The 94,232-nt window shown below is 68.2% G+C and carries 84 protein-coding genes and 3 pseudogenes; 27 read left to right on the top strand and 60 right to left on the bottom strand.

What is annotated here, in order from left to right; all coding sequences use genetic code 11:
- The first annotated feature begins 290 nt into the window (after positions 1–290).
- On the top strand, positions 291–761 hold the full coding sequence (locus X946_RS07675; RefSeq protein WP_038745489.1) for a DM13 domain-containing protein: 471 nt from the start codon (positions 291–293) through the stop codon (positions 759–761).
- Positions 762–1,282: 521 nt separating this feature from the next.
- Here X946_RS07675 and X946_RS07670 read toward each other — a convergent pair.
- The 5 genes from X946_RS07670 to X946_RS07650 form a co-directional block, all read right to left on the bottom strand.
- Positions 1,283–1,783 carry a cupin domain-containing protein gene (locus X946_RS07670; RefSeq protein ID WP_038745513.1) on the bottom strand — a complete coding sequence of 167 codons (501 nt, stop codon included), beginning with the start codon at positions 1,781–1,783 and terminating at the stop codon, positions 1,283–1,285.
- A 324-nt stretch (positions 1,784–2,107) separates the two neighbouring features.
- Positions 2,108–3,079, bottom strand: a complete 972-nt coding sequence (locus tag X946_RS29500) for a phytanoyl-CoA dioxygenase family protein (protein WP_081989418.1) — start codon at positions 3,077–3,079, stop codon at positions 2,108–2,110.
- A gap of 633 nt (positions 3,080–3,712) precedes the next feature.
- The gene (locus X946_RS07660; protein WP_038745486.1) at positions 3,713–4,846 is read right to left on the bottom strand and encodes an MFS transporter; all 1,134 of its coding nucleotides are present in this window, start codon (positions 4,844–4,846) and stop codon (positions 3,713–3,715) included.
- Positions 4,847–4,873: 27 nt separating this feature from the next.
- The gene (locus tag X946_RS07655; RefSeq protein WP_038745483.1) at positions 4,874–5,656 is read right to left on the bottom strand and encodes a DeoR/GlpR family DNA-binding transcription regulator; all 783 of its coding nucleotides are present in this window, start codon (positions 5,654–5,656) and stop codon (positions 4,874–4,876) included.
- A 191-nt stretch (positions 5,657–5,847) separates the two neighbouring features.
- Positions 5,848–7,083, bottom strand: coding sequence for an NADH:flavin oxidoreductase/NADH oxidase family protein (locus tag X946_RS07650; RefSeq protein WP_038745480.1), 1,236 nt, complete (start codon positions 7,081–7,083; stop codon positions 5,848–5,850).
- A 77-nt stretch (positions 7,084–7,160) separates the two neighbouring features.
- On the opposite strand from X946_RS07650, the gene X946_RS07645 reads away from it, so the two are divergent.
- Positions 7,161–7,619: a MerR family transcriptional regulator gene (locus X946_RS07645; protein WP_038745477.1), complete on the top strand. Its 459-nt coding sequence runs from the start codon at positions 7,161–7,163 to the stop codon at positions 7,617–7,619.
- Positions 7,620–7,704: 85 nt separating this feature from the next.
- On the opposite strand, the gene X946_RS36095 is transcribed toward X946_RS07645, so the two are convergent.
- The 4 genes from X946_RS36095 to X946_RS35020 all read right to left on the bottom strand — a co-directional run bounded on the left by X946_RS36095 (position 7,705) and on the right by X946_RS35020 (position 10,354).
- Entirely contained in the window at positions 7,705–8,025 is a 321-nt protein-coding gene (locus X946_RS36095; protein ID WP_231752799.1) for a hypothetical protein, read from the bottom strand.
- Between the two features lie 283 nt (positions 8,026–8,308).
- Complete coding sequence (locus tag X946_RS07635) at positions 8,309–9,052, bottom strand: pirin family protein (RefSeq protein WP_038745474.1); 744 nt, start codon at positions 9,050–9,052, stop codon at positions 8,309–8,311.
- A gap of 10 nt (positions 9,053–9,062) precedes the next feature.
- Entirely contained in the window at positions 9,063–10,136 is a 1,074-nt protein-coding gene (locus tag X946_RS07630; RefSeq protein ID WP_038745471.1) for an alkene reductase, read from the bottom strand.
- 47 nt (positions 10,137–10,183) lie between these two features.
- The gene (locus X946_RS35020; RefSeq protein ID WP_157131087.1) at positions 10,184–10,354 is read right to left on the bottom strand and encodes a hypothetical protein; all 171 of its coding nucleotides are present in this window, start codon (positions 10,352–10,354) and stop codon (positions 10,184–10,186) included.
- 102 nt (positions 10,355–10,456) lie between these two features.
- Here X946_RS35020 and X946_RS07625 point away from each other — a divergent pair, with 102 nt between their 5' ends.
- Entirely contained in the window at positions 10,457–11,329 is an 873-nt protein-coding gene (locus X946_RS07625) for a LysR family transcriptional regulator (RefSeq protein ID WP_200886425.1), read from the top strand.
- 93 nt (positions 11,330–11,422) lie between these two features.
- Here X946_RS07625 and X946_RS35415 read toward each other — a convergent pair whose 3' ends face one another.
- The 7 genes from X946_RS35415 to X946_RS35015 form a co-directional block, all read right to left on the bottom strand.
- Positions 11,423–11,683, bottom strand: a complete 261-nt coding sequence (locus X946_RS35415; RefSeq protein ID WP_038745469.1) for a hypothetical protein — start codon at positions 11,681–11,683, stop codon at positions 11,423–11,425.
- Positions 11,680–12,111 carry an acetyltransferase gene (locus tag X946_RS07615; protein ID WP_038745466.1) on the bottom strand — a complete coding sequence of 144 codons (432 nt, stop codon included), beginning with the start codon at positions 12,109–12,111 and terminating at the stop codon, positions 11,680–11,682. Before X946_RS07615 ends, X946_RS35415 begins: the two co-directional genes overlap by 4 nt.
- A gap of 493 nt (positions 12,112–12,604) precedes the next feature.
- On the bottom strand, positions 12,605–12,952 hold the full coding sequence (locus tag X946_RS07610) for a hypothetical protein (protein ID WP_038745463.1): 348 nt from the start codon (positions 12,950–12,952) through the stop codon (positions 12,605–12,607).
- A 13-nt stretch (positions 12,953–12,965) separates the two neighbouring features.
- Positions 12,966–14,942 carry a carboxypeptidase regulatory-like domain-containing protein gene (locus tag X946_RS07605; RefSeq protein ID WP_038745460.1) on the bottom strand — a complete coding sequence of 659 codons (1,977 nt, stop codon included), beginning with the start codon at positions 14,940–14,942 and terminating at the stop codon, positions 12,966–12,968.
- 85 nt (positions 14,943–15,027) lie between these two features.
- Entirely contained in the window at positions 15,028–15,930 is a 903-nt protein-coding gene (locus X946_RS07600) for a metal-dependent hydrolase (RefSeq protein ID WP_038745505.1), read from the bottom strand.
- Positions 15,931–16,225: 295 nt separating this feature from the next.
- Positions 16,226–17,113 (bottom strand): M24 family metallopeptidase, encoded by an 888-nt coding sequence (locus tag X946_RS07595; protein ID WP_038745457.1) that lies wholly within the window; start codon positions 17,111–17,113, stop codon positions 16,226–16,228.
- Between the two features lie 77 nt (positions 17,114–17,190).
- Positions 17,191–17,379, bottom strand: a complete 189-nt coding sequence (locus X946_RS35015) for a hypothetical protein (RefSeq protein ID WP_156440023.1) — start codon at positions 17,377–17,379, stop codon at positions 17,191–17,193.
- 556 nt (positions 17,380–17,935) lie between these two features.
- Between X946_RS35015 and X946_RS07590 the strand changes: the two genes are divergently transcribed.
- Positions 17,936–19,684 carry a cation:proton antiporter domain-containing protein gene (locus X946_RS07590; RefSeq protein ID WP_038745455.1) on the top strand — a complete coding sequence of 583 codons (1,749 nt, stop codon included), beginning with the start codon at positions 17,936–17,938 and terminating at the stop codon, positions 19,682–19,684.
- Positions 19,685–19,785: 101 nt separating this feature from the next.
- On the opposite strand, the pseudogene X946_RS36830 reads toward X946_RS07590, so the two are convergent.
- The 8 genes and pseudogenes from X946_RS36830 to X946_RS07560 all read right to left on the bottom strand — a co-directional run.
- Positions 19,786–20,082: pseudogene (locus X946_RS36830) on the bottom strand (5' nucleotidase, NT5C type); the annotation flags it as partial.
- A 187-nt stretch (positions 20,083–20,269) separates the two neighbouring features.
- On the bottom strand, positions 20,270–21,040 hold the full coding sequence (locus X946_RS07585; RefSeq protein ID WP_038745452.1) for an SDR family oxidoreductase: 771 nt from the start codon (positions 21,038–21,040) through the stop codon (positions 20,270–20,272).
- A gap of 49 nt (positions 21,041–21,089) precedes the next feature.
- A complete protein-coding gene (locus X946_RS07580) occupies positions 21,090–22,091 on the bottom strand; it encodes an arabinose ABC transporter substrate-binding protein (protein ID WP_038745501.1) in 1,002 nt (333 codons plus the stop codon).
- Between the two features lie 628 nt (positions 22,092–22,719).
- Complete coding sequence (locus X946_RS07575) at positions 22,720–24,564, bottom strand: peptidoglycan D,D-transpeptidase FtsI family protein (protein ID WP_052145029.1); 1,845 nt, start codon at positions 24,562–24,564, stop codon at positions 22,720–22,722.
- 92 nt (positions 24,565–24,656) lie between these two features.
- A complete protein-coding gene (locus X946_RS33410) occupies positions 24,657–24,899 on the bottom strand; it encodes a hypothetical protein (RefSeq protein WP_152611648.1) in 243 nt (80 codons plus the stop codon).
- 795 nt (positions 24,900–25,694) lie between these two features.
- Complete coding sequence (locus X946_RS07570) at positions 25,695–27,248, bottom strand: methyl-accepting chemotaxis protein (RefSeq protein WP_038745450.1); 1,554 nt, start codon at positions 27,246–27,248, stop codon at positions 25,695–25,697.
- 813 nt (positions 27,249–28,061) lie between these two features.
- Positions 28,062–28,211: a hypothetical protein gene (locus X946_RS35625; protein WP_162836169.1), complete on the bottom strand. Its 150-nt coding sequence runs from the start codon at positions 28,209–28,211 to the stop codon at positions 28,062–28,064.
- Between the two features lie 102 nt (positions 28,212–28,313).
- Positions 28,314–28,916 (bottom strand): nucleotidyltransferase family protein, encoded by a 603-nt coding sequence (locus X946_RS07560; protein WP_038745446.1) that lies wholly within the window; start codon positions 28,914–28,916, stop codon positions 28,314–28,316.
- Positions 28,917–29,265: 349 nt separating this feature from the next.
- On the opposite strand from X946_RS07560, the gene X946_RS07555 reads away from it, so the two are divergent.
- Positions 29,266–29,841, top strand: a complete 576-nt coding sequence (locus X946_RS07555; protein WP_038745443.1) for a cysteine hydrolase family protein — start codon at positions 29,266–29,268, stop codon at positions 29,839–29,841.
- 336 nt (positions 29,842–30,177) lie between these two features.
- Here the strand turns inward: X946_RS07555 and X946_RS07550 are convergent, their stop codons facing one another.
- The 4 genes from X946_RS07550 to X946_RS07535 all read right to left on the bottom strand — a co-directional run bounded on the left by X946_RS07550 (position 30,178) and on the right by X946_RS07535 (position 35,386).
- Complete coding sequence (locus X946_RS07550; protein ID WP_038745440.1) at positions 30,178–30,861, bottom strand: Fe2+-dependent dioxygenase; 684 nt, start codon at positions 30,859–30,861, stop codon at positions 30,178–30,180.
- Positions 30,858–31,598, bottom strand: a complete 741-nt coding sequence (locus tag X946_RS07545) for a tetratricopeptide repeat protein (RefSeq protein ID WP_038745437.1) — start codon at positions 31,596–31,598, stop codon at positions 30,858–30,860. The genes X946_RS07550 and X946_RS07545 overlap by 4 nt, the downstream gene beginning before the upstream one ends.
- Before the next feature lie 4 nt (positions 31,599–31,602).
- Positions 31,603–33,849: a TonB-dependent receptor gene (locus X946_RS07540; RefSeq protein WP_038745435.1), complete on the bottom strand. Its 2,247-nt coding sequence runs from the start codon at positions 33,847–33,849 to the stop codon at positions 31,603–31,605.
- Positions 33,850–34,090: 241 nt separating this feature from the next.
- Entirely contained in the window at positions 34,091–35,386 is a 1,296-nt protein-coding gene (locus X946_RS07535) for an aspartate carbamoyltransferase (protein WP_038745432.1), read from the bottom strand.
- A 283-nt stretch (positions 35,387–35,669) separates the two neighbouring features.
- Here X946_RS07535 and X946_RS07530 point away from each other — a divergent pair, with 283 nt between their 5' ends.
- Positions 35,670–35,804, top strand: a complete 135-nt coding sequence (locus tag X946_RS07530) for an entericidin A/B family lipoprotein (protein WP_010109044.1) — start codon at positions 35,670–35,672, stop codon at positions 35,802–35,804.
- Positions 35,805–36,169: 365 nt separating this feature from the next.
- On the opposite strand, the gene X946_RS07525 is transcribed toward X946_RS07530, so the two are convergent.
- Entirely contained in the window at positions 36,170–36,940 is a 771-nt protein-coding gene (locus X946_RS07525; protein ID WP_038745429.1) for an IclR family transcriptional regulator domain-containing protein, read from the bottom strand.
- A 55-nt stretch (positions 36,941–36,995) separates the two neighbouring features.
- On the bottom strand, positions 36,996–38,303 hold the full coding sequence (shiA, locus tag X946_RS07520) for a shikimate transporter (RefSeq protein ID WP_038745427.1): 1,308 nt from the start codon (positions 38,301–38,303) through the stop codon (positions 36,996–36,998).
- Between the two features lie 424 nt (positions 38,304–38,727).
- On the opposite strand from shiA, the gene X946_RS07515 reads away from it, so the two are divergent.
- Positions 38,728–39,858 carry a 4-hydroxyphenylpyruvate dioxygenase family protein gene (locus X946_RS07515; protein ID WP_052145028.1) on the top strand — a complete coding sequence of 377 codons (1,131 nt, stop codon included), beginning with the start codon at positions 38,728–38,730 and terminating at the stop codon, positions 39,856–39,858.
- Positions 39,859–39,975: 117 nt separating this feature from the next.
- On the opposite strand, the gene X946_RS07510 is transcribed toward X946_RS07515, so the two are convergent.
- Both X946_RS07510 and X946_RS07505 read right to left on the bottom strand, forming a co-directional pair.
- On the bottom strand, positions 39,976–41,211 hold the full coding sequence (locus X946_RS07510; RefSeq protein ID WP_038745423.1) for a 3-oxoacyl-[acyl-carrier-protein] synthase III C-terminal domain-containing protein: 1,236 nt from the start codon (positions 41,209–41,211) through the stop codon (positions 39,976–39,978).
- Between the two features lie 327 nt (positions 41,212–41,538).
- The gene (locus tag X946_RS07505; RefSeq protein WP_038745421.1) at positions 41,539–42,750 is read right to left on the bottom strand and encodes a Rieske 2Fe-2S domain-containing protein; all 1,212 of its coding nucleotides are present in this window, start codon (positions 42,748–42,750) and stop codon (positions 41,539–41,541) included.
- Between the two features lie 974 nt (positions 42,751–43,724).
- On the opposite strand from X946_RS07505, the gene X946_RS07500 reads away from it, so the two are divergent.
- A complete protein-coding gene (locus X946_RS07500) occupies positions 43,725–45,443 on the top strand; it encodes a CocE/NonD family hydrolase (RefSeq protein WP_038745419.1) in 1,719 nt (572 codons plus the stop codon).
- Positions 45,444–45,790: 347 nt separating this feature from the next.
- Here X946_RS07500 and X946_RS07495 read toward each other — a convergent pair whose 3' ends face one another.
- The 5 genes from X946_RS07495 to X946_RS35410 all read right to left on the bottom strand — a co-directional run bounded on the left by X946_RS07495 (position 45,791) and on the right by X946_RS35410 (position 50,562).
- Positions 45,791–46,519 (bottom strand): helix-turn-helix domain-containing protein, encoded by a 729-nt coding sequence (locus X946_RS07495; protein ID WP_226377337.1) that lies wholly within the window; start codon positions 46,517–46,519, stop codon positions 45,791–45,793.
- 66 nt (positions 46,520–46,585) lie between these two features.
- A complete protein-coding gene (locus X946_RS07490; protein ID WP_038745415.1) occupies positions 46,586–46,996 on the bottom strand; it encodes a response regulator in 411 nt (136 codons plus the stop codon).
- 484 nt (positions 46,997–47,480) lie between these two features.
- A complete protein-coding gene (locus X946_RS07485; RefSeq protein ID WP_038745413.1) occupies positions 47,481–48,128 on the bottom strand; it encodes a response regulator in 648 nt (215 codons plus the stop codon).
- Positions 48,125–50,173 carry a PAS domain S-box protein gene (locus X946_RS07480; protein ID WP_038745411.1) on the bottom strand — a complete coding sequence of 683 codons (2,049 nt, stop codon included), beginning with the start codon at positions 50,171–50,173 and terminating at the stop codon, positions 48,125–48,127. The genes X946_RS07485 and X946_RS07480 overlap by 4 nt, the downstream gene beginning before the upstream one ends.
- 20 nt (positions 50,174–50,193) lie before the next feature.
- A complete protein-coding gene (locus X946_RS35410; RefSeq protein WP_162483260.1) occupies positions 50,194–50,562 on the bottom strand; it encodes a hypothetical protein in 369 nt (122 codons plus the stop codon).
- A 297-nt stretch (positions 50,563–50,859) separates the two neighbouring features.
- On the opposite strand from X946_RS35410, the gene X946_RS07470 reads away from it, so the two are divergent.
- From X946_RS07470 to X946_RS07445, 6 genes are all read left to right on the top strand, one after another.
- Positions 50,860–54,663, top strand: coding sequence for a nitrate reductase subunit alpha (locus X946_RS07470; RefSeq protein ID WP_038745410.1), 3,804 nt, complete (start codon positions 50,860–50,862; stop codon positions 54,661–54,663).
- Positions 54,660–56,189: a nitrate reductase subunit beta gene (gene narH / locus X946_RS07465; protein WP_038745407.1), complete on the top strand. Its 1,530-nt coding sequence runs from the start codon at positions 54,660–54,662 to the stop codon at positions 56,187–56,189. The genes X946_RS07470 and narH overlap by 4 nt, the downstream gene beginning before the upstream one ends.
- Positions 56,186–56,878, top strand: a complete 693-nt coding sequence (gene narJ / locus X946_RS07460) for a nitrate reductase molybdenum cofactor assembly chaperone (protein WP_038745404.1) — start codon at positions 56,186–56,188, stop codon at positions 56,876–56,878. The genes narH and narJ overlap by 4 nt, the downstream gene beginning before the upstream one ends.
- 235 nt (positions 56,879–57,113) lie before the next feature.
- Complete coding sequence (narI, locus tag X946_RS07455; RefSeq protein ID WP_038745402.1) at positions 57,114–57,797, top strand: respiratory nitrate reductase subunit gamma; 684 nt, start codon at positions 57,114–57,116, stop codon at positions 57,795–57,797.
- Positions 57,798–57,807: 10 nt separating this feature from the next.
- Positions 57,808–58,605 (top strand): peptidylprolyl isomerase, encoded by a 798-nt coding sequence (locus X946_RS07450; RefSeq protein ID WP_038745399.1) that lies wholly within the window; start codon positions 57,808–57,810, stop codon positions 58,603–58,605.
- 24 nt (positions 58,606–58,629) lie between these two features.
- Positions 58,630–59,904, top strand: coding sequence for an MFS transporter (locus X946_RS07445; RefSeq protein WP_038745396.1), 1,275 nt, complete (start codon positions 58,630–58,632; stop codon positions 59,902–59,904).
- Between the two features lie 4 nt (positions 59,905–59,908).
- On the opposite strand, the gene X946_RS07440 is transcribed toward X946_RS07445, so the two are convergent.
- From X946_RS07440 to X946_RS07415, 6 genes are all read right to left on the bottom strand, one after another.
- Positions 59,909–60,238 carry a hypothetical protein gene (locus X946_RS07440; protein WP_038745394.1) on the bottom strand — a complete coding sequence of 110 codons (330 nt, stop codon included), beginning with the start codon at positions 60,236–60,238 and terminating at the stop codon, positions 59,909–59,911.
- Between the two features lie 59 nt (positions 60,239–60,297).
- Positions 60,298–60,516, bottom strand: coding sequence for a ribbon-helix-helix protein, CopG family (locus X946_RS07435; RefSeq protein WP_038745391.1), 219 nt, complete (start codon positions 60,514–60,516; stop codon positions 60,298–60,300).
- Between the two features lie 105 nt (positions 60,517–60,621).
- A complete protein-coding gene (locus tag X946_RS07430; RefSeq protein WP_052145027.1) occupies positions 60,622–61,431 on the bottom strand; it encodes a spermidine synthase in 810 nt (269 codons plus the stop codon).
- A gap of 40 nt (positions 61,432–61,471) precedes the next feature.
- Complete coding sequence (locus X946_RS07425; RefSeq protein ID WP_038745386.1) at positions 61,472–61,732, bottom strand: HPr family phosphocarrier protein; 261 nt, start codon at positions 61,730–61,732, stop codon at positions 61,472–61,474.
- A 69-nt stretch (positions 61,733–61,801) separates the two neighbouring features.
- Positions 61,802–62,248, bottom strand: a complete 447-nt coding sequence (locus X946_RS07420; protein WP_038745383.1) for a hypothetical protein — start codon at positions 62,246–62,248, stop codon at positions 61,802–61,804.
- Positions 62,249–62,789: 541 nt separating this feature from the next.
- On the bottom strand, positions 62,790–63,566 hold the full coding sequence (locus X946_RS07415) for a YoaK family protein (RefSeq protein ID WP_038745380.1): 777 nt from the start codon (positions 63,564–63,566) through the stop codon (positions 62,790–62,792).
- Positions 63,567–63,966: 400 nt separating this feature from the next.
- Between X946_RS07415 and hyfB the strand changes: the two genes are divergently transcribed.
- The 7 genes from hyfB to X946_RS07380 all read left to right on the top strand — a co-directional run bounded on the left by hyfB (position 63,967) and on the right by X946_RS07380 (position 72,189).
- A complete protein-coding gene (hyfB, locus tag X946_RS07410) occupies positions 63,967–65,973 on the top strand; it encodes a hydrogenase 4 subunit B (protein WP_038745377.1) in 2,007 nt (668 codons plus the stop codon).
- A complete protein-coding gene (locus X946_RS07405; RefSeq protein ID WP_038745375.1) occupies positions 65,967–66,917 on the top strand; it encodes a respiratory chain complex I subunit 1 family protein in 951 nt (316 codons plus the stop codon). The genes hyfB and X946_RS07405 overlap by 7 nt, the downstream gene beginning before the upstream one ends.
- On the top strand, positions 66,918–67,577 hold the full coding sequence (locus tag X946_RS07400) for a formate hydrogenlyase (protein ID WP_038745372.1): 660 nt from the start codon (positions 66,918–66,920) through the stop codon (positions 67,575–67,577).
- Complete coding sequence (locus X946_RS07395; RefSeq protein ID WP_038745369.1) at positions 67,570–69,030, top strand: hydrogenase 4 subunit F; 1,461 nt, start codon at positions 67,570–67,572, stop codon at positions 69,028–69,030. The genes X946_RS07400 and X946_RS07395 overlap by 8 nt, the downstream gene beginning before the upstream one ends.
- 3 nt (positions 69,031–69,033) lie before the next feature.
- The gene (locus X946_RS07390; protein ID WP_038745365.1) at positions 69,034–70,773 is read left to right on the top strand and encodes an NADH-quinone oxidoreductase subunit C; all 1,740 of its coding nucleotides are present in this window, start codon (positions 69,034–69,036) and stop codon (positions 70,771–70,773) included.
- Complete coding sequence (locus X946_RS07385; RefSeq protein WP_038745362.1) at positions 70,773–71,297, top strand: NADH-quinone oxidoreductase subunit B family protein; 525 nt, start codon at positions 70,773–70,775, stop codon at positions 71,295–71,297. Before X946_RS07390 ends, X946_RS07385 begins: the two co-directional genes overlap by 1 nt.
- Positions 71,298–71,772: 475 nt before the next feature.
- The gene (locus X946_RS07380) at positions 71,773–72,189 is read left to right on the top strand and encodes a hypothetical protein (protein WP_038745359.1); all 417 of its coding nucleotides are present in this window, start codon (positions 71,773–71,775) and stop codon (positions 72,187–72,189) included.
- A 463-nt stretch (positions 72,190–72,652) separates the two neighbouring features.
- On the opposite strand, the gene X946_RS07375 is transcribed toward X946_RS07380, so the two are convergent.
- On the bottom strand, positions 72,653–73,612 hold the full coding sequence (locus X946_RS07375) for a universal stress protein (RefSeq protein WP_038745357.1): 960 nt from the start codon (positions 73,610–73,612) through the stop codon (positions 72,653–72,655).
- A gap of 374 nt (positions 73,613–73,986) precedes the next feature.
- On the opposite strand from X946_RS07375, the gene X946_RS07370 reads away from it, so the two are divergent.
- Both X946_RS07370 and X946_RS07365 read left to right on the top strand, forming a co-directional pair.
- A complete protein-coding gene (locus X946_RS07370) occupies positions 73,987–74,244 on the top strand; it encodes a DUF2249 domain-containing protein (protein WP_038745355.1) in 258 nt (85 codons plus the stop codon).
- 139 nt (positions 74,245–74,383) lie between these two features.
- Positions 74,384–75,004, top strand: coding sequence for a hypothetical protein (locus X946_RS07365; protein WP_038745353.1), 621 nt, complete (start codon positions 74,384–74,386; stop codon positions 75,002–75,004).
- A 170-nt stretch (positions 75,005–75,174) separates the two neighbouring features.
- On the opposite strand, the gene X946_RS07360 is transcribed toward X946_RS07365, so the two are convergent.
- Together X946_RS07360 and X946_RS07355 are read right to left on the bottom strand one after the other, a co-directional pair.
- Positions 75,175–76,062, bottom strand: coding sequence for an AEC family transporter (locus X946_RS07360; RefSeq protein WP_038745351.1), 888 nt, complete (start codon positions 76,060–76,062; stop codon positions 75,175–75,177).
- A gap of 127 nt (positions 76,063–76,189) precedes the next feature.
- Positions 76,190–77,023 carry a TauD/TfdA family dioxygenase gene (locus X946_RS07355; RefSeq protein ID WP_038745350.1) on the bottom strand — a complete coding sequence of 278 codons (834 nt, stop codon included), beginning with the start codon at positions 77,021–77,023 and terminating at the stop codon, positions 76,190–76,192.
- 262 nt (positions 77,024–77,285) lie between these two features.
- Here X946_RS07355 and X946_RS35010 point away from each other — a divergent pair, with 262 nt between their 5' ends.
- Complete coding sequence (locus tag X946_RS35010; protein ID WP_161788644.1) at positions 77,286–77,438, top strand: hypothetical protein; 153 nt, start codon at positions 77,286–77,288, stop codon at positions 77,436–77,438.
- Positions 77,439–77,638: 200 nt separating this feature from the next.
- Here the strand turns inward: X946_RS35010 and X946_RS07350 are convergent, their stop codons facing one another.
- On the bottom strand, positions 77,639–78,421 hold the full coding sequence (locus X946_RS07350) for a hydroxyethylthiazole kinase (protein ID WP_038745495.1): 783 nt from the start codon (positions 78,419–78,421) through the stop codon (positions 77,639–77,641).
- Positions 78,422–78,681: 260 nt separating this feature from the next.
- Positions 78,682–79,239 carry a PadR family transcriptional regulator gene (locus X946_RS07345; RefSeq protein WP_038745348.1) on the bottom strand — a complete coding sequence of 186 codons (558 nt, stop codon included), beginning with the start codon at positions 79,237–79,239 and terminating at the stop codon, positions 78,682–78,684.
- Between the two features lie 147 nt (positions 79,240–79,386).
- On the opposite strand from X946_RS07345, the gene X946_RS07340 reads away from it, so the two are divergent.
- The 3 genes from X946_RS07340 to X946_RS07330 all read left to right on the top strand — a co-directional run bounded on the left by X946_RS07340 (position 79,387) and on the right by X946_RS07330 (position 83,156).
- On the top strand, positions 79,387–81,408 hold the full coding sequence (locus X946_RS07340; protein ID WP_038745346.1) for an oxidoreductase: 2,022 nt from the start codon (positions 79,387–79,389) through the stop codon (positions 81,406–81,408).
- Positions 81,409–81,529: 121 nt separating this feature from the next.
- Positions 81,530–81,970 carry a nuclear transport factor 2 family protein gene (locus tag X946_RS07335; protein ID WP_038745345.1) on the top strand — a complete coding sequence of 147 codons (441 nt, stop codon included), beginning with the start codon at positions 81,530–81,532 and terminating at the stop codon, positions 81,968–81,970.
- Between the two features lie 400 nt (positions 81,971–82,370).
- Positions 82,371–83,156, top strand: coding sequence for a helix-turn-helix transcriptional regulator (locus X946_RS07330; RefSeq protein ID WP_038745343.1), 786 nt, complete (start codon positions 82,371–82,373; stop codon positions 83,154–83,156).
- Here X946_RS07330 and X946_RS07325 read toward each other — a convergent pair.
- From X946_RS07325 to X946_RS07275, 12 genes and pseudogenes are all read right to left on the bottom strand, one after another.
- On the bottom strand, positions 83,153–84,562 hold the full coding sequence (locus tag X946_RS07325) for a DUF6687 family protein (protein ID WP_038745341.1): 1,410 nt from the start codon (positions 84,560–84,562) through the stop codon (positions 83,153–83,155). The two genes, X946_RS07330 and X946_RS07325, sit on opposite strands and share 4 nt — an antisense overlap.
- An 18-nt stretch (positions 84,563–84,580) precedes the next feature.
- Entirely contained in the window at positions 84,581–85,072 is a 492-nt protein-coding gene (locus tag X946_RS07320) for a DUF2165 family protein (RefSeq protein ID WP_038745339.1), read from the bottom strand.
- An 81-nt stretch (positions 85,073–85,153) separates the two neighbouring features.
- The gene (locus X946_RS07315; RefSeq protein WP_038745337.1) at positions 85,154–86,557 is read right to left on the bottom strand and encodes an MFS transporter; all 1,404 of its coding nucleotides are present in this window, start codon (positions 86,555–86,557) and stop codon (positions 85,154–85,156) included.
- Between the two features lie 34 nt (positions 86,558–86,591).
- On the bottom strand, positions 86,592–87,455 hold the full coding sequence (locus X946_RS07310; protein ID WP_038745335.1) for a VOC family protein: 864 nt from the start codon (positions 87,453–87,455) through the stop codon (positions 86,592–86,594).
- Between the two features lie 2 nt (positions 87,456–87,457).
- Positions 87,458–88,510, bottom strand: a complete 1,053-nt coding sequence (locus X946_RS07305) for a methyltransferase (RefSeq protein ID WP_038745333.1) — start codon at positions 88,508–88,510, stop codon at positions 87,458–87,460.
- A gap of 61 nt (positions 88,511–88,571) precedes the next feature.
- Positions 88,572–89,666: a bifunctional diaminohydroxyphosphoribosylaminopyrimidine deaminase/5-amino-6-(5-phosphoribosylamino)uracil reductase RibD gene (gene ribD, locus X946_RS07300; RefSeq protein ID WP_038745332.1), complete on the bottom strand. Its 1,095-nt coding sequence runs from the start codon at positions 89,664–89,666 to the stop codon at positions 88,572–88,574.
- Positions 89,667–89,772: 106 nt separating this feature from the next.
- On the bottom strand, positions 89,773–90,756 hold the full coding sequence (locus tag X946_RS07295) for a formylglycine-generating enzyme family protein (protein ID WP_038745330.1): 984 nt from the start codon (positions 90,754–90,756) through the stop codon (positions 89,773–89,775).
- A gap of 15 nt (positions 90,757–90,771) precedes the next feature.
- On the bottom strand, positions 90,772–91,464 hold the full coding sequence (locus X946_RS07290; protein ID WP_038745328.1) for a 1,6-didemethyltoxoflavin N1-methyltransferase: 693 nt from the start codon (positions 91,462–91,464) through the stop codon (positions 90,772–90,774).
- Positions 91,461–93,158: a WD40 repeat domain-containing protein gene (locus X946_RS07285; RefSeq protein WP_038745326.1), complete on the bottom strand. Its 1,698-nt coding sequence runs from the start codon at positions 93,156–93,158 to the stop codon at positions 91,461–91,463. The genes X946_RS07290 and X946_RS07285 overlap by 4 nt, the downstream gene beginning before the upstream one ends.
- Positions 93,155–93,799: a GTP cyclohydrolase II gene (locus X946_RS07280; RefSeq protein WP_052145026.1), complete on the bottom strand. Its 645-nt coding sequence runs from the start codon at positions 93,797–93,799 to the stop codon at positions 93,155–93,157. Before X946_RS07280 ends, X946_RS07285 begins: the two co-directional genes overlap by 4 nt.
- A gap of 18 nt (positions 93,800–93,817) precedes the next feature.
- Positions 93,818–94,020: pseudogene (locus X946_RS36090) on the bottom strand (hypothetical protein); the annotation flags it as partial.
- A gap of 31 nt (positions 94,021–94,051) precedes the next feature.
- A pseudogene (locus tag X946_RS07275) lies at positions 94,052–94,232 on the bottom strand (multidrug transporter); the annotation flags it as partial.

Here is a 94,232-nt window from a genome sequence, read left to right as displayed (position 1 = left end):
CGAGAATCCCGAGAATCCCGAGAATCCCGAGAATCCCGAGAATCCCGAGAATCCCGAGAATCCCGAGAATCCCGAGAATCCCGAGAATCCCGAGAATCCTCGCCGACTTCGCCAGGCTCTCCAAGTTCCCCGAGTCCGATCGGCCGGTCGCGACTTCCGTCCCGCGACCGCTTGCCGCACGTCGAACATGGCCGCCCGGCTGTCATATTTCGCCCGCCGCGCCGACTGTCGTCATGCCGGGCCCGTTCGCGGGCAACGGCGCATCGATTCGACTACGGAGGACGGAAGCTATGAAGAAAGAAGGGATCTGGATCGGCTCGCACGTGATCGCGTTCGTATTGGGCTTCGCGCTCGGCGTGTATTCGCTGCCGCTCCTGACGGCCGAAGCCGGCGCGAGCGAAACCGAGCTGCGCCCGATCACCGGACGCGCGCTTTACACGGGCCGCTTCGAGCGCGGCCTGACGGGCGGCGATCCGCTGCACTGGACGGACGGCAAGCTGTCCGTCACGCGCACGGCGCTCGCGTTCGAGGGGCGCGTCGCGCCGGGCCCGGACTACAAGATCTACCTTGCGCCCGAATTCGTCGCGTCGAAGCAGGCGTTTCTCGCGATGAAATCGCGCGCGCTGCGGGTCGGCGAGCTGAAGACGTTCGGTGACTTCGTCGCGCCGCTCGCGGAGGGCGTCGACGTCGACGCGTATACGACCGTCGTGATCTGGTGCGAGCGGTTCTCGCAGTTCATCGGGGCGGCGCGGTATCGGTGATGCGTGCCGGTCGGGCGCCGTCGGATCGGCGCGCGGCGAAATCGCGGCGGAATACGGATTGGGCGAGTCGATATCCTAAGAGCGCAAGAGCGCAAGAGCGCAAGAGCGCAAGTGCGGAAGAGAGGAAGAGAGGAAGAGAGGAAGAGAGGAAGAGAGGAAGAGTGCGAAAGTGCGGAAGCGCCGGTCCGCGCTGCCTTGCCCGTCGACGGCTTGCGCCGGATCGGCGGAGCCGGGCGCTCTGCGCGCATCGAGCCTCTTTTCTCGCCGTTCAGCGTGCGCACGCTTCAATGCGCCGCTCGGCGCGAGTTTCGGGGGCTCGGGGGCACGCACCTCGGCGGGCCGCGCCGTCGCCGGTCACGCTCGCCGTGCTGCCCGATTGCGATGCCGGATGCCGGCGGGCGCCATCCCCGTCGCTTGTCGTCGGCGGCGGCCGATCGTCGGTCGCTGCTCGCTGCTCGCGGCTCGTCGCGCCGCCGCCGCCGCCGCCGGGCAACCGGCGAAGCGCGGCGCCGAACGAACCGTCAGCCATCGCCGTCGCGCGGCGCGGGCTTGCCGTCGTGCGGCCCGAGCGGCCGCGCGGGCCAATCGATCCAGCGGTCCGCGCGCGTCGCCTCGTACGCCTTGTTGCGCGGATAGCGAATGCGATTCTCGGCTTTCGGCCTTTCGCCGACGACGAGCAGCCGAACCTCGGCGTCCGTGTCGTTGATGAACGTGTGGCAAAGTCCGGTGCCGGCCGGGAACCCGACGGCGTCGCCGGGCGCGAGACGGTGCAGGTGTCCGTCGAGCCAGACGTCCGGCGTGCCTTCCAGGACGAACACGAATTCCTCTTCCGCGCTTTCCGCGTGCGGATACGACGTGCGGCGGCCGGGCGGCAGCCGGCAATGATGAATGCCGATCCGCGTGATGCCGAGCTTCGCCGCGAGCGGCGCGCCGATCGCGAGCAGTTCGGTGTCGCCGCGATAGTGCGCGTCGTCTTCGTCCTCGAGTTCGGTCCAATGGCGGATGCAGTCCGGGCGGGTCAACATGGAGGGCTCCTTGTGAACGTGCGCCATCACACCATGCCGCGCCTGCCTTGTCCACGCTCGCGCGGCGGCGGTTCGGCGCGGCCACGCCGTTTGGATCGAAAGCGCTCGTCGGGCGGGCAAGAGCGTAACGCGGCTGCTCGAGTCCGTCGGCCGTATCGACCGAACTTGGCCGTGGCGAGCGGGGTGCTGCCGTCGTCGGCCGAATGTGCTCCCGATGAAGCCGATGCCCGCCGAGTGCCGGCTCGACGGGCGCCGATCGACGATTTGCTCCGGAATGTTTCCCCGCTCCGTAGCGAACCTAGTTCGACCGGCGACGCACGCTTAACGCGTCAGCGCGGACTTGATCGAACGCCAGAGCGAGCGGCGAGCGGGAGACGATGACCGAAGATCGTAGTACATGCTCGAATAGTGTAGCTGGCCACGCTGGACGACGGCGTCGTGGCAGGGGGCGTGATCGAAGTACCGTGGCCTTGCCGAGGCCGGGCAGAAATGTCCGACGAGGCTTTGGCGAGTCAGCGCCGGATCGACGACGGGCGAGCCGCCGTGCGCGAGATCGGCATGCCACACGAGGATGTCGCCCTTCTTCGCGAGGAAGCGTTCGACGCCTCGCTCGCTACTGGCGGCGGAGCTGCGTAGCCAGTCGGACCATTGCTCGTGAACATCCCAGCCGTCCAGGGCGGCGTCGAAGTGCTTGCGTCCCTCGCCGAACGGCCAATCGGGCAGGCGGTGGCTGCCGGGCGCGTACATCAGTTCGCCCGAGCCTTCCTTGATGTCCTCGAGCGCGATCCAGCATGCGGCGAGTTCCATCGGGCGGTCGACGACGACATAGGCGGTGTCGCGGTGCAGGCCCTGCTGCGAACCTTGGTCGAAGCTGAGGCTTTGGAAGAGGAGCGGCGCTTCGCCGAAGATGGCCTTCAGGAAAGTGATCAGCCGCGGCGACGAAAAGAGGTCCAGCGCCTCGCTCATTGCGCCGTAGCAGTCCACGACGCGCGTGCCGAGGCGGTTCACGGGTTCGTCGAGCTTGCGCGTGTCACGCGAGCCGTGCTTTTGGTAGAACAGCTCCGGATTTCCTTCCCGGAACGAAAGGTCGATTTGCGCCTGGAACGCATCCACTGCGCTCGGATCGGCGCCGCCTTCCAGCACGATGAAGCCGTCGCGGACAAAATCCGTAATGAGACGAGCAAGCTCCGGAACAGGCACTCTTGATTTCAATTGCTCCTGCCAGTCGGTGCGGTCGATCCACATACCGCCGAAGTTGGAATGGTTGTCGACATGGCCCGAAGTTGTGATCATCGTTGGTCTCCAAGGGACGATTTTGGTCTGAATTGGGCGCGGCAAATAATGCGATGTATCGCGACATTTTGCTTACGCACAAATATCAATAATATTACATTCGCTGAGAGTGCGAATTACGGGAACGAGCGGGGATGTTTAGTCCAATTGGCTGCGACGCGGGATTGATCGCGTGATCGTGGCCGCAGAAAAGACCGTCCCAAACGGACTTGGGGAATCGAAATGACGAGAGGCGCGAAGCCAGGCGCTGTGCCGTTGCTGCCGTGAAGCGTAAGGAGCGGCATCGGACCGCGTGAATGAGCGCCGTGACAAGAAGCGCCGGCAATCCGCCCGAGCTTCGTTCGCGAAAGGCGAAGACTTTGCCGTATCGCGGGTGTGCGACTTGCCAATGCGTCGGCTCAGTCGGCGGTCGAGCGGTGGACGCGACACGAAGCCGATCCGCCCGACCGAGTTCGCTGGCCGCTCCGGCGCTTCTCCACGGTTTTCGCGCGCGGTAGATCCGCGCACGCTCAGTGAGGAACATGGCACACGTCGCTCGCCACGGCGAGGAGCGATGCGGCGAGCCAAATTGTCCCGAGCGCGACTACCGTGCGAAACGTCGCGCGCAGGGCCGCGTTGCTTCGGGCGCGGTCGCTACCGCTTCCCCGTCACGAGCCGGGCGCAGCACGGAACGAGGCACAGCAGGACGGCCAGCATCCAGAACGCGCTTTCGAGGCCGACGCTCCGGGCGACGAAGCCCATGCCGGCCGGGCCGACCAGATGGCCTCCGTAACCGGTGATCGTGATGACCGTGACGGCCAGCGCGGAAGGCATCGCCCGCTGCGCGCCCGCACGGCGAAACAGCACGGGCACGATGTTCGACGCGCCCAGGCCGATGAACGCAAAGCCGGCCATCGCGACGCCCGCAATCGGCGCGGTCAGCAGAATCACGAACCCGGCGACTGCGAGAAGTCCGCCCCAGAACATCGTCGGCCGATCGCCAATGCGCGTCGCGATCGCATCTCCGCCGAACCGGCCGGCGGTCATCGCGATCGAGAACAGCACATAGCCCAATCCGCCCTGGGCCGCGACGACGAGCCCCTTGTCCGTGATGAGCAACGCGCTCCAGTCGAGCAGCGCGCCTTCGGCGAGAAACGTGATCGCGGCGAGGAGCGCGAGGAGCGGAACCACGCCGCGCGGCATCACGAACCGCGGCCGCTCGCCGGCCTGCGCGCCTTGCAGCAGTCTGGGGCTCGCGAAGAGGATCGCGGCGAGCATCGGCATTGCGCACAGCAAGGTGCTGGCGAACGTGCCGATGCGCATCGAGAGCAGGAACGTCATGATGCTGGAGCCGGCGGCGCCGCCGACGCTGAAGAGCGCGTGAAATCCGGACATCAGCGGCCGCGCGGCGGCGCGCTCGACTTCGACCGCATGGACGTTCATCGCCACGTCGAGCGAGCCGAGCGCCGCGCCGAACGCGAACAGCGCGACGCCGAGCGTGATCGGCCCGCTCGCGACGGTCAGCAGCGGCAGGATCGCGGCGAGCGCGACTCCGCCCGCGACGATGATCGGCTTGCTGCCGTATCGCGTGCTGAACGGGCCGGTGAGCAGCATCGAGGCCACCGAGCCGAGGCCGACGCAGAGCAGCAGCGCGCCGAGAGCGCCGTCGTTCACGCCGAGCCGCTGTTTCGCGAACGGCACGAGGGGCGCCCAGCACGCGAGCCCGAAGCCCGCCGCGAGAAAGGCGAGACGGGTGGCAAGCCGGGTAGCCGGCCGGTCGGCGGACATGTCGATCGACTCCACGAAGAACGGGCGTTACGGCCGCACGGGCGGCTGCGCCTGCAACACCGACGCACCGGCTTTCGACAGCAACGCGCATTCGGCGCGCGGCAGATCGTGCTCGACGACGATGCAGCCGATCTCGTCGATCGTCGCGACACGGTGCGGCGCGCGCGCGGCGAGCTTGTCGGCCGTCGCGAGGACGACGCGGCGCTCGCTCGCGGCGACGACGGCGCGCTTGAACGCCGCATCGGCGATGCCGAATGCGCTGAGGCCGCCTTTCGGCGACAGCGCGCAAGCGCCGAGAAAGGCGTGATCGACGTTCATCCGGCTGACGCTCTGAACGGCGGCCGCGTCGACGCATCCGCCGACCGCCGGATCGACCGCGCCGCCGATCATGATCAGGTTCAGATCGGAGCGCCGCAGCACGGCGGCGGCGATGTCGATCGAGTTGGTGGCGACCGTGAGCTCGGCGTCTTCGGGCAGGAACTCGACCAGCGCGAGATTGGTGCTGCCGCTGTCGAGAAACAGCAGTTCGCCGCGCCGGATCAGCGGCGCGGCCGCGCGGGCCAGCGCCTCCTTGCGTTCGCGCGCGGCGTCGATCCTGGCCGCCATCGGCGCGGACGCCGGCGTGACGGGCAGCGCGCCGCCATAGACCCGGCGGCAGCGGCCTTCGGCGGCCAGCGCGCGAAGGTCGCGGCGTATCGCGTCTTCGGAAACGTCGAATTCGGCGGCGAGCGCCGCGGCCTGGACCGGCTGCCCAAGAGCCAGCCGGCTTGCGATGGTGTCGCGTCGCGCGAGGGGAAGTGCGTCGGTCATGCACGCAGTATAACGTGCATAAACAAGAATTGAAACGTGCAAAAACGTGCATTTCGGAATGAGCGGGCGCCGCCGCCGTCGCGCGCCGGCGTTCGGCCGGACGCGCGGCGGCGCGAATTCCCGTGGCTGCACTTCGATCCGGCGCCCGCTGCAGGCGAGCGCGGAATGCCCGCCGCCGCAACGGCGCCTGGCTAACGCGCCGCCCGCGCGGCCGTCCAGCGCCGGTAACGCCGCGTCTGGCAGGACGTGGACAACTGCTGCAGGAGCAGCGCTCTCAGCGGCGAGACGCGCGGATTCGTCACACGCCCCTCACTGAGCCGCTTCAGCTGAAACTTGACGACCGCCATGTTGGCGAGCGAGCCCAGCACCTTGTTCTTCCAGACGATCGGGCGCAGCGCCGGCGCATTGTTTCCGCCCGCCAGCCAGTCGCGCGGCAGGTTCGGATCGACGGACAGCGCGGTGGCGATGCCGACCATCGCGACGCCGCTGTCGACGACCTGCTCGGCGACCGCGCGGCGGCGAATGCCGCCCGTGACCATCAACGGCATGCGCGCGGCCGCAGCGATGTCGCGAGCGAATTCGAGGAAATAGGCTTCGCGGGCGAGTGTGCGGCCGTCGCGCGCTTGTCCCTGCATCGCCGGGGCCTCGTAGCTTCCGCCAGACAGTTCGACCAGATCGACGCCGAGCGGATTGAGCATCTCGACCACGCGCTTCGCGTCGTCGGAGCTGAAGCCGCCGCGCTGGAAATCGGCGGAGTTCAGCTTGACGGACACCGCGAACCCGGGCGATACCGCGCCGCGCACGGCGCGGACGATGTCGAGCAGCAGGCGGGCGCGGTTCTCGATGCTGCCGCCCCACCGGTCCTGGCGGCGGTTCGTGATCGGCGACAGGAACTGGCTCAGCAGGTAGCCGTGCGCGGCATGAATCTGCACGCCGGTAAAGCCGCTTCGTTCCGCCAGCCGCGCGGCCTGCACGAAGCGGCGCTGCACGCCGGCGATGTCGTCGTCCGTCATTTCCCGCGGCACCGGAAACTGCTTGGACAGCGCGCCGAGCGCCAACGGCACCGCGGACGGCGCGAGCGTGGTCTGGCCGAGCGCGGCGGCCATCTGGCGGCCGGGGTGGTTGATCTGCATCCAGATGTGCGCGCCGTGGGCGCGCGCGACTTCCGCCCAGCGCCGGAAGCGGTCGAGGTGGGCGTCGTCCTCCAGCACCACGCCGTTCGGGCCCGTCATCGCGCGGTGATCCACCATGACGTTGCCGGTCAGGATCAGGCCGGCCTTGCCCTTCGCCCATGCGTCGTACAGGCGCAAGAGCGCGTCGGACGGCGCGTGGTCCGCATCCGCCATGTTTTCTTCCATGGCCGCTTTGGCGAGACGGTTCGGAATCACCGCGCCGTTGGGGAGAACGAGGGGAGTGAAGAGCTTCATGGGGAGCACCCGCGGTTGACGACATCGTGACCTTAAGCTTAAAGTCAACTTCAATGTCAAGTGCCGGGAGGGCGCGAATGAAGATCGGCGAGCTCGCGCAGTTGAGCGGCGTGACGGCGTCGCGTATCCGGTTCTACGAGGCGAGCGGCTTGCTGCAGCCTGCGCAGCGGCAGGCGAACGGCTATCGGGAGTATGCGCCGGACGCGTTGACGCGGCTGGAGATCATCGTCGGCGCGCAATGCGCGGGTTTCTCGCTCGACGAAATCCGGGCGATTCTGCCGCCGGATCTGGACAAGTGGCCTCGCGAGGAATTGCTGCAGGCGCTGCGGCGCAAGATCGACGAAATCGAGCTGCTGGAGCAGCGTCTCGCGAGCAGCAAGCGCCAGCTTGTCGCGCTCGCCGACGAGATCGATCACAAGGCGGACGGCGAGGATTGCGCGGGCAGGGCGAAGCGCGTGCTGGACAAGATGAATCGACGGGCCGCCGAGCAATCGCCGGTGGAGCTTCGCAGCCGTCCGAAGAGAAGGCGCGCTTGACCGGCGGGGTCGCCGCACCCGCTGCACCCGCCGTGCTCGCCGCACCCGCCGCACCCGCCGCGCCACGAACGACGATCCGAATCCCTCATGCGGAAGCCAGCGGCGCTTCCGTCACGACTTGCGCGATTTGGCTTCCTTCCGGCGTGGCCCAGTTGCCCGAGGGTTGCCTGACGATCCGGCTCGGGCCGGCGAGCGCGACGCCGTGACCTTGCGTGCGGCGCCGGACCATGCCGTCGCCGATCGTGCCGGGCGGGCCGTCCGCATCGGCGACGGCGGGCACGCCGCAGCCTTCGCGCACGACGCTCAGCGCCGGGAGCGCCGTGCACAGGTCGTTGGTGACGCCGGCGACGATGAACTTGGTGCGCCCGGTCGCCTTCACGGCCGCCGCGAAGCGTTCGTCGCCCATCGCGGCGACGATGCCGGCGAGCGCGGATTCGCGCCGCGTACCCGGTGGGCGGGATCGATCCGGGTTCGTTCAACGGCAGCGCCTGCGCATGTCCCTCCATGCCGGAGGTCGGCGCGGCCGGCATGCTCGGGATGCGCGCGGTCTTCGCCGGCATCGGCGAGGTGCGCTTCATGTCGCTGAACGGCATGGACTTGACTCGGCCCATGGCGCCGATCCGATGGTCGATCAGCGCAAGCGCGGCGTGCTCGCCATCGAATCGCTCGCAGCCCATGTTGAAACGCCGTTACGCTCGGGTTGACGCGGCGTGCAGCGGCGAGCCGGCGAAAAGCATGACCTTGGCGCCGCCGTGACGCGCCTGGAGCAGGATCGCGCGACGCGCGTCCGCGGCCGGAAAGACGGGAAGCCTGAGATCGCCGAGATCGAAGTCCCGGCCGTCGACCGTCGTCGCGCCGACAATCGGCATGACGAACGCGCAATGGCCCGCCGCGACGGGCACCGCGAGCTCCGCGCCTTCGTCCAGCGAAATGTCGAGCATCGTCACGTCGGTGGGGGCGGCGAGCGGCGAGCGCGCGCCGGCGAAGCTGCCCGCCGGCACGCGCACCTCGACGCCCGGCAGCGACACGACCGGCACGTCCTGCGGTTCGAGACTCAGCGCGAACGGCGCGATCCGCCGCCGCTCGCGGGCGAGGTCGACGAAAATCCGCAGCGAATGGACGGTCTTGCCGGCCTCCGCCGGGACTTCCTCGTGCACGATGCCGCTGCCGGCCGCTGTCCAGTGCAGGCCGCCCGGCCGGATCAGGTTGCGGGTGCCGAGGGAATCGCGGTTGTCGATGCCCGTTTCGGAATCCGGAAACAGGTAGGACACCGCCGAGAAACCGGCATGGGGATGAGGCGAGAAAGTCGGCGCGCTCATCCATGCGTGGTCGACGCAGAGGAACGGATCGATCTGCGCGGCGACGCCCCGCAGGCCGTAGGCCCGGAAGTGGCCGCCGTGGTTCGCGCGCTGCGGCGGAGCAAGGATGGGCATGACGAGGGCCTCATGCGCCGCCGGCTGCGTTCAGGCTCGGATAGTCGGTATAGCCCTGCGCGGCGCCGCCGAAGAACGAGTTGCGGTCCGCCGCGTTCATCTGCGCGTTGGCCTTCAGCCGCGCGACGAAATCCGGATTCGCGAGCACCATCTGGCCGTAGGCTTCCAGATCGGCCAATCCGGACGCGACGTCGGCGCCGATCAGCTCGCGCGGGCGGCCCGGCCGATTCAGGATCAGCGTGCGTTGCCAGCGCGCGCGGAGGTCGGCGAGCAGCGGTTCGTCGCCCTGATGCATCACATGCAGGTACGCGAGGCCCAGCTCGTCGAGCTCGGCGACCAGGTGGCGGTAGAGCGCCGGCCCTTCGTCGCCTTCGTCGATACCCCACAGCGTCGTGCCGGGCGACAGGCGGATCGCCGTGCGGTCCGCGCCGATTTCGTCGGCGATCGCGGCGGCCACCTCGATGGCGAAGCGCGCGCGGTTCTCGATCGAGCCGCCGTATTCGTCGGTGCGCGTGTTCGCGCTCGGCGCGAGGAACTGCTGGATCAGGTAGGCGTTCGCGCCGTGGATTTCGACGCCGTGCGCGCCGGCCTCGATCGCGCGGCGGGCCGCGTGGCGGAATTCGTCGACGGTCCGGCGCACTTCGTCCGTGCCCAGCGCGCGCGGCACGGGAATGTCCTGCATGCCGGCAGCCGTGAACATCGGCGCGCCCGGCGCGATGGCCGAAGGCGCGACGCCCGGGCGGTGATGCGGCGTGTTGTCGGGGTGCGACATGCGCCCGGCATGCATGAGCTGGATGAAGAGATGGCCGCCCTTCGCGCGCACGGCCGACGCGATTCGCCTCCAGCCGGCGACGTGCGCATCCGTATAGACGCCCGGCGTGGCGAGGTAGCCCTGGCCGTCGTCCGAAGGCTGGGTGCCTTCGGTGACGATCAGCCCGACGCTCGCGCGCTGTGCGTAATACTCGGCGGCCAGGTCGGACGGCGTGCCGTCGAACAGCGCGCGGCTGCGGGTCATCGGCGCCATGGCCAGGCGGTTTTGCAGCGTATATCGGCCGACGCGGACGGAATCGAACAGGGTGCTCATGATGAAATCCTTGATTGGGGGAAGGGAGAAAAGAAGGGCGTCCGCCGTTACGGCGCCGCATGACGCGCGCCCGTCCGGGCGAGCAGCGCGTTCGGCGCGGCGGCGAACCCGCGGATGCGCTCGCCGGTCAGCCCCGGCGACGGCAGAATGGCGTGCCGCTTGCCGTCGAACATCGCGCCGCCGTGGCCTTCGATGTCCGGCGCGGCTTGTCGCTTCATGACGGCTTCCTTCGAGTTCCGACGGCGGCATCATCGCCCGCTTCCCGTTCGGGATAAATATGGTAATTTGGATATCATTGATCCATTCATGGAGCAGTTGGCGTGGAGCTGCTGAACGACATGGCGTTGTTCGTCGAGGTCGTCAAGGCGAAGGGCTTTCGCAGCGCCGCGGACGCGATGGGGATGCCGAACTCGACGCTGTCGCGGCGGATCAGCGGGCTGGAGAAGGCGATCGGGCTGCGCCTGCTGCATCGCACGACGCGCAAGATCGAATTGACCGAAGCCGGACAGATCTATTTCGAGCGATGCAAGCGCATCGTCGACGAAGCGCGCCTCGCGCACGAGCAGCTCGGCGAAATGCTCGCGCAGCCGAGCGGCGTGCTGCGCGCGTCGCTGCCGGTGGATTTCGCCGTGACCTCCCTGGCGCCGCTGATCGCCGAGTTCGCCGCCCTCTATCCGGGCATCACGTTCGATTTCGATCTGACGCCCAGGCGCGTCGATCTCGTCAGCGAGCCCTTCGACGTGGCGATCCGCATGGGGGAATCCGAAAGCTCGCAGCTCATTGCGCGCCCGCTGGCGTCGCTCACGCCGCATCTCTATGCGTCGCCGGGCTACCTCGAACGATTGGGCGAACCGGCAAAGCCCGCCGATCTGGCGCGGCACGAGTGCCTGGGCATCCTGAGAGCGGCCTCGTGGACGCTGCGCGACGGACGCCGAGAGACGACGGTTTCGGTGGGCGGGCGCTTCACGCTGAACAGCGTCGGGATGATCCGCCGCCTGGCGACGCTCGACATGGGCATCGTCCTGATGCCGGAGGAAGTCGTCGCCGACGAGCTGGCGAACGGGAAACTGCGCCGGATCATGCCCGGATGGCACGGCGTGCCGATGCCCGTCCATGCGATCACCGAGACTCGTCTGCTGCCCGCGAAGACACAGCGGTTCATCGAGTTTCTCCGCGAGCGGCTGGGGCGGTAGCGTGCGGTGCGTGCAGGTCCGGCCGCCGGCGCGCTGCGCGCGCCGGGCGCGGCTTGCCGACGTCGGCCCGTGGGGCCCGGGAAAACGCGGCGATCAGTGCTGCGGCACGAGCATGCGCGACAGCCATTCGCCCCGGTCGCCCTTGGTTCCGGTCGATATGGCCGCGCCGAAAATGCCGCGCGCCGGATCGTCGTGCGGGTGAGCGCGCCGCCATCCCGGATCGAAGCGGCTGGCATGACCGTCCGGCCATTGGGCGACGAGCGCGCCTTCGGCATCGATTCCGGCCGTCGGAGGGCGCGGCTTGGCGATGGACCGGAGCGCACGTCGCGGCAGATGCCCGACCGCGCGAATCAATACGCCATGTGAATCAACGGAAACGGTCTGCCGGCCGAATCGGTTTCCGAGCGCCCGACGTCCTTGAATCCGTATCGGCGATAGAAGCCGTGGGCCAGCGGATTCTGTTCGTTGACGTCGACGCTCAGGCGAGGATGCTCGGCCCTGACATGGTCGAGCAGGCGCGTCCCGACACCCTGGCCGACCAGGTCCGGATCGACGAACAGCATTTCGATTCGCGCGCCGTTCGCACCGACGAAGCCGGCAATGCGGCCGTCGATGGCTTCGTCGATCCATACGGTGACGTTCGGCAGGTAAGTGTTCCGGACTTGCGGATATAACTCCCGGATGTCCTGTTCGCTCAGGAAGGTATGCGTCGCGCGCACCGAACGGTGCCAGATTTCCGCGAGTACGGGATTGTCCGTGGAAAATCGACTGCGAATGCTCATGGCGATAGAAAGTAATTGATTGATGGCCGGTTATTTTAAGGATTTATGCATGCGTGTATATAGGAAATAAGGAAATAGCGTCAAGACGGGAGCCATTCCCCATGCGTTGCCCGGTCATTCAGTCGGCCCGGATTAATCGAGTCGGCCAATCGGGCGGCGCAGCGGGTGATGATCGATATCGGGAAAATGCATGATCTCGATTCATATCGGTCGACGCCGCTTATTGTGGCGCAGCGCGAATTCGCATTTCAAATCGTGGACGAGCGAGATGCAAGCGTGCCTGCCATATGCGACATGGCCGACTTTTCGTCATGGAATTTCGGCTATCGCCACGAACGATTCATTTGCAACGGGAGCCTCGGCGCAGCGCCCGTCGGCGATCCGATCGAAACGGAAAAGGCGCGACGCGGCAGGCGCGGCGGCCGGGGCGCGAGCGAAATCCCTCGGGCCGGTCCCGCACGTGCGGCGGACCGGCGCTTCGCCTACCTGCCGTTCATGCGTCTTGCGGCACGTGCCGCCGCACGCACAGCCGCGCAACGATCATCACGACGATCCACGTGACGCCGAACGACGCGAGCATGAACCCGGCATCCACGCTCACGCCGTCGAATAGCCGGCGCGCATAGATCGGCAGCGGCGCGCGATAGGCGTCGTACGACGGGGCGATCCCGGCCGCGGCGATCGCGCACGCGATCGCGTAGCGAAGACGATTGCCGATACGTGCGCGCGCGATGCGCGCGAACCCGCGCGCGAGAGCGATGAACGGCAGCCCGTAGACGGCCAGCAGCGGCGCCATCAGCACCGTAATGAGCAGATACAGCAGGAAAGTTTGCATGTCCATGGCGGGTATTCGCTTAGTGTGTCGAACGATCGGCGCGCGAGGCGACGAGCTGGACGGGGCCGGCTTGAATCGCGCCGGCGCGATTCGATCCGGCGCGGGCGAGCATTGCGCGGCTTCCCGCCGCTCGGCTCGACGCTTGCCGATCGGCCGGCAAGCGATCTGACGCGTCGCCGGCAGCGGCCGCCGCCGTGCTTGCCGTACCGCCCGCCGCCGCGCCGCCACGCTCGCCGTCCGGATACAGACAGATGAACGACGCGCGCGCGCCTTCGATCCCGTACGCGGGCAGATTCGACGAACTCGAGCACACCGCGCCGTCCTGCGTGAACGACATGTCGCGCAGCCACGTGACGCGCGTCGGCAGCGGATACGTGACGAAGGTCCGGGTGGACGGCGCGAAGCGGAAGATCCGATCGGACATGTTCGACGTGATCCACACGTCGCCCGTCTTCGGATTCACGTTCAGCGCATACGGCACTTCGTATTCGTTGTGCGCGAGAAGCGGCAGCTTGTAGGTTTCGAAGCGATGCGTGCGCGGATCGAATTTCATCAGCCCGCCGTCGTCGAACGCCGGAATCCACAGGTTGCCCTGCGGATCGAAGCGCAGCCGTCGCGGGCCGCTGAGCGGCGTGTCGAATTCGGTGACGTCGAGCGTCGCCGGATCGATGCGGCCGATCTTGTTCGCATAGAGCTTCGCGTACCAGATCGAGCCGTCGAGCGGATTCACGTCGATGCCGTACGGGAACGGGAACGCGTCGCGGCCCTGGAATGCCCACTTGTGATGCGTGAGCGCGAGGTGCAGGTTCTGCCCCGGGAACCACGCGGCCATCTTCACGACGAGCGGAAACAGATAGTGCGACACCGCGCGCCAGAACCCGCCGTCGGGCAGATGGATGATCGTGAACGTCTCGGTCTTAGGATCGAAGCGCGCGACTTCGTTCGATGCGACGATCGTGAACCAGACGATGCCCGCGCGGTCGATGCGGAGCGTGTGCGGATACAGATGCGAGTGGCCGAGCGGGTAGAGCTTGAAGCGCTTCGTCGCCGGATCGAACGACGCGAGCGTCGACGACAGCGCGTTCGTGATCCAGAACCGGCCGTCGGCCCCCTGCGCGAGGCTGTGCGGCCCGTGCTTGCCGCTGAACACGCCGATCGGCAGCTGCACGCCCGAGAATATGCCGCCCACCGGCAGATCGACGTCGGGCTCCTTCCATTCGCTGAGCTTGCCGCTCTTGCGGTCGAGCTCCCAGATCTTGTCGTGGCCTTCGTCGGCGCCGTACAGATGATCGTCGGAGCCGACGTCTGCGTCGTGGATGAACGTGAGGCCGTCGCCTGCCGCCCATTCCCGGATCTTCGCGGGCACGAGCTGATCGTCGTACAGGTATTTCTCGACCGCCGCGACCGCGCGGCCGTCCATTCCCTCGTGCAGCGCATGCGTGATGTCCCGCGCCTGATTGTTCGTGAGGAGCGCCGCGTAGCCCTCCATCCGGCGCACCGTCGCGCCCCATGCGGCCTCGTCGCGCGGCGTGCGCGTGAGCGCATTGCCGACCTGGTGGCAGTAGTTGCACTGGCTGATGAACGCGGTCCGCGAGTCCTGGCTGGGCCACGACAGCGCGCTCAGATGCGCGGACGCGGGCAGGCTCGCGGACAGCTCGTCGGCCACCGTCTGCCGCTCGAGCGAGAAGTCGAGCGTCTTGCGCGCGCCGGACGCAAGCGCGAGGCTCTGCGCCGCATCCTTGAAGTACGGCGTGCGGGCGCGTACGCGCAGCTCGCCCGCGAAGTCGACGGCGATGCCGTAGTGGCCGTTGCGGTCGGTGTAGACGGTGTCGCGGCGCGTCTGCGCCGCGTCGAACACGGTGACCATCGCGCCCGGCAGCGGCTTGCCGTCCGACGAGACGGTGCCCGTCAGCGTGCCCGCCGCGGCGCCGAGGCTCACGGCCTGCGCGCCGAGCAGCAACAGCGGCGCAACCCGTTTCAAGCGAATGTCGATCATGGGTGATGTGGTGTAGGCAAAGAAAATCGATGAATGGGTGGAACCGCGCGGGCGGCGGCGAACGAGGCGGGCGATCGAGGGGCGCTCAAGTCGTCTTTTTCGCGCCCCAGTTGCCGCCGTGCGCGGCCGCCTGCGTGGCGGGCGAGCGCGCGAGATAGTCGAGCGCGAGCTCGGTCGAGCCTTCGCCGTGCGGCGTGTACGCGGGGTTGAAGTAGCGCAGCGCGGCGCCGATCGTCTTCCAGAACGACGGCAGGTGCGCGCGCCGCGAGCCGCGCTTCCACGCGCGCACGAAACCGGGATAGCGGCCGGCCTGCGGATCGCGCGTGTACATGAACTTCGAGCCCATCGACACGAACAGGATCAGCAGCGCGATCGCGAGCAGCATGTGGAACGCGCGGCCGAAGTAGCCGCCGCCCATGTAGCGATGCAGGTCGAACGCGACGGTGCCGTGCTCGACTTCCTCCGCGCCGTGCCAGCGCAACAGGTCGAGCATCGCCGGATCGGCCTGCGCTTCGTCGAGCTCGCGCGCGTTCAGCACCCAGCGGCCGAGGTACGCGAAGAAATGCTCGAGCGCGGCGATGATGCCGAGCTGCTGGCGCAGCCAGAAGCGCGTGCCGCCGATCTTCAGGCCGAGCGGCGTCTCGCCGAGCACCTTGCTGAAGAGCCAGGTCAGGCGTTTCGTGTACGGCTGCGTGTCGACGCCGTGCCGCGCGTAGCACTGCTTCGCAACCGCGTGATGCGAGCGCGAATGCACCGCCTCCTGGCGCAGGAAGCCGTCGGCGTCCGCGTGCAGCGCCGGGTCGTCGATGAGCGGCAGCGCCTTGTTGTACACGCGGCAGAACCACAGCTCGCCTTCCGGGAACAGCAGGTTCAGCGTGTCGATGATGTGCGTGCTCTCGGGGTCGCCCGGAATCCACTGAAGCGGCGTCGCGCTGAAATCGAACTTGACGTGACGCGCCTTGATCTGATGGTGCTTGCCGACTGCCATGTGTGCCTCCCTGTGGTTTGAATTCATCGGACGGCGTGCGGCCGTCCCGTATCGCGTGTGGCTGGAGAATGCGGGGCCGCGCGGGCGCGGCGGCCGGCGCCGCGCGGGGCGTCGAGGCGTCGCGTGGCCGGATGCGGCCGTCGCGCGCGCCGCCGCGGCGCCCGCGTCGTTCGCGGCATCGGCGCGGCGTTCGCGGCGCCCGGCGGCATCCGCGACGTCCGCGGCGCGGATCGTCTTCGTCGTGTTCGCCGCGTGTCGCATGACGCGTTCCATCGCGCGTTCCTCGCGCATCCGCTCATGCCGCGTACTCGAGCGCGGCATGAGCGGCCGTTTGCCGGCGCCGCCAGCGGCGCACGTGCGGCAGATCGTCGTCGAGCCAGTACGCATCGTCGGCGGTGACGACGAGCAGCTCCTCGAACTTCGCGCCGACGCCCGCGAACCCGAGATGCGGCTCGACCGCCCAGAGTCCGGGCGTCGGCGCGTGCTCGGAGCGGCGCTCGGCCGACCAGAGCGGCGACCAGCCTTGCGCGCGGCCCGCGCGCATCTGCTTCGCGACGAGGTTCAGCGCGAAGTCGACGCCGAAGCGCGCGACGAAGCGCGGCTTGCCGCCGGTGGCGATCCGCTCGATCCGGTGCGCGAGCACGTGAAACGGATACGCCTTGTGGCGCGGCTCGACGCCCTGGCGGCGGCAGAGCGCGTCGACTTCGCGCGCGACGTCGGCGAGCGTGCGGCGCGCGTTGACGAGCGTCACGATCAGCTCGCGATGCGCGATCAGATCGTCCTGGATCTGCGCGAGAATCGGGTTCTCGCCAAGGCAGGTCGTGTAGCCGACGTCCGCGACGAAGCCGTCGACGACGGGCGCGATGTCGAGGATCACCGGCATGCCCGGCTCGAGGCGGCGATCGCTCGGGAAGAACGCCGGATTGAAGCCCGCGAGGTGCGTGAGGCCGGAGAAGCCCGCGAATGCGGTGCGTTCGCCGAACCACGCGAACGGCTTGTGCCCCCAGTTGCGCACGCCGTGGTCCTGTGCCCATTCGGTCAGGAGGCGCACCGCGGTTCTCTCGGTGATGCCGGGGTAGAGCATGCCGCCGACGGTTTCGACGCAGCGATACGCGAGCTGCTGCAGCGCGCGGAACGATTCGAGCTCGTCCGCGCGGACTTCGGGCAGCGGGTGGTCGGCCATGATCGATTGCCTCCTAGTCGACGCCGGTTCGCATCGGCGACGCCGTCGCGGCGTCCGCCGGGATTCACCGGCAACCATTACATTGAACGATGTAACGATGATAATCGCTTGATCGGCGAGCACCAGCCGTTTCGCGTGGGGATTTCCCCTGATGCGGCGATGGGAATATCCGGGGCTTTGGAAATGCCGGAGAAGAGGGCGTGTCGCGCGCTGTTTGATTGCCGGTCGGAAAGCAATATGGGTAGGGCGTTCAGACGAATCGTCATGGTTCGATTTCGAACGGATTCGGTGAAGTGCGACGGATGGTCGCGGCAATGGCGGTGAAACTCTTTTTCTGAATGCTTTCCAACAGAACGAGTTTTGATTCGCTATGAACCGAATGAAACTTGATTCGAATCAAAGACGGGATGACTAATTCGGATTAAGCGGCGATCCGAATTCATTCGACGAGGCGATGGCGGCCGTCCGCAGAATGTTCGTGGTGCCGGCCCATCGGAGTCAGAGTCAGAGTCAGAGCGGCGGCCGGCGCGACAGGCGACATCCGCGCGCAGCCGCGCCGCAAGGCGATGCGGGGCCGATTCATTCTGCGCACCGCATGTGTGCAGTGTGCGCGCGCACGCTCGGGCGCGAATCCCGCTGCAAGGCCGGAGGCCGGCAAGCGCGCCGCCGGCCGGGCCGCTCGCCCGACCCGGCGCGCCGCTGCGGCCGCCCGCCGCGTTCTCGGATCGCTCCCCCCGGCAAATTTTGGTCAGTTCGCACATTTGCCGCCGCGATCCCTTATCCTTGAAGCCTTACGAAAACGTTACATCGAATGGAGCACGGATGCCTCATGACGTCAGCCTGATTGCACTGCTCGCGGCCGGTTTCGGTCTCGCGATGATCCTCGGTTACTTCGCGTCGCTGCTGAAGATGCCGCCGCTCGTCGGCTATTTGCTCGCCGGCATCGTGATCGGCCCCGGAACGCCCGGCTTCGTCGGCGATCTCGCGCTCGCGCAGCAACTCGCCGAAATCGGCGTGATGCTGCTGATGTTCGGCGTCGGCCTGCATTTCTCGCTCGGCGATCTGCTCGCCGTGCGCAAGATCGCGCTGCCGGGCGCGATTGTCCAGATCGCGGTCGCGACGGCGCTCGGCGCCGGGCTCGCGCTGCTGTGGGGCTGGAACGTCGGCGGCGCGCTCGTGTTCGGCCTCGCGCTGTCGGTTGCGAGCACGGTCGTGCTGCTGCGCGCGCTCGAAGGGCGCGGGCTCGTCGAATCGGTCAACGGGCGGATCGCGGTGGGCTGGCTTGTCGTCGAGGATCTCGTGATGGTGCTCGTGCTCGTGCTGCTGCCGCCGCTCGCCGCGCTCCTCGGCGGCGGCCCTCAGGCGCACGGCGATGCGGCCGCGCAGGCGGCCGAGGCGGGCGGCAGCCTCTGGAGCGCGCTCGGCGTCACGCTGCTGAAGGTCGCGGCGTTCATCGCGCTGATGCTCGTGGTCGGCAAGCGCGTGTTTCCGCGCATCCTGTGGCTCGTCGCGCGCACCGGCTCGCGCGAGCTGTTCACGCTGTGCATGATCGCGGCGGCGGTCGGCGTCGCGTTCGGCGCGGCGAAGCTGTTCGACGTGTCGTTCGCGCTCGGCGCGTTCTTCGCCGGAATGATGATGCGCGAATCGGAGTTCAGCCGCCGCGCCGCCGACGAAACGCTGCCGCTGCGCGACGCGTTCTCGGTGCTGTTCTTCATCTCGGTCGGCATGCTGTTCGACCCGCGCGTGCTGATCGACGAGCCGCTGCACGTGCTCGAAGTCGCGGCGATCGTCGTGGTCGGCAAGACGCTCGCGGCGGTGGCGCTCGTGCTCGCGTTCCGCTACCCGCTGAACACGGCGCTCACGGTCGGCGCGGGCCTGGCGCAGATCGGCGAGTTCTCGTTCATCCTCGCGAGCCTCGGGCGCGGGCTCGGGCTGCTGTCGGCCGAAGGGCAGAGCCTGATTCTCGCGGTCGCGCTGCTGTCGATCGCGCTCAACACGCTGCTGTTCGCGGCGATCGATCCGGCGCTCGCGTGGATTCGCCGGCACTCGGCGTTCGCGCGCCGGCTCGAGTCGCGCGACGATCCGCTCGCCGCGCTGCCGATGTCGACGCCGCAGACGCATCTGACCGGGCAGGTCGTGATCGTGGGCTACGGGCGCGTCGGCACGCGGATCGCGCAGGCGCTCGACGCGCGCGGGATCGCGTACGTCGTCGTCGAGCAGAATCGCGAGACGGTCGAGAAGCTGCGCGTGGACGGCGTCGCGGCGGTGTCGGGCGACGCGATCGAGCCGATCGTGCTCGTGCAGGCGCACATCGCGCGCGCGGGGATGCTCGTCGTCACGCTGCCGGACGTGTTCGACGTGCGGCAGATCGTCGACATCTCGCGCACGCTGAATCCGGCGATCGAGATCGCGCTCTGCACGAACAGCGACGACGAGGCGGCGCTGCTCGCGAACGAAGGGATGGGCGACGTGTTCGTCGGCGAGACCGAGCTCGCGCGCGGGATGACCGAGCACGTGCTTGCGCGGATGGGCGCGGATGCGGGCAGGGTGCGGCCGGCGGCCGCGCATTGATCGTTGGACAGACGCGCGCACCGGGCGCGTGCGCGCGTTCGGTTCGTTTGGTTCGTCCGGTTCGTTTGGCGCGGGCGTGGCGGCGAGGGCGGCGCGCCGAAGAGCACGCCTTGTTCGGGAAAGCGCCGGAACGGCGGGCGGTTGTCGTCGGTCAGGAGACCGGCGGCGACGGTGCTCTTGTCGCCGCGAAACGCGATGTTCGACGGCGCGATGAACGGCAAATGCCTGCGCGGCCAGCGAAACTTGAATTCGCACGAGTTCGGAAATTCCATCGCCGCGCTCGTCAACAGGACCTCGAATCGGGCGGTGTCTCGAAGGAGCGGCCTTCGGCGACGGCCGCCTCCATCATCTGCGCATGCCCCGGCGCGACGAAGTTCGCGGGATCGCGCCCAGCGCATGCTTGCCGTGACGGTTCGCAACGATGCGTCGCCCGATATGCCATGCGGGCCGCGCGGAAAACGCATCGGCGCCGTGATCACGGCGGCGTCCGCGTCGACCGCGATTCAAATCATCCGGCGCGTCTGCGGTCACGCCGGACGTTCCGGCGGTTCGCACGCGCGGCGCGAACGCATCGTTCGCCGCACGTCAATAGAACGATTCGAGCGTCAGTTCCTGCGCCATCACCCGATTGCCGGCGAGCAGCCCGCCGTCGACGGGCAGCGTGACGCCCGTGATCGCGCGCGCCGCGTCCGACGACAGGAAAAAAGCCGCGTTCGCGACGTCGTCGGGCGTCGCGAAGTCTTCGAGCGGATACCACTTCTTCAGTTGCTCGAACACCTGCGGGTTCTGCCGCACGCGCGCTTCCCATGCGGGCGTCTTCACGGTGCCCGGACAGACGATGTTCGCGCGCACGCCCTCTCGCCCGTATTCGATCGCGAGCGACTTCGCATAGCTGATGAGTCCCGCCTTCGCCGCGCTGTACGCCGGATGGCCGAGCGCGGCGACGCCGTTCACCGAGCCGACGATCGTGATCGCGCCGCGCCGGCGCGCGCGCATCCCGGCGAGCGCCGCCTCGACGCTCACGTAGGTCGCGGTCAGGTTCGCGTCGAGATCCGTGCGCCACGACGCGCTCGTCGTCGTGCGCAGCGTCGCCGACGCGGCGGTGCCCGCATTCGCGACGAGCACGTCGACGCGCTCGCTCGCGAGCGCGGCCGCGAGGCGCTCGGCGTCGGTCAGGTCGTCGACGACGGGCGCGACGGCGGCGCCGCCGAGCGTGTCGACGAACGCGGCGAGCGCCGCGCGGTCGCGGTCGAGCGCGAGCACGCGGTCGCCCGCGGCGAGAAAGCGGCGCACGAGCGCCTGTCCGATGCCGCCCGCGGCGCCCGTGATCAACGTGGTGCGTGTCGTCATGCGTATTCCTCCGATTCGAAGCGGACTGTCGACGCCGCCCGCCGCGCGGCGCCGCTCACAGCCCGAGTTGCGCGCGCGCCGTTTTCTCGTTCGCGCGCGTGATCAGCGTGCCGGACGTCAGCACGAGCGGCGGCGGCGTCCGGTTCCGGGTGATCCAGTCGTACATGTTGACCGACGTGTCGTAGCCGTGCTGTCGCGGATTCAGCAGGATCGAGCCGAAAAAGCCCGTCGGCTTCGGTTTCGCGAACTCGTTCATCGCGACCTGGCTGCCGTTGATGCCGACCGCGATCATGTCGTCCGCGCCGATGCCGCGACCTTCGCCCGCGCGCACCGCGCCGACTGTCGTGTCGTCATTCGATCCGAACGCAACCCAGCGCTTGAAGTTCCGATGCTTGGTGAACGCGATGTTCGCGGCGTTGAACGCGCCTTCGGTGTCGGCCGTCATCTCGGGCGCGTCGACGACGTTCGCGGCCGGGAAGCCGGCTGCCTTCAGCGCGTCGACGGCGCCCGCCGTGCGCTCGCGCGCGGTCGGCAACTGGTCGTACGCGAGCCGCAGCACGCCGACCTCGGCCGGATTCCAGCCGCGCCGCTTCGCCTCGGCGGCGAGCGCGTCGCCGACCTGCCGGCCGATCTTGTACGCGGAGATGCCCATGTGCGGCACGCCCGCCAGCGTCGCGCCGCGGCCGTCGACGAGCTGGTCGTCGACCGACATCAGCTTCATCCCGTAGCGCTTGGCCTTCGCGGCGATGCCCGGGCCGAGCTTCACGTCCGGCGCGCAGATGATCACGCCTTGCGCCTTTTGCGCGGCGAGGCTATCGAGCGCGGTCGACACTTTCTCGCCGCTCGGCGCGGCGATCTTCACGAGCGTGAACTGCTTGTCCTTCGCCGCTTGCTCGGCGAAGCGCCATTCGTCCTGAAACCAAGGGTCGTCGGGCTGCTTGACGACGAAGCCGATCTTCACCGGCGCGGCGCCTTGCGCATGCGCGAGGCCCGCCGCCGACAGGCCGGCGGCGACGCTCGCGCAGACGAGGGCGGCTCTGGACCAACGCGATCCCATAAGCGTCTCCTTCGTGCTCCGTTTTGGATGGATGCGGCCTTGCGAGCCGCGCACGGCATGCATGTCGTGCGGCAGATTGTAGGCGGCGGGAAAGCGGGCTTCCAAATAATGCGAGGTGATCCTAAAGAATGGGACCGCCGGGGGATGGGGGATTTTTTCGTGCAAGTGCCGGTTGCGGGATGCGGCCGCGCGGATGGCGACGAAGCTCAGCGAAGTAGGAAGCCGCAATGACATCGGCGCGCCGCGGCGCAGGCACGATGATGCGACCGGTGTGTTCGCGGTGCGGAGCGACGTCCCGACGTCCGGAATCGGGCATGAAGCATTCGATCGCCGAGATTCGACGCGGGCCGCGCGTGGGCGGGCACGGAAAAGATGAGGGCCGTCCGAGCGGCGCGACGTATCGAAGCGCCCAGGCTCGACGTGAACGGGCGAAGCGCCGCTCGGCGGCAAACATCCCGCGATGAAGCGCCGGCGGCGGGCAGACTCGAATCGGCGAGCCGATTAGTCGTAAAGCGCCGCGCGACGAACGCGATGCAAACGCCGACGTGCCCAACTCGTGATGCGACGCCGTTGCCAACCGCGGCGCAAACGTGCGATCGCTCGCCCGCGCCGCAGTGCGTGCATCGACTCAAGTTCTTGCGTTCGCTTGAGCCTGCGCCTGCGCCTGCGCCCGAGGCTGCGCTTGCGCTTGCGCCTTCGCCGGAGCCTGCGCCTTCGCGCCGCCCGTCGCCGGCTTGCCGGCCGCGACGGGCGCGTCCGGCGGCACGCCGAGCAGTTGCAGCGAGCCGCTCATCACCGACGAGAACACCGGCCCCGCCACCGTGCCGCCGTAATAGCTCTTCGCGGCGGGCTCGTCGATCATCACGGCGACGATGAGGCGCGGATCGCTCATCGGCGCCATTCCCGCGAAGAGCGCGCGGTACTTCCCCTTCGCGTACGACGCGCCCACCTGCTTGCGCGCGGTGCCCGTCTTGCCGCCGATGCGATAGCCGTCGACGCGCGCGGCGCGCCCGGTGCCGCCCTGGCCGACCGCCATCTCGAGCATCGAGCGGATCGCGGCCGCGGTGGCCGGCGTCGTCACGCGATGGCCGCGGTGCGCGTCGGCGAAGTGCGGATCGGCCGTCGTCCTGAGCAGCGACACGGGATGGATCGTGCCGTCGCCCGCGTACGCGGTATAGACCTGCGCGATCTGCAGCAGCGACGTCGACAGCCCGTAGCCGTACGCCATCGTCGCCTGCTCGATCGGCCGCCAGCGCTTGTACGGGCGCAGGCGCCCGGACGCGACGCCGGGAAACGTCAGCTCCGGCGCGCGGCCGATTCCGTATTCCTGGTACTTGTTCCAGATCGTCTCGGCGGGCAGGTGGAGCGCGAGCTTCGCGAGCGCGATGTTGCTCGACATCTGCAGCGCCTGCGCGACCGTGATCGCGCCGTGGTTCGACGTGTCGTGAATCACGTTCGGGCCGATCTTGTACGAGCCGGGGGACGTGTCGATGATCGTCTGCGGCCGCACCTTGCCCGCGTCGATCGACAGCGCGACGACGAGCGGCTTGATCGTCGAGCCCGGCTCGAACGTGTCGATCACCGCGCGGTTGCGCAACTGCTGGCCCGTGAGGCGCGAGCGGTCGTTCGGATCGAACGTCGGATAGTTCGCGAGCGCGAGGATTTCGCCGTTCTGCGCATCGAGCACGACGACGCTGCCCGCCTGCGCGTTGTTGGCGGTGATCGCGGATTTCAGCTGCGCGTACGCGAGCTGCTGAATCCGCCGGTCGACCGTGAGCTCGATCGTCGCGCCGTGCTGCGCGGGCACGAGCGGCCCGGTGTCGGAGATGATCCGGCCGAGCCGGTCGCGGATCACCTGGCGCTGGCCCGCGGTGCCGGACAGCCGCCCGTTCGCGGCGAGCTCGACGCCTTCCTGGCCCTGATCCTCGACGTTCGTGAAGCCGACGACGTGCGCGGCCGATTCGCCCTCCGGGTAGAAGCGCTTCGAATCGGCGATCTGCGTGAGCCCGTCGACGTCGAGCTTCTCGATCCGGGCGGCCGTTTCGGGATCGACCTGGCGCTTGAGCAGCACGAACGAGCGGTCGCTCCTCAGGCGCCGCCGCACTTCGGCGAGCGGCAGGTCGAGCAGCTTCGCGAGCGGCGCGTAAGCCGTCTCGTCGACCTGCTTCGGATTCGCCCAGATCTCGTAGGTCGTCAGGCTGACGGCGAGGAGCGCGCCGTTGCGGTCGACGATGCTGCCGCGCATCGCGCCGAGCTCGATCGTGCGCTGATAGCGTTTCTGGCCCTGGCCGACGTAGAAATCCTGGTTCGCGATCTGCACCCAGAATGCGCGGGCGATCAGCGTGCCGAACGCGAGGAACACGAGGATCACGACGAATTTCGAGCGCCACATCGGCAGGCTCGCCGACAGCATCGGGCTTTTCGCGACGGCGACGTAAGGATCGGACGACTTCGGTTTTTTCTTCAGGCGCATGGGCTGGCTATCGCTGGGCGGGACCGCGGATCGCGTCCCGAAGATGGAATTGTAATGAATGAGTAATGATTTCGTCTGGATTGGCTGCCAAATCATTGAAAAATCTGACAAATGTGGAAGAAGGGCGCGGGGCGCGCGGAACCGGTGCGAGCGGCGAAAGAGGGCGCTACGAGACGTGCGCGACGCGTGCGCTCGCGGTTGCGCGCGAGCGCGATCGGCGAACGAATCGACGCGTCGGCGCGGCGCTGGATTGACGGTGTTGCCCGGCGAAAGCGGACGGTGGCCGGCGAGGCGTTGCGAATGCGCTTGCCTTGCGCGCCGAGGATGGAAGCCATCGGGCGGTGGGAGGCCGTCGGCGCTAGACGCGCGGCGATCGGCGGATGCGACGAGGCGTGCGATACGTCAGCGGGCGTGGGGACGTCGGTCGAATGGAATGGATCGCCCGCGCATGTGGTCGATTCGGCGTTCGGCCGATGGGATCGCCCAACGGAATGGGCCGGAGGAGCGAGCCGGCGCCCCGAAACCGAAAGCGATCGGCGGATGCGGCGACGGGCGCGATGCGCGAGCTCGAATGCGTCTGCCGCGAAGTGTCTGGGCGTCGGCGTGCGCGGGCCGGCCCCCGGTGTCGGTCCGGCGGGATCGCGCGCTGAGCGAGCCGGCGGCGCGAAGCGTCGAGAGGGCGACGTATGCGGCGGGGGGCGTCATGCGCGGGCACGGACAAGTCAGCCGAAGAGAAAGGGGCGTTCGAACGCTGGGCGAAACGGCGTCCGGCGAGCGGAAACGGCCGATTGGCGGAAAGGGCCGCGCGCGAGGCGCGCGCACGGGCAAACGGGCAAACGGGCAAACGGGCAAACGGGCAAACGGGCAAACGGGCAAACGCTCGCGCGCCGGACGTCACGCGCCGCGAGCGGCGCGCGGTGCGGCTGGACGGCTGGGCGGCTGGGCGGCGGCGTGCAAACGCAAACGGGGAGCACGCACCGGATTCGGAGAAAGGCCCGCGAGCTCCTCGCCGCGAGCGACAGAAAGGCCGGAAACGCCGCCCGGCCAACGAAACCGTCCGGGCGGCGAAAGCAAGACGGCGAAAGCAAGACCGGGGCGGCCGAGCCGCCCATCGCATCGGCCGGCGTCGCTCAGGCCGGCAGCGCGAACAGCGCGACCGCCGAGCGCAGCGCGTCCGCCTGATCCTTCAGCGAATGCGCGGCGGCCGCCGCCTGCTCGACGAGCGCGGCGTTCTGCTGCGTGACCTGGTCCATCTCGCCCACCGCGCGGTTGACCTGATCGATGCCCGCGCTTTGTTCGTGCGACGCGTGGCTGATTTCCTCGAGGATCTCGTTCACGCGCTTCACCGACTGCACGATCTCCGTCATCGTCGCGCCCGCGCGCGTGACGAGCGTCGCGCCGTGCTCGACCGTCGTGTTCGACGTCTCGATCAGCGATTTGATTTCCTTCGCCGCCGTCGCGCTCCTCTGCGCGAGCGTGCGCACTTCGCCCGCGACGACCGCGAAGCCGCGGCCCTGTTCACCCGCGCGCGCCGCCTCGACGGCCGCATTGAGCGCGAGGATGTTGGTCTGGAACGCGATGCCGTCGATCACGCCGATGATGTCGCCGATCTTGCGCGACGCGTCGGTGATCTCGTCCATCGTCCGCACGACGTCGTCGACGACGGCGCTGCCGCGCGTGGCGACCTGCGCGGCCTCGTCGGCGAGCTCGGCCGCCTGCGACGCGCTGTCCGCATTGTGCTTCACGTTCGACGTCATCTGGTCCATGTTCGACGCCGTCTCGACCAGCGCGGCCGCCTGCTGCTCGGTGCGCTGCGACAGATCCGTGTTGCCGGCCGCGATCTCGGACGCGCCGACGTTGATGTTCTCGGTGCCGAGCCGCACGCGCGACACCATGTCGATGAGCGCCGTCTGCATCGTGTGCAGCGCGTGCAGGAGGCTCGCGTGATCGCCGTGGTGGAGGTCGACGTGCGCGGTCAGGTCGCCCTGCGCGATCCGCTGCGCGGTTTCGACGGCCGCTTCGAGATCGCCGCCGAGGCTGCGGCGCACGCTGCGCAGCACGAGCACCATCAGGATCGTCGCGGCGACGCCGAGCACGGCCGTCATCGCGAGCCAGCGGCCGGTGCTCGCGAGCACGGCGGCGTGCAGGTCGTCCATGTACATGCCGGTCACGATGTACCAGTCCCACGGCGCGAAATGGCGAACGGCGCTCGTCTTGTCGATCGGCTTGTCTGCGCCCGGCTTCGGCCACATGTATTCGACGAAGCCGAGGCCGCCTTCCGTGTTGCCCGCCTTCACGATCTCGACGAACAGATGCTTGCCGCCCGGATCGGTGAAGCCCGATACGTCCTTGCCGTTCAGCGCCTGCTTGATCGGATGCATCACGACGACGGGCTTCGAATCGTTGACCGACAGGTAGCCGTCCTTGCCGTAGCGCATCGCGGCGATCGCTTCGAGCGCGGCGCGCTTCGCGTCGGCTTCGGGCATCGCGTTTTGCTGCGACAGCTTGTAGAAATGGCTGCTGACGCTGTACGCCTGCGCGGTCAGGTTCGCGAGCTGCTCGCGCCGGTCCGTGATCATCGACGCGCGGTTCTGCCACGCGCCGGTCGCGCCGATCAGCAGCAGGCCGATCCAGAGAATGACGATCATCGACGCGAGCTTGTGGTTCAGTGAAAGGGAGCGCATGGTCTGTTGTCGGTCAGGCGGCTGATGTTTGGGGACGAATGCCTGTTTATCGGCGCGGCGCACGAGGGGCGCAGGCGGGTATTCCCTAGGTGCGGGCGCGGGCGGGCAAGCCCTGAGAGCGTGTTTGGAAATGCAAATTCTCGCCCTTCCAGCCTTCTCGACGAAGAGCGCCGCTCTGAAAAAACCGTCGCCAAGGCATGCAAGCGCGGTCCAGATGGGCTGGAATTCTCCATTTCATCAATTTTCAAACGGGCTCCGAGAGGCGGTTGGTGGGTGCCGGCAGGCGTCGCCGCGCGCGCCGAGGGGCGCGGGACGGTGGGTCATCACGCCGGCCGATCGCGTCGCGGATGGCGATTCGTCGGTCGAACCCGGATCGACGAGGCGGCGGCCGGCGAGATCGGCAAGGCGGCGATCGGCAACGCGTTGCGGCGCCATGCGCAGCGCCGGCGTCCGCCGCCGCACGACCGACGTGCGACGACCGACGTGCGATGACCGACGTGCGCCGCGTAAGGCCGATTTCAAGCCGCGGGCGGCAGGGTGGCCGGCCGAATCGGCGGCGCGGGACGAATCGGGCGGGGTTTCGGCCGTGGGCCGTTGCGCGCGTCCGAAGCCTGCGCGCCGGCCCCGTGCTCGAAGCTCGCTCCAGCGCCGCTTTCCCGATTCTCTCTCCCGATCCGCGCTTCCGATCCTCGCGCGTGCACCCGGCGTGCGAGCCCGAAAGCCGAAGCCGAACGAACGCCGACGCTCAGGTTCGCGGCGCGAGCCGCGCGCACGATCGGGGCGTGCGCGGCGCGTCGGCGCGTCGCGTGCGCGTCAAACCGGGTCCTTGCTCGGCGGCTCTTCCGGTTTTTGCGGATTCTCGTGGTGATGGTGGCCGGGCGACGGCGGCGCGAGCGTGTCTTCCTCGGGGTCGCGAGTGGGGTCGGCGGGCGGTTCCGGCAGCGGCGTGGTGTGATCGGTCATGGAAGTCGGCAAGTGTCGGTGAAAGCGGGACCGGCGCGGCACACGCCGGGTCTCGTCTTCCGTTATAGCCAATCGGGCGCGCGTTTGCCGGGCGATGCGGCGTCAGTCGTGCGGCGGCGGCGCGAGCAGGTCGGCGCGCGTGTCGACGTCGCGCAGCACGGCCGGATCGGCGACGTCGACGAGCGCGGGCGGCGCGGCCGTCAGCAGCGCGCGGGCGCCGATGTCGCCGTCGAGCGCGGCGAGCGCGTCGTAATGGCGGCTCGCGAAGCCGACCGGATGGCCGCGCTGCCCGCGATAGACGGGCGCGACGCTCGACGCGAGCCCGGCGTCGAGCGCGCGCGCGACGGCCTCGATCGTCGACGGCGCGATCCACGGCATGTCCGCGAGCGCGACGATCCAGCCGGGGCTTTCGGCGCGCGCGCGCACGCCGGCCGCGAGACTCGCGCCCATGCCGCGCTCGGCGTCCGGCGCGAACACCACCTGGCAGCCGGCGTCGTTGAGCAGGTGCGCGAGCCGCTCCGCGCCGGGGCGCACGACCGCGACGACATCGGGAAGCACGGCGGCGAGCCGTTGCGCGGCCGCGACGGCGACGGGCGTGCCGTCGGGCAGCTTCGCGAGCAGCTTGCTGTGCACGCCGCCGGGATCGAAGCGGGTGCCGAGGCCCGCGGCCAGCAGCACGCCAGAGGCGAGCGACGCATGGGTCATGGCGGTATGCGGTGGCGAAGGTGCAGCGATTGTGCGGTGCGGCGCGGGCGGGGCGCAAGTTCGGGGAAGCCCTTTCTTCGGACGGGAGCGGCGGGGTGCGGGCGGCATGCCGCCGAAGTCCGCCGGGATGGCGGGCATCGAGATGGGCGGCGCCCGAGGTGAAGGGCGACGATAAACGACGACATACGACGACATACGACGACATACGACGGCGGGCGACGACAAGCGAAAACAGGCGACGACAAGCAAGAACAGGCGGCGACGCATTGTCGATCCCGTTTATCGACGCGGCCGATATGGCCGATACAATCGTCGCTCGGTTTATCTTCGCGATCGATTCGCTTTCCACATGGACGCATCCACATTGCTTGCCGCCCGCGCCGCGTTGCTGCTCATTGATTTGCAGAAAGGCATCCACGAACCGAAGCTCGGCCGCCGCAACAATCCGGACGCGGAGTCGCACGCCGAAGCGCTGCTGGCGAGCTGGAGGCGCAGCGGGCGTCCGGTCGTGCACGTCCGGCACGTGTCCCGGTCGCCGGAATCGGTGTTCTGGCCGGGGCAACCCGGCGCGGCGTTTCAGGACGCGTTTTCGCCGCTCGCGCGCGAGCACGTGGTCGAGAAGAACGTTCCCGACGCGTTTGCGGCAACCGGGCTCGCACGCTGGCTGCACGAGCATGGGATCGCGCAGCTCGTGATCGCGGGCGTCATCACGAACAACTCGGTCGAATCGACCGCGCGCTCGGCCGGCAATCTCGGCTTCGACACGATCGTCGCGGGCGACGCGTGCTTCACGTTCGATCAGCGCGACCTGTCGGGGCGGCTCTGGGCCGCCGAGGATGTCCATGCGCTGTCGCTCAGCAACCTCGCGATGGACTACGCGCGCGTGCTGGACGCCGCGAGCATCGTGGCGCGCCTCGGCGGCTGACGCGTGAATCGGCGGCGGCCGTCGCGATCGGCTCGATTGCGTGCCGCCGTCGATGCCGATTGCGTCGGCGCGGTTGGCCGGCGGCCCGGTGCGCGGGCGCGCAGGCCGGCGTCCAATCGCGTACGCCGGCAATTTCGTGTGATTGCGTATTTCCTCGCCCGATCGAAACAATGAAAAGGGCAAGCCGCGATCAAGCGGCGCTATCCGGTCGTCGGCCGCAAATCGACCGTCTGCGGAATCGTCACGCCCGATCCGCATCCGATCCGCATCCGATGTCGGCCGGCGATCGATGGCAATTCCTGACTCCCATCCGAACGCCGCCCGAATCCTCACGCGTCACGCATCGGCCCACCGCCGCAGCAGATTGTGATAAATCCCGGTGAGCGCGATCACGCTGGCATCGCGCCCGCCTTTGTCCGCGGACAATTGCTGAATCTGCGTGTCGAGCTGGAACAGCAGGGTGCGGTCCGCGTCGTCGCGCACCATGCTCTGAATCCAGAAAAACGACGCGATTCGCGCGCCGCGCGTCACGGGCGTCACGTGATGCAGGCTCGACGCCGGATACAGCACCATGTCGCCCGCCGGCAGCTTCGCGCGGTGGACGCCGAACGTATCCTCGACGCACAGCTCGCCGCCGTCGTACGCATCCGGCTCCTCGAGAAAGAGCGTCGCCGACAAGTCGCTGCGCACGCGGAAATCGGTGCCGCGCAGCAGGCGGATCGCATTGTCGACATGCGTGCCGAACGCGTCGCCGCCCGCGTAGCGGTTGAAGAGCGGCGGAAATACCTTGAGCGGCAGCGCCGCCGAGAAGAACAGCGCGTTGCGCGCGAGCGCGTCCTGGATCGCGTCGCCGACCGCGCGCGCGACGGGCGAGCCCTCCGGCAGTTGCTGGTTGCGCTTCGCGAGCGCCGATTGCGCGCCGGACGTCGCATTGCCGTCGGTCCAGTCGGCGAGCTCGAGCGCGTCGCGGCATTGCGCGACCTGCTCCTTCGTCAGCACGCCGGGAATGTGAAGCATCATGTCGCGAACTCCTGCCGCGCGGCGATCGAACGAAACGCGTCGATCGGCGACGCCGCGAGATACGCGCGCATCTTCGCGACGAACGCGGGCGTCGCGGTGCGCGGCACCCGCGCGAGCCATTCGAGCGCCTCCGCCACGCGGCCGCGCTCGCCGAGCAGGCGCGCATAGTTGAACTGGCCTCGGAAGTCGCCCGCGGCGGCGGCGCGCCGGTAGCAGTCGAAGGCCGCGTCGCGGTCGGCCGCGACGACCCAGCCGTCTTCATGGAAGCCGCCGATCAGGTTGATCGACTTCGCGTGGCCGAGCGCCGCCGCCTTCTCGAACCATTCGAGCGCGGCCGCGCGATCCTCGTCGACGCCTTTGCCGAGCGCGAGCAACGTCGCGTAGTTGTACATGCCCCAGTCGAGCCCCGCGCGCGCGGCCTCGCGATACCAGTACGCGGCGACGGCCGCGCTCGCGGCCGTTCCCCAGCCGAACTCGTAGCAGCGGCCGACCATGTTCATCGCCATCGGATGATCGGCGCGCGCCGCGTGCTTGAACCATTCGAGCGCGGCCGCGGTGTCGCGTGCGACGCCGCGGCCGTCGAGCAGGTATTGCCCGTAGACGGCCTGCGCCTCGACGATCCCGTTCTCCGCGGCCGCCGCGACCCACGCGGCCGCGCGCTCGGGCGGCCCGGCGAGGACCCCGGCGAGATCCTCGCGCGACGCCGATGCGAGCGCCTTCAACGATACCGGCCGCATCGCGTCAGTAGCGCGCGTTCAGCGTGACGAACGCCGAGCGGCCCGGCGCGATCGACGCGTAGTGCGCCGGATACGCCTGATCGAAGTACGTGCGGTTGAACAGGTTGTTCACGTTCAGCCGGACGTCGAGCTTCTTGCTGATCCGGTACTGCGCCATCGCGTCGAAGCGCCAGTACGACGGCACGGCGCGCAGGTTCGCGGTGTCGCCGAACACCTTCGACATGTAGAACGCGCCGCCGCCGACCGTGAGCTTCGGCGTCACGTCGTAGTTCGTCCACAGCGTGAAGCTGTGCTTCGGCGTCTGCGGGAACTGGTGGCCGTTGTCGGCGGTGTTCTTGCCGTTGTCGCGCAGTTCGCTCTTCATGTACGTGTAGCCGCCGAACACCTGCCACGCGCGCGTGAGCTGCCCGGCGAAGCCGAGTTCGAGCCCCTGCACGCGCTTGTCGCCGACCATCGCGTACTGGTCGTTCGGCAGCGTGACGCGCGCGTTCGTCGTGTCGATCTGGAAGAGGGCGGCCGTGAGCGAGAGCTTGTCGTCGAGCACGTTCCACTTCGTGCCGAGTTCGATGCTGCGGTTCTTCTCCGGCGCGAGCTGGTCGGCGTTCGAGCCGACGCCGCCGCGGCCCGGCGTGAGCGACTGCGTCTCCGAGCCTTCGCCGAGCAGCATGCCGGCGGGCGTCGACGACGTCGCGTACGACGCATAGATGCTGCCGTTCTGCGCGGGCTTGAACACGAGGCCGAGCTGCCAGTTGAAGAGCGTGTCGTCGCGCGTGTAGGTCTTGCCGCCGTTCGCGCGGGTGTCGGTGAAGCGGGTCGAGTAGTCGTCGAGACGCACGCCGGCGTTCACCTGCCAACGCTTGCTGAGCTCGATCGTGTCGAAGCCGTAGATCGATTTCGTGACGGTGCGCGCGTGCGCGTAGTCGTTGTTGCGCGTGATCGAGCCCGTCCACGGATCGTTCGGGTTCGGCGACCACAGGCTCGTGCAGTTGTAGCCCGACGCGGCGCCGATCCCTTGCTGGCAGATCTTGCCGGTGCCCGTCGCGACGGTGTACGTGTCGCGCTTGCCCCATTCGCGCGACAGCTCGATGCCCGTCGTGAAGCTGTGCTTGAACGGGCCGGTGCGGAATTCGCCGAACAGCTCGGTCAGGTTCGCGATGCTGTTGATCGAGCTGTTGCGATTGTTGTTGCGCCGCCAGACACGGCCGTTGATCACGTTGCCCTGGCTGTCGTCGGGCTGCGTCCAGATGTAGTCCTGCGTCGATTCCGTGTAGCGCGTCGTGTTGCGGATCGTCAGCGACGGCGTGATGTCGTGCTCGATCTTGAGCGTGCTGATGTCCGACGTCGTCTTGCGGAAGTCGCGGTCGATCAGGCCGTAGAAGTTGTGGCGGTCGACGTTGGCCGGATAGATCGTGTCGACGTTCGCCGGCTTGTTCGAGCTCGTGTAGAAGTACGGAATGCCGCTATCGGGCAGGTCGTCGGTCGACAGGTGGTAGTAGCTCGCGGTCACGCGCGTCGGCGTGCCGAGACCGAACGCGATCGACGGCGCGACGCCCCAGCGCTCGTTGTTGACGGCGTCGCGGCCGGCGACGTCGTTGTTGTGGCTCATCAGGTTCAGGCGAAACGCCGCGTGATCGGCGAACTGCCAGTTGCCGTCGGCGGTGAAGCGGCGGTAGCGGTCGGTGCCGATGCCCGCGCTCGCTTCGGCCGTCGTGCCGAGGTGCGGCGCCTTCGTGACGAGATTGACGCTGCCGCCCGCGCCGCCGCGGCCGCCGTACGCGCCGTCCGAGCCTTTCGTGATTTCGACGCGCTCGGTGTTGAAGATCTCGCGCGTCGTCGCGCCCGTGTCGCGCATGCCGTCGACGAAGATGCTGCCTTGTGTGTCGTAGCCGCGGATGAACGGGCGGTCGCCGAGCGGGTTGCCGCCTTCGCCCGCGCCGAACGTGATGCCGGGCACCGTGCGCAGCGCTTCGGTGAGCGTCGCTGCGCCGCTGTTCTGGATCAGCGCCTGCGGGATCACGGTGACGGACTTCGGCGTGTCGACGAGCGGAGCGGTGAATTTCGCCGACGAGGAAAAGTCGGCCTTGTAGCTGTGCTCGGCGGCGCCCTTGACTTGGATCGGCGCGAGTTCCTTGTCGTGATCGGCGGTCGCGGCGGGCGGCGCGGCGTCCTGCGCGAACGCAGGGCTCGCGGCGAGCACGCCGCAAAGGGTGGTGAATTTTCCGAGCTTCAACTCGTCGGAACGCGGCTTCATCAGTGGTATTTCCTCGCCAGATGTGACTCGATCGGGCGAAGCAACCGCCGGTGCGCGACGCACCCCACCCGAATATTACAAATTGTTTTCGGGCGCCATTTTAGTGAATATTTTTATAAATGAGAAGCGTTCTTGTTACGTTTTCTTGAGCAATCGCCGAAAAACCGGCTATCTGATTGAAAGATAAGGAACAAGCGGCTGACTACGCGCAGGCGGGCGCGAACCCGCCTGCGCGCCGGAATCAGTCGATTCCGTGGAACGTCGCGTCCTCGGGCCCGAGATACGCGGGCGGGCGCCAGGTCGCGTCGCGCATCGAGTGCTGGACCAGATGCTCGACGCCGAGCAGCACCGCGAAGATCGCCATGCGCACCGGAATCCCGTTGTCGGTCTGGCGGAAGATCGCGAGGCGCGGGTCGCGGTTCAGGTCGGTCGACAAGTCGTTCGCGCCCGGGCGGCTGTCGCGCGGCAGCGGGTGCATGATCAGCGTGTCGCGGCCGCACGCGGTGTCGACGAGCGCCTGGTTGATCTGGAAATCCGGCGTGTAGCCTTCGAACGATTCGTCGGTGAAGCGCTCCTTCTGGATTCGCGTCGCGTAGACGACGTCCGCGCCCTTCAGGCCCGCCGCGAGGTCGTGCGTCTCCTCGACCACGTGGCCGTTCTTCGAGATCTGATCGACGATGTACGCGGGCATTTCGAGCGTCGGCGGCGACACGAGCGTGAACTTGAGCCCGCGATACAGCGCGAGCAGCTTGACGAGCGAGTGAACGGTGCGCCCGTACTTCAGATCGCCGACGAGCGCGATGTGCGCGCCGTCGACGATCTTGCCGAGCCGCGAGAATTCGCGCTGGATCGTGTACAGGTCGAGGAGCGCCTGGCTCGGATGCTCGCCGGGGCCGTCGCCGCCGTTGATCACGGGCAGGTTGATCGCGCGCGCGAACTCGGCGACGGAGCCTTGCTCGGGGTGGCGGATCACGAGCGCGTCGACGTAGCCCGCCATCACGCGGCTCGTGTCGTAGATCGATTCGCCTTTCGCCATCGACGAGAACGTGAAGCCCGTCGTGTCGCACACCGAGCCGCCGAGCCGGCAGAACGCGGCGCCGAACGATACGCGCGTGCGCGTGCTCGCCTCGAAGAACAGATTGCCGAGCACCGCGCCCTCGAGCACGCGCGAAATCTTGCGGCGGCGGGCGATCGGCTGCATCACGTCGGCGACCCGAAAGAGCGCCTCGACCGAGTCGCGCGAGAACTGGTCGACCGACAGCAGTTGCGGCTTGCCTTCGAACAGAAACTGGCTTGCGAGCGGCGGCGGAGCATCTACGCGATGCGTATAGACTTCGGCGGATTCCGGGCGCGCGACGATCTCGGAGACGAAGCGCTCGACGATTTCTGGCATCCCGCGAGATTCCTGCGAATCGTCGGGCAAAAGCCATGTGTCGAGTGCGCGGCGGCTAATGCCGATGCGGTTCGCGAACGCGTCGCGGGTCATGTTGAGGCGGCGCATCGCGTCGCGCAGGAACGCTTGTTGAGGAACGGTCATCAGTCGGCTCGGCTCTCTAAAATATACGCGATGCGTATGGTAGGTCGACAGCGGCCGAAGTCAAGCGGAAAATGCGAACGAGTTGACGGATGACGGATGACGGATGACGGACGGCGGCGCGGCGCACGAAGCCGCCGTACGAGCCGCAACACGTTTAACAATTGCTTTGCCCCGTGCGGCGCGGCCCGTCCGTATAATCGGGACCAGTCCCCGCGCCTTGGCGCGGGCGGATTCGGATACGTCGGTCGCACGCCAAGCGCCCGCATTGACAAGGAGAGTGAGAATGAACCGCGCGATTGCCGCCGCCCTGCTGATCCTGACCGCCGCGCTTGCCGGCTGCAACACGATCGCGGGCGTCGGCCAGGACATTTCGAAGGGCGGCCAGGCGATCTCGGATACGGCCGAGAAGGCGAAGTAAGCGAGGTCGTTTTCCTGTTGAGGGAATCGCCGCCGTGACGGCGGCGGTATCGGCGGGCCCGGCGCGATGCCGGGCCCGCGTCGTTTCGGGCGGGCGCGAAGGCCGGGCCGCGCGCGCCATGATTCGCCGGCCTCGTCGTCGGCTCTCCTTCGAGCGGGCGTCCCAGACCGGCGAACCGCGCGCACGGCTCGGCCAGCCGGATCGGCGCGCCGCGTTCCGGCCGCGGCAGCCGGCATTCGGCGGCGCGCGACATTCGGCCCGCGACCCATGGCGCATGACTCACGGCGCATGACTCACGGTGCACGACTCACGGCGCACGGTGCATGGCGCACGGCCCGCGACATCCGGCGCGCACGCGCGTCACATCACAGCACGTTCATCATCGCGAGCGCGGTTTCCTGCAGGGGCGGCAGCACGCGCTCGAGCGCGGCTTCGGCGCTTTCGCCGCCGATCGGCATGTTGGTGCTGAGCGCGGCGACGACCTCGCCCTGACGGTTCTTGAGCGGCACCGCGATCCCGCGCACGCCGACCTGCAACTGCTGCTCGATCAACGCATAGCCGTCGATGCGCGCGCGGTCGATCTTCTCCTGCAGGCGCGACTGGTTCGTCAGCGTGTGCGGCGTGAACGGCGGGAACTCGGTCGAGTCGAGCCACGCGCGCACCGCGTCCTGGTCGTCCTTGTACGCGAGCAGCACGACGCCCGGCGAGATCAGCGGCGCGGGCACGCGCGCGCCGAGCACGAAGCCCGTCGTCATCACGCGCGACACGCCGTTGCGCGCGATCACGACGAGCTCCCATTCGTCGAGCACGCTCACGTACGCGGATTCGTTGAGCGTCGCGCTCAGTTGCTGCAGATACGGCTGCACGGTGCGCGGCAGCCGCGCCGAGTCGAAGTACGACCAGCCCACCCGCAGCACGCGCGGCGTGAGCCCGTAGAGCCGCCCGTCCGTGTACACGTAGCCGAGCGATTCGAGCGTGAGCAGATAGCGGCGCGCGGCGGTGCGCGTCAGGCCGGTGCGCGCGGCGGCCTGGGTCGGCGTCATCCGCGCGTGCTGGCTGTCGAACGCCTCGAGGATCGCGAGGCCCTTTTCGAGGCCCGCGATCCAGTCGCGCTTGTCGAGCGGCGTCTTCTTCATGCTCGGCTCATGGGCGTTTCACGGACGCTTTTCATGCACGTTCGGCCGTCGGCGCTCAGGCGGCGCGCATCCGCGCGGCGACGAACGTCGAGATCAGGCAGCCGATCGCGAGATACGCGGCGACGAGGTGCCACGAGCCGCCGCCGAAGCTGACGAGCGCGACCGCGATGAACGGCGTGAAGCCGCCGCCGACGACGCTCGCGAACTGATAGCCGACGCCCGCGCCGCTGTAGCGGTACTCGGCGCCGAACAGCTCGGTGAAGAGCGGTTGCTGGACGCTCACGACCATGTCGTGCGCGACGTTCGCGAGCATCACCGAGAAGATCACGATCCAGACGGTCGCGCGCGCCTCGAGCGCGACGAAGAACGGCACCGCGCTCGCGAGCCCGACGAGCGCGCCGACGATGTAGACGCGGCGCAGCCCGAAGCGGTCGGCGAGCCACGCGAAGCAGGGGATCGTCACGCAGCTGATCGCGCCCACGAGAAGGCCGATGTTCAGGAACAGGTCGCGCGACATGCCGAGGTTCGACGTCGAATAGCTGAGCGCGAACGCGGTCACGATGTACATCGTGAACAGCTCGGCGAGGCGCAGCGCGACGATGTAGAGGAACGCCTTCGGATGGCGGGTCAGCGCCTCGATCACCGGTAGCTTCAGCTTGCGGCGGCCGTGCTCGACCTTCTCGACGAATTCCTGCGATTCGTCCATGCTCGCGCGCACCCACAGGCCGATCAGCACGAGCACGATGCTGAACACGAACGGCAGCCGCCAGCCCCACGCGCGGAACGCGGCGTCGCCGAGCGTGTGGCTCAGGATCGACACGATGCCCGTCGCGAGCACGAGACCGACGCCGTAGCCCACCTGCACGCCGCTGCTGTAGAACGCCTTTTGCTTCTGCGGCGCGCTTTCGACCGCCATCAGCGCCGCGCCGCCCCATTCGCCGCCGACCGCGAAGCCCTGCACCGCGCGCAGCGCGACGAGCAGCACGGGCGCCCACCAGCCGATCGTGCCGAAACTCGGCAGCAGGCCGATCGCGACCGTCGACAAGCCCATCAGCATCACGGTCAGCACAAGCATCCGCTTGCGGCCGAGCCGATCGCCGTAGTGGCCGAACACGACGCCGCCGAGCGGCCGGAACAGGAACCCGACGCCGAACGTCGCGAATGCGGCGAGCGTGCCCATCGTCGGGCCGACGTTCGGGAAGAACGCGTGGTTGAACACGAGCGCGGCGACGATGCCGTACAGCAGGAAGTCGTACCAGTCGACGACCGCGCCGACGAAGCTGCCGATCGCGGCCTTGCGGGCCTGGTTCTTGTGGATGGGTTCGGCGCCGACCGCGCCGGCTGCGTCAAATGCTGGGGTCATTCCTTGTCTCCTGTTGTCGTCGGCGCATGGCCGCCGCGGCCGCGACGCGTCTGCGGCGTGGCCGACGCGGCTCGCGCAAGCCGTCGTGCCGGGTTGACACGCAGCATAGGAGCGGCGGCGGCTTCGGAGCAACGGAACGGCACGTCATGATGAACGATCATCGAACGCAGGCGTGCGATTATCGAACGGTTTCGGGGTTTGCACTAGGCCGGCGCAAGCCCGTCGCCGGCGTGAACAGGCCCTGGGCGGGCGGCCGATGCGCGCCGCGCGTCGACACCGCTTGGCATCGTGAACGATTTGGTTAAAATTGCCGGCGCCGTCCGGCAATCGACGATCGCCCGCCGTCGCGCCGCGCCGCCGCGATTGCGCACAGCCGCGCCGATCGCAGGTCGCGTAAGATCTACCGCCAGCCCAGGAGACACCGATGCCCAGCCCCGCCAGCTCCCCGTCCAGCGCCCCCGCGTTTACCGGCCCGCCGGGCGACAATCCACTCGGGATGGCCGGACTCGAGTTCGTCGAATTCGCGTCGCGCGAGCCCGACGCGCTCGCGCGACGCCTCGGGCAGCTCGGTTTCAAGGCGATCGCGCGCCACGTCAGCAAGGCGGTCACGCTGTACCGCCAGGGGCACATGAACTTCCTCGTCAACGCGGAGCCCGACTCGTTCGCCGCGCGCTACGCGGACGAATACGGCACGGGCGTCTGCGCGATCGGCATCCGCGTCGACAACGCGCAGCGCGCGTTCGACCGCGCGATCGAGCTCGGTGCGTGGGCGTTCGAGGGCGAGCGGATCGGCGTCGGCGAGCTGACGATTCCGGCGATCCAGGGGATCGGCGCGTCGCACATCCATTTCGTCGACCGCTGGCGCGGGCGGGGCGGGCTGCGCGGCGGCGTCGGCGACATCTCGATCTTCGACGTCGATTTTCGCCCGATCGACGTCGCGACCGCGCAGGCCGACCTCGACTACGTCGGCACGGGCCTGCGGCAGGTCGACCACCTGACGCAGACGGTCGGCAGCGGCCGGATGCAGGAGTGGCTCGATTTCTATCGCGATCTGCTGCATTTCCGCGAGATCCACGAGCTCAACGCGAACTGGCACGTGTCGGAGGAATCGCGGGTAATGGTGTCGCCGTGCGGCGACGTGCGGATTCCGGTGTACGAGGAGGGCGCGCGGCGCACCGAGCTGATGCACGAATACCTGCCCGACCATCCGGGCGAGGGCGTTCAGCACATCGCGCTCGCGACCGACGACATCCTCGCGTGCACCGACGCGCTCGTCGCGAACGGCGTGGAGTTCGTCGAGCCGCCGGCGCGCTATTACGACGAGATCGACGCGCGGCTGCCCGGCTGCCGGATCGACGTCGACGCGCTGCGCACGCGCGGCATCCTGGTCGACGGCGAGATCGGCGACGACGGCGTGCCGCAGCTTTTCTTCCAGACCTTCGTCAAGCGGCGGCCCGGCGAGATCTTCTTCGAGATCGTCCAGCGGCAGGGGCATCACGGCTTCGGCGAGGGCAACCTGCGCGCGCTCGCGCACGCGCGGGGCGCGGGCGGCTGAGCGGATTCGCGGCGTCGCCCGCATGCGTTTGCGGCGGACTCGCCGGGGCGGGCGACAGCGCTTCGCGCGCGGACGCACGTACGAACCTGCCAACGGGCACCCCGGCGCCGGCGCCGCTCATCCGTCGATCTTCTCGAACAGCAGCGATGTCGCGGTGAGCCCCGGTCCGAACGCCACCGACACGATCTTGCCGCCGACGGGCACCGCGTCGTCGCCGAGCATCGCCTGCCAGATGTGCGGCACAGTCGCCGACGACATGTTGCCGCACTGCTTCAGCACGTCCCAGCTCCAGTGCATCCGCGCGCGATCGACGCCGAGGCTCGCGACGATATGATCGAGAATCTTCGGCCCGCCGGGATGGATCGCGTAGAGCAGCGCGTTGCGCTCGCGCGCGAAGTCGATTCCGCATTGGCCGCACAGCTTCGTGAAGAGCGGCGCGATCGCGTCGCGTATGTAGAGCGGCACGCGTCGCGACAGATACATCTCGAAATTGTGCTCGCCGGGCTTCCAGGTCATCTCGTGGGTCGACGCTTCGATGATCGCGGTTTCCGCCGCGAGCAGGCGCAGCCCGCGCTTGTGCCGGCGGCGCGCTTCGTCGCCGCGATACGCGGAATACTTGATGAACCCGTCCGCGAACAGGGTGAGCGTGACGAGGTTGCCGCTCGACAGATCCGAAAAGTCGCCGTGGATCGACAGCAGCTCGGTGTGCACGACGTCGACGCGGCGCTTCGGTTTCGGCAGCAGGCAATGCGCGGCGGACAGATAACCGGACGCCATGTGAACGGGCGGAAACGCGCCGTAGCAGCCCATGTGGTACGAGTGCGTGACGTTCGTCGAGAGCCAGCGCTTGCGCGACACGAGCTTTTGCGCGGCGCTCGGCGACAGGTAGCCGGAGCAGCTCACATGGATGATGTCGTCCGGCGCCTCGCGCTCGTTTTGGTAGAAGCGCTCGAAACATGTGTCGGCGACTTCCGCGAAGTAGTCGAGGCGCTCGCCGAGCCCGCGCCCGCGCGGCGACTCGACGCCGACTTCGTTGAAGACCGCACGGTCCCACGTGTCCGGATCGCCGTTCAAGCGGGTCGACGAGGGAAGCGCGTGCAGTTGCCGGTGGCCGATGTGCTCGGGCGCGACGCCATAATGCCAGACGCGATCGCGAATGTAGGACGACAGATCGGTCCGGACGGCGTCGCCGACATCGACATCGTCGCGTTCGACTTCAAAGCGGCTCGATTCCCGGCCGCTCTTTTGCTCGATGAGCCATGCGATGTAGTCGAGCGATCGAGCCTGCGGCATCGGCGGCGACAATTGTTCGGAACGGAAATCCGTCAGCACGACGTCGAGTGATTGGGCCATGGCGATCTCCCTGTTCGAGTGGGGGATGGTGTCGGGAACGGCAAACGGCGTCGCGGCGGCTTGTGCGGAACGCGCGCCGGGGCGCGCCTCGGGGCTGCCGCGCGTCCCCGGCCGACGCGCGCCGATCGGCGCGCTAGCCCGCCGGCGAGCGAACCGGCGACGATTCGTCCGAGGCGGCCTCGCGCGTTGGCCGATCGATGAGGCCCAGGGCCGGAGCGGCGCGCGGGCGATTCGAGAAGACGCGCTATCGGCCGCGCGCGAGCGGCCCGGCGAGCCCCGCGATGCGCGCGGGCCGGACTGCTCCGCGCGGCGAGCGTCGCACGCGAATCATTTCTTGCCCTGCAGCGCGATGCCGACGTAGTCGCGCAAGCGCTGCACCGCGAATTCAACCGGCTTGCGCTTGCCCCATGTGAACGGCCGCGGCAGTTGCGATTCCATGCCGATGTCGCGAACGTTCCAGCGCAGCCCGCTTTGCATCGACGCGATCTCGACTGCGGTGTCCTTTTGCGTGCGCGTCAATCGGGTTTCGAGGCTGTCGAGCGCGTCAAGCACGACGCCCTCCGGGCCATAACGCTTGAACCAGACCTTGTCGTTGTAGTGCTCGCGGTACCACGCGACGAACTTGTCGGACAACTGCGATGTGCCGCCGATGCCGAAGCGGCTCGCGCCTTGCTGCAAGCGCTCGAACTGCTTTTCGGCGACATAGAAATCCTCGTAGGCGATCGCGCTCGTGAACGCCTTGCGCGGCGTCGTCAGATTGAAGATCACCTTCGCGAGCGGCGTGGCGAGCTTCTTCGACGAAGGCATCATCATCAGGAAGTGCCGGTTCGAATGCTCACGCGTGGGGACGATCAGCAGATAGATATGGACCGCGTACCATTCGCTCAAGTGCGGCTGCGCGAGCGTCGCGGCCGGCGAGAGCTCCGGATCGTAGTGATAGCGCAGATTCTGATGCCGCTCGCCCGCCACGCTTCTGCGGTGCACGTGCCTCGTGTGCAGCAGGTCGAGGAATCCCGCCGTCCACAGATCCCACGGCTGGTTGAAGTCGAACACGTCCGCCCTGAAGCAGGCCGGCAATGGCGCGTCGTCGCCGATGAGGCGCGTGAGCGGCTGTACGAACGGGATCGGCTCCGACGCGTCCGGATAGATCCAGATCAGCAGGCCGTCGTCGAGCGCCGGATAGCTGTATCGGCACGCGTCCATGCGATTCGACATGCCGCTCGGATGGCTGCATTGGCCGGCGCCGTTGAACTGCCAGCCATGGTAGCGGCAGACGATGTGTCCGTCTTCGACCGTGCCGATCGACAACGGCACCGATTTGTGCGGGCACAAGTCCTGCAAGCATTGAACGCGGCCGCTCGCGTTGCGGAACAGCGCGAGCGGCTCGCCGAATAGCGAGATGCCGTGCGGTAGCGTCGAGCCCACGTCGTGCGAGTAAGCGACGGGCCACCAGTTCTTGCGCAAGTCGTCGTTCGGCTGTCGCGGGCGGTTGCCGTGCGTGGTGTCGGTCTCGGTGATTTTCAGTTTCAGTGAGTGCATGTCGAACTCCTGTCGTCGAGATGCGGTGCCGTTGCCAGTTTCCTTCCGGTGGCGAGCGGTTCCGGCGCGCGCGGGCCGGATCGCGGAGGGCGGCGGCGAACGCTTGTCGTGTGGCGCGGCGTCGCGTGCGCAACGCGCCGCCCGCGAGCGATGTCGCCGGATGGGCGGACCAAGGCGGCGCGGAGCTGCTTCGAGTGCAATGATTCAACGCACGCCGGGCGCGACGGTGCGCTAATTGACGAAGCACGCTTGCGATGGCGGTCTCTAGCCGCAGCGCGCCGTTTGTCGGATGTCGTGGGGCAAACGCTTTTTCTACAAGATTTTTTTGCGATTTCGAAATCAGTATAGGTTCAGTTATTTTTTGTCGACGGCAACTTCATGGTATGGCCTCTCTAATCAATGACGATTTATTTTTAAAAAATGGCCAATTGTTTGATTTTGGCTGAATCATGAAAATCGGTATTGCGATCTGCTTGAAGAAAATTCTCGAAATCGCATTCATTTCGGATACGGCCCCGGCGATTCGCCGGCCGCGTGCGAATTAGGTCGTCACCAAGGTTTTCGTTGCACCGCGCCATACGATTCGCGCGGCGCCCCGCCCCGATTCGACGCGGCCGGCTCGCGCCGAATGCGCCAAATGCGCCGGATGTTCGTTTTCATCGCGTTTCCGTGTTTCGATTCGACTCGGCGTTTCGTTTCGAATGTTTACTTTATTTTTTACGCGGGCACCGGTTTCAAACGACGACGAAGCGCGGCGGCGGCGGCTCGGCATTGCGATATGGGACACCCTCTGCGCGGCTCAAACGGTAAGCGGCGCGCACGCGCCGCCGGTTGGCGTTTTCGCACCTTTCACCCACCTTGACCCTCGGCTCGGCGAATGGCTCAATCAGTCAGCGCCGCGCTGGAATCCGCCAAGCGGGCCGCCGGCGGCGCGACCCGACCGAACAAGATCCAAGAGCAATTGGAGGAGATACATGAAGCTTGCGCGTTTCATTGGGGGCTGGAGTCTGGTGCTTGCCGCCTCGCTCGCTCACGCGGGCGTGTCCTGCCGCCCCGCGACGCCCGCCGAAGCGGCCGTCTACACGACGCCGTTCCAGTTTCCCGGCGTGAGCTCGCCGAAGGACGGCACCTGCTGGGTCAACAACCAGACCGTGACGGCGACGGACGGCACGCGTCTCACCGCGAACGTGTTCTTGCCGAAGATCACGAGCCCCGACCAGAAGTTTCCTGCGATCGTGATGATCTCAAGCTGGGCCGCAGCCGATTTCTTCGAGTATCTCGGCCAGCAGCGCAAGCTCGCGCAGGACGGCTACATCGTGCTCGCGTACACCGCGCGCGGCTTCTATCTGTCGGGCGGGCAGGTCGAGGTCGCGAGCCCGCAGGACGTGAAGGACGTATCGTCGGCGCTCGACTGGGTGTCGGCGAACACGCCCGCCGATCCCGACAAGCTCGCGGCGAGCGGCATTTCGTACGGCGCGGGGCTGTCGCTCCTCGCGCTCGCGCAGGACAAGCGGCTGAAGACGGCGGCCGTGCTCTCCGGCTGGGGCGATCTCGCCGATCAGCTCTACGGCGCGCAGTCGCCGAACGCGACGTGGAGCGCGGTGCTGTTCCTGTCCGGCAAGGTGACGGGGCGGCTCGATCCGATCGTCGACCAGTACGTGAAGGCGCTGCTCGATCCGAACACGACGCGGGCCAAGGCGGACGAGATCATCGCGTGGGCGCGGGTGCGCTCGCCGTCGACGTATCTCGACGCGCTGAACCGCCGCGGCGCGCCGGTCTTCATCAGCAAGAATTTCGAAGACGACATGTTCACGCCGAACTCGTCGCTGAAGCTGTTCTCGCAGTTGACGGTGCCGAAAAAGCTCGTGCTGAATCCGGGCATCCATGCGCAGGCCGAGATTCCGGGCGCGCTCGTCGGCGCGCCGAACGTTCCGTACGACCAGGCGCACCGCTGGTTCGACCGCTGGCTGAAAGGCGTGCAGAACGGCGTCGACACGGAGCCGAAGGTGTCGATGCAGATCAAGTTCACGAACACGCGCGAATCGTTCGACACGTGGCCCGCGAGCAACGTGCAGGCGCAGACGCTGTACGTCGCGCCGCGCGGCCCGCTGCGCTGGGATCTGTCGTGCCTGTGCAAGAAGGGCGTGTCGGGCGCGCTGCAGAGCGGGCCGAACCGCACCGCGGGCGGCGATCTGATCCAGAACTTCGCGGACACGACCGCGACGAGCGGCCCGATTCCGGTGCTGTCGACGTTCGGCGAGAGCCTCGGCGCGCCCGTCGTCAATCAGCTCGCCACCGTCAATCTCGCGACGGGCGTGCGCTACGAGGGCGCGCCGCTCGCGCAGCCGCTGCATCTGCGCGGCATCGCGCAGCTGAACCTGCGCGCGACGCCGTCGCAGGCGCGCGCGCAGGTCGTCGCGTACCTGTACGACGTCGACGCGCTCGGCTTCGGCAAGCTGATCACGCACGGCGCGCGGACCGTGCACTGGGCGAGCCCGGGCGCGACGATCGATTTCCCGATCGAGTTTTCGGCGACCGCGTACGACGTGCCGGCGGGCCACCACATCGGCATCGTGCTCGACACGTACGACAGCCTGTATCAGCCGCCCGTCAATCCGGGCGAGCGCTTCGGCGTGACGTTCGAGTTCGATCCGAACAAGCAGTCGACGCTCGTGCTGCCGGTGCGCTCGTAACGCGCGCGCGACGCCGATCGACGGACGCGCCGCGGCGAAGTGACGAGGCGGCGCACATCGGCGACGAAACGCCCGGCGCGAGCGGCCGGGCGTTGGCAAAAAAAATGGACGGCCGTATCGCTACGCCGTCCTCAAGCGCCTCTTTCGAGGTAGGGTATTCAGCCGTCGATTTTCGATCTCGTTCTGCTCGTGCCAGCCAGTTTGCTCCCCGTATGGTTCGGCCCCGTCGCGGCCCGGCGTGCGCCGGGCCTTCCTCGTGATGTCCGGCCTGCCTGTCTTTTTTCTATCCCCGTAGCTTTTTTCTTTCCCCGTAGCGATTGTTCCGCGATCCGCGTGGCCGCCGCGCGTCACACGCGCGCGAGGCCGACCGGATCGATGATGCGAATCTGCTTGCCGCGCGGCGCGATCAGCTTGTCGCGCTGGAACTTCGACAACATCCGGCTGACGGTCTCGAGCTTCATTCCCAGATAGCAGCCGATTTCCTCGCGCGTCATCCGCAGGTTGAATTCCGCGGCCGAGTAGCCGCGCTTCTGGAAACGCTCGGAGATGTTGAGCAGGAACGCGGCGACGCGCTGGTCGGCCGTCATCGTGCCGAGCAGCATCATCTGGCTCGACTCGCGGACGATCTCGCTGCTCATCAGGCGATGCACGTGATGCTGCATCGGCTTCACGTCGCGGCACACGACTTCGAGCTGCGCGAACGGAATGATGCAGACGGTGCTGTCCTCGAGCGCGACCGCGTCGCTGTTGTGGCGGCCGGCGCACACGCCGTCGAGGCCCATCGTCTCGCCGACGATCTGGAAGCCCGTCACGTGCTCCTGGCCGTCGCGATGCATGACGACCGTCTTGAACGAGCCGGTGCGCACCGCGTAGATGCTCTGGAATGTGTCGTGCGTGCGGAACAGCGTGTCGCCGCGCTTGACCTGACGCGTCGAGCAGATCAGCGCGTCGAGCTTTGCGAATTCGTTGACGGTCAGGTCGGCGGGCATGCAGACGCTGCGCATCGCGCAGTTCGAGCAGCGCGTGGCCGGACGCTTGGCCGCGTCGTCACGCGCGGCCGCACGCACCGCTATCATCGCGCGCTGCTGCGCCGCGGGCGTCAAGGCGTTCTGCGTTTGCGCTTGCAACATGATCTGCTCCTGTCATTCGGCTGCGTGCGGTCGACGCGCGCTGGCCAGGGTCCTCACGGTGCGGCAGGCGGCGTCGACGTCGGCGGTCTTGTCGAAGAAGAAATCCGCTCCCGCGTCGCTGCATGCCGCGCGAAATGCCGGTCCGGACAGGTTGGTCAGCACGATCTTGACCACCTTCGGAGCGGCGCGCGTCAGCGCCGAAATCAACTCGAGTCCGCTGCCGCCCGTCAGTCTCAGCTCGATGACGGCGACGTCGGCGCCCGTTTCGAGAATGCCCGCGAGCGCGGCCGGAGCGTCCTCGGCCTCGCCGACCACCTCGACCCCGAGGATCGTCTCGAACAGCGACGTAAGGCGATCTCTGACCGGGGCCGCGTAGTCGGCGAGAAAGACTCTCAGCGGAGGAGTTGACTCGCGTGCATCCATGACCGGCAGTATGGTCGGCCCGGGCGCGGCGCGAAATCAGCGCCGGGTGAAAATGGGGTAGGCAATGGCGGGTTCGATGTAGGGATATTCCTACGAGGGATTGCGCGGATGCGGACAGGCGCCGGGGCGCGGGGCGGTGGAGGCGGAACGTGCGGCGGAAACGGCGCGCTCAGGGGGCCGGCGTCGAGGGCACGGCCGGCCTGGCCGTGGCGCATCGCGCGGAGGGCGCGGGGCGGCGAGCGGTCGAGTTGTCGAGCGGCGGCTCGTGGAAAGCGCGCCGCCGCCGCAACGGCAGGCGAGATCGGGCCAAATCGATTCGAATCGGGCGGAATCGGTCAGCCACGGGCGACGAGCGCCGCCCGGTAAGGACGATAGCGGGCGAACGCAAGCGGCGAACCCGCGGCCGGCAGGCGGGCCGGGAAGCGCACGAACGAACGAGCGAGCGGCGCAGGCGCGCGCGGCCCGCCCGTCGCGACGCGCTCGATCAGACTTCGTCGCTGTCGTCGAACAGCTTGTGCCGCAGCGCGTAGCGCACGAGCGCCGCATCGTGCGGCATCTGCATCTTCTCGAGGATGCGCGCCTTGTAGGTGCTGACCGTCTTCGCGCTCACGTCGAGCGCCTGCGCGATCTCGGTGATCGTCTCGCCGGCGGCGATCCGGCGGAACACGTCGAACTCGCGGTCCGACAAGCGCTGGTGCGGCAGCGATTCGACGGGCTCGTTCAGGCTCTGCGCGAGCCGCTCGGCCATCGCGAGGCTCACGTAGACGCCGCCCGCCGCGATCTTCGTCAGCGCGCCGACGAGCTCCGCGCTCGCGCTTTCCTTCGTCATGTACCCGGACGCGCCCGCGCGAAACGCGCGCGACGCGTATTGCTGCTCCGCATGCATCGTCAGCACGAGGATGCGCAGCGCGGGCTTTTCCTCCTTGATCTGCTTGATGAGATCGATGCCGTTGCGGCCCGGCATCGACAGGTCGAGCACCAGCACCTGCGCGTCGGCCGAGCGCATCAGCTCGATGGTCGAGATGCCGTCGCACGCCTCGCCGACGACCTCGAAGCCCGTCGCGCTGCCGAGAATGTGACGCAGGCCGTCGCGCACGAGCGCGTGATCGTCCGCGATCAAGACCTTGATCATAGGAGCGCGTCCTGTTGCCGGATCGCCGCGAGCGGCAGCGCGACCTTGATCGAGAAGCCCTGTCCGGGCACGGAATCGATCGTGACGGTGCCGCTCAGCATGTGCGCGCGCTCGCGGATGCCGATGAGCCCGAACGACTTGTCGCCGTGCCTGTCGCGACGCTCGCCGGGCTGCACGCCGCGGCCGTCATCCTTGATCTGCAGCAGGCACAAGTCCTGGTCGATCGCGAGCGTGAGGTCCACGCGGGACGCGTCCGCGTGGCGCGCGACGTTGGTGAGCGCCTCCTGGACGATCCGGAACAGCGTCGTCGCGCCGGCGTTCGTGAAGCGCGTGTCGGCCGTGTCGAGCCGGCGCTCGACGTCGATCCCGTAGCGATTCGTGAAATCGTTTGCGAGCCATTCGATCGCGGGCACGAGACCGAGATCGTCGAGCATCACGGGCCGCAGGTCGGCCGCGATGCGCCGCACCGACGCAACCGTCGAATCGATGAGCCGCCGCATCCCTTGCAACTGCTGCTCGACGGCCGCGATCGGCTGCGCGTCGGCTTGCTCCTCGCGATGGCGGGCGAGTGCGATCGCGATTGCCGATACGTCCATCTTGAGCGCGGTGAGCTGCTGACCGAGATCGTCGTGCAGCTCGCGCGCGATTCGCGTCTTCTCCTCCTCGCGCACGTTCTGCAGGTTCGCGGACAGCTCGCGCAGCTCCTCGCGCGACTGGCGCAGCGCATTCTCGGCGCGCACGCGCTCGGTGACGTCGCGCAGCATCACCGTGTACAGCTTGCCGGAGCCGTCGCGGATCTGCGAGATCGACGCCTCGATCGGAAACTCCTCGCCGTTCTCGCGCAGCCCGAACAGCACGCGCTGGCGGCCCATCTGCCGCTCGGACACGCCCGTCACGCCGAACTGCTCGACGTGCTTCGCGTGCGCCGGGCGAAAGCGCTCGGGGATGAAGCGCGACAGCGACGAGCCGATCGCATCCATCGCGGACACACCGAACACGCGCTCGGCGGCCGGATTGAAGATCACGATGGTCTGCCTGTCGTCCACCGTGATGATCGCTTCCATCGACGAGCGGATGATGCCCATCATCCGCGCTTCGTTGAGCGGGCTGTCGTCGGCGTATTCGCTGCGCGCGCCGAGCCGGCCGACGAGCAGATACGCGAGCACCGCGAACAGCGCGGAGGTGGCCGCGCCGGCGACGAGCACCGTGGTCGCGACGGCGTTCGAGCGGATCGCCGCCCAGCGGTTCTCGGTCTTGTAGGCGAGGGTGAGCGGCGTGCCGCCGAAATTGAGCGGGTCCGCTCGCGTGAGCGGCGGATGCGACGAGTCCGCGCCGGCGTCGTCGCGATCGGTCGTGTAGACGAGCGCGCCGCGCTCGCCCGCCGTCAGGCGCAGGTCGATGTCGCGATCGTTCGACGTCGACAGCTCGACGAGCCGCCGCGGATCGAGCGTCGCGACCAAGAAGCCCGACGTGTCGGCGCGGCGGCGCTCCGCGGCGGGCAGCGCTTCGTTCGCGGCGTAGACGGGCAGGTAGAGCGCGAGCGTGCCGGCGCCGTTGTCCGGCGCGTACGTGCCGTCGGCCGGCGCCGCATGGGCGTCGAGCGTCGCGAGGCCGGAGTCGGCCGCGCGCAGCAGCGCGGCGCGCGCCTGCGGATCGACGCTCGCTTGCGCGGCGCCGACGATCGCTTTCGCGTCGATGAAGCCAAGCGAGCGGATCGGCGAGCGCGCACGGTCGAGATCGAGCTGCGCCTGATAGTTCGCCCAGCCGCCGGCGGCGGGCGACGCGTTCGAGCCGAGCATGCCGCGCGCGCCGCGCAGCACCGTCGTGGCGGTCAGCAGCTCCTGGCGCAGGGTTGTCGTCACATGTGCGGCGCGGCGCTCGAAACGGGCCTGCGCGGCGTCGCGCTCCTGCTGCAGCACGAGGCGCGCGACGCCGTACGACGCGGCGATGCCCAGCGCGGCGACGGCCACGGCCACGAGCGCGGCGCGCCGGTCGGTGCGGGACGCATCGCGCGATGCGCCAGGGCTGAACCCGCTGGCGGTCATGAATTCATACCTATGCTTCGTTATGCCGGTGTTGCTGGTTGGGGGGCATCGAGCGAATGCGCTCGATACGCGGCGGGTATTGGAATGCCGATATTTTGCGTGATTCCCGTCATTTTCGGCAATGCGACAACGCGGAGGCGCCGCGTGCCGAATTCTTTCAAATATTGCGCCGCGAGGCAATCGGTTCCCACCCGGCACAGCCGCGCGGACTCGACACGCGCGCGCGAGCCGCCGTCAACGTCCGCGAGCCGCGCATCGCATCGTGCGGTGCGGCATTCGCGCGACGGGCAAGAATGCGCCGCGCGCGCGATCGGCATTTTTTGCGCCGCCATGCGCGCGTCATCGATTTCACCGATATTCGGCGAGACCTCGCCATCGGCATTTTCCATGTCTTGGCGATCATTCGAATGGCGTGCGGCGCGAGTTTTCCGTTACCGATTATTTCGCTGCCGCGTCGGCGGATTCGGCCGCGCAATGGCGGCGCCCGGCCGATTTTGCATCGGATGCCGGCGCCGGCCCGATCGGCGCAAATGCCCGGCCGGCGCCGCGGCGCGCCGCCCCGGCCGGCGGCGGCGCGCGCTCCGCGCGGGCGCGACGGCGGCCGCGATTGGTTACGTTACCTTTACTTTGCGGAAGGCCGTTGCTAGATTCAAAACCGTGCGCCTCACTCCCCCACAAGGATCGCCATGAGCCATTTCCTGGACAGGCTGCGCTTTTTCACGACGGCCCGCCCGCAGTTTTCCGACGGGCACGGCGCGGTCACCGACGAGGACCGGAAGTGGGAAGAGGGCTACCGGCAGCGCTGGCAGCACGACAAGATCGTCCGCTCGACGCACGGCGTGAACTGCACCGGCTCGTGCTCGTGGAAGGTCTACGTGAAGGGCGGCATCGTCACGTGGGAGACGCAGCAGACCGACTATCCGCGCACGCGAGCGGACATGCCGAACCACGAGCCGCGCGGCTGCTCGCGCGGCGCGTCGTACTCGTGGTACCTGTACAGCGCGAACCGGCTCAAGTACCCGCTCGTGCGCAGCGCGCTCGTCAAGCTGTGGCGCGCGCGGCGCCGCACGATGGCGCCCGTCGACGCGTGGCGCTCGATCGTCGACGACGAAGACGCGCGGCGCGCCTATCAGAGCCGCCGCGGCCTCGGCGGCTTCGTGCGCGCGACGTGGGACGAAGTCAACGAGATCGTCGCGGCGGCGAATGTTCATACGATAGCCCGCCACGGGCCGGACCGCGTCGTCGGCTTCTCGCCGATCCCGGCGATGTCGATGGTGTCGTACGCGGCGGGCTCGCGCTATCTGTCGCTGGTGGGCGGCGTGTGCCTGAGCTTCTACGACTGGTATTGCGATCTGCCGCCCGCGTCGCCGCAGACGTGGGGCGAGCAGACCGACGTGCCCGAGTCCGCCGACTGGTACAACTCGACCTTCATCATGATGTGGGGCTCCAATGTCCCGCAGACGCGCACGCCCGACGCGCACTTCCTCGTCGAGGCGCGTTACCGGGGCACGAAGATCGTGTCGGTGTTCCCCGATTACGCCGAAGGCGCGAAGTTCGGCGACCTGTGGCTGCATCCGAAGCAGGGCACCGACGCGGCGCTCGCGCTCGCGATGGGGCACGTGATCCTGAAGGAATTCCACGTCGACGGGGCGAGCGACTATTTCTCCGATTATTGCCGCCGCTACACGGATATGCCGTGCGTCGTGCGGCTCGTGCCGCATGGCGCGGGCTACGTGCCCGAGCGGCTCGTGCGCGCGTCCGACTTCGACGGCGCGCTCGGCGAAACCGGGCGCCCGGAATGGAAGACCGTGATGATCGACGACGCGACGGGCGAGTTCGTCGTGCCGGTCGGCTCGATCGGCTTTCGCTGGGCGCAGCAGGACGGCGGCGATCGCGGCAAGTGGAACCTGAAGGCCGAGACGTCGGCGGGCGACGCGCTCGCGCCGCGGCTGTCGCTCGCGAAAGCGCATGACGAAGTCGTCGACGTGCTGTTTCCGTACTTCGGCAACCAGCCGCACGCGCATTTCGATCACACCGCGCATCCGTCCGAGCTGTCGCGCAAGATCGGCGCGCGGCGCGTCGCGACGCCAAACGGCGAGATGCTCGTCGCGACCGTCTATGACCTGTTCGTCGCGAACTACGGAATCGATCAGGGCCTGGGCGGCCGCGACGTCGCGAAGACCTATGACGACGACGTGCCGTACACGCCCGCGTGGCAGGAGGCGATCACCGGCGTGAAGCGCGGCGACGCGATCGCCGTCGCGCGGCAGTTCGCGGAAAACGCGCACAAGACGCAGGGCAAATCGATGGTGATCGTCGGCGCGGGGATCAACCACTGGTTCCACATGGACATGACGTACCGCGCGATCATCAACATGCTGATCATGTGCGGCTGCATCGGCAAATCGGGCGGCGGCTGGTCGCACTACGTCGGCCAGGAAAAGCTGCGGCCGCAGACCGGCTGGACCGCGCTCGCGTTCGCGCTCGACTGGCACCGGCCGCCCAGGCAGATGAATTCGACATCGTTCTTCTACGCGCACACCGACCAGTGGCGCTACGACCCGATGGACCCGGCCGCGCTCTTGTCGCCGCTCGCCGACAAGAGCCGCTTCCACGGCGCGCCGATCGACTACAACGTGCGCGCCGAGCGGATGGGCTGGCTGCCGTCCGCGCCGCAGCTCGCCGCGAATCCGCTGCGCGTCGGCGCGGACATCGCCGATCCCGCGCACGCGGGCGCGGAGATCGCGCGGCGGCTCGCGTCGGGCGAGCTGAGGATGGCGTGCGAGGACCCCGACGCGCCCGAGAACTTCCCGCGCAACCTGTTCGTGTGGCGCTCGAACCTGCTCGGCTCGTCGGGCAAGGGCCACGAATATTTCCTGAAGCACCTGCTCGGCACGACGCACGGCGTGCAGGGCGACGAGATCCGCGAAGGCGAAGGCGCGCGCCCCGAGGAAGTGACGTGGCGCGCGCAGGCGCCGCGCGGCAAGCTCGATCTGCTCGTCACGCTCGACTTCCGGATGTCGACGACCTGCATGTACTCCGACGTCGTGCTGCCGACCGCCACGTGGTACGAGAAGGACGACATGAACACGTCGGACATGCATCCGTTCATCCATCCGCTGTCGGCCGCGGTCGATCCGGCGTGGCAGTCGAAGAGCGACTGGGAGATCTTCAAGGGCATCGCGAAGCGCTTCTCGGAACTGGCCGACGGCCACCTCGGGGTCGAGCGCGACATCGTGCTTTCGCCGATCGCGCACGACAGCCCGGCGGAGCTCGCGCAGCCGTTCGACGTGCGCGACTGGAAGCGCGGCGAATGCGACGCGGTTCCCGGCAGGACGATGCCGGCCGTGACCGTCGTCGATCGCGACTATCCGAGCACGTACCGCAAGTTCACGTCGCTCGGGCCGCTGATGGACCGGCTCGGCAACGGCGGCAAGGGCATCGGCTGGGACACGAAGGACGAGGTCGCGCTGCTCGGCGCGCTCAACTATCGTGTGACCGAGGACGGCTGCGCGCAAGGCCGCCCGCGGATCGACAGCGCGCTCGACGCGGCCGAGGTGATCCTCGCGCTCGCGCCGGAGACGAACGGCGCGGTCGCGGTGAGGGCGTGGCAGGCGCTCTCGCGCGTCACCGGCATCGAGCACGCGCATCTCGCGCATGCGCGCGAGGACGAGAAAGTCCGCTTTCGCGACATCCAGGCGCAGCCGCGCAAGATCATCTCGTCGCCGACGTGGAGCGGAATCGAATCCGAGCACGTGTCGTACAACGCGGGCTACGTGAACGTGCACGAGCTCGTGCCGTGGCGCACGCTGAGCGGGCGGCAGCAGCTCTATCAGGATCATCCGTGGATGCGCGCGTTCGGCGAGTCGCTCTGCGCATACAAGCCGCCCGTCGATACCGGCAGCTACGCGCACATGGTCGGCCAGCGCTCGAACGGCAATCCCGAGATCGTGCTGAACTTCATCACGCCGCATCAGAAGTGGGGCATCCACAGCACGTACACGGACAACCTGCTGATGCTGACGCTCTCGCGCGGCGGGCCGATCGTCTGGATGTCGGAGCGCGACGCGCAGACGATCGGCGTCGCCGACAACGACTGGATCGAGTGCTACAACGCGAACGGCGCGCTGTGCGCGCGCGCCGTCGTGAGCCAGCGCGTGCCGCGCGGGATGGTGATGATGTATCACGCGCAGGAGAAGATCGTGAACACGCCGGGCTCGGAGATCACCGGCACGCGCGGCGGCATCCACAACTCGGTCACGCGCGTGTCGCTGAAGCCGACGCACATGATCGGCGGCTACGCGCAGCTGTCGTACGGCTTCAATTATTACGGCACCGTCGGCTCGAATCGCGACGAGTTCCTGATCGTGCGCAAGATGAAACGGATCGACTGGCTCGACGGCGAAGATGAGCGCGAAGGCGGCGCGACTGCTGCCGGCGCATCGGCCGCACCGGCCGCACGCAATGCCGACGCAGGAGAAACGCGATGAAGATTCGCGCGCAGATCGCAATGGTGCTCAATCTCGACAAGTGCATCGGCTGCCACACGTGCTCGGTCACGTGCAAGAACGTGTGGACGAGCCGCGAAGGGATGGAGTACGCGTGGTTCAACAACGTCGAGACGAAGCCGGGCATCGGCTATCCGAAGGACTGGGAAAACCAGGAGCGTTGGCGCGGCGGCTGGAAGCGGCGCGCGGACGGCAGGATCGAGCCGCGCCTCGGCGGCAAGTGGCGGCTGCTCGCGCAGATCTTCGCGAATCCGCATCTGCCGGAGATCGACGATTACTACGAGCCGTTCACGTTCGACTACGCGCATCTGCAGGAAGCGGGCGACGCGCGCGCGATGCCTGTCGCGCGGCCGCGCTCGCTCGTGAGCGGCGAGCGGCTCGAGAAGATCGAGTGGGGGCCGAACTGGGAGGAGATTCTCGGCGGCGAATTCGAAAAGCGCTCGAAGGACTACAACTTCGATCACGTTCAGAAGGACATCTACGGACAGTTCGAGAACACGTTCATGATGTACTTGCCGCGGCTGTGCGAGCACTGCCTGAATCCGGCGTGCGTCGCCGCGTGCCCGTCGGGCTCGATCTACAAGCGCGAGGAAGACGGCATCGTGCTGATCGATCAGGACAAGTGCCGCGGCTGGCGAATGTGCGTGTCCGGCTGTCCGTACAAGAAGATCTACTACAACTGGCAAAGCGGCAAGGCGGAGAAATGCATCTTCTGCTATCCGCGCATCGAGGCGGGGCAGCCCACCGTGTGCTCGGAGACCTGCGTCGGCCGCATTCGCTATCTCGGCGTGCTGCTGTACGACGCGGATCGCATCGGCGACGCGGCGAGCGTCGAGCGGGAAACGGATCTGTACGGTGCGCAACTGTCGCTCTTTCTCGATCCGAACGATCCGGCGATCGCCGCTCAGGCGGAGCGCGACGGCGTGCCGGCCGCGTGGCTCGACGCGGCGAGGCGCTCGCCCGTCTACAAGATGGCGATCGACTGGAAGATCGCGTTCCCGCTGCATCCGGAGTACCGGACGCTGCCGATGGTCTGGTACGTGCCGCCGCTGTCGCCGATCAACGCGGCCGCGAACAGCGGCACGCTCGGGATGAACGGCTATTTGCCCGACGTCGAATCGCTGCGCATTCCGCTGCGCTATCTCGCGAACCTGTTGACGGCGGGCGACGAAGCGCCGGTGAAGCTCGCGCTCGAGCGGCTGCTCGCGATGCGCGCGTTCATGCGCGCGCGGCATGTCGATCGCGTCGACGCGCCGGGCGTGCTGAAGCAGGCGAGCCTGTCGATCGCGCAGGTCGACGAGATGTATCGCTATCTCGCGATCGCGAACTACGAGGATCGCTTCGTGATCCCGACGACCCATCGCGAATACGCGGAGGACGCGTTCGATCTGCGCGCGTCGTGCGGCTTCTCGTTCGGCAACGGCTGCTCGGGCGGCACGTCGGAGGCGAGCCTGTTCGGCATGAAGAAAGGCCAGCGGACGATTCCGATCAAGGAGGTGGAGCGATGAGCGACGCACCGCTCGAGCCGCGCGGCGCGGTATACGCGGCGCTGTCGGCGCTGCTCGATTATCCGGGCGACGCGCTTGTCGACGCGCTGCCTTCGATCGACGCGTGCCTGCGCGACGCGAAGGGATTGACGAACGGCGCGCGCGCGGGGCTCGCGCGCCTTGTCGCGTATCTCGGCGAGCGCGACTTGCTGACGCTGCAGGAGAACTACGTCGCGCTCTTCGATCGCGGCCGCGCGACGTCGCTGCATCTGTTCGAGCACGTGCACGGCGAATCGCGCGACCGGGGCCAGGCGATGGTCGATCTGCTGCAGATGTACGAGCGGCACGGGCTCTATCTGAGCGCGCACGAGTTGCCCGATTATCTGCCGGTGTTCCTCGAATATCTGTCGCGGCTGCCGGAGCGCGACGCGCGCAATCTGCTCGAGGAGACGGCCGAGATTCTGCAGGCGCTGGCAACGGCGCTCGCGAAGCGCGGCAGCCATTACGGCTTCGCGATCGGCGCGCTGTTGTCGCTCGCGGGCAAGGGGCGGGCGGACGTGCCCGAGTCGCCGGACGACGATGCGCACACGGCAGTCGATCACCGCGCGCTCGACGCCGACTACGCGGACGAACCGGTTCGCTTCGTCGGCGCGGAGACGCCGGGCGCGGCGGAGCCCGTGCGGTTTTACGACAAGCGGCCGGGCCGCTAGGGAAACGCTGATCAAAGGCCGGATTCGCGCTACTGAGCATGGCCCGACAAGGGTTTGCGGCGCTGCGAGCGATTGAATCAGTGTTTCCCCAGGTCGCGCAACGGGCCGCGCGCGGCCGTCTGGCCGACGGCGCGACGATGCGAAGGCCGGCGGCGCGGGCGGGCGGCGCAAGGCCCTGGCGCAGGATCAACGAAGTACCCGGCGAAAGTACCCGGCGAAGGATCAGGAGAAGCCCATGAGCGATTACTTGAATACGTTTCTGTTCGGCCTCTATCCGTACCTCTGTCTCGCGGTGCTGCTGATCGGCAGCCTGATCCGCTTCGATCGAGAGCAGTACACGTGGAAGAGCGATTCGTCGCAGTTGCTGCGGCACGGCGCGCTGCGGCTCGGCAGCAACCTGTTCCACTGGGGCGTGCTCGTCGTCGTGATCGGCCACTTCGCCGGCTTTCTCGCGCCGCACTGGCTCGTGTCGCCGTTCCTGTCGGCGTCCGCGCATCAGCTCGTCGCGATGGTGGGCGGCGGCGCGGCGGGCGCGGTCGCGATCGTCGGGCTCACGATCCTGATCGCGCGGCGGCTCGGCGACGCGCGCATTCGCCGCAACAGCCGCAAGTCCGACATCCTGATCGTGTTGATGCTCTGGGCGCAGCTCGCGCTCGGGCTCGGCACGGTCGTGCTGTCCGCGCGGCACATGGACGGCGCGATGTTCGAGGTGCTGACCGACTACGTGAAGGGCGTCGTCACGTTCCGGCCGGGCGTCGCGGATCTGCTCGCCGGCGTGCCGTGGACGTATCGCGCGCACATCCTGCTCGGCTTCACGATCTTCCTCGTGTCGCCGTTCACGCGGATGGTGCACATCTGGAGCGGGTTCGCGTCGCTCGCGTACCTGATCCGGCCGTACCAGCTCGTGCGCAAGCGTTGACGAGCAGCTGATGAATACGATCGACGAAACCCTCGACGCGGGGGCGCATGCGCGCGTGAGCGTCAACGGCGTCGAGATCGGCGCGGCCGAGATCGCCGACGAGCGCGCGCACCATGCCGACGCCGGCGATCCGCTCGACGCGGCGCGGCGCGCGCTCGTGGTGCGCGAACTGCTGCGGCAGCGTGCGATCGCGCTCGGCCTCTGCGCCGAAGGCGCGCCGCTCGACGACGACGCGCTCGACGCGTTGCTCGAGCGCGAGCTCACGCACTTGCCGCAGCCGGCGCGCGAGGACTGCGAGCGCTACTACCGGAACCACGCGGCGCGCTTTCGCCGGCGCGACATCGCCTACGCGAGCCACATCCTGTTCGCGGTGACGGACGCGACGCCGCTCGCGCCGCTGCGCCGCGAGGCCGAAGCGACGCTCGCGCGCGTGCTCGCCGATCCGCAAACGTTCGAGGCGCTCGCGCGCGAGCTCTCGAACTGCCCGTCGGCGAGCGTGGGCGGCAGCCTCGGGCAGCTGCTGCGCGGCGATTCGGCGCCGGAGTTCGAGGCGGCCGTGTTCGATGCGCCCGACCTCGGCGTGCTGCCGCGCCTCGTGAACACGCGCTTCGGCTTTCACATCGTGCGGATCGAGCGCCGCGTGCCGGGCGATCCGGTGCCGTTCGACGCGGTCGCCGCCGACATCGCCGCGTTCCTCGCCGAGCGCGTGCGGCACAAGGCGATCCAGCAATACGTGACGATTCTCGCGAGCGGCGCGCGCGTCGAGGGCGTCGCGTTCGGCGACGCGAACGGCCCGCTGGTTCAATGAACTGATCGGGAAAGGAGGGCGGACATGGTCTCACAGCACGATTCCGGCGCGCTCGACCATGCGCCGGCGATTCCCGCGCGCGCGTGGTCGGTGCTTTTCGCGAGCACGTTCGCGTTCCTCGTCTGCTTCGTCGTCTGGATGATGTTCGGCGTGCTCGGCATCCAGCTGCGCGAAGACTTGCATCTGAACGCGACCGAGTTCGGGATGCTCACGTCGACGCCCGTGCTGACGGGCGCATTGATGCGGCTGCCGCTCGGCGCATGGACCGACCGCTTCGGCGGGCGCATCGTGATGACGGTGCTGCTCGTCGTCTGCGCGGTGCCCGTCTATGCGGTCAGCTACGCGACCGCGCTTTGGCAGTTCCTGCTGATCGGGCTCTTTCTCGGCTGCGTCGGCGCGTCGTTCGCGGTCGGCACGCCATACGTCGCGCGCTTCTTCCCGCCACAGCGGCGCGGGCTTGCGATGGGCGTGTTCGGCGCGGGTACGGCCGGCGCGGCGGTCAATCTGTTCGTCACGCCGCTGCTGCTCGCCGCGTACGGCTGGCGCGTCGTGCCGCGCGTGTACGCGGTCGCGCTTCTCGTCACCGCGGCGATCTTCTGGTTCGCGTCGGCGCCCGATCCCGGCGCGGGCGCGCAAAAGGGCTCGTGGCTCGAATCGTTCGGGGTGCTGCGCGATCGGCGCGTGTGGAAGCTCTGCCAGTACTACTCGATCACGTTCGGCGGCTTTACCGCGCTGTCGCTGTGGATGCCGCAGTACCTGAAGAACGGCTATGGAATGTCGCTCGTCGCCGCGTCCGCGTTCGCGGCGGGCTTCTCGCTGCCGGGCTCGGTGCTGCGCGCGCTCGGCGGCGCGCTCGCCGACCGCTACGGCGCGCACGCGGTCACATGGTGGGGGTTGTGGGTCGCGTGGATTTGCCTGTTCCTGCTGTCCTATCCGCCGACCGACCTCGTGATCCACACGGTCGACGGCACCGCGACGCTGCGTCTCCATATTCCGCTCGCCGCGTTCGTCGTGCTGACGTTCGTGTTGGGCGCCGTGTTCGCGTTCGGGATGGCGTCGACGTTCAAGTACGTCGCCGACGATTTTCCGGACAACATGGGCGTCGTCACCGGCATCGTCGGGCTCGCGGGTGGGCTCGGCGGCTTCCTGCTGCCGATCATCTTCGGCGCGCTCGTCGACTTGCTTCGCGTGCGCTCGACGTGCTTCATGTTCCTGTACGGGATCGTCTGGGTGTCGCTGATCATCCTCTATCTGGCGGAGATCCGGCGCGTGCCGATCGCGGGCGCCGCCGCGCGCTGAACGATCACGCGGCCTGCTCGGCGCCGGCAGGCGGCGCGTGCGGCTCGGCCGCGGCGCTGCGTTCGGCGCTCGACGGCGGGCGCTTGCGCGCGGACGGTTCGAGGATGCTCGTCGCGTCGCCGAGGAAGAGCCAGTGAACCTGGCCGGGCGCGGACGCGTCCGATTCGCGGATCCAGTTCGCGCCGCAGGCGCGGCAGCGGAACTTGCCGATCATGAGCGGCTTGCGAAACAGCGGCCGCAGCTTGGTCGGCTTGCCGAGCGCATCGAGCGGAACATCGCCCGACTCCGGATGCCGCTCGGCGAGGAGCGGCTGACAGACATCACAAGGTATCATTGCTGCTTTCTACGGCACGGCACGACAAGGTGCGACACGGGCGCACACGCGCCCACGAATCAGGCGGCGTTCTTGCGGCGCGGCTGCGGCTTCGCGGCGCCGCGCGGGGCGACCGGGCTGCGCGTCTTGTAGCTCACGCCGTGCTGCTCGAGATAATCCCGAATCATCTGACGCACGACCTGCGACGGCGTCAGATCCTGCGCGGCGCACAACTGCTCGAACGCCTTCTTCTTGAAGGGGTCGATCAGGACGGTCAGACGGGCGCTTTTCGTTTCCATGGCGGGACACAGTGGCATGTATGTTAATCAAATTATAATACACGCCGACTCCCGGACGATTTTTTGTCCGTTCCCTCATTTCCGGCGCAGCCGGGCACGCCCGCATCATGCGTCGACCGGTTCGCCGAACCGGCGCCAGTCGTAGCTCACGCCCAGTTCGATGCGCACGGCCGCCTCGACGAGATCGATGCTGTGCCCGCGGGCCAGCGCGTTCGCCCGCTCGATCATCGTCTCGAGCGACGGCAGCGGCGCATCGCTTTTCCACGCGAAGACGATCAGGTTCGACGCGCTGTCCTCGGCGGGCGCGAGCGCGGCCGAGGTGCCGAACACGTCGCGCAGTGCGGCGAGGCAATCGGCCACGCGCGGATCGTCGGTCAGCAGATTGACGACCAGCACGCCGCCCGCCGCCAGATGGCGGCGGCAGTCCGCGTAGAACGGCCGGCTGCCGAGCTCGAGCGGCAGCCCGCCGGCGTCGAAGCCGTCGACGATCAGCACGTCCGCGCACGCGTCGCCCGCGGACGCGACGTATTGGGCGCCGTCCGCGCACAGCACCGAGAAGCGCGCGTCGTCGGGCGGAATTCGGAACCGGTCGCGCAGCGCGATCACGTCCGGATTGATCTCGATCGACGTGATGCGCGCGTCGGGCAGGTGCCGGTACAGATATTTCGCGAGCGAGCCGCCGCCCAAGCCGATCATCGCGATCCGGCGCGGCTCGGAGTGCAGCAACAGAAAGCCCATCATCGTGCGCGTGTAGCCGAGCGCGAGCAGATCCGGGCCGTCGACATACATGCAGCTTTGCATCCCGCGATCGTCGAAGCAGAGCGACACGAGGTGCGGCGTCTCGATCACGACGGGCGAGTTCGCGTGCGCGCAGCGGTGCGGCGCGGACAGCGGCCCGGACGAGTTCGCGGGCATGCCGGGAAAGCGTGGTTGCATCGGCCGGTTCTCCCGCGCGTCAGTTCGCGCTCAAGAGCGACGCGAGCGAATGAAGCGCGTCGTCCTCGTCCGGGCCGCTCGACAGAATCTGCATCTGCGTGCCGCGCTTCGCGCGCAGCGCGACGACGGACATCACGTCCTTCGCGTTCGCGCGGCGGCCGTTCGCGACGACGACGATGTCGCTCTGGAAGCGGCCCGCCGCGCCGGCGAGCGCCTGGCCCGCGAACGCGGCGTCGTAGCGCCCCCATTTCAGGCCGATCTCGATCAATGCTTGTGCCACCGGGAATCCTTCAAGTGATTCGTTGCACGCGGGCCGTCGCGGCCGGCTCGCGCGCCTGCGCGCTCAGTCTCAGTGCATCGCGCGCGCCTGCGCGCGGGCGAGGAACGCGAGCAGCTCGCCGTCCCATGCGCCATCCTGCAGGACGATTTTCGCCGTGTCGAGCGGCTTCATGTCGCGGTTCAGATGCACGAGCGCCAGCGAGCGGGGCGGGCACGGCCGCCGGAAGAAGCGCCCGTCGTCGTCGAGGAAGAGGCAGGGGCGCTGCCGGATCTGCGCGCTCGACACCGAGATCGGGTCCAGCACGTGGCGCGCCGATTCCTTCGGGTAGACGAAGATGACGTTCGTGCCGAGCGCCTCGAGGCGCTCGCACGCGGCCGAGAAGCGGTAGAGCATCTGAAAGCCGCGCTCGCCGCTCCTGCCGACGCCGACGATCACGAGGCCCTGCGCGCCCATTACGTCCCGCGGCACGCGGCGCGCGTAGTCGTGCGCTAGGAGCGCTATATGCATGTCGAACATGCGTGCGTCCGGGTCGGGCCGCGCATCGGGGGGCGCGTGCGGTTGAGCCAATCGCCGGAACGGGCCGGCGCGTGATCGATCATTTTCGTGCGCGGGAGTGTATATGCACATAACATTAACATGGTATGTGCGTGCTCGGAAAGTGGGCAGGTGCGCCGGGCGACGGGAGCCGATGCGCGGCAAGGGGATCGAAGCGGGCGCTGGCGCCTGACGGACGGCTTTCGGCGGGACGAATTGCGGGCGCAACCCGCGCAACAATGCTGCCGGCTTCGGCTTCGGCTTCGGCTTCGGCTTGGATTGGACCGATTGGCTGAACCCGCTGGAATTCGGCGCTCGACCGCACTTTCGCGCCCCGGGGTTCTCGTCGAGCGGCTCGAACGCGCCGCATGGCCGGCGCTCGGACGGTGGCGCTGGCGGTTTAGGGGCGCGAAGCGAAATCGCTCTACTGCGACGGGCTGCGCCCGAAGCCGCGCCAATGGCGATCGCCTCGCGCCGACGCGCCGACCGGCACGGGGCCGCGCTCCACCCCGTCGATGCGCCGTCAGCCCGCCCGCCTGCCGCCGCCCGGCCGGCTCGCCCATTCGCGCAGGTCATCGAGCATCGGGACGCCGGCCAGCACGACGAGCAGACCCGCGAGCGGGATCGTCACCGAGTAGCCGACGTGCTTGAAACCGAGCGCGCCCGCGAGGCCGCCCGAGAAGAACATCGCGAGCATCGTGCCGAGCACGCGCAGCTTCAGCCGGTTCGCGTACACGTCCGGCTCGCCGGGCTCGGCCTGCGTCGAATTCCAGTAGAACAGCTTGCCGAGCTCGATGCCGAGATCGGTGACGATGCCCGTCATGTGCGTCGTGCGGATCTCGGCGTTCGAGAGCTTCGTGATGATTGCGTTCTGCAGGCCCATGATGAAGCACAGCAGAACGACTGTGACAGGCACGAAGAACGTCCGCCAGAGCGCCAGATGGCTGCCGAGAAGGCCGAAGCACAGCAGCAGGAACGCCTCGAGCAGCAGCGGAAACGCATAGCGGCTGTGCAGCCGCTTGCGCCGGCCCCAGTTGACGAGCACGGCCGACGCCGCCGCGCCGAGCAGGAACGACGCAAGCGACGCAACGCCCGCGAACACGAGCACGACGTTGCCGAGCGCCGCCTGATCGGCGATCGCCGACACGATCCCGCTCATGTGCGACGTGTACTGCTTGACGGCGAGAAAGCCGCCGGCATTCGCGGCGCCCGCGACGAACGCGAGGGAAAAGCCGAGGTGCCGGTTGGCGTCGAGATTGCGATCCTTCCCGGCGAGGCTGCGAAAGTAGGCGACTGGCATGGCGTGACGTGGCGGCGGGCGAACCTGCGCATTGCGCCCGCGTGCCCGGCAACCTTCGCGTTCGAGCGCCGAACAGGCGCGAAGCGAAGCGGGGCGCGACGGGGCGCGAGGCAATGCGGATCGACGCGTGTGGTGACAGATCGACAATGGTGCTAGGATGATAACGACATTATCATACTCTTGTAACGATATGGTCCTGCGTGGTCCTGCGATGACATCCCGCCCGGCGTCCGGAACCGATCAGGAGACAGGCGGCGCGGGCACGCGCCGCGCGCGCTGCGGCGCCGCATTCGCGCGGCCTTTAGCCGCTTGCGCGGCGCGCGCCGCTTCGCCATACTCGTTGGCACGTCCGTTGGCACGTCCGTTGGCGCGACGCTAGGCGATCCGCGAGTCAAACAACATGGAACAGGGCCTGCTTCTCCGATGCGTGCTGCTCGTCGCGCTCGCGTGGCTCGCGCTCGGCTGCGCCGGACTCGCGAACATGCGTCGCACCGGTGCGGTCGCTCACGGTCTCTTTCCGCTCGGCGCGCTGGCCGGGCTCGCGCTCGCGGGCATCGGATTCGCCGGCGTGTTCGCCGAGCCGTCGACGGTCGTGCTGCCGCTCGGCCTGCCCGATCTGCCGTTCCATCTGCGCATCGACGCGCTGTCTTCCTACTTTCTGTTCGTGCTCGGCATGGTGACGGCGGGCGTCGGCGCGTTCTCGTCCGGCTACTTTCGCAAGGGCGAGGGCACGGCGCCCGGGCTCATCTGCTTCGAATACCACGCGTGCGCGGCAAGCATGGCGCTCCTCCTCGTCGCGGACGACGCGTACTGCTTCATGGTCGCGTGGGAGACGCTGACGCTGTCGGCGGCCTTCCTCGTGATGACGAATCACCGGATCGCCGAGATCCGCCGCGCGGCGTTCCTGTACTTTCTGATCTCGCACGTCGGCGCGCTCGCGCTGCTCTCGTGCTTCGGCCTGCTGCAGGCGGGCACGGGCGACTACACGTTCGCGAACATGCGCGTCCAGCATCTCGACGGGCTCGCCGCGTCGGCCGCGTTCTTGCTCGCGCTTGCCGGCTTCGGCGCGAAGGCGGGCGTCTTTCCGCTGCACGTCTGGCTGCCGGACGCGCATCCGGCGGCGCCGTCGCCCGTGTCCGCGCTCCTGAGCGGCTTCGTGCTGAAGGTCGGCCTGTACGGAATCCTGCGCACGGTGCTCGATCTGCTGCATGTGCAGGCCGCGTGGTGGGGCGTGCTGACGCTCGCGCTCGGCCTGTTCGGCGCGCTGCTCGGCGTCGTGTTCAGCACGATCCAGACCGACATGAAGCGGCTGCTCGCGTATTCGTCGATCGACAACATCGGGCTGATGTGCGTGAGCCTCGGCCTCACGATCCTGTTTCTCGGCTACCGTCTGCCCGCGCTCGCCGCGCTGTCGCTGACGGCGCTGCTGTATCAGATCGTCGCGCACGCGTGCTTCAAGAGCCTGCTCTTCCTCGGCACGGGCGCCGTGCTGCACGCGACGGGCGAGCGCAATCTCGGGCGGCTCGGCGGGCTGATCCGCTTCATGCCGTGGACCGCGTGGGCGATGCTCGTTGCCGTCGCCGCGAGCGCCGGGCTGCCGCCGTCGAGCGGCTTCGTGTCGGAGTGGCTGCTGGTGCAGAGCTTCCTCTTCACGCCGGGCCTGCCCGATTCGGTGCTCGGGATGACGGTGCCGCTCGTCGCGGCGCTCGTTGCGCTGACGGCCGCGCTTGCCGGCTATGCGATGGTCAAGTTTTTCGGCATCGTGTTCCTCGGCCAGCCGCGCGAGCCGAAGCTCGAGCGCGCGCGCGACGCGAGCCCGTGGGAGCGCGTCGCGTTCTGCTGGTTCGCGGCGGCGAGCGTGCTGCTCGGCCTCGCGCCCGTCCAGTACGTGAAGGTGCTCGACGCGGTGACGCGCTCGCTGATCGGCGCGGGCATCGGCGGCACGAACCACGGCTGGCTGCTGTTCGCGCCCGTGTCGGCCGCGCGCGCGAGCTACATGCCGGCGCTCTTCATGCTGTTCTTTCTCGCGTGCTGCGCGCTCGCGTGGCTGCTCGTGCGGCGCTTCTATCACGGGCGGCTCAGGCGCGCGGCGCCGTGGTCGTGCGGCCATCCGTTCGTGACCGCGCGGATGCAGGACACGGCCGAAGGCTTCGGCCAGCCGATCCGCGAGATTTTCACGCCGTTCTTCCGGATCGAGCGGCGGCTGCCTTCGCCGTTCGATTCGCGGCCGGAATACCGGATGAGCGTCGCGGATCGCACATGGCATCTGCTCTACGAGCCGGTCGCGGCGCTCGTGAATCGCGTCGCGGCGCTCGCCGGATTGCTGCAGACGGGCCGCATCGCGATCTACCTGACGTACAGCTTCGTCGTGCTGATCGTGCTTCTGACGGTGGTGAGACGATGGTGACCGCCTCCGGCATCCTGTCGCAGACGCTCGAGATTCTCGTCGCGCTCGCGGCCGCGCCGCTGCTGACGGGCTGGGTCGACCAGTGCCGCGCGTGGCTGCAGAACCGCCGCGCGCCGAGCATCTGGCAGCCGTACCGGATGCTGCACAAGCTGTTCAACAAGGAATCCGTCGTCGCGCGGCACGCGAGTGCGCTGTTTCGCGGCGCGCCTTACGTCGTCTGGGCGGCGATGACGCTCGCGTGCGCGATCGTGCCGACGCTGTCGACCGAGCTGCCGCTCTCGCCCGCGGCCGATGCGATCGCGCTCGTCGGCCTGTTCGCGCTCGCGCGCGTCGCGCTGTCGCTCGCGGCGATGGATATCGGCACCGCGTTCGGCACGCTCGGCGCGCGCCGCGAGATGCTGATCGGCTTCCTCGCGGAACCGGCGCTCTTGATGGTGCTGTTCTCGGCGTCGCTGATCACGCAGTCGACGCTCTTGACGAGCATCGTCGCCGCGCTCGGCCACCGCGAGCTCGTGATCTATCCGAGCCTCGCGTTCGCGGGAATCGCGTTCACGCTCGTGTCGCTCGCGGAGAACGCGCGGCTGCCCGTCGACAACCCGGCCACGCACCTCGAGCTGACGATGATCCACGAGGCGCTGATTCTCGAATATTCGGGCCGCCATCTGGCGCTGATGGAATGGGCGGCGAGCCTGAAGCTCTTCGCGTATTCGTGCATCGGCCTCGCGCTGTTCATGCCGTGGGGGATCGCCGAGGCGGGCAGTCCGCTCGCGCTCCTGCTCGCGCTGCCGGCGCTCTTCGTGAAGCTGCTCGTCGGCGGCGCGGCCCTCGCGGTGGTCGAGACGACGAACGCGAAAATGCGCCTCTTTCGCGTGCCCGAATTTCTCGCGACCGCGTTCCTGCTCGCGGTGATCGGCATGCTCGTCCATTTTCTGCTGGGGGCGTAGATGCACGGCTACGCGACGCAGCTCATCAATTTCCTCGCGGCGATCCTGCTGCTCTTGTCGTTCGCGATGCTGAGCCAGCGGAGGATCTTGTCGCTGATCCATCTGTATACGCTGCAAGGCGTCGCGCTCGTGTCGGCGAACCTGATCCTCGGCTTCGTGACGGCGGACACGCACCTGTACGTGTCCGCCGCGCTCACGCTGCTGCTGAAGGTCGGGCTGATTCCGTGGATTCTGTACCGGCTCGTGCAGCGGCTCGACGTGAAGGCCGACGTCGAGCCGCTTCTCAACATCCCGGCGACGCTCGTCGCCGGCATCGCGCTCGTGATCGTCGCGTTCAACGTCGCGGCGCCGATCAGCCGGCTCGCCGAATCGGCCGCGCGCGGCACGCTCGGCATCGCGCTCGCGTGCGTGCTGCTGTCGTTCATGATGATGATCACGCGCGCGAAGGCGATTCCGCAGGTGATCGGCTTCCTGTCGATGGAAAACGGCCTGTTTTTCGCGGCCGCGGCGGCGACCAACGGAATGCCGATGATCGTCGAGCTCGGGATCGGGCTCGACGTGCTCGTCGGGATACTGATCCTCGGCGTGTTCATGTTCCAGATCCGCGAGCAGTTCGACAGCCTCGACATCCACCATCTCGAGAAACTGAAAGATGAATGACGTCTTCGCGCTGCTCGCGTCGCTCGGCATTCCGCTCGTCGCGGGCGGATGCCTCGCGCTCGTGCGCAGGCAGCACGTCGCGCGCGCGCTGAACGTCGGCTTCAGTTTCCTCACGTGCGCGGCGACGCTCTTGCTCGCCGCGCGCACGGTCGCGCACGGGCCGATGTACGCGGTGGGCGAACTCTTCTTCGTCGATCCGTTCAACGTGTTCCTCGTCGCGCTGACGGCGTTCGTCGGCTGGACGACGTCGCTGTTCTCGAATCCGTACATGCGCGTCGAGCAGGACCGCGGCAAGATGAGCGACGCCCGGATGCGGCTCTATCACTGCATGTACCAGCTGTTCATTTTCGCGATGCTGCTCGCGCTGCTCACGAACAACGTCGGCGTGCTGTGGGTCGCGATGGAGGCGGCGACGCTCGCGACGGTGCTGCTCGTGAGCGTCTACCGCAGTGCGGCGAGCCTCGAGGCCGCGTGGAAGTACTTCATCCTGTGCGGCGTGGGCATCGCGCAGGCGCTGTTCGGCACGATCCTGCTGTATCTCGCGGCGGGCCGGCAGCTCGCCGGCGGCGACGCGCTGCTGTGGACGAGCCTGAACGCGGTCAAGACGCAGCTCGATCCGACGATCGTGTCGATCGCGTTCGTGTTCCTGCTCGTCGGCTACGGAACCAAGGTCGGGCTCGTGCCGATGCACAGCTGGCTGCCCGACGCGCACGCCGAAGGCCCGACGCCGATTTCGGCGGTGCTGTCCGGGCTGCTGCTGAACGTCGCGCTGTACGCGGTGCTGCGCTGCAAGGTGCTCGCCGACGGCGCGCTCGGCAACGGCCTGCCGGGGCGCCTGCTCGTCGGCTTCGGGCTCGCGTCGGCGCTCGTCGCATCGTTCTCGCTGTTCCGGCAAAGGGACGTGAAGCGGCTGTTCTCGTATTCGTCGATCGAACACATGGGGCTCATGACCTTCGCGTTCGGCCTCGGCGGCCCGGTCGCGACGTTCGCGGGGCTGCTGCACATGACGGTGCATTCGCTCGTCAAATCGGCGATCTTCTTCGCGGTCGGCCACGCGGCGCAGAAGGCGCGCACGCAGTCGATCGACGGCATCCGCGGGCTCCTGCAGGTCAGTCCGACGGTCGGCTGGGGGCTGATGCTCGGCGCGCTCGCGATTCTCGGGATGCCGCCTTTCGGCGTGTTCGCGAGCGAATTCCTGATCCTGACGACGGCGATCGCGAAGCTGCCGTGGAGCGCGCCGTTCCTGCTCGTCGCGCTCGCGGCGGCGTTCGCCGCGATCTTCATGCGCGTGCAGCGGATGGTGTTCGGCGAATCGAGCGTCGCGACGCTCGAGCATCCGCCGGCGCTGCTGCCGGTGTTCGTTCATCTCGGCCTCGGCTTGATGCTCGGGCTCTACGTGCCGCCGTATCTCGCGACCTGGTATCGACAGGCGGCGGCGATGATCGCGGGGTAGGCGATGCGGATCGAATCCTTGCAACTCCCCAGCCGGACGCGCCTCGCGAGCGAGATGGGGCTGCCGCACGTGGCGTTCGCGTCGGTCGACGCCGACGCGTGGACGCGCGCCGCCGAGACGATCCGCGAGGCCGGCGGGCGGCTCGTCGCGCTTTGGGGCGGCGAGCCCGCCGCCGGGCGCTTCGAGGTGTGCGCCGCGTACGAGCTCGACGACGGCCTGTTGTGGCTGCGGCTGCCGGTCGAGCCGGCGGCGAATGAAGAGAATGAACCGAACGAAGCGGTCGAATCGGTCCAAGCGGGCAATGCCGGCAAGGCGGACGAAGCCGGCGGGACGGGCGATGGAAGCGACATGGGCGACATAGACGACATGGGCGACTACCCGGACCTGTCGACGATCTTCGCCGGCGCGACGCGGATGCAGCGCGCGGTCCGCGACCTCGTCGGCCTGCGCGCGCGCGGCGCGACCGACGTGCGGCCGTGGCTCGCTCACGGCGCATGGCCGCGCGGCTACCATCCGCTGCGCAAGCGCGTGACGGGCCGCGAACGCTTCGAGATCGCGACGGCCGACTATCCGTTCGTGCCGGTCGCGGGCGACGGCGTGCACGAGATCGCGGTCGGGCCGATTCATGCGGGCGTGATCGAGCCGGGGCATTTCCGCTTCTCGGTCGTCGGCGAGAAGATACTGCGGCTCGAGGAACGGCTCGGCTACGCGCATCGCGGCGTCGAGCGGCTCCTCGAGCGCGCGGGCGCGTTCGAGGGCAGCCGGCTCGCCGCGCGCATCGCAGGCGATTCGACGGTCGCGTTCACATGGGCGTACTGCATGGCGCTCGAGCAGGCGCTGACGGTTCGCGTGCCGGCCCGCGCGCTGCGGCTGCGCGGGCTGCTGCTCGAGCGCGAGCGCGTCGCCAATCATCTCGGCGACCTCGGCGCGCTCGGCAACGACGCGGGTTTCGCGGTCGGCCTCGCGCAATTCTCGTGGCTCAAGGAGGACTGGCTGCGCCTGAACGACCGGATCTTCGGGCATCGCCATCTGATGGATCGCGTCGTGCCGGGCGGCGTCGGGCGCGACGTCTCGGCGGACGACGCGGCGGCGATCGTCGCGCAATGCGACCGGATCGAGGCCGAGGTGCGTGCGATGCAGACGATCTATGACGACCAGTCCGGCTTGCAGGACCGTTTCGCGGGAACCGGGCGGCTCGCCGCGCAGACGGCCGCGCATTTCGGCGTGTGCGGATTGGCCGCGCGCGCGAGCGGGCAGGCGCGCGACGTGCGCGTCGACCATCGGCTCGCGCCGTACGACGCGGTGCCCGTCGAAGCGCACGGCGACCCACGCGGCGACGTCGCCGCGCGGGTCGCCGTGCGCTTTGCCGAGACGTACGAATCGGTGCGCGCGATTCGCGCGCTGCTCGACGATCTGCCGGGTGGCGCGATCGCGGCCGAGATCGAGCTCGCCGCGATCGCGCCGGGCAACCCGGAGGAGGCGACGGAGGCGGGAAGGGCGGAGGCGGCGGCAGGCGCCGCCCACGATGCGCGGCGCGGCGTCGGCTGGATAGAAGGCTGGCGCGGCCCGGTGCTCGTCGCGCTCGTGCTCGACGCGCGCGGCGCCGTCGCGCGTTGCCATTGCCACGATCCGTCGTGGCAGAACTGGCCCGCGCTCGAGCATGCGATCATCGGCAACATCGTTGCCGACTTCCCGTTGATCAACAAGTCGTTCAACCTGAACTACGCGGGGCACGACCTGTAATGTGGCAGCTCATCAAACAGATCGCGCGCACCGGCCGGCCGGACGAGCCCGCGCCGGCGGGCGAGGACGCGTGGCAGCGGGACGCGCGGCGTATCCGGCAGGAGATTCTCGACATCCTCGGGCGCGCGCTGAGCATCCGCGCGATCGACGCCGGCTCGTGCAACGGCTGCGAGCTCGAACTGCACGCGCTCGGCAATCCGTACTACAACATCGAAGGGTTGGGGATCAAGTTCGTCGCAAGCCCGCGGCATGCGGACATGCTGCTGATCACCGGGCCGCTCACGCTCAACATGCGCGACGCGGTGCGCCTCGCGTACGAGGCGACGCCCGCGCCGAAGCTCGTCGTGGCGGCGGGCGACTGCGCGTGCACGGGCGGCGTGTTCGCCGACAGCTACGCGGTGTGCGGGCCCGTCGAGAAGCTCGTGCCGGTCGACCTGACGATTCCGGGCTGCCCGCCGCGGCCGATCGACTTGCTGCGCGGGATTCGCGGCGCGCTTGAGCGAGCGCGCCCGGGCGGGCGTTGATTCCCCGACTTCCTCGACGCACCCGGGCGCTCCGGGCGCTCCGGGCGAGACAAGGCCGCGTGCGGGTTCGGATTCGAATCGATTCCGGCACGCCGGCGGCCGGTGCGCCGCGCGACATCGCGCGCCGGGCTTCGACACGGCGATTCCTCTTCGCATCGACATACGTTCAAACCGTTCGATCGGCGTTCGGCGAAGGCCGGCGGGGCTGCGCGCCCGATCCGCGAACGTATCCATTCCGTCTGTAGGGGAATTCCTACGGCTGTTGCGCATAATCCTACGCTGCTCTCGTCTTTTGCTGATTTCCAATCAGGCACTTTTTATCGCACCCTTCACGGATCGAAAAATACAAAAATTGCCGCGCCTGCTTGAAGCTGTACTTGATCCGGTCTCTCGCCAGTTTCCCGAAAGACGCGAACACTCACCGCGACGGCCGGGTTCGGCCGAGCGAGCAACGCAATAGAAAGGCACGAAGTCGATGGGATTACTGCGGAGTTTTCGAGCCTGGTGCAAGCTGCGGCGCCTGCCGCCGATCAAGATCGAGACGAAAGCGGCCGAAGCGGAGAACGAGGCCGCGACGCACGCGAAATGGGCGGTCGTCATCCGCAATGCGGACGGCGCGCGCGTCGGCGAAGCGATATACGGCCTTTCGCAATTGACCGACCGGCTGTACGTGCACAGCCTCGAGATCGCGCCGTCGGAGCGCCGGCGCGGCTACGCGCTCGCGTTCCTGATGATGCTGAATCGCTATTACAAGGTGCCGATCGTGCCGATGTCCGAGATGCCGGGCGGCAGCCCGTTCTGGGTTACCGTGAGCAAGCTGCGGCCCGGCGGCCTCGCCGTGCAGTTCGAGCAAAGGAGCGACGCTGCGGACAAGCCGCCGCCGCGTGCGTAGCGGCGTCCGGAAACTGAGCGAAAGGAGCGGGCGGCGTTCGGCCGCCTTTTTTTTGTGCGACCGATTCGTCGATGCTCAATGCCGTGTCGTATCCGCGCCCGGAAGGGGATGCGCGCTGGGCGGCGACGGGGCGCGTTGATTGCCGGCGCGGCGACGGGCGTCGTATTGTCGTATTGTCGTATTGTCGTTTCGGAGCGGACGCGGGCGACACGAAGATGGCGCGGCCGTCACGAAGCGATCGCATTGACGAAGCGAATCGCTTCGCGGCAATCGGCGCTTGCACCTGTCGCTAGCCGGGTGCCGCAGCGCGACGCCGCTGGAGGCGGCATCGAAAGCGCAATCAAAGCGGCATTGAAAGCGCGTGTCGCCGCTCGCCATGCCGCGCCGGAATCGGCGGCGCGCCGACCCGCGCTGGCCGCAAAGCGCACGGCAGCCGGTGCGCGCAGCCGGCCGTCGACGCGCCTCAGGCAGCCGGCGCGTGCACGAGCAACAGTGGAATCTGCGTGAGCCGCGCGACGCGCAGCGCGACGCTGCCGAGCAGCCAGCGCGACACGCCGCGCCTGCCGTGCGTGCCCATCACGAGCAGATCGGCGGGCCAGCGGTCGGCCTCGCGGACGATCGTGTGCGCGACGTCGTCGCTCGTCCGGTCGGTGCTGACGACCGCGATGCTCGACTGACCCGGCGCTTCGTCGAGCAACTGGCGCGCGACGGCCAGCGCCTTCTCGCTTTCCTCGACGAACGCGTCCTCGAGCACGTGGATCGGCACGAAATCGGTGAGCCGCACCGCGCGGTCGATCACGTAGATCGCGCGCAGATGCGTGTCGGGCGTCGCGAATTGCGCGCCGTAGCGCAATGCGTGCGCGGCGATCGGGCTGCCGTCGGTCGCGAACATGATGCGCTTCGGCGCATGCACGGCCGATTCGACGCCGGAGGGCACGAAAAGAATCGCGCAATCCGTCCTCGCGAGCAGCGGCTCGGATACGCTGCCGTCTACCCAACGAAGCAACCCCTGATACTGATGCGAGCCGACGACGAGCAGATCGGCATTCCAGTCGCGTGTTTCGTCGAGCAGCGCGTCGACGACGTCGCCGCCTTTCTTCGCGAGGTCGACGATCGCGGTTTCGAGCGCGACGTCGGTGCGACCGAATGTGGTCGTCGCGTCGCCGAGCACGTTCGACGCATCGTTGACGAGCTCGGTGTGCGCCGCCGCAAACTCGGACGGTGCGAACGTATGCGGCAGCGTATACGCGCGCGGCGTGTCCACGACGCTGACGAAGCGTACGGCCGCGCCCGCGGGCACCACGCGCTTCAGGTAGTCGACCGCGCGCTGCGACGCCTTCGACGCGTCGATCGCGACGAGAATGCGCCCAGGCAGCGACAGCGGAGCGGGATTCGAGGTATCGGTGGCCATCGTCGACTCCATCAAAGTATTGGGCGCGCCAACTATCGGGTCATTGTGCGGCACCGGTCCCGCCATTCGTTGAGCGAAATCAATCTTTTCGAGCGCGGCGAGGCGGCGCGCGGGCGGCGGGGCCGTGCCGCGTAATCGCCGCGCATGCCGCTGCGGCGCGGCGTTTCGCCGGTAACGCGATGCCGAACCGGCCGGCTTCACACGTTTTGCTCGAATCGAAGCGCCGTTGTGCGCGCAGGGGCGCGCACATAGAATAGTTGCTCGCACAATGCATCTATTCGAATCGAACGCATCGCCGTCGAGCGGCGCGCATCGGTTGTCTTGCAATGCACCGTGCGCGCCGCCGCTTTCTCCATCCGAGCGTCATCCGATAAGGACTTCCAATCATGTCGCAGCCGCATCTCCATCTTTCCCCGACCGCGATCTATCCGTTCGACGCGCGCGGCGTCGCGAAGCGATTCCGCCATGCGGCGATCTTCGGCGCGATCGACGCGCTTCAGTCCGGCGAAACCATGCGCTTCGTCAACGATCACGATCCACTCCCGCTCCTCGAACAGATTCGGCAGCATTATGGCGAGCGGGTCGGCATCGAGTATCGGCAGCGTGAGCCCGGCGCGATCGTGATCGATTTCATCGTTCAATGACCTATGCCGGCGGTCGCGCGGGCAGTGCGCCGGCCGTCGCGACATCCCCGCTCGCCGGCTGCGACGCACCGCGTTCGGCGCGTCGCGCGCGACAGCCGGCGAGCGGCCCGCAACAAGCGATAAGCTGATCCAGACCGTCATGCATTCATCCGACCGATTTCCCGATTTCTTCGACGCCGCGCCGCGCATCGCGTTGCGCGATCCGCTCGCCGCGTTCCTCGGTGCCGCGCACGACGGCGGCGCGATCGAGTACCGCTACGCGGACGTCGTGAAGCTGGCAGGGCATTCGTGTCCGACCGTCGCGTCCGCGTACCTGATGACGCGCGCGGCGCTCGGCGCGCTCTACGGCGGCGTGCCCGCCGAGCGCGGCGCGATTCGCGTCGCGTTGCGCGATTCGGCGACGGAAGGCGTGACGGGCGTGGTGGCGAACGTCGTCGGCCTGCTGACGGGGGCGACGTTCGATACCGGGTTCAAGGGCATCGGCGGCCGGTTCGACCGCCGCCGTCTGTTGACGTTCGGCGAACCGATGCCGGGGCAGCTTCGCTTGACGCGCGTCGATACGAATGCGAGCGTCGGCGTGTCGGCGCGGCTCGATCGCGTGCCGGGCGATCCGCGAATCGCGAATCTGCTGCCGCGCTGTCTCGCGATGACGGCGCAGCCCGAGGACGTCGCGTTGTTCCGCGAGCTCTGGCAGGCGCGCGTGCGCCGGCTGCTGCTCGAACATGCGGACGACGCCGACGTGATCGTGCTCCACCGTTGACGCGCGATGGCGGTTGCGGCGCGGCGCATCCGACGCGCGCTGCGGAACCGGCGTCGCGCTTGCATGTCGGCGTCCGGCGGACGGCGCTCGCTTGCGGCGTCGGCGAACGGATGCCGCGAGCAAGCGGCAGGCCGAAAGCGGCAAATCAAACGTCGCTCGACGAACGCCGCCTAACCGACGACCAGCTTCGTCGAAGCGAGCATCAGCGGCAGCCCGGCGAGCGCAAGCCCGGTCGACACGAGGATCATGCCGGCGATGTCCTCGGTCGGGCCGTCGTACTGCTGCGCGATCAGATGGCTCAGCACCGCGACGGGCATCGTGCAATGAACGACGAATGCGCCCGCGGCGACGCTCGGCAGCCCGAGCAGCAACGCGAGCGCGAGCTCGACGCCGAGCCCGCCCGCGACCCGCACGACCGCGAGCACCGCCACGCGGCGCAGGCCCGCGAGCCGGATGTTCGCGAGCGATGCGCCGAGCATCAGCAGCATCAGCGGCGGCGCCATGTTGCCGAGCTGCTTCACGCTCGCCGCGAGCGGCGCGGGCAGATGCAGGCCGTTCAGCGTCATGAAGAGCGCCGCGACGACTGCCCAGATCGTCGGACTGACGGCGATCGATTTCCACGAAGCCTGACCGGACAGCAACCAGACGCCGATCGTGAAATGGCCGATCTGCACGAGCGCGGAGAACGCGACCGCATACAGCAGGCCTTGCTCGCCGAAGGCGAAGAGCGCGACCGGCAGGCCGAGATTCGACGTGTTGGGCAGCATCAGCGACGGCAGGTATTGCCGCATCGGCAGCCTCAGCACGCGCAGGAAGAGCGCGCCGAGCGCCGCGAAGCACACGAGGGCGACGGCGCCCGCCGCGAACGTGTGGACGAGCACGCGCGCGGTCAGGTTCGGCCGGTCGAGCGACGACAGCAGCAGGCACGGAATGCCGATGTTCGATACGAGCGCGCTCAGGCACGCCGCGTTCATCGGAAGCTTGAGCCTGACCCACAGCAGGCCGATCAGCGAGCACGCGAAGATCGGAAAGACGACCAGCGAAAAATCGTTTTGCATTCGGACGATCCCGAAGAGACGGCGGCATGTGCCGACGATGCGGCACGCCGCGCGCCGGCCGTTGCATGATGCATTCTCGGCGGCCGGCGCGCAGCGTTCGAAACGCGAAGCGGGCGAGCGTCGGTGGTCAATCGTCGCCGAAGCCGAACACGAGCTGACGCTCGAGCGCGCCGTGACCGTCGAAATTCAGCCGCCGCATGTTGCGCCGCTGATCGGGCGGATAGCCGGTTCTTCCGTGGGTGACCGCGGTGTTGTCGCCGATCAGGATCTGCCCGGGCTCGAGCGGAAACAGCAGCACGTTGTCCGGATCGGTCAGGAAGCGCGCGAGGCTGTCGTACATGTCGGCGGCGGCGGCCGCGGGCGTCGCCGTGGCCGCGCCGTCGTTCATCCTGAACTTGATCGACCAGCCGTCGTCCTCCGCCTTGAACACGGGCGCCGTGCTCTTTTGCGTCGTGCGCTCGATCGTCGGCGCGTCGGCGCGGGCGAGCGGCGCGGCGTCGCCGTAGCGATCGACGATGTGACGGTACGCGGCCTTCGCGCTCGACAGCGTCGACAGGCCGCCCTGGTGCGACGGCCTCACGCATTGCAGCGTGATGATCCGCTCGGGCGCGTCCGAAAATGCCCCGTCGGTATGCGGCAGATGCGCTTCGTGCGACGAGTCGATATGGCCGTCGACCGGTTTGAACGCGTTGATCGGCACGACGCCGTCGCCGTCCGCGCGCTTGTGCGGCGCGGCGTTGCCGAGCAGTGGCTTGAGCGCGAGCAGATTGTCCCTTTCCGACGATTCGCAGTCGAGGATCACGAAACCATAGCGATTGAAGGTCCCGACCATGTCGGAGATCCCGTCGCCGGTCATCGTGCCGGGAGAGTGGATCGGCAGCGTCACTCCGGCAAGCGGCAGCGTGCTGTCGAACGGTTGGCGTAGCGCTTGCGCGCAAAGGCTGGAAGTCTGAGTCAACATGATCGGCCCTCGGAACGTGGATTTCACACGGTTGACGCCCAAGTATTTCGGTATGCTTATCAATGGGCCCTGTCTCCTCCTATGTCTGTCTTTCTACTTTCCATCTTTTATATTACAGATCATTAACCGCGTTGCGATTTTGTTTACAAATAGACAGGTCTTTCTAATTTGGCGTCGGAAATCCGCGCGTAGAAATGATGTGGCGTGAATTTGCAGATGGAGTGCGGACAGATTTTGATTCCGCTCAGACGTTAATGTGCCGATGCCGATCGAAATTGCCTCGGTCGCGTTCGCTCTGTTCGAGCGCCCGGCGCGCCGCGAAAGCATTGGCGCAATGTCGGAATATGCAACCGCGGTCGAAATTAGAAAATTCGTGCGCGAGCGCCCGCATCCATCATTCGCAATTGAAAAATAAGAATATTCGAGCGTTTAAAAAAGGAAAAATCAATGACGCGGGTTCGGCGATCGCGCCGAACGGGATCGATAACGGCTGCACATGGATGGCGGATCGATTCGCCGGCGCCCATTCCGGAAACGACGAAAACGATTTCGGCGAAGGCGCGCAAATCGGGCGCCTCTGCTCGTGCGCATCGCTTGAAACGAGGTGTCGGACGGTTATTCGGCCGGATCGAGCAGCGACAATTCGTCGACGAACCGCACGGCGAACGATGCGGTGCCGCGCGCATCCGCCGCGCGCTCCGCGGCGATCGCATAGATCGCGTGCGCCGCGCCCGCCGCGGCGAGCGGCGCACCGCGCTGCGCGAGAAGCGCCGCGATCAGCGCACCGAGCGCGCACCCGGCCCCCGTCACGCGCGTCAAGCGCGCGTCGCCGCCCGCAACGGCGAGCGTGTCGACGCCATCCGTCACGTAGTCGGTCGGCCCGCTCACCGCGACGATCGCGCCGCTGCGCCGCGCGAGATCGCCGATGAACGCGAGCGCGCTTTCGGAGCTCGCGGTCGTGTCGACGCCCTTGCCGGCCGAAGCGCCACCCGCGAGCGCGATCAGCTCGCTCGCATTGCCGCGGATCACGGTCGGCTTGAACGCGAGCAGGCCGCGAACGATCGCGTCGTAATCAGGCGCCCCCGCGCCGACCGCGACGGGGTCCAGCACCCAGCGCGTGCCGGCCTCGGCGGCGGCGCGCGCGGCCGTGCGCAGCGCGTCGGCGCCGCTGCTCATCAGCGCGGCCGTGTTGATCCACAGCGCGCCGGCGCCGGCGGCGAAGCGCGCGGACCAGTCGGCCGCCGCGCCGATCGCGGGCGCGGCCCCGACGGCGAGCAACACGTTCGCGCTCAAGTTCGCGGCGACGTAGTTCGTGAGTCCGTACACGAACGGCGCCGCGTGCTTGACGGCGGCCAGTTCGTGGCGCACGGATGGCGTGTTCCAGGAGATCGATTCCATGTCGTGGTTCCTTGTCGCGTTCGCGCTCATGCGCACGCGTGAATGCAGGTGGGAGCGTGTTGGCCGATCGGGCGCGATCGGGCACTGAAGCAAGCCCGTCCCATCGGCCATCGCGAGAAGGCGCGGCTCGCGCACTGTAGCCGCTGTGGCGCGCGCATGCGCCGATCGGCGTCAAGTGTTTGCAGAGCGACTCGCCGTGACTCGATGCGGCGGCCGGCGCAGTCGGTCGCGCGGGGCGCGGCCGGCGCGCGCCCGCGGCCTCACGCGCCGCGCCGCTTCGATTTCTCTGCGGGCATCGACAGAATGTTGAGCGCCTGTTGCATCAGCTCGATGCTCTGACTCTCCTGCATGATGCCCGCGTGCAGCACGAGATGCTGCAGGCGACGATCCTTCGTGTTCATGTCGTGCGCGAAATCGCGCGCCTCGATCTCGCGATAGAGCGCGAGCTTTTGTCGATGCAGATCGAGCCGCCGCTTGATTTCGTCGCCGAGCCCCGTCGGCCCGACGACCGCTTCCGCGCGCAGCCGGATCATCAGCTCGTCGCGCAGCGGCTTCGGATCGTCGTGTTGCGCGATCCAGCGTTTGAGCTCCTTGCGGCCCGCGGGCAGTATCCGGTACGCGCGTTTGCGCCCGCGAGCCTGCTCGACGGGCGTGGATTCGACCCAGCCTTCGCCCTCGAGCCGCGCGAGCTCGCGGTAGATCTGCTGATGCGTCGCGTGCCAGAAGTAGCCGATCGAGCGGTCGAAGCGGCGCGTCAGCTCGGAGCCTGAGCCCGGGCGTTCGGCGAGGGAGGTGAGCAGCGCGTGAGGCAGGGACATTGACGAGCGGGCGAGTGGTCGAAACCCTTGCATCTTGCCATACCGCGCAGCGTCCGCCCGTTTAGAGCGCTCACTTTATGCAACGCGTTGCAATTGAAAGGCGATGTCGATATATTTATGCAACCCGTTGCAAAAAAAGAGCGACCGATGACTTACTATCCCCACCTGACGGCTCCACTGGAGCTCGGTTTCACGTCGTTGAAGAATCGCGTATTGATGGGCTCGATGCACGTCGGGCTCGAGGAAGCGCCCAACGGCTTCGAGCGGATGGCCGCGTTCTACGCGGAGCGCGCGCGCGGCGAGGCGGGGCTCATCGTCACGGGCGGGATCGCGCCGAACGAGCGAGGCCGGATGATGCCGGGCGGCTCGATGCTCACGACGGAGGAAGAGGCCGAGCGCCACCGGATCGTCACGCGCGCGGTGCACGACGCGCACGGCAAGATCGCGATGCAGATCCTGCACTTCGGCCGTTATGCGTATCACCCGTCGCTCGTCGCGCCGAGCGCGCTGAAGGCGCCGATCAACGCGTTCACGCCGCATTCGCTGTCGGCGAGCGAGGTCGACGCGACGATCGACGATTTCGTGCGCTGCTCGGCGCTCGCGCAGTACGCGGGCTACGACGGCGTCGAGATCATGGGCTCCGAAGGCTATCTGATCAACGAATTCATCGCGGCGCGCACGAACCATCGTGACGACGAATGGGGCGGCCCATACGAAAATCGCATCCGCTTTCCGGTCGAGATCGTGCGGCGCGTGCGCGAGCGGGTCGGCGCGAATTTCATCATCATCTACCGGCTGTCGATGCTCGACCTCGTCGAAGGCGGCTCGACGCTCGACGAAGTGATCCGGCTCGCGCAGGCGGTCGAGGCGGCCGGCGCGACAATCCTGAACACCGGCATCGGCTGGCACGAGGCGCGCATCCCGACGATCGCGACGAAGGTGCCGCGCGCCGCGTATGCGTGGGTGACGAAGCGGCTCGTCGGCAAGGTCGGCATTCCGCTTGTCGCGACGAACCGGATCAACACGCCGGAAATCGCCGAGCAACTGCTCGCCGAAGGCTATTGCGACATGGTGTCGATGGCGCGGCCGTTCCTCGCCGATTCGCAATTCGTGCGCAAGGCGCGCGAGGGCCGCGCCGATGAGATCAACACCTGCATCGGCTGCAACCAGGCATGCCTCGACCACATCTTCAGCGGCAAGATCACGTCGTGCCTCGTCAACCCGCGCGCGTGCCACGAGACCGAGCTCGTGATCACGCCCGCCGCGCAGCGCAAGCGGATCGCGGTGGTCGGCGCGGGGCCCGCGGGCCTGAGCTTCGCGGTCACGGCCGCCGAGCGCGGGCACGAGGTCGAGCTGTTCGAGGCGTCGCCGGAGATCGGCGGGCAGTTCAACGTCGCGAAGAAGGTGCCCGGCAAGGAGGAGTTCCATGAGACGCTGCGCTATTTCCGCCGGCAGATCGAGCTGCACGGGCTCACGCTGCATCTGAACACGCGCGCCGACGTCGCGCGGCTCGCGGGCGGCGGCTTCGACGAAATCGTGCTCGCCACGGGCGTCGTGCCCCGCGTGCCCGACATCGACGGCGTCGATCGCGCCAACGTGCTCGGCTATCTCGACGTGCTGCGCGACGGCAAGCCGGTCGGCGCGAACGTCGCCGTGATCGGCGCGGGCGGAATCGGCTTCGACGTCAGCGAATATCTGACGCAGACGGGCGAAAGCGCGAGCGTCGCGCCGCCGAAGTTCTACGCGGAATGGGGCATCGACGTCGGCTACGAGCAGCGCGGCGGCGTGCGGATGCCGCACGTCGACGCCGCCGCGCGCAACGTGCATCTGCTGCAGCGCAAGGCGTCGAAGGTCGGCGACGGGCTCGGCAAGACGACGGGCTGGATTCACCGGACGTCGCTGAAGTCGCGGCGCGTTGCGATGTCGTCGAGCGTGTCTTACGAGCGGATCGACGACGCAGGGCTGCACGTGACGATCGACGGCGAGCCGCAGACGCTCGCGGTGGACAGCGTCGTCGTCTGCGCGGGCCAGGAGCCGCAGCGCGAGCTGTACGACGGCCTGCGCGCGGCGGGCTGCTCGGTGCATCTGATCGGCGGCGCGCACGTCGCCGCCGAGCTCGACGCGAAACGCGCGATCCTGCAGGGCACGAGGCTCGCGGCATCGATCTGATGCGGGCGGCTCGCCGCGCCGCACGTGCCGATGCGCGTGCGGCGCGGCATCACGGCAGATCACGGCACGTCACGTCGCACGACAGTGCGACATCAACCATTGACTGACAAGGAGACGCGACATGACTTCGATTCCCGCCGGCGTGCACCCGGCCGTGCTGCCGTCACTCGAGCGCTGGCATGCGATGGTCGCCGCGCACGACATGACCCGGCTGGCCGATATCGCCGATCCGAATGCGGTGTTCCGCTCGCCGATCGCGCATTCGGCCTACGCGGGCGCGCCCGCGCTGGTGCTCGCGATCGGCACGGTCATCAACGTATTCGAGGATTTCGTCTATCACCGGCAGCTCGCGACCGACGATGGCCTGAGCGTCGTGCTCGAATTCAGCGCGCGAGTGGGCGACAAGCAGTTGAAGGGCGTCGATCTGATCCGCTTCGACGAAGCGGGCAAGATCGTCGAGTTCGAGGTGATGGTGCGGCCGGCAAGCGGCTTGCAGGCGCTCGGCGCCGAAATGGGCGCGCGAATCGGCTCTCGCCTGCCCGAGTTTAAATCGAATGTGTGAACGATAAGCGAATAAAAATAGAAATAGAGATTTTCGCTTTATAAAACACTAATAGCGCCTTCAGGCTAAATATTACGATTGCATTGCTTTAAACTTCGAAACGGGTCGCGCGGGCGTTGTGCCGCGCACGTGTGACCGCCTCTTCTCGTCGATGATCCGCGAACGAATTCGCGGATCGTTTTATTTCGAATACGCGACAGTCGTGTTTCAAGACATGGCGGAACACCGATCTTCCGATCGGATTCGCGCGTGCGCGCGTCGGCGCGCACGCGCGACGCCGTTGCGCATGCCGACATGCAGTGATCGATCAAGCAGTGGAGGAGACTGTTTCGTCCGCTCGCGCATTGGCGCGCGCGGCGAACTCGCAGGTGCGACGGAAAAAATACCAATTGGAGGCCTGATGACTTGTTTCGTTGACCAACTGAAGTTGATTTTCGATCATTATCCCGGTCTTTGGGGCTGCCAGGACAGCCAGTCGCGATTCATTCACGTCAACGATTCGTTCGCGCGAGTCGTCGGCGTGCACAATCCGCGCGAGCTCGAGAACAAATCCGCATTCGATCTGCCGTGCGGATCGTCGAATTGTGCGGACCAATTCCAGGCGCAGGACCGCGAGGTCCGCGAAACCGGCCGGGCGATCAAGGTGCTCGACATCCACCCGTATGCGTCGGACGTCTGGATGGCGTTTGTGTTCACGAAAATTCCGCTTGTCGACAGCAACAAGGAAATCGTCGGCACGATCTTCCATGCGGCGGAGGTGTCGCAGCTCGACATGGTCACGCTCGGCCGCGTGATCGGCGATTCGTACACGGGCAAGCGGGTCGGCGATCCGTTCGAGCAAGGCACCTACCGGATCGATTCGCCGAGGGACGCGCTCGCGCTGACCGAGCGCGAACGGCAGGTGCTGTTTTTTCTCGCGCGCAACAAGACGGCGAAGGATGTCGCGAACATCCTCGGCTTGTCGGCCCGGACGATCGAGCAATACGTGGAAAACCTGCGCTGCAAGTTCTCCGCGTCGAGCAAGAACGAGCTGATCGATCTGGCGTCGGGCGCCGGCTATTGCAACCGGATTCCGCAATCGTTGCTGCGCAATCAGCTATCGGTGGTGCTCGAGCGCGCCGCGCCGCAAGGGCCGGCCAGTGCGCTGGCGGCTGCCGGGCAATCCGCCGTCGTCGCGATGCTCTAGCCGAGCGCGCCGCTCGCGACGCGAGCGAGCGGCGCGTCGTCGTGCGGCTCGGCGGCGGGCGTCGGCTCCCACGCGGCGGGCGCGACCGCGAGCAGCCGCTTCAGTTCGAGCACGATCGCGTCCGCCGGAATGCCGCTCGGTCGAATGCCGTCATGGCCGAGCCTCGGCATGATGTGCTGCACGCCGTCGTACTGCCAGCGGCACGCGTGCGGCTCGACCGCCTGCAGCGCGCGCGCGAAGATCGACAGATCGCGCCGCGGCCGCGGCGCCGCCGACACGCGTTCGACCCACCCCTCGTAGCGTTGATGCACGACGACGTCGCCGTGCGCGACGAGCGCGAGCGTCGACAGCGGCGTCCGGTTGTGGAAGCCGATCGGCGATAGGCCGAAATAGCGCTGCGACGCGCATCCGCGCAGCGCGTTTGCGGCGGGCAGGCGAAACACCGCGAGGTCGAGTTCCGGATGCTGCTCGAGCGCCGCGTCCGGATGATCGAGCAGCGCCTCGGTCGACGCGTGGTGCCGGTCGGCGTCGAGCCAGAGCTCGCCGGGTATCGATGGCGCGTCGAGCAGATCGCGCAGCACCGGCAGCAGCGCGCGGAAGACCCGCGCGATGCGCGTGCTTTCGTCGCGCGGCGCGCCGATGTCGCGCGCCGCGCGCGCGACGACGGCATTCAGCGCGAACGCGAGCCGCCGCGCGGTGTCCGAGCGGCCGCGCGCGAAGTCGCCGAAGCGGGCGACGTCGACGAGCAGCGCCTGATGGCGCAGCGCATGATCCGGCGCGATCAGCCCGTACACCGACGCGAGCCCGTCGAGATCGAAGTGATCGGTCGTCACGTGGCGCACGTCGATCTCGTCGAGCCTCTCGGGCACGAAGCGCAGCACGCTCTCGGTCGACAGGTTCGCCTTGTATCGCGCGGGCGTGCGGTTCGCCGGCCAGTGCGACAGCGTGAGCCGCGTCGCCGCGTTATGGGTCGCATCCGCCGAGATGTTCGGCACGTCGCGCGCGTGCTCGAACGGCAGGAACGAAAGCCGGTCGCCGGGCGTGAGCGTGACGGCCTCCGGCTGCGACGCGGGCGCGGCGTCAACTTCGCGCGCGAGCGCGGCCGCGATGCGCGCGGCATCGGCATCGGCATCGGTTTCGGCATCGCGCAGCGCCAGCTCGCCGTGACCGCCGAAGTCGTAATGGAGCGTGCCGAGATTGCGTCGGCGCAGGTCGAACGGGTTGCCGTCGCGCGTGACGGCGCCGCCGCCGGCGATCACGTTTTGCAGATCGATGAACTGGTTTTCGCGGATCGCCACGACGCGGCCCGCGAGCAGCCGCAACTCGACGCCGTCGAGCCGGGCCGCGACGTCGTCGTCGAACCGCACGACGTGATCGCCGTCGTGGAGGGAAAGATGGGTCGTCATCGCAGTGATCCTGTCAAGTCAAGTTGTCGTACCGAGGTGGAACAGCAGATAGGCGGCGATCGACCAGACGACGAGCGCGATGTGGGTCAATTGCAGGCCTTCCTGCCGTATCCAGTAGCCGTACCACAGCCCGCCGAGCAGCAGCGCGAGCGCGCAAGCGGCGAAGCCTGTCGCGCCGGCGTCGAGCCACGGCAGCGCGGGTGCATGCGGCGCGGGCGTCGCCAGGCACTGCCAGAGGCCGCCCCACATCGCGATCGCGGTGAACGCCTGCAGCAGCACGATGATCGCGAGCGCCGCGCGGTGCAGGCCGCGAGACGTCGTCGCGCGGCGCAGCAGCGGCGTGTCGACGGGCGGGTCCTGCTTCAGCAGCGCCATGCTCATCGTGCGGCCGACGGTGTTGGTCGTCGTCGCGAACGTCTGCACGTTGTTGATCGTGACGATCGTCGCCCATCCGGCGATCGCGAACGCGTGCAGGCTCTTGAATGAATCGATCTCGGTCAGCAGGCTCATCGTGCGTCGTGCTTGTCGTGTTGCGGGGATCGGCAGGGCGACGCGCGCCGCGCGCCGCGATGGCGGCGGCGCGCGCGGCGGTCATCGGGCGCGCACGCGCCGCGCGACGAGCGCGGCGAGCACGGGCGCCGCCGCGAATACCGAGAAGAGCCACGCGGCCGCCTGCTGTGCGCCCGCGAGGCCGCCCGGCTCGGAGAAGCCGGCGAGGTTCGCGACGAGGCCGGCGAGCGCGGAGCCGATCGCGGTTGCATAGAGCTGGACGGTGGTGATCGACGTCGAAGCGAGATCTTCCTGGCCAGCCGGCGCGCTCTGCAGCACCTGCGTGAGCAGATGCGGCCAGCCGACGCCGATGCCGACGCCTACCGCCGCGAGCGCCGCGCACAGCACCGCGAGGCCGGGCCCGGCGCTCAGCAGGTGCGACGGCGGCACGACGATCGCGAGCGCGACGAGCGCGAGCACGACGAGAAGCGGCCCGCCGCGCACGAGCGCCTGCGCGGTGCGCGCACTGCGCCCCGAGCTGAACAGCGAGCCGGCCGTCCAGCCGGCCGCCATCAGCGCGGTCAGATAGCCGGCGAGCAGCGGCGGGTAGCCGTGAATGATCTGCAGGAAATACGGAACGAAGATCTCGGTGGTCATCCCGATCACGAGCAGGCTCATGCACGCGTAGATCGCGCCGAGCGGCGCGCGCACGTCGTACGCGCCCGTCGGCAGCAGCCGGATCGTCGCGCCGCGCTCGAAGCGCGCGATCAGGATGGTGATCGCGATGCCGGCCGCGACGCCCGCGACGTTCGCGACGATCTCCCTCGACAGGCTCGCGACCGACACGACGAGCACCGACACCGCGAGCAGCAGGATCTTGCCGATCGCGGGCCGCGCGGCCTGCGCGCCCGACGCCTCGCGCGCGGGCAGCTGGACGATCACGATCAGCGCGAGCACGACGGCGACGGGCACGAGCGCGACGAACGCGAGCCGCCACGTGCCCGACTGCGCGAAGATCCCGCCGATCGCGGGCCCGCACAGCGTCGCGACGCCCCACATGCCGGACACCATCGCCATCGCGCGCGACCACAGCCGCTCGTCGAACACGATGCGAATCAGCGCGTAGCTGAGCGCGAACAGGATGCCGCCGCCGAAACCCTGCGCGGCGCGGCCGACGAGCATCCACGGCATGCCGTTCGCGCCCGCGCACGCGAGCGTGCCCGCGCAGAACACGACGAGCGCGACGAGATACGCGGCGCGCGGGCCGAAACGGCTCAGCACGTTCGCGGACAGCGGCGCGCCGATGATCGAGGCAGCCATGAACAGCGTGGTGTTCCATGCGTAGTACTCGAGCCCGCCGATGTCGCGCACGACCGAAGGCAGGATCGTCGTCGCGATGTAGATGTTGATCGCGTGCAGCGCGACGCCGCCTGCGAGCGCGATCGAGCGCAAGCCGTTGCGGCCGGACAGCAGCTCTCCCCACGAAGGGGCGGTGATGGAACTCATGGACTACCTCGTCGATTGCTGGGTTGGATGGGCGTCAGGATGGCGACAGATGCTGCGAGATCAGGTGCGGATTGCTCTCGAGCATTTCGATCTCCGGAGAATAGACTTCGATTTCGAGCCCGTCGGGGTCCTGGAAGTAGAAGGCGGTGCGCACGCGGTCCGGGCCGGCGTGATAGCCGGGCGCCGGGCCGTTGCCCTTGACGATCCTGATGCCGCCGTCCGCCTCGACGAGCGCGGCGATCGTCTTCACGCCGTCCGGGTCCGAACGCACGCCGAAGTGATAGCCGGGCGGGTAGGCGACGGCGTCCGCCTGCTCGATGAAGAAATCGAAGCCGTTCAGCTCCATTACAACCTTCTTCGGACCGAGGTTGTAGCAGTAAGAGGCTCCAAAGATTCGGCGGTAGAAATCGACCGATTTGTCCAGATCGCGCGCAAGGATGTTGATGTGGTTCACGCGCAGCTCGCGCGGCTGGCCCTGCTCGGGTTCGTCGCGCAGCCGGCGCCACATCTTGATGCACGCGGTGAACGTCGCGAAGCTCGCGAGCCAGTCGCGCGCGATGTCGGACGACGCGTCGGCCGCCGTCAGCTCGAGCGCGAGCGGATAGCAGAACGCGCTCGAATGGCCTTCGCGCCAGACCGCGGGCGCTTCGCCTTCCGTGCCGGCCGGATCGATGCGGATCTGCGCGGCGGCCGCCCAGCCGGCCGTGCCGGCGCGCTCGGCGCTCGCCTCGGCCGACGCCGAGCGGGACAGCACGAACACGCCGTCGGGCGCCGCGCCGTTCGTCTCGGGCGCGCGCAGCCGGTAGCCGGCCGCCGTGCATTGCGCGGACAGCGTGCGCGTGATCCGTTCCGCGTCGGCGGGATTGACGTCGAGATTGATCAGTTCGAAAACGAGCATGGTTAGACCTCGCTGGCGGGACGTTGACCGATGAGCAGCGTGTAGCGGCCGATCGAACGCTCGCTGACCGACAGGCCGTTGTCGCGCACGACGCCGGCGATCCACGGCGTCGGATGCAGTTCGCCGTGATTCGTGTTCACCATCATGTGCAGCGAGAAATCGGCGGAGAGCGCGGGCGTCACGCGATCGCCGTTCATCGTCATCGTGAGGATCAGGAGGGCGCCGCCCGGCTTCACGAGGCCGGCCGCGTGGCCGATCACGGCGCGCGCCTCCGGATCGTCGAAGTAGTGCAGGCAATCGTTCAGCATCACGACATCGGCCGCGCCGCCCTCGAAGTTGCGCGCGTCGAGCAGGTTCTTCTCGAAGAACTCGACGCGGCCGGCCAAGCCGTGCGCCTTGACCGTCTTCTGCGCGGCGTCGCGGGTCGTCGGCAGATCCCAGATCTGGCCCGTCAGCTCCGGGTGGCGGCGCAGCACTTGCGCGAGATACGTGCCGTGGCCGCCCGCGAGATCGATCACGGTGCGCGCGCTCGCGAACACGCCCAGGCCGCTCACCACGTCGACCATCGGTTGGCTCAGGCGCACCATCGCGTCGTTGAACGCGTCGCGCGCGCGCGTGTCGTGCGCGAAGCGGCTTTCCTGCTGGAACGCGAGCGGCTTCTCGCTGCGCAGGATCTCGCCCAGGCGCGGCCAGTTGTCCCATTGCAGATGCTGATGCTCGACGATCGGGCCGATGTAGTCGGCGCTCGTGGTCGTCAAGTAGCGCGCGGTCAGCTCGGTGTTGCGGAACGCGTCGCCTTCCTTGGCGAGCAGGCCAAGCGCGACGAGCGCGTGCAACAGGATCGCGGCCTTGCCCTCGACCATGCCGAAGCTCGCCGCGACTTCGGCGGGCGTGCGGCTCGTTTGCGTGAGATCGAACAGCTTTTCGGCGACGGCGTAATGCAGGATCGCCGATTGCCGGTATTGGTCGGACAGCTTCACCAAGTCGACCACCGAAGTCAGTGCCGCCTTGTCTTCGGTCGACTCGTAGATGGTCTCGACAGCAGATGCGTTCATTGAGGTCCTCGTTCGATGTGGTGCGGGGAAAAAACGGTGCGCGACGCTGGGCGCCGCGCGGCTATTGAAGTACGGCGCGCCCGGGCGGACGCGCGAGACGGCGCAGCAGGATGCGCTGGCCGCAGCCGATCGCGAGATGCTGAAACGGCCGCAGGCCCCAGCGGTGCGCGACGTCGTCGATCGACGCGACGAGCCGCGGCGCCGGTACGGGCGCGCCGCAGCGTGACGGGTGCACGTAGAGCAGTAGCTCGTCGGCGAGATCGCCTTCGAACAGCGCGTCGCACAGTGAGAGATCGGCATCGACGAACAGCTCGTTCGCGCCCTGGGCGGCAAGACGCGCGAGCGCGTCGGGCAGGGGCAGGTCCGCTTCGGCGTCGATGCCGGCCTCGATCGATGCGCCGGCTGACGGCGCGTGGGCCTGGCGAGCGCCTTCGCGATGCAGCGCGAGCGTCGGCACGCCTTCCGCCGTCGCGGGCGCCGCGTCGAGCGCCGCGCAGTCGCACGAGCGAACGAGGTAGCGCGGCGCGGCGCCGTTCCTCGCCGCAGCGTAGGCCGGGCCTTGCGGCGCGAGCACCACCGAGCTGCGCGCGCGCCAGTGCCGGATGTCGTCGCGGGACTCCGATTCCGTCACGTCGAGCACCGTTCGGTCGATTTCGTCGAGCGGCCCGTCGATCGACAGGATCAGCTTCGCGCGCGTCCATGGCCGGCCGCGCTCGATCCGGCTGAAGAAGCCGATGTTCAGCTCGCGCGCGTAACCTTCCATCAGCCCCTGTTCGACGACGATGCCCGCGTCGGCGAGGCGCGCGGCGCCGCGCCCGGCTACCTGCTCGAACGGATCGCGCGCCGCGATGACGACGCGCGCGACGCCCGCCGCGACGAGCGCGTTCGCGCACGGCGGCGTCCTGCCGTAATGCGCGCACGGCTCGAGCGTCACGTATGCGGTCGCGCCGCGCGCGCGCTCGCCGGCCTCGCGCAGCGCGTGCACTTCCGCGTGCGGCTCGCCCGCGCGCCGATGCCAGCCGGTGCCGAGCACCTCTTCGCCGCGCGCGATCACGCAGCCGACGCGCGGATTCGGATGCGTCGTGTAAAGACCCTGTTCGGCGAGCCGCAGCGCGCGGGTCATGTGCGCACGGTCGATGTCGGAAAACGTGCTCATCGTCGGCCGTCCGTCGAGGATGCGGCGCGCGCCATTCGTGCGGGGCGGCCGCGGGCGGGCGGCATCGATGCGCGGCGCGCGCGCCGATCGGCGATCCGCGCGGCGCTCATCGCGACTCCACGAGCCGGAAGCCCATTGCGTAGATGTCGCGCTGATAGCGGCCGTGACGGCGCGCGCAGCGCGCGAGATCGCCGAAGCGCGTGAAGCTGCCGCCGCGCGCGATCCGGTAGCTGCCTTGCGTGACGGCGAGGTCGTCGTCGATCGGCGCGCCGCCCGGATACGGGCGATAGTCGTCCGCGACATATTCCTCCACGTTGCCGGCGAGATCGTCGATGCCGAACACGCTGCGGCCGAGCGGGAAGATGCCGACGGGCGTCGTCGACAACGGTCCGGCCTCGACCGTGTTCGCCGCGCGCGGATCGAACGCGTCGCCCCACGGATACTCGACGCCCGCGCCGCCGGACGCCGCGTACTCCCATTCGGCCTCGGTCGGTAGCCGGAAGCGCCGCCCGGTCGCTTCGCTCAGCCAGTGCGCGTACGCATCGGCCGCCTCGGCGGGCACCGTCCAGACCGGATGGTTCGCGCGCTCGACCGGATAGACGCCGAACGTCCACGACGTCGGCAGCCACGGCGCGTCCGTCTCTTCGAGGAAGAGCCGGTATTCGAGGTTCGTGACCGGATAGCGCATCATCCGGAACGCGGCGAGCTCCGTCGTGTAGCGCGGGCACTCCTTCGCGATCCACTCCTCGATCACGCCGACGCGCTCCCATTCGGCGACGACCTGCGGCACCCGTTCGGGCTCGGTGCCGAGACGCGCCTGCGCGGCGGGCACGTCGCACATCGCCGGATCGAGCGGGCGGATTCGCGCGTCGCCCGCGAATCCGAGCAGCGTGCCCGCCGCGTAGCGCCGCTCGAACGGCGCGTCCGGGTCCTGCGCGATCGCGCTCCACTGCTCGGGCGCGGCGCGCAGCAGGTCGAGATGCGTCGAAAACACGGTCGCGCTCGTACGCGCGACGAACAGGTTCTCCGGCAGCGCCATCGCCGCGCGGTCGCTGAGATAGTTCGGGTTGTCGGCCAGCTTGAGCGTCATAGGCATCAACTCGCGTCAGTCGGTTCGGGTTTTGCGAACCGTCAGCACCAGGTAGTGCAGGCCGGCCTTCGGCCGCGGCACGCGGTGGCTGCTGACGGGCGTGAAATGCGCGGCGGCCAGCAGTTCGACGAGCTCGGGCTCGGTGAACTCGCGGTAGAGGCGCTGCGCCTGGTTTGCGTACAGCCGCCCCGGGCCGTCGGACTCGAACACCGAGATCGTGAAAAGCCCTTCGGGGCGCAGCAGCGCATGAACGCGCGCGAGGTACGCGCCGTACGCGTCAGGATGCTGATGGTGCAGGCAGCCGTTGTCGAGCGCGCCGTCGAAGAGCGCCGCGCCTTCGAATTCGGACACGGCGCGCGTCACGAAACGCACGCGCTCGCCCCAGCGCTGCGCGAGTTGCGCCCACTCCGGCGGCTCGACGAGATCGACCGCCGTCACCTGGTGCCCGTGCTCGAGAAAGTACGCGGTGTCCCGGCCGCGGCCCGCGCCCGCGTCGAGAATGTCCGCCGGGCGGCCGAGATGCTCGTGCAGGATCGCGCTCGCCGGGCGCATCGCGGCCTCGTCGGTCCAGACGTCGCGCCCGTCGTGGTAGCTCGACACGAAATCCGAGCGCAGCACCGCCGCGTACTCGCGCGGCGCGGCGAGCGGCCCGTCGACGGGCGCGATGGTGCGCTGCGCGTCGATGTAGTGCGGTTCGGCGGCGCTCATGCGCGCTCCAGCGGGATGCGATAGACGTTGCCGTCGTACGAGCTCGCGAGGAACGCGCGCGCGGCCGGGTCGTAGGAGAGCGACGACACGCCCGCGGTCGTCACGCGCACGTCGAGCGCCCAGCGCTTCTCGATCCGGTCGTAGACGGCGACGCGGCCGTTGTAGCTGCCCGTCGCGACGTGGCGGCCGTCGGCGCTCGCCGCGACGCACTTGATCGAGTGCGTGTGCGGCGTCGCGATCACGTCTGCGTGATGGTCGGGCGACCAGATCCGCAATTTCAGGTCCCGGCTCACCGACGCGAAGTAGCCGCCGCCGAGGCCCGCGCAGCCGTTCGCGATCTTGTCGTGCGCGCGCTTGAGCTCGAACACCGGCTCGAGCGTCGATGCGCTATACCAGGTCGCCGACGCATCGGCCGCGACCGAGAAAATCTGATCGCCCGAAACCGCGATGCCCTTGACCGCGTTCGCGTGCAGCGGCAGGTCGGCGGCGTGCGTCGCCTTCGTGCCGTCGATCCGCAGCACGATGCCTTCGCCCGTGTACGCGCCGATCACCGCGTGCGCGATGCCGTCGCGCTCGAACGACGCGCCGCAGTTCAGCGGCGAACGGTGCTGGTGCAGCTCGCGGCCGCTGCGCGCGTCGAATACCTTGCCGAGCTGGCCGCCCGTCAGGATCAGCTCGCCCGCCGGCGTGAGGAAATTGCACAGGCTGCCCGTGCGCGCATGCTCGCGCTGGTCGACACGCACGATGCCCGCATCGCCGATCGTCCACAGATGGCCGTCGACGGGCTCCACCGCGTTCACGCCGTGCGTCGGCGGCAGTTCGGCCGCGTCCCAGTGCTCGGTCTTCCAGTTGTAGCGGCGATAGCTCGAATGGAACGTCGAGAACACGATGTGCTCGTCGCCTTCGAACGAGCACGAGCGCGGCCACACCTCGGGCGGCAGCGCCGCGCCGCCGAGTGCTTCCGGCTGGCCGGACGCGCCGATCCTCCAGAGCCGCATCGTGCGGTCGTACGACAGCGACACGAGCAGGCCCCGGTCGCCGTCGAGCACGAGCCGCTTCACGCCCGCGTCGTGCGCGTCGATCGTCGCGCGCGCGCCGTCGACGCCGATCGAGATGATTTCGCCCTCGTCGTTGCCCGCGAAAATGCGGCCGTCGGCGGCGATCGCGATCGTGTCGGTTTCGATGCCGTCGAGATCGATGTCGGCGACGAGGCCGTTCTTCGCGAGCGACCAGCGCTTGATCGTGCCGTCGTCGCTCGACGACACGATCTCGTCGGTGCCGCGCATCCATTCGACGGAGATCACGTCGGCGGCGTGGCCGCCGAACGTGTTCAGCAGCTTGCCGCTGAAGTCGTAGACCCGCACGCGATGATCGCGCGACGCGGTCGCGACGAGCGGCTTGTCCGGATGGAACGCGCTCATCTCGACGTCGTCTTCCTGGTCGGCGAACACGGCGACGAGCCGCAGATCGGGCACGGTCCAAAGGCGCGCGCTGTAATCGGACGACGACGTGACGACGTACGCGCCGTCTGGCGAGAACGCGCCCTGGTTCGCGAGATGGTCGTGCATCGCGCGGGCGAGCGGACGCTGGGTCTTCGCGTCCCACAGGATGACCTGGTTGTCGTAACCGGCAGTCAGAACGTATTGGTCGCGGTGCGCGGCAATCCCGCTGATCGGTGCGCGGTGAGTGATCATTGCAGTTCCTGGCTGAGGTTGATGGCGTGACGGTGGTGATCGATCTTCGCGCGCAGGTAGCCCTGGTTCGTGTGGTTGACGAACACGCCCGTCTGCCGCACGCGCTTGATCTGGATGCCGTGCTTCTCGATCTGCGAAATCTTGTCCGGGTTGTTGGTGACGAGCGAGATCTCGCTGACGCCGAGCGCCTGAAGCATCTGCGCGGCGACGCGGAAATCGCGCAGGTCGTCGGGGAAGTTCAGCGCGCGGTTCGCGGCGAACGTGTCGAGCCCTTGCGAGATCTGCAGGCGGTATGCGTCGAGCTTGTTGTACAGCCCGATGCCGCGGCCTTCCTGACGCAGATAGAGCAGGATGCCGCCTTCGCGGCCGAACATCGCGACCGACTCGTCGAGCTGCTCGCCGCAATCGCAGCGCGCGGAGCCGAACACGTCGCCCGTCAGGCACTCGGAATGCACGCGCACGAGCGGCGCGTCGGTGAGCGGCCCGAAGACGAGCGCGAGATGCTCGGCGCTGTCGCAAAGGCCCTGGAACGTCACCATCTCGGCCTCGTACCGCTGCTGGTCGGTGCGCGGACGGATGGGTACGTTGACGCGCGTACGGACGGACGCGCTCAGCGTTGGGGGGATACGACGATCATTCATGCTGTGCCTCAAGGTTATTCAACATTGAGATACGCATCGCGAAGAACACGGAAGTCTTGTTGCTTTGTTGTTATGTCTGCTGGGTGAATCGATTTCCGTTTTGTTGCTGTCTCTCGGGTTCTAGGCGAGCTCTTGATTGGCTGCTGCGTCCGATTGTGCAAAAGCTTCGCCGATTGTGCATCCGTACCGATTACGGTATCGCCGGTCATTGTTCGATTCGTATCGCCGTCTCTTAATTGGTTGCGTGCTCAACTAATTTTTGGTGGACAAAATCGCTACCGCCATCGCCGCCGCGGGCGCCGCCGCATGTCCGTAGTCGACGGGCGCATCCGCTGGGCGCGGCGTGTCGCCCGCGCGCTCGATCCAGCCGCCGCCCAGCGCGCGGTACAGATCGACGAGGTTCGTCCAGCGCGCGAGCCGCGCGCTGATCAAC

Source organism: Burkholderia sp. ABCPW 111 (assembly GCF_000773065.1).
In the GTDB taxonomy this organism is placed as follows: domain Bacteria; phylum Pseudomonadota; class Gammaproteobacteria; order Burkholderiales; family Burkholderiaceae; genus Burkholderia; species Burkholderia savannae.
Note: the sequence above shows the minus strand (reverse complement) of the source record. Positions and strands in the feature narration are given on the sequence as shown.

What these genes read in the sequence shown, in the direction of transcription:
- X946_RS07675 (WP_038745489.1), top strand. Translation starts at nt 291, where the DNA reads ATGAAGAAAGAAGGGATCTGGATCGGCTCGCACGTGATCGCGTTCGTA.
- X946_RS29500 (WP_081989418.1), bottom strand. Translation starts at nt 3,079, where the DNA reads ATGATCACAACTTCGGGCCATGTCGACAACCATTCCAACTTCGGCGGT.
- X946_RS07660 (WP_038745486.1), bottom strand. Translation starts at nt 4,846, where the DNA reads ATGTCCGCCGACCGGCCGGCTACCCGGCTTGCCACCCGTCTCGCCTTT.
- X946_RS07655 (WP_038745483.1), bottom strand. Translation starts at nt 5,656, where the DNA reads ATGACCGACGCACTTCCCCTCGCGCGACGCGACACCATCGCAAGCCGG.
- X946_RS07650 (WP_038745480.1), bottom strand. Translation starts at nt 7,083, where the DNA reads ATGAAGCTCTTCACTCCCCTCGTTCTCCCCAACGGCGCGGTGATTCCG.
- X946_RS07645 (WP_038745477.1), top strand. Translation starts at nt 7,161, where the DNA reads ATGAAGATCGGCGAGCTCGCGCAGTTGAGCGGCGTGACGGCGTCGCGT.
- X946_RS36095 (WP_231752799.1), bottom strand. Translation starts at nt 8,025, where the DNA reads ATGGGCGACGAACGCTTCGCGGCGGCCGTGAAGGCGACCGGGCGCACC.
- X946_RS07635 (WP_038745474.1), bottom strand. Translation starts at nt 9,052, where the DNA reads ATGCCCATCCTTGCTCCGCCGCAGCGCGCGAACCACGGCGGCCACTTC.
- X946_RS07630 (WP_038745471.1), bottom strand. Translation starts at nt 10,136, where the DNA reads ATGAGCACCCTGTTCGATTCCGTCCGCGTCGGCCGATATACGCTGCAA.
- X946_RS35020 (WP_157131087.1), bottom strand. Translation starts at nt 10,354, where the DNA reads ATGAAGCGACAAGCCGCGCCGGACATCGAAGGCCACGGCGGCGCGATG.
- X946_RS07615 (WP_038745466.1), bottom strand. Translation starts at nt 12,111, where the DNA reads ATGAGCATTCGCAGTCGATTTTCCACGGACAATCCCGTACTCGCGGAA.
- X946_RS07610 (WP_038745463.1), bottom strand. Translation starts at nt 12,952, where the DNA reads ATGGACATGCAAACTTTCCTGCTGTATCTGCTCATTACGGTGCTGATG.
- X946_RS07605 (WP_038745460.1), bottom strand. Translation starts at nt 14,942, where the DNA reads ATGATCGACATTCGCTTGAAACGGGTTGCGCCGCTGTTGCTGCTCGGC.
- X946_RS07600 (WP_038745505.1), bottom strand. Translation starts at nt 15,930, where the DNA reads ATGGCAGTCGGCAAGCACCATCAGATCAAGGCGCGTCACGTCAAGTTC.
- X946_RS07595 (WP_038745457.1), bottom strand. Translation starts at nt 17,113, where the DNA reads ATGGCCGACCACCCGCTGCCCGAAGTCCGCGCGGACGAGCTCGAATCG.
- X946_RS35015 (WP_156440023.1), bottom strand. Translation starts at nt 17,379, where the DNA reads ATGACGATTCGTCTGAACGCCCTACCCATATTGCTTTCCGACCGGCAA.
- X946_RS07590 (WP_038745455.1), top strand. Translation starts at nt 17,936, where the DNA reads ATGCCTCATGACGTCAGCCTGATTGCACTGCTCGCGGCCGGTTTCGGT.
- X946_RS07580 (WP_038745501.1), bottom strand. Translation starts at nt 22,091, where the DNA reads ATGGGATCGCGTTGGTCCAGAGCCGCCCTCGTCTGCGCGAGCGTCGCC.
- X946_RS07575 (WP_052145029.1), bottom strand. Translation starts at nt 24,564, where the DNA reads ATGCGCCTGAAGAAAAAACCGAAGTCGTCCGATCCTTACGTCGCCGTC.
- X946_RS33410 (WP_152611648.1), bottom strand. Translation starts at nt 24,899, where the DNA reads ATGGCTTCCATCCTCGGCGCGCAAGGCAAGCGCATTCGCAACGCCTCG.
- X946_RS07570 (WP_038745450.1), bottom strand. Translation starts at nt 27,248, where the DNA reads ATGCGCTCCCTTTCACTGAACCACAAGCTCGCGTCGATGATCGTCATT.
- X946_RS35625 (WP_162836169.1), bottom strand. Translation starts at nt 28,211, where the DNA reads ATGACCGATCACACCACGCCGCTGCCGGAACCGCCCGCCGACCCCACT.
- X946_RS07560 (WP_038745446.1), bottom strand. Translation starts at nt 28,916, where the DNA reads ATGACCCATGCGTCGCTCGCCTCTGGCGTGCTGCTGGCCGCGGGCCTC.
- X946_RS07555 (WP_038745443.1), top strand. Translation starts at nt 29,266, where the DNA reads ATGGACGCATCCACATTGCTTGCCGCCCGCGCCGCGTTGCTGCTCATT.
- X946_RS07550 (WP_038745440.1), bottom strand. Translation starts at nt 30,861, where the DNA reads ATGATGCTTCACATTCCCGGCGTGCTGACGAAGGAGCAGGTCGCGCAA.
- X946_RS07545 (WP_038745437.1), bottom strand. Translation starts at nt 31,598, where the DNA reads ATGCGGCCGGTATCGTTGAAGGCGCTCGCATCGGCGTCGCGCGAGGAT.
- X946_RS07540 (WP_038745435.1), bottom strand. Translation starts at nt 33,849, where the DNA reads ATGAAGCCGCGTTCCGACGAGTTGAAGCTCGGAAAATTCACCACCCTT.
- X946_RS07535 (WP_038745432.1), bottom strand. Translation starts at nt 35,386, where the DNA reads ATGACCGTTCCTCAACAAGCGTTCCTGCGCGACGCGATGCGCCGCCTC.
- X946_RS07530 (WP_010109044.1), top strand. Translation starts at nt 35,670, where the DNA reads ATGAACCGCGCGATTGCCGCCGCCCTGCTGATCCTGACCGCCGCGCTT.
- X946_RS07525 (WP_038745429.1), bottom strand. Translation starts at nt 36,940, where the DNA reads ATGAAGAAGACGCCGCTCGACAAGCGCGACTGGATCGCGGGCCTCGAA.
- shiA (WP_038745427.1), bottom strand. Translation starts at nt 38,303, where the DNA reads ATGACCCCAGCATTTGACGCAGCCGGCGCGGTCGGCGCCGAACCCATC.
- X946_RS07515 (WP_052145028.1), top strand. Translation starts at nt 38,728, where the DNA reads ATGCCCAGCCCCGCCAGCTCCCCGTCCAGCGCCCCCGCGTTTACCGGC.
- X946_RS07510 (WP_038745423.1), bottom strand. Translation starts at nt 41,211, where the DNA reads ATGGCCCAATCACTCGACGTCGTGCTGACGGATTTCCGTTCCGAACAA.
- X946_RS07505 (WP_038745421.1), bottom strand. Translation starts at nt 42,750, where the DNA reads ATGCACTCACTGAAACTGAAAATCACCGAGACCGACACCACGCACGGC.
- X946_RS07500 (WP_038745419.1), top strand. Translation starts at nt 43,725, where the DNA reads ATGAAGCTTGCGCGTTTCATTGGGGGCTGGAGTCTGGTGCTTGCCGCC.
- X946_RS07495 (WP_226377337.1), bottom strand. Translation starts at nt 46,519, where the DNA reads ATGATAGCGGTGCGTGCGGCCGCGCGTGACGACGCGGCCAAGCGTCCG.
- X946_RS07490 (WP_038745415.1), bottom strand. Translation starts at nt 46,996, where the DNA reads ATGGATGCACGCGAGTCAACTCCTCCGCTGAGAGTCTTTCTCGCCGAC.
- X946_RS07485 (WP_038745413.1), bottom strand. Translation starts at nt 48,128, where the DNA reads ATGATCAAGGTCTTGATCGCGGACGATCACGCGCTCGTGCGCGACGGC.
- X946_RS07480 (WP_038745411.1), bottom strand. Translation starts at nt 50,173, where the DNA reads ATGACCGCCAGCGGGTTCAGCCCTGGCGCATCGCGCGATGCGTCCCGC.
- X946_RS35410 (WP_162483260.1), bottom strand. Translation starts at nt 50,562, where the DNA reads ATGGAAAATGCCGATGGCGAGGTCTCGCCGAATATCGGTGAAATCGAT.
- X946_RS07470 (WP_038745410.1), top strand. Translation starts at nt 50,860, where the DNA reads ATGAGCCATTTCCTGGACAGGCTGCGCTTTTTCACGACGGCCCGCCCG.
- narH (WP_038745407.1), top strand. Translation starts at nt 54,660, where the DNA reads ATGAAGATTCGCGCGCAGATCGCAATGGTGCTCAATCTCGACAAGTGC.
- narJ (WP_038745404.1), top strand. Translation starts at nt 56,186, where the DNA reads ATGAGCGACGCACCGCTCGAGCCGCGCGGCGCGGTATACGCGGCGCTG.
- narI (WP_038745402.1), top strand. Translation starts at nt 57,114, where the DNA reads ATGAGCGATTACTTGAATACGTTTCTGTTCGGCCTCTATCCGTACCTC.
- X946_RS07450 (WP_038745399.1), top strand. Translation starts at nt 57,808, where the DNA reads ATGAATACGATCGACGAAACCCTCGACGCGGGGGCGCATGCGCGCGTG.
- X946_RS07445 (WP_038745396.1), top strand. Translation starts at nt 58,630, where the DNA reads ATGGTCTCACAGCACGATTCCGGCGCGCTCGACCATGCGCCGGCGATT.
- X946_RS07440 (WP_038745394.1), bottom strand. Translation starts at nt 60,238, where the DNA reads ATGATACCTTGTGATGTCTGTCAGCCGCTCCTCGCCGAGCGGCATCCG.
- X946_RS07435 (WP_038745391.1), bottom strand. Translation starts at nt 60,516, where the DNA reads ATGGAAACGAAAAGCGCCCGTCTGACCGTCCTGATCGACCCCTTCAAG.
- X946_RS07430 (WP_052145027.1), bottom strand. Translation starts at nt 61,431, where the DNA reads ATGCCCGCGAACTCGTCCGGGCCGCTGTCCGCGCCGCACCGCTGCGCG.
- X946_RS07420 (WP_038745383.1), bottom strand. Translation starts at nt 62,248, where the DNA reads ATGTTCGACATGCATATAGCGCTCCTAGCGCACGACTACGCGCGCCGC.
- X946_RS07415 (WP_038745380.1), bottom strand. Translation starts at nt 63,566, where the DNA reads ATGCCAGTCGCCTACTTTCGCAGCCTCGCCGGGAAGGATCGCAATCTC.
- hyfB (WP_038745377.1), top strand. Translation starts at nt 63,967, where the DNA reads ATGGAACAGGGCCTGCTTCTCCGATGCGTGCTGCTCGTCGCGCTCGCG.
- X946_RS07405 (WP_038745375.1), top strand. Translation starts at nt 65,967, where the DNA reads ATGGTGACCGCCTCCGGCATCCTGTCGCAGACGCTCGAGATTCTCGTC.
- X946_RS07400 (WP_038745372.1), top strand. Translation starts at nt 66,918, where the DNA reads ATGCACGGCTACGCGACGCAGCTCATCAATTTCCTCGCGGCGATCCTG.
- X946_RS07395 (WP_038745369.1), top strand. Translation starts at nt 67,570, where the DNA reads ATGAATGACGTCTTCGCGCTGCTCGCGTCGCTCGGCATTCCGCTCGTC.
- X946_RS07390 (WP_038745365.1), top strand. Translation starts at nt 69,034, where the DNA reads ATGCGGATCGAATCCTTGCAACTCCCCAGCCGGACGCGCCTCGCGAGC.
- X946_RS07385 (WP_038745362.1), top strand. Translation starts at nt 70,773, where the DNA reads ATGTGGCAGCTCATCAAACAGATCGCGCGCACCGGCCGGCCGGACGAG.
- X946_RS07380 (WP_038745359.1), top strand. Translation starts at nt 71,773, where the DNA reads ATGGGATTACTGCGGAGTTTTCGAGCCTGGTGCAAGCTGCGGCGCCTG.
- X946_RS07375 (WP_038745357.1), bottom strand. Translation starts at nt 73,612, where the DNA reads ATGGAGTCGACGATGGCCACCGATACCTCGAATCCCGCTCCGCTGTCG.
- X946_RS07370 (WP_038745355.1), top strand. Translation starts at nt 73,987, where the DNA reads ATGTCGCAGCCGCATCTCCATCTTTCCCCGACCGCGATCTATCCGTTC.
- X946_RS07365 (WP_038745353.1), top strand. Translation starts at nt 74,384, where the DNA reads ATGCATTCATCCGACCGATTTCCCGATTTCTTCGACGCCGCGCCGCGC.
- X946_RS07360 (WP_038745351.1), bottom strand. Translation starts at nt 76,062, where the DNA reads ATGCAAAACGATTTTTCGCTGGTCGTCTTTCCGATCTTCGCGTGCTCG.
- X946_RS07355 (WP_038745350.1), bottom strand. Translation starts at nt 77,023, where the DNA reads ATGTTGACTCAGACTTCCAGCCTTTGCGCGCAAGCGCTACGCCAACCG.
- X946_RS35010 (WP_161788644.1), top strand. Translation starts at nt 77,286, where the DNA reads ATGCCGATCGAAATTGCCTCGGTCGCGTTCGCTCTGTTCGAGCGCCCG.
- X946_RS07350 (WP_038745495.1), bottom strand. Translation starts at nt 78,421, where the DNA reads ATGGAATCGATCTCCTGGAACACGCCATCCGTGCGCCACGAACTGGCC.
- X946_RS07345 (WP_038745348.1), bottom strand. Translation starts at nt 79,239, where the DNA reads ATGTCCCTGCCTCACGCGCTGCTCACCTCCCTCGCCGAACGCCCGGGC.
- X946_RS07340 (WP_038745346.1), top strand. Translation starts at nt 79,387, where the DNA reads ATGACTTACTATCCCCACCTGACGGCTCCACTGGAGCTCGGTTTCACG.
- X946_RS07335 (WP_038745345.1), top strand. Translation starts at nt 81,530, where the DNA reads ATGACTTCGATTCCCGCCGGCGTGCACCCGGCCGTGCTGCCGTCACTC.
- X946_RS07330 (WP_038745343.1), top strand. Translation starts at nt 82,371, where the DNA reads ATGACTTGTTTCGTTGACCAACTGAAGTTGATTTTCGATCATTATCCC.
- X946_RS07325 (WP_038745341.1), bottom strand. Translation starts at nt 84,562, where the DNA reads ATGACGACCCATCTTTCCCTCCACGACGGCGATCACGTCGTGCGGTTC.
- X946_RS07320 (WP_038745339.1), bottom strand. Translation starts at nt 85,072, where the DNA reads ATGAGCCTGCTGACCGAGATCGATTCATTCAAGAGCCTGCACGCGTTC.
- X946_RS07315 (WP_038745337.1), bottom strand. Translation starts at nt 86,557, where the DNA reads ATGAGTTCCATCACCGCCCCTTCGTGGGGAGAGCTGCTGTCCGGCCGC.
- X946_RS07310 (WP_038745335.1), bottom strand. Translation starts at nt 87,455, where the DNA reads ATGCTCGTTTTCGAACTGATCAATCTCGACGTCAATCCCGCCGACGCG.
- X946_RS07305 (WP_038745333.1), bottom strand. Translation starts at nt 88,510, where the DNA reads ATGAACGCATCTGCTGTCGAGACCATCTACGAGTCGACCGAAGACAAG.
- ribD (WP_038745332.1), bottom strand. Translation starts at nt 89,666, where the DNA reads ATGAGCACGTTTTCCGACATCGACCGTGCGCACATGACCCGCGCGCTG.
- X946_RS07295 (WP_038745330.1), bottom strand. Translation starts at nt 90,756, where the DNA reads ATGACGCTCAAGCTGGCCGACAACCCGAACTATCTCAGCGACCGCGCG.
- X946_RS07290 (WP_038745328.1), bottom strand. Translation starts at nt 91,464, where the DNA reads ATGAGCGCCGCCGAACCGCACTACATCGACGCGCAGCGCACCATCGCG.
- X946_RS07285 (WP_038745326.1), bottom strand. Translation starts at nt 93,158, where the DNA reads ATGATCACTCACCGCGCACCGATCAGCGGGATTGCCGCGCACCGCGAC.
- X946_RS07280 (WP_052145026.1), bottom strand. Translation starts at nt 93,799, where the DNA reads ATGAATGATCGTCGTATCCCCCCAACGCTGAGCGCGTCCGTCCGTACG.